Here is a 94,361-nt window from a genome sequence, read left to right on the forward strand (position 1 = left end):
TGGCTCATTACAACAGGCCCTAATCTTTTTCTGGCTTTAGTAATAGCTGCCTTGCAGGGAGTTTTCCAAAATTTACCCGTTTTCAACCAGACTTCATTAAGTCCATCAATCAGATTCTTTAGTACGTCGCGCATTGAGTCTTTTGACCATAAGCTCATTGCTACGATCAAACATACTACCAGTTGTGATGGTAGCGCACGATGCCGTTTTTCTCTTGCTTTTGTTTTCAGGATAGCCGCTTCTATTTCTGTTGATGGAATCGCTATCTCTATTGCTTTGAATATCTCGCTACTTTTGAGCTTGGGAGATTCTAATAATAATTTTTTGTACGGCATTATACTTGATTTATTTTTTTGTACATCATACCTAGTGTACCACTTGTTCGACCTTAAGTAAACCGTATTGGGTCAGGTTCGATAAGCCTGTCAAGAATATTCGGCAAGGTGAATTTGACGCTTCTGACCTGATGAAGCTCTAACTTACTCAACCTTTAAGCAACCCTTGACAGTTGCTTAAAGGTTGCTTAGACTGGTTGCAGAAGCAATTAAGCAACCATTAGGCAACTTATGAAAATTCCATCGGTGATGCAAGGATTGATAGAGACAGAGGACGGCAGAGTATTCGAGCTTGACTCCCCCAAGGGTGCGGCATGGTTGGACACCATCAGCTCTTTCAGGTATGAACCCACAGGAGACGGCAAGCCCTACACAGTCCGCAAAGAAGGTAAAAACGGTGAATACTGGTACGGTTGCAGAAAGATTGCAGGAAAAGTACGTAAAAAATACATAGGTAAAAGCTCAGAAGTCAGCGTGGCTATGCTTGAAGAGATTGCAGAAGCCTTGGAGGTTCCCTCGGAAACACGGGTTAAACAGGTTGCAGAACAGGTTGCAGAAGTCTCACGGGTTGCAGAACGGGTTGCAGAAAGTAGAGTAACAGCGTTAGAGTTGCAGGTAGCGACATTACTAAAAGCCGTTGAAGCGTTACAGGAAGCACTGCCGGGAAAGTCCGAGCCGGGTGATTCTCTAGAGTTGCCCAAAGTACATAACGAAGTTGTAGAACGGTTGCAGAATGAGTTAAGCAACCTAAAGACAGAAAATAAGACACTGAGAAAGCAGCTAGAACAATCGACACTCCAAATACACGGCTACCAAGATGCTGAAATAACCCTCAAAGAAAACTACAAAAGAGCCTTTGAAAAAGCCGATGTATGGAGCGCGCGACTGACTAAGTGTCAAGAATCGCTGGAAAGACAGACAAGGGATGCGGATAAGAGTCGTAGATTCTTTGTTGAGGAGCAGGCAGAGAAGGAAAAAATAAAAGCTGACTATGACGCGCTTCTAAAATCAAGCAGCCATATAAAAACCAAGCTAGAAAGCGAGGTACGGGAACTGCAATCAAAGCTCAAGCGAGAGGAAGTCGATCGGGAGGAAGTTGAAGCGAAACTCGTAGAACGGGAAGTTGAACTCTCCGACCTGAGACAAAAATCCAAAAATGATGCAGCCAGTAAAAATTTTCCCGATTTTCCAGAACCGGCCGACTTACTCAACCAGTTAAAAGCGCAGCGCAAAAAGTCGAGGGCGGACTTGGCTGATATTGAGGTGCTTCTGGGGTTACTTAGTTAGCTGACAGGGTGTTGTGAGGGAACCTTGGCTTACTACTGGAAGCGAGGCATTCTGCGGGGAAGGGCTGACTACGGTTTGACTACGGTCAAAAAAACCGTAGTCAAACCGTAGTCAGTTGATACTCACTTGATACTCAGTTTGGTCATTCCGTAGTCAAATCGTAGTCAATTTCTAGTCACTTGGAACCCTAATCCGGCCGTATTCTAGGCAATAAAAAACCTCAAACCGTTGATTTATCGTTGGTTTGAGGTTCTTATAGGCGCAAGCGGGCAGCGGGAATCGAACCCGCATAGTTAGCTTGGAAGGCTAAAGTTTTACCACTAAACTATGCCCGCACACAGAAACTAAATATACCACAAGTCTCTGGGGATTGCAATAGGCCTGTGCAAAATTTTTGAATACCTCCCCCACACAGGCTGAATCGGGACTTGCGGCCCGATCGCCCCCTCACCCCAAAAATCCCCGTCTCCAATGCTGGGTAAGGCTTTACGGATGGAAATAATCGTAAATTTGAGCAGCCAGACGCGGGCCAATCCCAGAAACTTCTGCCAACTGTTCGGGACTCGCTAAACGGAGATAGTCGATCGACCGAAAATGTGCTAACAATTGTTTTTGTCGGTGGTGTCCCAATCCAGGAATTTCATCAAGGCGCGATCGCTTCATTCTCTCGCTTCTGCGATCCCGGTGAAAACTCACAGCAAACCTGTGCGCCTCATCCCGCACCCGGCGCAATAATTGTACGCCCGGTTGCTCGGAATTAGTTGGCAGTGGCAAACATTCCCCCGGCAAAAATATCTCCTCTCGCTGCTTTGCCAAACTGACAACGCGCAACTCTTCTAGCAAATTCATTTCCCGCAAAACAGCCACAACTGCTGACAGTTGACCTTTGCCGCCATCTATCATAATTAAGTCTGGTTTGTCGGAAATAGTAGGAGAATCTGAGGATAAATTGCTGAGTTCTTTCTGTTCTTCTAAATCGCTAAATCCATCTTCCCTCTTCCCTCTTTCTTCTTCCTTCAACCCTCGGAATCGGCGAGCGATAACTTCTGCTAAACTAGCAAAATCATCAGAATGACCAGATTTAATTTCAGGATTTTTAATTTTGTAATGGCGGTAGTGTTGATTGGCCGGCAAACCGTCAATAAATACGACGCGAGAAGCTACGGCGTCCGAACCTTGAATGTGAGAAATATCGTAACCTTCAATGCGGCGAGGAACTTCGGGCAAATCGAGAATTTCGGCTAAATCTTCCATTGCTTGAGAATTGCGATCGCTCAATCTTTGCATTCTCGCCAATTCATACTCAGCATTGCGTTCCACCATCTCAATCAACTCAGCCTTAGTTTGCCGCTGCGGCGTCAAAATGGTAACTTTTCGCCCCTTACGGTTGCTCAACCAATCTGCTAATATTTCCGCTTCTGGCAATTCGTACTGCACAGAAATTTCGCTGGGAATTTCTACAGATTCGACATTTTGATAGTGTTCTTCCAACACCCGCTGCAAAATTGCTCCGGCCTCTACCCCCCCTTTCCAAGGAGAGGAGGAAAGAGAAAGTTGAGGTAACTCTTGCCCATCTTTTACCAGAGATTGAGATAACTCTTGCCCCCCGTTTGCAAGGGGGGGTTGGGAGGGTATTTCCGCCATAAATCCCAATCTTCCAACCAATTGACCAGCGCGAATTTGGAACAATTGAACGCAAGCGTGCTGGATGTCTGCCGCAAGTGCGATCGCATCTCTGGAAACCGTATCATCGGGCAAAGACACTTTTTGACCAGCACTCAAAGACTGCAAACCCTTAATTTGATCGCGAATGCGCGCGGCAGTTTCAAAGTTTAAATCTTCGGCTGCCTCTTCCATTTGGGGTTCTAAAATATCGAGTAATTCCTGAGTTCTTCCCTGGAAAATCATCGCTACTTTTTGGATGATTTTATGATATTCCTCCGGCGAAGTTAACCCTTGACAAACGCCAACGCAGCGCCCGATGTCGTAGTTCAGACAGGGACGGTCTTTAAATAGCGGTTGAGGGCGTTGCCGCAGCGGGAAAATCCGGTTAATTAAATGCAGCGTACTCCGCAGCGCCCCTGTATCGACGTAGGGGCCATAGTAGCGGTCTTTTGCACTACCTGCGCGGCGTTTGCGGGTGATAAAAATGCGCGGGTATTCCTCGGACCAAGTTATGCACAAATAAGGATATTTTTTATCATCTTTGAGGAGGACATTAAAGTAAGGTTGGTGCTGTTTTACGAGGTTTGCTTCTAATGCTAAAGCTTCCGCTTCTGTGTCGGTGGCGATGAATTCAATTTCGCGCACTTGCTGCACCATCATCGCGATGCGGGGACTGAGATTTTGGCTTTCGCGGAAGTAGGAACGGACGCGGTTTCGGAGTTTTTTTGATTTGCCGATGTAAAGGATGCGATCGCTCTCATCGCGCATTAAATATACACCAGGAACCGCCGGAATTTCTTTGAGGCGACTTTCTAGGCGTTCCGAGTCTTTAACTAACGGCAGAGTTTTTGTGGATGGCATTGCAAGCTATCTCAGCAAAATAGAGACTGATTGTACACTCTTTTATTTTACCTTAATTAGGTAGATTTTGACTGCTGCGACCGTCGCCAAACCCACCGATTAAACTGGAAAATCAGTTACAGTATCTGAGATAAAAACTTGCGGGTGCGTTCTTCCTTCGGGTTCTGAAAAAACTCTTCTGGTTGGGCTTCTTCCACTAAAACACCGCCATCCATCAATACAATGCGATCGGCGACTTCGCGCGCAAACCCGACTTCGTGAGTCACCACTACCATTGTAATTCCTGTTTGAGCCAAATTTCGCATTACATCTAAAACTTCCCGCACCATTTCCGGGTCTAATGCTGATGTCGGTTCATCAAACAGCATAATTTTAGGCTGCATGGCTAGAGAACGTGCAATAGCGACCCGCTGTTGCTGTCCTCCAGACAACTGTCCGGGATATTTTTTTGCTTGTTCCAAAATTCCCACTCTTTCTAACAATTGCATTGCAACTTCTTCGGCTTTTTTCTTGGGCCAGCGGCGCACCCATACTGGCGCTAGCATGACATTTTGCAAAACTGATAAGTGGGGAAACAGGTTGAACTGCTGAAACACCATTCCTACTTCGCGGCGAATTGTCTCGATGTTGCGTAAGTCGTGCGAAAGTTCGATTCCGTCGATCGTAATTTTACCTTGTTGGTATTCTTCTAATGCGTTGAATGTGCGAATAAACGTCGATTTTCCCGAACCAGAAGGCCCCATCACGACAACGACTTCACCTCGGTTTACGGTCATGCTGACACCTCGCAGTACGTGAAATTGTCCGTACCATTTGTGGACGTTTTCTGCTACGATTACTTGTTCTGCGATTGTGGGTTTAGTTTCCATATTTTTTTGTTTTTTAACCGCTGATGAACGCGGATGAACGCAGATTTTTTTATCTTTCGCCTACTCCTAATGTTCGCTCTATTTTGCGGCTGGCTAGGGACATTGAGTAGCAAAATATCCAATAAATGATGCCTACGAATATGTAAACTTCGGCGTACCTGCCAATATAGGATGGATTTGCTAAAACTGCGCGGGATATTCCGATTAATTCTAACATTCCGAATAGAGATAGCAAGGATGTATCCATGAATAATCCGATGAATTGACCGCCGATCGCAGGAATGACGATTCGCAGTGCTTGAGGCAGTACAATGAGAATTGTAAGCAGGGGTGTATTGAGTCCGATCGACCTCGCTGCTTCTATTTGTCCCCTGGGCACGGCCTGCAAGCCACCGCGCACGTTTTCCGCCAAATATGCCGCACTAAATAACGTTAATCCAGCAATGGCTCTAATCACTCTATCCAATTTCGGATATTCGGGTGGCAAAAAGAGTTGCAGCATCACTTGACCTAAAAACAAAATGCCAATTAATGGTAAACCGCGAATAATTTCAATGTATAGTGTTGATAACAGTCGTACAACTGGCAAAGAACTTTGTCTGCCGAGTGCTAGCAATACTCCCAAAGGAAAGGAAAGCACAATACTAATAACTGCTAAAAACAGCGTCAATACTAAACCGCCCCAATCATTTGTTGACACTTCGGTCAAACCCAACCCGCCTTTAATTAGCCACAAAATTATTGGGAAGGAAAGAACCCAAACTGCTGGCATCCAGTCCATGATTTTTGGGTTAATTTGCCTTCCGATGGCATAGCTGGCGGCGGCTGCGATAATAATTCCTAAGAGGTAGAGGCGAGAGGTTAGGTCGATCGGCGAAATGACCGCACCTACAACCGCAGCACCGAGTATAATTAGTAAAGGCGGATTCCAAAGACGTTCTTGCCGCTGAATGTTTCCCCAAGTTAATCCTCCCAACAAGGCAATTATCGCCGTTACTATCCACAGCCGCCAGTAAGAATCGCTGGGAAATCTGCCGGCAAAAAATAGTGGCAAGTTAGCTTCTAACACGCGCCATTGAGCTTTTGTTGTTGCCCAAACGATAATTCCTTTAATAGTTTGGAAGGCGATAATGAGGCAAACTACTGTCAGAATGCTGTTGTACCAGGTACTAAATAAATTTTTGCGCGCCCAATTCCAAGGGGTAGGCGATTCGGTGGCTGGGGGCGGAAGTACAGGTATTGTTTCCATTTTATTTGTTGGTTATTAATTATTAATTATTAATTGCACTGGCTAAAATACCTAAAATTTTCTTAACCTCTGTGAGGTAATACTCGGTCAAATCTATTTCAATTACTTGGTTTTTTAATTTGAGAAATTTCCAGGTAGTGCCGCTAGTGACAGCCCCATAAATCTCAGGGATCTCGTTCCCTTCACGTTCATTAAATATTCTAGCTGCCAACATTTGTGCTACGCACTGTCCCAATTCACTATTGAGATTTTCCGGTTTTGCTTCTACAATTATAATGACTGGTGCAACAACTAACAAAAGTCCTGATGAATTGCCAATCAGAAAATCGCAACTACCGTCTAAGCCTCTTTCGGAGTCAACATTAAAGTCTATACCGGAAAATAAGCTAATTCGATTTTGTAATTGTTCTCTAAGTTCAATTAAAATTGGTGCTGTAATCATTTCAGCGCGAGATTTCTGGGTATTACTTGCCAGACCTAACGGTACACTGCGCTTGAGAGTTTCTGCTAGTAGTTGGCTGCATTCTAAGTTGGGTTCTTTGCCAAACAAATCGGCGACTTCCGAATAGTTTAATTCAAATGTTTGGACTGCGCCCTCTAAACTAAAATCACTGTACGCCATTTTTCTATTTCCTTTGATCGCAGTTGTAAAATTTCCAACATTAACTCTTTACCTTTCCTTGATTTGTACGGTTTTATTGTACCAATTCATGAACAGAGAAACTATCAAACTAATTGTTAGATATGTTACCATGATAATTAACATTGCTTCGATCGCCCTACCGGTCTGATTCAACGTCGGAGAGCCCACCACAAAATAAACGTCGGGATAAGCAACCGCAACCGCTAAACTCGAATTCTTAGCTAAATTCAGATACTGACTGGTTAAAGGCGGCACAATCACCCGCAAAGCTTGCGGCAAAATTACCATCCGCATCATGGTTCCAGACTTCAACCCCAAAGACTTTCCCGCTTCCCACTGGCCTTTCGATACTGACTGAATTCCGGCCCGCACAATTTCTGCAATGTAACTGCCAGTATACAAGCTGAGTCCTGTCACCAAGGCGGCAAATTCAGGAGTTAATTTTAATCCTCCTTCGAGTTGCAATTCTGGTGTCAGGCGGGGGAAATCTAGCCGAAAAGGCAGATTTTTGGTGATAATAAAAGCTAAGATTGCACTCAGCCCGATCGCACCTAGAGCCCAAAACAACTGTCTTCCCGGCTTAGCTTCTTCCAACATCACCCGTGCCCGCCACATCCACAGCCCCGCCGCCGCCAAAACTCCGATAGTTAGCAAAATCACCCAAATCTCAAAACCCGGCAAAGCCACAGGCCAAGGTACAGCAATGCCGCGATTTGTCAAGTAAATCGGCCCCCTCATCTGCTGATTGTCTTCGAGTTTTGGCAGGGAAATGAAAACTGCAAAATACCAGAAAAATAATTGCAGCAATAACGGCGTATTTCGCAAAATTTCTACGTACAAACCAGCCAAATTCCGCAGCAGCCAATTGTCGGAAAGGCGCGAAATCCCTACCGTCAAACCCGCAACAGTTGCGAAAATAATGCCGATACCCATCACCCGCAGCGAGTTGATTAAACCGACAAAATAAGCTTGTCTATAACTGTTGGCGGGACTGTAGGGGATTACACTTTCACCAATGTCAAAAGATGCTTGGGAATTGAGGAAATCAAATCCAAATGCAATTCCCAGTTGCGAGTAATTGGCACTGAGATTGTCCCAGAAAATGGCAATAACAACTATTACTAAAATTAGGGCGATCGCCTGTCCGGCAATTTTCCAGAAGCGATCGTCCCGCAGCAGTTTTGATATATCTTTAAATTTGGGCAATTTCTGCGATTTGCCCGGTTGAGGTTCTGGATTCATAACTGTTTAATGTAGAGCACACTATACCGGGACTTAGGCACTAATACCAAAGAAACCGGGTTTTTAAATCGGTAAAGGGGTAAACGTGTATTTGCGTAAAAAACCCGGTTTCTCAGAAGAAGTTCGTGTAAGTCCTGATGAAATTAGCGGAACGGCGGCGAGTAAAGCAAACCGCCATCTTTCCAGAGTCTGTTTTGACCCCGTTCTAACTTGAGTGTACTTTTGGGGCCGAGGTTGCGATCGTACATTTCTCCGTAATTCCCGACTTTCTTCACAACGCGGACTACGTAGTCGTTCGGGAGTCCGAAACCTTTACCTAAATCTCCTTCTGTTCCTAGCAAACGTTTGACGTTTGGGTCTGTAGTGCTTGCCACAATTTGGTCTACATTTCCTGAATTAATTCCCAAATCTTCAGCTTCAATCGCCGCAAAAACGATCCATCTCACCGCGTCAGCCCATTTAGGATCGCCGCTTTTCACCGCTGGGGCTAAGGGTTCTTTTGACATCACGATCGGCAAAACAACATTATTTTCGGGATTCGGCAGAGTTGTCCGCTTCGAGACTAGCTGCGATCGATCGGCAGTAACACCTTGACAGCGACCTTCTTGATAAGTAGCAAAGGTAGAATTCACATCTTCAAACACGACAGGAGTGTATTTAACTCCTATTTTTCGCATTTGGTCAGACAAATTTTGTTCGGTGCTCGTACCTGTCTGCACGCAGATAGATTTGCCCGCAAAATCTTTTAAACTTTTGATGCCACTATCTTTTTTGACCATGATGCTTTGAGAGTCATAAAAGATCACCGGGGCAAATTCCAGTCCGGTAGTGCTGTCGCGACTCGCGGTGTAGGTGGTATTTCGGCTGAGAATGTCGATTTCTCCGGCCTGCAAAACTGTAAATCTATCTTTGGCGTTGAGTTTTCGGTACTCGACTTTTTCGGGGTCGTCAAATATTGCCGCCGCGACAGCCCTGCACACATCCACATCCAGTCCCGAATATTTGCCCTTTTCGTCTACAAAGCTAAAACCCGGCAGTTCGCCACTGACGCCACAAATCAGTTTGCCGCGACTGACAATTGTATCTATCCGGCTGGAACCTTGTTGCGAGTTGCCGCCTGCAGTAGTTGTTGCTGTTGTTTGTCCGGTTTGTGCCGATCGATCCCTACAAGACGCCAACGGTGTCACAAACAACACACTTGCTAGTAGCAGAAAACCCCATTTACGCATAGATTTTAGTAGAACGCTTTCCTGACAATCCTACCTTGTAGCTGTCGAGAACTGTGGCGATCGGCGATCTACACAGCCTCCGGTTTCAAATTAGCCGTTCTGCCGCCGGTGCTGCACAGCGGCAAGTGCCCCGACTAACCGCCTGTTTTTTTTTGAGCAAGCTGCGAGCCCAGAGTTAGAAACCCGGTTTCTGGCTGGATATCTGGTCGTCAAACCTAAGATTTATCCCTGAAACCCGGTTTCTTTTCTGCTATTTCTGCCCAGCGCGAGCGATCGTCGCCTTTCCCTGGAATATTTATCCGATTTTGATTGAATTGGCTCACATTAGCTCTGGTGCTAGGCGCTGCTCAGCTAAATCGCGGATTAGGCACAGCCGAGACTGGATGTATTCGTCCAATAAATCTGCTTCTTTGCCATTAAGCGCAGAGTTGGTCTTTAACTGTTTCAGCAGCCACTGTACCAGGGTGGCATCGTCTAAATTGACTAACAGAGTAGCTTGGGTGGTCTCAATTAATGACCAGAGTTGGCGTAACATGACTGGAGTCATAAAACCTCGTTGAGCGTAAATACGCACTTAATGGGCGGGGATAGGGAAAAGCAGGTCTTGGTGTCTCAAGCCGATAGACGAAAAGCACCCTCATATCCATCGGCTTAATGATTATTTTATATTTGACCACAATAACTTAAGACAGTAGTGTCACAAGTTACAACACACAAGATGTTATAAGAGTTCCCAATTCCTTCACATTGAGATAAACATCTTGATAAAACATTAAAAATCTTTACACGCGCTCGCTTGCGGGGGCTGCCAAGATCCGTGCGCGATCGGGCCCGATGGCCCGGTTCCAAAGAAAATTGATTGACTACTCAGTAGCCACAAACTTTTGAACCCTCGCCAGAATTATTTCTAATTCAGCGATGATTTTTGTAGCCCCCTCCAAATCATTTGAGTCGGCCAGACTTTGAAGCTGATCTGCCAGATCGGGCATTAACCGCACCGCCGCCGTAGCGCTGACACCTTTAATTTGATGAGCGTGGCGGGCGAGTGTCTCCATATCTCCCGAGGCGATCGCCTCCTTAGCAGCTTCTAAATAACTAGCAGTATCCACCACAAAAGCTTGCAGTATTTCCCGCTCAAACTCTAAATCAGCGCCCGAAATTTCGTGCAAACGTGCCATATCGACTACCGATTCGATATCGGGCTCAGAGTTTGGAAGTTCCTCGCCATTAAACTTGGGAGTTTCAATTTTTAGCTTGGTCGACCAATTTTCTAGTACCGATTTTAACTTTTCGATCGCAATAGGTTTGCTAATATAATCGTCCATGCCCGCCGCCAGACACTTTTCCCGATCGCCCTTCAAAGCATTCGCCGTCATCGCAATCACCACCGTCTTTTGATGTGGCTCCATCTTCCCAGCAGCAGCATCTGCCGCTTCCCGGCGGCGCAATTCCCGCGTTGCTTCGTAACCGTCCAAAACCGGCATCTGACAGTCCATTAACACAATGTCATACTTTTTCAGAGCAACCATAGATAGCGCCTCTGCACCGTTATTGGCGACATCTGCCGCGCATCCCAAAACTCTGAGTTGATTGAGACCAACTTTTTGATTGATTGGAGTATCTTCAACTAACAAAATCTTTAAACTTGCTAACTCCCGGTTGTCAATAGCTGAGGCTCGATTGGGCGTTGAATTTGCCAGAGGCTCATCAATCGGCGTCATTGGGGCGATCGCATTCGCCAAGCAATCAAATAGTCGGTGAGCTTTCACAGGTTTAGTTAAATACCCGCTAAAACCGCTATCTACCAAGCGTTTCGCCTCTGCAAGCTGAGTCAGTGAAGTCAGCACCACCCAATGCGTCTGCTGCATTGCAGGCTCAGAAATCCTCAAGCGTTCGAGACTTCCGGCCACCATTTCCGGCAACTGAATATCAACCAAAACGATATCGTAAGGGGAATTAAGGCTGACAGCTTTGTACAGAGATGCGATCGTCATCCAACCGTTTTCAACCTCCTCAACCTCCATTCCCCACACAACAGCCATTCTCACTAACACTTTTCGCACTGTCGGCTTGTCGCTGGCAATTAACATTTTTCGCCCCGCCAGCACCGTTTCCAAATTCACTTCGCACGCTGCCCCGACAGCAGTTAAATTTTCCTTAACTGTCGGCACAGTAAACCAAAAAGTCGAGCCTTGGCCAGGGGTACTTTCCACACCGATTTGCCCACCCATCAACTCCACCAACTCCTTAGAAATAGCCAGCCCCAAACCTGTGCCACCATATTTTCTTGTCGTAGAGGCATCAACTTGAGTAAAAGATTGAAACAGCTTTTTTTTGTCTTCGGGAGCAATCCCAATACCTGTATCTGTGACTTTAAACAGCAGGAGCATCGACTCATTGTTTTCTATTCTTGACGGTTCGATATTCTCTAAAATTTTCTGATTGTCGCTGGCTGCCAATAACCCAGGATCACTAGCATTAGCCACCTCAATTACCACTTCTCCTGCTTCGGTAAACTTAATAGCATTGTTGATCAAATTAGTGAGTATTTGCCGCAACCGTGCTGCATCACCTTTAATTTGCAGCGGCAACTCGTTGTCAATCAGTGCCACCACTTCTATACCTTTTTCTTGTGCTGGATTTGCCAACAAATCCAGCACTTCATCCAGACAGATACTGAGGTTAAATTCTAGTGTTTCTAAGCGCATTTCTCCTGCTTCCAGTTTGGAGAGATCCAAAATATCATTAATGATGGAGAGTAAATTTTGACCGCTGAGTTTCAGCGTCTGTACAAAGTCAAGCTGTTCTGAAGTAAGATTCGTTTTCAGCAGCAAATCAGTCATCCCCATTACTCCATTCATCGGAGTACGGATTTCGTGACTCATATTTGCTAAAAATAGCGACTTCATTCGAGACGCTTCTAGGGCTGCTTCTCGGGCCTGCTGCGCTTGTTCAAAAAGAGTAGATTGCTGAATGGCGATCGCCAACTGCACGCTCAACCTTCCCAGCAAATCCATCTCAGAATCAGTCCAAACACGCGGAGATCTGCACTGATGGGCAATCAGCAATCCCCACAACCGATTTTGACTCGTTTCCAAACTCCTTCCCGGCGGCTCAATTCGAGTTTCCGGCGAATATTCTGTTGCCAACTCCTGACTTTCATCGCCTATAAAAATTGGTACAACTAAATTAGCCCTTACCTGCAAACTAGCAAGTAAATCTCGGTGTTCATCGCTCAAATTTGCCGTATAAATATCTGCCATTGATTGAATTGTTCCTGCACTGTACAGCCATACATAGCTTTCCCCAAAGGAGGTTCTTTGAACTTTTCTTCCCAGCAGGGGCATCCAATCATCCCCTACTGATTCCACAATAACAACCGCTGTTTCCTCGGAATCAAAATGATAAATTACCGTGCGGTCAGTTGCCAGTAACTGCCGGACTTCTTGTACTGCTGTACTCAGAGTTTGAGTGAGGTTGAGAGACTGCCGGACTCGCTGGGCGATCGCCGAAACCAGCCGTTCTTGTTCTGCTTGTTCCTGCAGCATTCTCTCAGCTTGCTTGCGTTCGGTGACATCGCGAATTACCGCAGCAAAGCACAGCGGTTCGCGGGTTTGAGGGTGCTTGACCAGAAAAGCATTCATCACAACATCAATGCGTCTTCCGCTGTGCAAGTGCTGCATTTGACCTTCTCCTTGCCACTGGCCCTGGTTGCTAATTGTTGGCAAAATCTCTTGACTGAATTTGTGTTTAAAAGTTGGGCCGATATACTCCCATATCTCGGTATTAAGCACTTCCGAAAGATTCTCTACACCCACCATTTTCCGTCCGGCTTCGTTGACAAAGAGCGTTTGGCCTTTTAGAGTAGCCATACCGATAAAATCGCTGCTGTTTTCAATCAGCGACACAAATTTTTGCCGTTCTTCTTCTCCTTTTTTCCGTTCGGTAATGTCGCGCTTGACGCAGACATGACAAATTACATCGTCGGCGTTGTTAATCACAGAGTATGCCGCAACGTCGATCGCCAGCGTTTGACCTTTTTTAGTGCAGTTAGTAATTTCGCCCCGAAAACTTCCTGTTTTCGCTAAACTTTGGGCAATTGCCGAAAAGCGCTCCCCTGCAACCAGCGGCGACGCTTCTGCTTCTAATTCCGCGTCTGTGTATCCTAGAAGCGTTTGGTGAGCGCGATTTTGTTCGAGGAAAAACCCGTCAGCATCGATAATGACGATCGCATCATTGGAGTTTAAAAATATTTCTCGGTAAAGCTTTAGTTTTTCCTCAGCTCGCTTGCGTTCAGTGATGTCTCTTTTGACACTTACGTAACAAACTACATCCCCAGCATCATTGAGAACCGCAAAAGCCGAAACCTCCACCTCAACTGTTCCTTCTTGCACAGCCTTAATACAGGTCATTTCGCCTCGGTAACTCCCTGTTTCTCCCAAGCTTTGCATTACCGAGGCAAATGCCTGTTCTCCCATGTGAGTTGCAGGCGTTTTTCCCCACAATTTTGACGCGCTGTTACCCAGCAAAGCCGTGTGAGCTTGATTTGTTTCTAAGTAATAGCCTTGGGGGTCTAAGATCGCGACCGCATCGTTGGATTTCAAAAAGATTTGTTGATAAAGTTGCAACTTCAGTTCAGCTTGTTTCCGGGCGCTAATATCCGTGAACAAGCCGTAGTAAACTATCTCACCTGATGCTTGAAATTCTGGCTGGGAAGCTCCTTGCACCCATTTAAGTTTTCCCGACGGAGTGACAATTCTTCCTTCCCACCGCCAAGGCTGCAAATTTTCCGCAGAAAGCATCACTGAGTTGAGAAAATCATCTCGATCTTCGGGATGAATCATGTCAACAATTACATTAAAATCCTGCTGAGCAGCCTCTGGTTCTATTTCATACAATTCTCGGCAGCCCGCGCTCACAAACGAGAAAGCCATTGAGCCGTCTGGATGCAACTCAATTTGATATACCGTACCCGGTACGCTAGCAGTAATTTTTTGCAGTTTGGCTTGGCTTTGATTCCTGGCTTCATCTGTGGCCTGCAATTGACCAATCTCCCTAGAAAAACCCAAAACCCCAAATATATTACCCTCTGCATCGCACAGTGGCACTTTTTGCGTGTCAAAGATGTGCTGTTTGCCACCTTCAAAGAGGAGCGCCTGGTAGGGATTGCGAACCCTCTCCCCAGCCAGCACAGCTCGATCTTCCTCGCGGATGCCCCTAATTTGTCCGTTGCGATCGCCAAATACTAATTCGCCTGACAACCCTAATTCAATATCATCTTTGCCGATAATTTCCTCAACATTTTTCCCCAAATATTCAGCAAAACTTTGATTTACAAAAATGTATCTAAAGTTTCTATCTTTCGCAAAAACTCTGTCCGGGGCCTCGTCCATTACAGCCCGCAACAATAGTTCTTGACTTTCCGAATCCAGAGCAAAATTATTTTTTAGTTTATCCTTGACACTGGTCGTTTTAGCTGCTAATATATTTAACTGTTTTGCACAAAATTGAGCGACAGTGTGGAGCAAACAAAGGTGTTCCAAATTAAAAGCAGTAGCCTGCTCTGCACCAATGAAAAATACTCCCAACAATTCTTCACTTTCATCCGGGTTGGCTGGTGCCATTAAGACAGACTGAAACTCAGCAATTGGTGGCGGAGCGATGTTGTGCGCCCAGTCCCGATTGCCGGCGAGCCATTCAGCGCGAGCTGCCTGCAAGCGCCCTTCAATTTCGGCTCTGGCGCTAGCAGTTAAGGGCTGTAAGTGTTGCAGATAGAGTCGATCGTCCGGTAGCGTCAAAATGGCGATCGCCGCGCCAGGAATCAGGCGATCGAGATGTGCCAAACACGCAGACCAAATTTCATCAGCACTGAGAGCGGCTTGAACTTTTGCAGTAAGTTCGTTGAGAACTTGCAGTTCCAAGGTACGCTGGCGGACTGTTGCTTTGAGGCTGGCGGCTAGGATTTGCATAGTGCTCACCACGCTGGTTTGCTTATATTATAATAATTATTGATTTTCAAATTTTTGTAAACAATCATCTTAAAATATATCCGACGAAAAGACAACGGTTTTATATTTAAATTACCTTCACTCGCTAAAAAACCAAGGCGCGATCGGGAGCAAAGAGACACTGCTCAATGCAAGCTCTCGCTCCCGCTGCGACAGACACTTAAGCTCACACCCAAACACAGATGCAAGCTCGGATTTCCGCGATCGAACTCAACAAATTTTAGACCAAAGTTCAAACCCTCAAATTCATGTGTTGAGTCAATCAAAAATCGAAAATCGAAAATCGATGGACGGTGAAACTACCCCATTAAAATCACGTTATCGATTACATGGATGACGCCGTTATCAGCTTCGATATCCGCAGCGACAACTGTAGCATTTTTCACCTCAAAACCGTCAGAACAATCAATTTTAATCGGCGAACCTTCCAAGGAAGTAACAAAACCGAGTTTTGCCAAATCAGCTTTCATAAACTTGCCGGAGACGACGTGAAACATCAAAATCCTAGTCAGTTGGGGAACGTTCTGCACTAGGGTTGTGATAGTTCCCGGCGGCAATTTCGCAAAAGCATCGTCATTGGGTGCAAAGACAGTAAAAGGGCCCGGACTTTTGAGCGCGTCTACTAAATTAGCTACTTGCACGGCTGTTACGAGGGTTTGGAACGAACCCGCACCTACGGCAATATCAACAATATCAGGCATTGTGTTTTACCTCATCTGGGAAAAAACTTCTATTAAGTATCGTAAACTGAGGCGGGCAACAATACCTACTGTCTTTTTTGAAAAATTGGTAATTCTTTTGTAGTGAGGAGTTCAATCCTCAGATTTTTGATGAGGACTTCCGTCCTCACTACAAACCTCATAATATAGGACTTACATATGGGGGCCCAGAAACCGGTTTTTTTACGAAAAGACGCGTTAAAACCCGCAGATTAGGTAAAAAACCTGCGGGTTGAGCGAAGTCGAAACCCTGTTTCGAGGAGTCGGAGTGCCTAAGTCCTGTAATAGTTATTTTACCCGATATAATATTACTAACGCCTTGGCAATTTAACCGCGCGGGGGTTTACATTTGGTACAATACTCTTAGTTTCGTGACGGCGTTCGCCGCTGATAGCAACAGCTTCTGCGGTACTGCTGGCGATTGTGATACCCCCAACCTCTGTTTCTAAATCTGCTACTTCAGCATTTAGGTTTTCTCCCTTGTGAATGCTAAAACTGCCGTACAAAATTGAAATTTCAAAAATGTCTGTAGTAATCACCGCAGGCTTGCGGTGTTCGGACTCGCCCAATGAAATTCCGAAGAATTCAGCTTCCGGTTCGCCAACGGCCTCTTCATCGTGTACAGTCCAACTGATATCGCGACAGTCTTTGAATGCCAGGATATAAGGCAATCTTTCTTCTGGATTGTAGACGCATTCAATTAATACTTCGTTTCCCCATAAAGATACGTTGACTTTTGTGATTAAAGATGTAAAGCCCCCCAATCCAAGCAAGTTATAGTCATCCTTCCAATCACTCATTTAATTTTTCTCCCGTATTGTGAGTACCTGGAATTAAATTACCAAATTCGTCTTTCGTCCGCAATAAATTACCATCTCTATCGAGACGCAAACCTTTGTTGATATTTCTTCCATCAGAGCCATATTTCGGTGCAGGCGTTCTAATCACTTCACCGTTAGGACGGATCATTACTGTTGACTTATCAAAAAATTTATATGCAACATAACCATCTCTAGTAGTTCTGATTTCTGCACCCAATCCGCCCAAAAAGTCATCGACTTCTTGGCGAGTCATCCCGGTTAAGTCTCCAAACTCAGATGCAATTCCATTTCCTCCAACTCCCTGACTCGGCACGCAAGTCTCCTCACCAACCCTTGCATCTTCGAGTTTAGCACAGTTGGAGAATCGGAAAAAGGAAGTTCGGCAACGGATTCGCTTTCTGAGGCTGTAACGGATGTAACGGATGTAACGGATGGAAGGAAGAAGGAAGAAGGAAGAAGGAAGAAGGAAGAAGGAAAAAGGAAGAATCATTCCTCAAACTCGCCATGCCCAATGCTTTTCGGCCCAATTTTCAATTCCCAAAACAAATAGGGGGTGCCTTGCGCCCCCCTACTAATTAACTAAAACTAACTAAAGTAGGAAACAATTATTAGCCGCCGATTTGCACTTTCACCACGCGGTTCTTTTCTGCTTCCGCTTTGGGCAAATTCAGGTGCAAAACTCCATTTTTGTACTCAGCTTGTACGCTGTCATTTTGAATCCGTGCCGGTAGGGGAATCACCCGGCGGAACGAACCGTAGCGGAACTCCGAGCGAGTCATGCCTTTATCTTCACTCTTAGTTTCGTGACGGCGTTCGCCGCTGATAGCAACAGCTTCTGCGGTTACTTGTACGTCAAAATCCTTAGCTTCCATGCCCGGAATTTCTAATTTAAGGTGGATGGCTTCGGGAGTTTCTTCGAGTTCGGCGGGGGGTAGAAAAGCAGAACCGTTAGATCCGCGATCAGTTGCCGGAGTCAAGCTATCAAACAACCGATTCATTTCTCGTTGCAAGGAGTCCATTTCCCGCAAAGGTTCCCAACGAATAAGTGCCATAACTAATACCTCGACTATCTGAAGTTTTTAGGGTTGAGGAACACTTGACTCAACCTGTATTTAATATATTCCAGCTCCAGAAATAGGGGGATTCGGTTTTCCGCAAAAATGCCGATCGCATTACCGAACATTTGCCACCAATAATGTTGAGTGAATCGGTTGGAGAGTTGAGATTTGAGCTTGGCTCCACAGATGAATCTGGAAGTTTGACCAAGAGTCTAAAATTTCAAGTATCCGTTTTTGGGCGAAGTCAGCAGATTTGAGGTTGGAGAGTTGAAATTTGAGATTGACTCCACACCTGACAGGGGAAATTTTAACTTTGGTCTAAAATTTTTTGCTCTCCACCACTCCTGTCTGCTAGCAACTATCCCTTTGTGGGCGAATTCATTGCAGGTGCCGCTATTCGAGCGCATCGGAACCCAACAATTTGAGATTTTAGATTTAATTTAGAATTCCCAACCTAAAATCTCAAATTCCACATATAACGAAACAAAATTAACTCCACCGCGAATGCTGATAAGAAGCATAGGTATCAAACAAAGCACCCACCAAACCAAAAGTTAGACCAATGACGAAAAAGCCCTGGAGGGGACAGCCGCTGCCGAAAGTAGCTAAGAACTGCAAAATCAGGTCTTCTCCAGAACGACCAACTCCTTGGAGAGCAGGCACGAAGCCGATCAGCGAAAAGCTAGTCAATCCCGCACCGATTAACAATACGGGGGCGACAAAGCTCAACAGGCTGGTCAGCAGTACAGAGCGAAGAAAATTGGGAAAAATGCTCATAAGAGTCAGTAAATTCAGCTAAACTGCCGAAAGGTGCAAGCAAACAAAACTTGTCCTTTTCTACGATAGGCAGCGATCGCCCTCAGTGGTCGGTTCTGTCAGAAATCTTAAATGTTATAGAAAAAACTTGTTTAAGATTTGTAGATAGATTTCATTTTTGGCAGTTGTTCTACACTCGAAATCCCCTTGAGTACCACTACATCTTCGAGCCTCAGTTTGTGGAGTCAGCGGTTGCTGGCAGCAGCTTTATTGGGCGGCCAAGTCATGCTGCACTTGCTGAGGGGCAAAATTCACCGCCGCAACACCATCGACCAAATGGCAGCAGTCGGCCCGGAATCTCTGCTGATTGCTTTGCTGACTGCGGGTTTTGTCGGCATGGTATTTACTATTCAGGTAGCGAGGGAATTTATTAACCTCGGTGCCGGCAATGTCGTCGGTGGCGTTTTGGCTTTGTCTTTGACTCGCGAACTCGGCCCCGTCTTAACAGCCGTCATCGTGACGGGACGGGTAGGTTCGGCTTTTGCAGCGGAAATCGGCACGATGCAGGTAACAGAACAGATAGATGCCCTGCTGATGCTCAGAACAGACCCGATCGACTATTTAGTCATTCCCCGCGTCCTTGCTTGCTGCTTGATGCTGCCAATTTTAACCATCATGTGTCTCGTCACCGGCATCGTCGGCGGACTGCTGATTGCTACAACGATGTACGGCATCTCTCAAAGCGTGTTTTTAGAATCAGTCCGCAATTTCCTAAGTCTGTGGGATATTTGCAGCGCGGCAATTAAGGCTTTTGTATTCGGTGGCTTGATTGCTGTAATCGGCACTAGCTGGGGTTTGACCACCACCGGCGGGGCAAAAGGCGTCGGCCAATCGACTACTACGGCGGTGGTGACGGCTTTACTGGCTATTTTTATTGTGAACTTTTTCCTGACTTGGCTGATGTTTCAGGGGACGGGCTCTAGCGTACTCAAAGGCCTGTAAGCTAGGAAACGGATAAAATATGAATAATTGGCAACATTCGTTTACTACCCTTGATTTAAACCCGTGACTACAACTGCCTCTTCGACTGCGCCGACAAATACGATCGAACTCGCTCCGAGTTATGCGATTCCCCTAGTCCTGGTACTGGCGGCCCTACCGCTGCTGTTCGTGCAGAAGTGGGTGAGTTTGCCACTTTCTGTGTTCGGCTTGTTTCTGATGTACCAAGCCGCCACCATCCGGCTACAATTTACCCCAACCGATTTGGACATTTATCGATCGTCCAACTTAATCCGCCGCTTTCCTTACCGAGAATGGCAAAATTGGCGGATATTTTGGCCCGCAGTGCCGATTTTGTTCTATTTCAAAGAAATTAACAGCATTCACTTTCTGCCGGTTCTGTTCGATCGTAAAATGCTACAGACCTGCTTAGAACAGCGCTGTCCCCGTCAAGACTAAAAAAGTTGTTAATTTTTAATTTTTAACTTTTCCGTGCCCACGCCGAACAAAATTTCCCATGAATTCAGACGAATCTCCAACCCAAGAACCGCAACCACAACCAGCCGCGCCCGGTGACGGCGAAGTCGATTTACCCGTGAATGAGACGGAGTACCAAGTTCTATCTCAAACACGAGATTTGTGGATAGACGAAAATGAACTGCCAGCCCAACTCCCGGCAGAAACAGACCCGCCGCTGGACGAGGAAGATGCCGAAATCGCCCAATTCGTGGACGAAGCAGGCGCAATCGCCCAAATTCCGCCCAACACTGACGATGGCGAATCAGAAAGTCCGATCGCTCAAATCGAGCTTCCCACAGACTCCCAGCCAACAGCAACCGCAGAAACGGTAACGCACATCCCAGAAAATGTTACCGAACAGTTGGCAGAGCGAGTCAAAGAATTGCAGCAGCAAGAACAAAATTTGACTGAAAAAATTGCCGCCTTGGAAGCCGAAAAAGCCAATGCTATAGAAGCGTTGGGCTCCGCTCAAGCATCGATCGGGCGTTTGGTACAAGACGGTTTGATCCAACTAGATCAGCGCAAACAAGCGCTACAAATCGAAGTAGAAAAACTCGAACGCCGGCGCGATCGAATTCAAAAGGAAATGCGAACCACTTTTGCCGGCGTTTCCCAAGATTTAGCAATTCGAGTCCAGGGTTTCAAAGACTATTTAGTAGGCAGTTTGCAGGATTTGGCCGCTACCGCCGAACTCTTAGATTTGACACCACCGATGCAAGAGACACCCAAGCAAATTGCTGCTGAGGAGTCTCCATCCTCAGCACCAGTAAATCCCAAATTTGCCGAACAGGGATTTCAAGAACAAGCCAAACAAATTCGCCGCACTCTCGATCAATACCGCACTGTCCCCGACTACTACGGCCCGCCTTGGCAACTCCGCCGCACTTTTGAACCCATCCACGCGGAACGAGTTTCTAACTGGTTTTTCACTCAAGGAGGAAGGGGTGCTTTGCGGACTATGGGTTCGCGCTTGCAAAATATCTTGATTACTTCGACAATTATTTCTGTACTCAGAAGCGTCTACGGCGGACGGGTGCGGACTTTGGTGCTCGCCAACAGTCCCGAACGCTTGGGAGAGTGGCGCCGGGGTTTGCAGGACTGTTTGGGCATTACTCGCAGCGATTTTGGCCCGGAAAGGGGGATTATTATGTTTGAGTCTGCGGAAGCTTTGGCTCAAAAAGCCGATCGACTGGTGAAAGATGGCAAATTGCCACTAATTGTCATTGATGAAACTGAGGATTTAATTAGTTTGTCAATCCTGCAATTTCCGTTATGGCTGGCATTTGCTGCCGATCCGCAAACTTTGACGACTGCTAAGGATTTTTGAGCAAGTCCGGGCGAATATAATTCGCTACTATACAAACTTTCGTCCGCCTGCGGGGACTGAAGAAACTCAGAGGGAAATTGACCGGAATTGGTTGTTCCTTCTTCTTCCTTCTTCCTTCTTCCTTCTGCCTTCTGCCTTCTGCTGTACACGAAATCTCAAATTAAAAAATGGCTAGCTGGATAATTTTAAATGGCGCATTGCTAATAGCAGCTTATCTGCTGGGCTCGATTCCGACTGGGTACGCCTTGGGGAAATGGATGCTAGGAATTGATATTCGAGAGGTTGGTTCGGGTTCGACGGGTGCGACTAACGTACTGAGGACTTTGGGGAAGTGGCCGGGGTTGGGGGTGTTGTTGGTTGATGTGTTGAAGGGGGTAAGTGCGATCGTCCTAATCCGCTACATTTACTCTCTCACTTTTAGCAGCCAGCTAGCAACCGCCGCAGGTTTAGAAAATATTGAAACAGTCATCCCTTGGATGGCAACTTTGGCGGGTTTCTCTGCTGTTTTGGGCCACAGCAAATCAATCTGGCTGGGGTTTACCGGTGGCAAATCTGTGGCTACGAGTTTGGGAGTTTTGCTTGGTTTGTACTGGCCAGTTGGTTTGGGAACTTTCGGAATTTTCGGGATAGTATTTGCGGTATCGCGAATTGTCTCTTTAAGTTCTATTATCGGGGCAATTAGCGTTGCTGGATTGATGTTTGTTTTACATCAGCCGCTGGCTTATGTATTGTTTGGAATTGCGGGCGGTGTGTTTGTAATTGTGCGGCACCGGAGCAATATTCAGCGCCTTTTGAACGGTACTGAACCGAGGATTGGAGAGAAATTGGAAACAGCAAGTAGCGATTGATCTGTAGTATTGTTGTACCGCTGGTTGCAGATTACTATTTCTATGTCCAATCTTCGATTTAAGTTTTTGCTGGAGGCATGGCAGCGTATTATACAGCTCAGAATCCCTGAACAGGGATAATACTCCCTTGAATCTCAGCCACTCTTACATTTGCTACAAACCCTACTATGTCAAATATCGGACGGCAAAAGTGGCAGGTTTAAAGTGCGATTGAACTCGTTTCTGACTGTTTCTGTGCGTTATTCCTGACTTATTTACCTAATTCTTGAGAACGCAAACAAGCTGCTTTCACTGCTTCGATTAGCGCAGAACGAAAGCCGCTACTCTCTAATTTAGCAATTCCCGCAATAGTTGTACCGCCGGGACTCGTAACTTGATCTTTCAATTGTGCCGGGTGCATTCCCGTTTCTTGCATTAGCTTCGCCGTACCGAATACAGTTTGCAAAGCTAATTGAGAGGCGATCGCCCGTGGCAGTCCAGCACAGACTCCGCCATCTGTCAAGGCCTCTATCAAAATTGCTACATAACCAGGCCCGGAACCCGAAAGCCCTGTCACCGCATCCAGCATACTCTCAGGTACTTCTACCACTTCTCCCACGGCCTGAAAGATGCGCTTTACCAATTCTAAATCAGTCGGTTGCACGAGTTTTCCCGGAGCGATCGCGCTCATTCCCGCTCCTACCGTGGCCGGAGTATTCGGCATCACACGCAGCACTCCCCGCCCCGGAAAGGCTGGTTCGAGCTTGCTCAGTGGCACTCCTGCCAAAATCGACACTACCAGCGCTTCTGGCTGGGAATCAGCCGTTTCTCCATTATTTCCCTGTTTGCGATCGGCCGCCACGGCCAACTCCAAAGCTACCGTATCAAACACTTGCGGTTTAATCGCCAAAAACAGCACTTCTGTAGCGGCAGCAACTTCTAGATTGCTGGCTGTTGTTCCAATTCCGTAGGTTTCCGTCAAAAATTGGCGACGTTGAAATTGTGGGTCACTCACCAATATTTCAGAAGGCAAATAAACTTTTTGTGCAATTAAGCGGGATAAGAGAGCTTCTCCCATTACCCCACCGCCGATCGTACCAAATTTTATGTTAGTCATTAGTCAGTTATTAGTTAGTTGTTATTAGTTAGTTAGTTATTATTAGTTATTTGTTATTAGTTATTTTTCAATAGCCAACTGCCAACCGTCAACTGCCAACCGTCAACTGCCAAAAGTCAACAGTCAACAGTCAACAGTCAACAGTCAACAGACTACTGAGCTACTGGAGCTTGTTCTGCCGGCCAGACTGTCGGTGCAGGAGCAGCAGGACGAGGGCGTCCTTGGGCTGGAGGCACTTCGTGAACCACACCAGACTGAGTTCTCACCTGCACGCAGCTAGGCGTAAACAAGAAAATACTTTCGCCAATTCGCTCTTGATGACCGTCAAGGGCATAAGTACCGCCCGCCACAAAGTCCACAGCTCTTTGCGCTTGGTCTGGGTCCATCACCGTCAGGTTCAAAACCACAGACTTGCGTTCCTTAAGGGCTCGAATTGCTGCCGGCATCTCTTCAAAAGTGCGCGGCTCCATTACTACTACTTCCGAAATCCCGTTCATAGCTCCAGGCATTCCAATCACGTTATTCATTACTGACCCTACTCCGCCGGTTGGTGCAACGACATCCATACCTGTCGATCCTACTACTGACCGCTCTCGCATTCTACGATTTTGACGACGTTCTTCTTCGGCTGCTGCGACGGCAGCGGGGTTGGGTTCAGGCGCTGGGTAGAAGTTCTGATAGCGCTCGCCTTCCGTTTCGTCGTAAACGTCATCGTACTCAGGCTCATTGTTGATGCCTACAAAATCTCGCAGTTTAGAAAAAATATTCATGATTTACGCTCCTTCACGACTTTGCTGCCCCGACTATACTCGCGTTGCGCGTTAGTCGCGGGTGGCTGACTATTCTATATTTAACCCAAATTGTCTTTATCAGAAGATTTCAATTATTTATCCCCTCCTAGAGCCAAATAAGGTTTGTCCTAGCCGTACCATAGTAGCACCTGCTTGAATTGCCAAATGATAATCTCCCGACATCCCCATCGAGAGCTGCTGCATTTGAATGCAGGGCAAATTTTGCTGCTGGATTTTCTGTGCAAGTTCGCGGGTGCTGTTAAATAATTCTAGGATTTGCGAGTCATCTAATCCCAGCGGAGGAATTGTCATCAAACCTTGAATTTTGATATGCTGACATTTGTTGAGTTCTGGAAGGTCGGCAAGCAGTTCTGGAACGCTCCAGCCGTATTTGTCCGGGTCTGGCAACATTTTTACTTGCAGGCAGACTTGGGGAGAGCAGGACTGTTCGCCCGCCAAGCGCGAAAGTCGCTGAGCGATTTTTAAATTGTCGAGAGAGTGAATCCACTGGAAATGCTCTAGGGCTTTGGCGGCTTTGTTGGCTTGCAAGTGCCCGATCAAGTGCCAGTTGATATCCGGCAAATCTTGCAGTTGGCTTTGTTTTTCGGCAGCCTCTTGAACCTTACTCTCGCCAAAATCCCGGATACCGGCATCATAAGCTTCGCGGATAGCATCAGTCGGTATCTGTTTGGTAACGGCAATTAACCGCACTGAGTCCGGCAAGTGTTGGCGAATGCTGTTAATTCGAGAGGCTATGGTCATGGGTACTCAACGCTCTTGACGGGAGGGAAGGAAAATTAAGACAGTTACCAATTACAAAATTACTGATTTTCGTTATTGAAATGTGCGCTGGTGAATGGTTTGCAATTGGTCGTACTCGTGATATTGACCGCTGCGACGCAGGGTTCGCAGGCGAATTTCAACCATGAGGCGAGCGTCGGAGCGGCTGATTGGTTCAAATCTCAGCCCGCCAGGGCCGTTTGTCACCAAAAAAAACAGGCGCTGGGCGTATAGGGTGGTAAATAATTCTTGGCTGTCTTCAACCTGGGATACCCTGAAGAGGAGGCCAAAGTTTGGATGATTCAGGTAAGTTTCGGTAGTCATTCACGCTCACAATCGATCAATTTTAGATTAAAGATTTAGATTTTAGATTTTAGTTTCGCTCGATCGCCCGACGGCGTTGTTTGACGGCGGGGTACAAAGGGCGATCGCCGTAGCCGTGCAGTAGTCTCCGTCGTGGCTGAGGCTCAATTGCCACTGGCAATTTCCCCAAACAGAGGCTTGTGCTGCTGCGGTTCCGTGCAGTTGCACATTGGGAGCACCGTTTTCGGAGCGCCGAATTTCCACATCTGCATACCGTATTCCCCGCCATCCCGTGCCTAGAGCTTTGACAACGGCTTCTTTTGCTGCCCAGCGCCCCGCTAGCTGGTTGCAGGAAACTCGATTCATTTTACCTTTAATGCTGCTGTGTTGAGAATTTTGTTGCCCGCAATCCCTTTGTTCGGCGGGCGTGTAAACTTTTTCGAGGAAGCGATCGCCAAACCGGTCTAATGCGGCTTGAATGCGCGGAACATATACGATATCTGTCCCAAGATAGATGTTCAAGGTCTTGGTTCTCTAAATATTTGTCTCCATTACTTTAGCAGTAGTGTGCAACCAATCATTCCTAATGCTTCAATCTAAAATTTATAAGGACTGACTTAGTATTGACGCTTTTGTGGGATATGAGATTCTGCTTTTCAATATCCTCAACTGTCAACTGTCAACTGTCAACTGTCAACTGTCAACTGTCAACTGTCAACTGTCAACTGTCAACTGTCAACTGTCCCAACCCCAAACAAAGCGGGCGCTCCAGAGGACGAGCAAGCATCCGAGGGCGATCCAGTCTCGGATTTTCAATTGCAACTGGTGCCATTCTACACGGTGTCGATCGGGACTGGTGAAGCCGCGAACTTTCATGGCGCTGGCTATTTGTTCAGCTCGCAGGAGCAAGTTTTCTAACAGCCGCTCGGCTATCATCAACCACACTTGAGCTGCGCTGCGAAATCCGAGTTTTTTCCAGTTTATCGCTCGGGTTCTGACCGATCGCACTAAATTTTGTATTTCTTCCAATACTAGGGGAATGAATCGCAAAGATAAAGTTAATGTTAAGGCTATTTCGGTAATAGGCCAGTTCAAGCGGCGCAGAGGCTGCATTAAGTTTTCAATCGCGGCGGTGATTTCTTCGCTGGCTGTGGTGAGAAGGTAGAGGTTGGTGCTGTAAATTACTGTGAAAAATAGGGTGCTGACGTTGATAGCTAAATCTAGGGATTGCCGGGTGATTTTAATCGGGCCTTGTTTGAATACAACGTAACGGTAGTTTGTGGGTTGGGGGAGTTGATTTGGGCTTTGGGCTTTGGGATTGGGGATTGGGGAGTTTGAGCCTAAGTTAAAAGGTTTGTACCAGGGTTTGGGCTCTTGACGGGGTGGAAGGGTTGCGGGCTGTTGGGAAAACGTTAATTCGTCGGCGGGGATGCGGGGCTGGTGCTCTGAGGGGAGTCCGTCGGGGGCGATCGCGCTGAGGCCAAATACTAATAGGCAGAATAGCAGCAGCAGTCCCATTTGCTGTTTCCACACGCGCAAGGGAATTGCGGCTGTTAGTGTCAGTACGATTAACATTGCTACTAGCATCAACCGCCAGATGGGATTGGCGAGTATTGGCGCGATCAAAAATGTCATCAACCAGGCTAGTTTGACGCGGGAGTCTAACCGGTGCAGCCAGGTTACGGGTTGTTCTAGGTAAAGTCCAATAGGGAGCGATCGCAATAAATCCATTTTGTCGCTTTTAGATTTTTAATAATATAAATTTATTGAACCGCGAAGACGCGAAGACGCGAAGGAAGAGAAAGAAGGAAGAGAAAAGAAAGAAACGCAATTTGCTTTGATTATTAAACTGCGTTTTTTCTTTAATCTAAAGTCTAGAATTACTTCACGCGCAGTGCTCTGTTTGTTGTGCTCATTTCGGTGGCACGAACTTTTTTGCCTCTCCAAAGTAGCCGCATTGGTGTACCGGTAAAGCCTAGATGTTTGCGGAATTGGCTTTCCATGTAGCGGCGGTAATTTTCGGTGAAGCGTTTGGGATCGTTGACAAATAGGGCGATTGTCGGTGGCTGCGATCGCACTTGAGTACCGTAATAGATTTTGCCTTGTTTTCCTTGGCGGGTAACTGGGGCTGAGTGCCAGCTTGTGGCTTCTTCTATGACTTCGTTAATGACGGCGGTAGTGACGCGGCGCTTGTGTTCGTCGGAGGCTTTGTCTACTAATTCAATGATTTTTTCAACTCGCTGTCCAGTCATGGCGCTAACAAAAATCATTTCGGCCCAGTCGAGGAAATAAAGTCGGGTTCTTACTTCTCTTTCGTACTCGTAGATGGTGTCGGAGTCTTTTTCTACTGCGTCCCATTTGTTGACGACTATGATGCAGGCGCGACCTTCTTCGCTGATGCGATCGGCTAATTTTTGGTCTTGATCGGTAACGCCGTCAATTGCGTCAATTACTAACAGTATGACGTTGGCGCGGCGGATGGCTTTGAAAGCGCGGTTGATGCCGAAAAATTCTGCGCCGTATTCGACGTTTTTCTTTTTACGAATTCCGGCTGTGTCGATCAGGCGGTAGGTTTTACCGTTGCGTTCTACTAAGGTGTCGATCGCGTCGCGGGTTGTGCCGGAAATCGGGCTGACTATGGCGCGATTTTCTCCGAGAAATGCGTTTAACAAACTCGATTTGCCGACGTTGGGACGACCGATAATTGCTACTTTAATTTCCTCAACTTCTGGTAATACTTCTGTGGGAAGGTAAGTAATTAATTTGTCAAGCAATTCGCCGGTGCCGTTGCCGTGAATGCCGGAAATTGGGTAAGGTTCTCCTAGTCCCAATTGCCAAAAGTCGGCGGCTTGGGTGAGTCCTGTATTTTCCGATTCGCATTTGTTGACGGCGAGAATGACGGGGACTTTTTGCAGTCTCAGCCAAGATGCGATCGCTTCGTCGCCGCCGGTGAGGCCGGTTTGTCCGTCTACTACGAAAATGGCTGCGCTGGCTTCTGCCAGGGCCGCCATTGCTTGTTCGCGAATTAAAGGCAGAAATTCTGTTTCGTCGTCGAATACTAGCCCGCCGGTGTCTACGACTTGATATTCCCGATCGCCCCAGTATGCTGGTCTGTAAGTGCGATCGCGCGTGATTCCTGGTTCGTCGTGGACGATCGCGTCTTGGGTGTTGGCCAAACGGTTGACGATCGTCGATTTGCCTACATTGGGGCGTCCAATAATAGCAACTATAGGTAGAGACATAAAAGTAGCAGCAATGAGGCTGCGCCGTAATTTTGAGGTTGAGCCTTTTATTGTAAGCGAAACTGGCTGAGATTGTATGCGATCGGGCTGCCTCGTGTATTCTACGCCCTCCGGGGCTGTGCGGCCCGCGCCGCGAACTCATGGCGACCTCCGGAAACGAGATAAAGTACGATCGGACTGTTAATTTGGATTACCAGAGCCTGGTAAGGATAAATGCTTGCTGCACATTCTCTAAAAATTGCTAAATGGAACGACTTATTTCTGTATTCGGGTTAGCTGTTTTTGTCGGTTTGTCCTACGCCTTTTCAGTCGATCGGCGCGCTGTCAAGTGGCCGCCCGTACTGTGGGGAATTGCCTTACAGCTAATTTTTGCTATTTTGATTCTCAAAACAGCTCCTGGTTTGGCTGTTTTTAAATTTTTGGGAGATTTGGTGACGCAGTTTCTAAATTTTTCTGATACGGGGGCAAAGTTTATATTTGGAGACAATTTTGCCGAACACTTTATCGCTTTTAAAGTACTACCGACTATCATTTTTTTCTCTTCCTTTATCACCCTACTTTATCACTACGGAATTTTGCAGCGAGTTGTGCAAGCAGTGGCATGGTTGATGATTAAAACCATGAAAACTTCTGGCGCCGAAACCCTTTCTTGTGCGGCGAATATCTTTATCGGGCAAACGGAAGCTCCTTTGTTAATTAAACCTTATTTGGCGGCGATGACGCTCTCGGAACTCCATGCTGTCATGACGGGAGGATTTGCCACAATTGCCGGCGGAGTCATGGCAGCTTATATTTCTTTTGGAGTACCGGCTCAACATCTAATTGCGGCGTCGGTGATGTCTGCACCAGCAGCTTTGGCTATTTCTAAATTGCTGTACCCAGAAACTGAAAAGTCGCTGACTGCTGGGGAGGTGGAGGTGAAGGTGGAACAGGTTTATGCTAATGCGGTGGATGCGGCGGCTTCGGGTGCTAGCGACGGGTTGAAGTTGGCGGCGAATGTGGCCGCTATGCTGATTGCTTTTTTGGGTTTGTTGGCTTTTTTTAATGCGCTTTTGGGGTGGTTTGGAGGGCTAATTAATTTGCCTCAATTGTCGCTAGAATTAATTTTAGCTTATTTGATGGCTCCGGTTGCTTGGCTGATGGGGGTGCCTTGGGCTGATTGTGCAGAGGTGGGGATTGTTTTGGGAAAAAAAACGATTTTGAATGAGTTTGTTGCTTATTTAGATTTGATGGAATTGGTGAAACAACAGGCGATTTCTGAACGATCGCAAATTATCTCTACTTATGCTTTGTGCGGGTTTTCTAACATTGGTTCGATCGGGATTCAGATTGGGGGGATTGGCGCGATGGCTCCTTCGCGGCAAGGCGATTTGGCGAGGTTGGGCGTGAGGGCGATGATTGCTGGCTCTTTGGCTTGTTTTATGACTGCTTGTATCGCGGGGATGCTGATTTGAAAGTTTTGAGTTTTTAGTTAAGCTGTGCGGTGTTTATGGTGCACCTTACATTAACTCCAGTAAATGTTAGTGAACTACCAGACGCTGACCACTTAAGTGGTACAGCGCTGGCTTCCTGATTCAACAGGGATAGCGTCCAACAAAACCGAAGTTTTACCAGATCGACTTACATCCCCTCCACAGGCAGAAGCGCTAGTTCCTAACGCCAAAATCCGCAAGGCTTCATTTCTAATGTTTATCGAGGCGTTTACATCACGGTCATGGTGAGTACCACAACGCTGACAACTCCATGCTCTAACATCAAGAGTGAGATTATCAACTCGATTTAGGCATACATGGCAAGTCTTAGAGCTAGGAAACCATCGATCAATCTCGACATATTGTTTTCCTTCACTCTCCGACTTGTACTTAAGCATCGTGCAGAACATACCCCAGCCAACGTCACTAATGGATTTGGCTAAATTATGGTTCTTTACCATGCCTTTGATATTGAGACTTTCTACTGCAATAACTTGGTTTTCGTTGACTATCTTGCGGGATAGCTTGTGCAGAAAATCTTCGCGGCATCGGGCAATTTTGGAGTGAACTTTTGCCACAGCCTGTCTTGCCTTTTTCCTGTTTTGACTGCCTTTCTTTTTGCGCTCAAGCTTCTGTTGCTTGCGCTTTAAGTTTCTTTGGCGTTTAACAAAATGCTTGGGATTACCGAACTTGGAACCATCACTGGTGATAGCAAAATGGGTTAACCCTACATCAATGCCAATAGCTTTATCTGCTGGGACTAACTCAGGCTGTTCTTTACCATCGTCAATCAAAACAGAAATAAAATGTTTGCCGTCCGGGTTGCGAGACACGGTAACGGTCTTGATGTCGCCCTCAAAATCACGATGTCGCCGACAGAAAACTAAACCAATCTTAGGTAGGTTGATATAGTCACCGTCGAATTTGACGTTTTGAGGATAGCTAATCGACTGTCTGCCATGCTTGGCTTTGAACTTGGGCAGCATCGCCCTCTTGTCAAAGAAGTTTTTGTAGGCAGTAGATAGATTCAATGCGACCACCTGCAAGCATTGAGAATAAGGTTCTTTTAACCATTCGTATTCTTTTTTGAGTGCAGGGAGCAAGCCTTGTATGTATGCCCTAGATAATCCTTTGCCAGTATTCTTGTAAGTTTCTTGACATAGATTCAAAGCATAGTTCCAGAACCATCTCGCACAGCCAAAAGACTTTGCAAGCAAGACATCTTGCTCATCTGTGGGATAAATTCTGTACTTGTATGCTTTATACATTTATCAAGAATGCAGAATACCGATAAAATCATCATAGCGCACAAAAACGATATTGATTCGCTGTCGCTCAATTTATTTTTACCGCGAGTTTTCATCCCGACGCTCACCTTCGGTAGAGCGCGGGACTTCCCATTCGCATTAGTTAAATAAAAGTTAAAAAACCCACAAAATTATTTGATGGGTGGTATTGCTTTGATGATTGCCGAGGCAGGACATGAAATTTTAGCGATCGGCTATTATTGAAAATAAGCAGGAGTTTAGTTTTTGACGAAAGCTTAAAACAGCAGCTTAAAAATGGAAACTAAATTTCCCTCAAAGCTCAACACATTAGGTGGTAATATGGCTGTTCTGCAACTAGAAGACGGTAGAACATATACGGATCTCCGGGCGATCGCCAGTCAACTGGCAGTTTTAAATATTGAGATCGATTTCCTGCCCGCAAACGAAAATCCGGCGTTTCAAGAACTGCTCGTTCAAGACATTCTCAATGTTACAGAAAAACAGCAGATTCTCGCAGCATTTAATAGCGAGTTTGAACAGTTTAAGCGCGTCAGCGGATATAAGTGGTGCGACTTAAAAGTGCTGCATCCAGGTTCGCAGCAGATTTACGCGCTGATGACTCAAAGCGATCGCACTCATACCCACACAGATGCAGAAGTTCTTCACATTTTAGCTGGGGAATGCGTTTTTGGGTTTGTGTATTCTAACGGCTCTCAGGTACAACTAATGCTGCAAGCTGAAGAATACATTAAAGTGCCGGCGAATACCGAACATTGGTTTTATCTCACTCCGTCGCTGTACTTGAAAGCCTTGCAGTATTACACCACTGCTCAAGGCTGGGTTCCTCAGTATACTAACAGGAAACTAAAAATTAAAAATTAAGAGCCAGAAGAAGAGGGGAAATTTGTAGAGGAGGAAGAAGAAGATGAAACAGAATTGGGTGACTTACTATCAAGCGGTGGAAGGTCGCCCGCCGCATGAAACTTTGCTGAAAGCCTTGTCAATTTTTGACACGGAACCGTTGCTCGATCGTCCTCGATTCGCTGTAGATTTAGGCTGTGGCGATGGACGAGATACGGTGGAACTCCTGCGTCGAGGCTGGCGGGTTTTAGCGATTGACAGGGAACAAAATGCCTTCGATCGCCTGCTGGAGCGTCCGATTCAACGCGATCTCCTGCAAACTCAATTGATGCGTTTTGAAACTTTAACTTTGCCTCAATCGATCGATCTAATCAATGCCAGTTTTTGCCTTCCTTTTTGTCAGCCCGCCGATTTCCCCCATCTTTGGGAAACGATTGTGACATCGCTAAATCCAGGAGGATATTTCTGCGGTCAATTGTTTGGCGATCGCGACTCATGGGCTGTTTATCCCGATCGCACTCATCATACTCGCGGACAAATTCAAGTGCTGCTAAAGTCCTTTGAGATTGAGTGGTTTGACGAAGAAGAACATCCTGGAGTAACGGCGCTAGGCGAGGAAAAACACTGGCATATTTTTCACATTGTTGCTCGTAAGAGAGATTAATATATATAGTGCCGACTGCTTAAAGAAGTCGGCACTCTCTTGAAGTCGGAGTTCTGGAAAAGTTGCAGATCGTTTTTACTGAACTTTTCGGAATTTACCGTTAAATTAGCTTCCTAATGGCTAAGGAATGAAAAATAAATAAGGTGACTAATAGAGCAAGAGTTTACCTTGGATCAAGGCTTCTGGGGTTTAATTGTGCAAGTTATTGATTTTTCATTCCTTAGTCTCGAACCTTTCTGATTTTTTAAATGCTTTCTCATTCAGCGGGTCCGGCCATTTCAATTTCTTCGCATCGCTGCAAAAGTGCTTCTATTTCCTGGGCTAAAAAAATTACTTCCGGCCAAGAAGAACCGTTAATTAAATCTTGAGCGTGAGCTAATTTGTTTCTCAATGCTTCTGCTGACTTTAAAAAACGCTCCCCGTAGCGTTTGGATTTGAGCCCCAGCCGATCGACTATTTCTGCCGAAGTCAGGATTAAATCTCGCTTGTCGCAGAATTGCAGGTAATCGATTAAGTCAATTGCTTCATTTCGCGCTCGCCCCAATTCCCAAAGGTGTTTTGCCGCTAAGATGCGATCGCCCTTAAGCAATTTTTGCCAAGAATCTTGGGGAAAGTAGATCCGCACGATCCGCAATAAATTCATTTCCAAAAGCGTCACCAATCCAAACAGCAGCATCCGCACCGGTGCTTTTTGCAAATCGCCGCAGGTAACGATACCGTTGATCCTGTTGCTTTCCAATACAAATAATCTCGGTTTTTCTCGCAGCAGCGGCAGCAATTCCATCAAAGGAGTGGCGGCGGCGATTAATTCCGAGGGGTGAAAAATTTGCTGGTAGTCGTTGCACTTGCCTGTCTTTAAGTGCGATCGTTCTACATAGCCGCAAACCGTGCCCTTTTCTTCTATACCGATCACGTCAAAATCGCGGGCCTCCATCCACGATCGCAATTTGGCTGCATCATCGCAAGCGGGGACTGATTTCAGCGGTTCCGCGAGATATTTAACTGTAATGCTGTCTTTGAATAAATCCCGCAAGTCGGCGGAACTTGATTTTAAATGTTTCATCTCATGTCTGGTAATTTCATGGATCTTTGCGCGACAAGAGGACAATTAATATTGTAACTGCAACTAGAGACGCGGCACTACCGTGGGAGAATCTCAGTTTTGTAAAAAGCGTTTTTTAGGAGTGCGAACGTCCCCCTTGCACTCCTGTAAAATCAAAACTAAGATGCTGCCTTACCCGTTGGTGTCAACTTAACGTTAAACCCTCAGTCTGGCTCTTGTTGAAACCCCTGCCTCAAAGCGAAAGTCATCGCTATGAGGACTAATGAGTTCTTCAGTCCTCTTTGAGAGGACTTTAGCTATGAGACAGGGAATTCATTCCCTGGCGGACTGCCGGCTGAGCGGGAGGACTGGCGGACTAAAAGCTTAAGTTGACACTAATATGCCTTACCGTTTCCCTACAAATTTCATGATATTACTTACTGGCTAACTCCGGGCAATAATGGTTGGCGGCAAGAGTGGTAATAATATCGGCATCCGCAAGAAAACTTTCTTTGAGACTTGGATTTTCGATACTGACAGCTTGCCCGAGCGCTCTTAATTTAACTTCCGGCAGAGAAACTCCAGATTTTGCTTCGGCACACATTCTTTTAGCGGCCGCAATTTTTTGACCAGGCGCCCTTTGGATTGCTTGCAATAAATTGTCCGTTGCTTCGGGAGAGTAGCTTTTTGCTAAGCGTTTGTAGTCTTCGAGAAATTTCCCATCGTTTCCTGTCAGCTTAATGTCGGATTCTTGAGGCAAACACAACTGGTTTAAGTTAATTACTTCTCCCGCTGAATTGACAAGAAAACATCCTTCACGTTCTTGGGCGATCGCGCTTTGGTTGCTGGGGACAAATTGTATAATAACGGCGGACATAACAGCAGTTAAACGCGAGTATTTTAGCATGGTAATTACGTGATATATTTGGAATTTTTAACTGCCGAATGCGGAGCAATGCGGTATTCTTGAGTTAGAGCGTGTCCGGTCAATTAACCGACGAAATACTTGGAAAGGCTAGTTTCACCAACACTATCTAATTTCTACTAACAATCGGCATACATAAACCAGCCCCGACTAAGCGAAAAGAAATCATTGCAGGAAAATCAACTGACATAATATCAGACGAACATTTCGTTGTCTAGAGAAGTTTTCATTAACAGCAAACATCCCCCTTGTGTGAGGGGCGAATGTGTGGAACCGGGAACCGAGCGAATGTAGTCGCCTTGATGGCAAATTTCCCCTTCTACAATTAAGTCTCCTTCTAATACAAGCACTTCCTCCGAGGCAGCGTGTCGGTGCATGGGAAATGTTACTCCAGGTTCTAGGCGCATCAAGCAGGTCATTTCGCGCTTTTTTTTGTCAATGTAAAGCTTGCCGAACGAAACTCCCGGAGCTCCATAAGATTTCCATTTGACATCGTGCGATCGCACTATTAAAGATGGAGTATTGTTCTCTGTTGGGGAAGTAACAATTGGCTTTAAATTGACTGATTCTACCGGGGTTGGCGGCAGTTCTGCTATGCGCTGGAACAGGCGGTTTTTGAGGTCGGGGGCGACGGGCACTGGCGGGGATGTGTAGGCGATCGCGGCAATTGCCGCTTCAAAAGCTGCTAATTCACTTGTAAGTTCTGCGGACTCTTTCAATTTTTCTGCAAATGCGCCGCGTTCTGACTCGTCGAGGGTATCGAGAGCTTGAAGGGCTGCAAGGATTTTATATTCCTCGTCTGGCATCATTTCCATCTGTTTTTCGCCAATAATTGTAATTCCGCCTAAGTTGATTTTAAATTTGAGATTGTCTGCTACCCTCGCACTCAAGATGGATGATTGGAGATGCCACAATTTTAGATTGATGTTAAACAACTTAAATTTTGTTTTTTGACTATCTAAAATTCTTCGCTCAAAGCTTGACGCAATTTGGAAATACCCAACCGAATTCTGGTTTTGATTGTACCTGTCGGGATACCAGTTTTAGCCGCGATCGCCGCGCAAGTCAGCCCTTGGTAGTAGGCGAGTTCGATCGCCTGTTGCTGTTCCCTTGGCAGTTTTTCTAAGGCTGCTTTGACTTGTTCCCTGCGTTCTTTAAACATTGCATCTTCCATCGGTTCTGCAACGCTAGACATGGGTACTTTAGCCTCTTCCAGACAAGCTTCAGCAGCCCGGACTGTTCGCTGCACAGCTCGCAGCCGATCGAGGGAACGACTGCGGGTAAGCATGAACAACCAGGTATCTGCTCGACTGCGAGAAGGATCGTAAGTTGCTGCTTTTTGCCAAATTTGGGAAAAAACATCGAGTACCACTTCTTCAGCTTCTTCTACCGAACCCAGGATTTTGTAAGCGAGAGCGTAGCTTGGGCGACCGTAGCGGTCGTAAAGTTTAGCTAATGCCGTTTGGTCTTTCCGGGCAATCTGCACTAAAAGCAGCGATTCATCGCCTGACTTCTGGCCTGTCATCTCAGTGTACCGAAAATTTTTGTTTTGACTGCACAGATCCAAAATTAAAAATTCGGCGTATATCCCTACAGAACATAATTGTAAGTTTGAAGTTGGGGTACAAACTGGAGTATGCCTTTTTAGGCTAATTTTGTCGTGCTTTGAATTGTAAAAATCCCAAGTCATCTTGAATTTTACCACCTAATTAGTGATTTTTTTGAGACTTAGCAATCCGCTTTATGTAGAACGAAGAAATGCCCGGAGCCTGAACAGTCAATCGATTTTAGATTTTAGATTTTAGATTTTAGATTAAAGAATTGAAGCATTGACCCCACGAATTTATTCGGGGGGCAAGTTTCATCGGATACAGGTTTTTTATTTCTCCACGGATGAATCCGGGCGCTTGTATCCTGGATGCTTTCGGTCAAAACCGCGCCATTCACTCGTTCCCAAGCTTTGTTCGATCGCTCCCAAGAAGAGCCTGGGAACCCCTATAAGCGAGGCTCTGGCTCCACTCGATCGAGGGAAGCCGTGTCTCCAAGCAGGCATTCCCAAGCATAGTGCGGGAACGAGTAAATCCTCAATTACCCACTTTTTTACATAAATTAGTCTGGCAGCACAGATCCAAAATTGCCAAACCTTCGTATACCACCAATAGGAGAAGGCTCAGCAACAGCGCCAAAGCCCGACAGGTTGACAGATTTCAACCTGTTGCTACAAAAGTAAAACCCGCGACTGCGGGGTATTTGCCATTGATTTGTGCAAAAAATTCATTGAAATAAAGGTGCTAACTGTGAAGCTCACAAAAAAAATTCGCCGAACCATACTAGCTATTGAAGTAGCTCTAATTGCTCTATTAACTCCCGGGATAATTGTCGCTTCCGACCACGACGACGGCGAAGTAGATATCAAAGGTCGCGCTGTAAATTTAACTGACCTGTACGTATATCGCGAAAAAGACCAAAACTCCGGTGCTGCGGACGGGGATTTAGTATTCACCATGAATTCAAATCCCAGGTCTGTAGCCCGTTATCAATATTATTTCAGCACTACAGCCCTCTACCAATTTCACATCACCCAGGTAGGTGACGTGAATTCTACACCTACTGGACGTTCGGATATTATCTTGCGGTTTGCCTTCAGTCCGCCTAACAATCAAGGTATGCAAGCGGTAGCTGTAACTGTTGTTCGCGGTGGCTCAGAGACTGTTGCTAAGACTACAGTTAACGGCGGGCTAATTGCTACAACTCCGCTGAATTCTAATGCTGTTTTGAATACAGTACCTGTGGGCGGTTCTAACTTGACTGTATTTGCCGGGTTGCGGGAAGACCCGTTTTTCTTTGATGTGGAACAATTTTTCCGAGTTCGCGCCGCAGCTTTGGGAACAGGGCCGCGCACTGCTTTTAAACAACCGAATCAAGCGATCGACTTTACTAAAGGTTACAACGTCAATACAATTGCCGTGCGGGTTCCAAAAGCGTTTTTGCAAGCAGGAACTGGGGCGAATACTTTTGATGTTTGGTCAACGGTTTCGATCCGGGATGGAGCTGGCGGTTTCAAACAATTCGAGCGTTTGGCGAGACCTGCAATTAATGAGGGTTTGATAGTTTCTCCCGCTTATCTGGAAGCTTTCAATAATATTCCTCCGAGGTTGGATTTGAGCGCTGCTGCTGCTCCGGTGCGCCAGGAAGCTGTTACTACTCTCAATGCTGTGGATCTTTTGGACGGTCGGGATAATGTCGATCCAAATGCGATCGCCGGAGCTTTCTTACCCGATGTCATGCGGATCGATACCACAAAAACCAGCGGCTACGCTAGCGCTACAAATGCTCAAGGAAGCTTGATCGGAGGTCGTATGCTGATGGACGACGTTATTGATATCACTCTGGGAGCTTTGGTAGGTTCTCCGGTTAGCGATAACGTTTCATATAACGGAACTCCAGGAAATCCGGCTCAGGGACACAAACCTTTAGAACCGAATTTTCCTTATTTGGCTTTGCCTAATTAGTCAGTTGACAGTTGACAGTTGACAGTTGACAGTTGATGATAGTCAGCTCTATGAATGTAGGGTGCGTCGCTATGAGATTTTTAATGAAACTTGCAGATTATAGATGGCGACGCACCTTACCACAATAGAAAAGGCTTTTTTTGACCGCAGATGAAGGCGGATTAACGCAGATGAACGCGGATGTATGAAAACTAAAATTAAACAGGAAATAAAATCGGATGTTGGGTCGTGGTGGCTGCTGATAGTAGTTCCTTTAGTTGGGATGGTAGTTGTGAATTTACCTCCTAATTTGCGTTTGATTTCAGATAATTTTTCTAACAAAATCCCCGAAAATCTCGATACTAATTACCGATATCATTTTTCGGAAAGTTTGAGAAATAATCCCAATCAAAAGGAAGCAATTCAGCAAGAGATTGCTTTTTACCAGCAGCGGTTGGCCGTTGATTCCCGCAGCGGTTTGAACCGGGCATCACTGGCGGGATCTTATTTAAAAATGGCTCGGGCTACTGGGGAGGGAGGTTGGTTTTTATTGGCGGAACAGGCGGCTCAAAGGTCGATCGCCGATTTGCCTTTTGACAACCAAGGTGCGCTGTTAGTTTTAGCTCGAATTGCTGAGGCGAGACACGATTTTGCTACTGCTTTGCGCTTTGCTAAACAGGCGGGTTCTGACAATGAAGATGCGATCGCCCTTTCAGTTACATCTCACTTAGCGATGGGTAAAGTGAGCGAGGCAAATGCAGCCGCAGAAGCCTTAGTTAAACGGATTCCTAACTTGGGTTCTCTCACTTTGAGAGCTTTGGTGAGAGAGTCTCAGGGCCGAGACGCTGAGGTTTTGCAGGATTACCGCCAAGCAATGGCGGCGGAGGAACCGGGAGAGGTTGCTGGTTCGGCGCGGGTTCGATCGCTCTTGGGTCGATTTTACGCGCGTCGTGGGCAGTTTGTGCAGGCGAAAGCGCTGTTTTTGGAGGCGCTGCGGTTGGTGCCGCGATACCCGCTGGCGCTGATTTATTTGGCGGATTTGGAGACGCGGCAAGGCAATTATCGGGAGGCGGAAGGCTATTACAGCAAGGTTTCTGCTTATTCTGGCGGGGTTGAGACTGTGTTCGATCGCATTGTCGATCGCGGTATGGCGAGGGTGAAGGATTTGCAGGGAGATGCGATCAAATCCCGGCGACTTCGCGACAAAGCAGAAGCGGGGCTGCGACAGGAACAGGTTTCTGGATCGGGCGGTTTTGGGCACCGCAGGGATTTGGCAAGTTTGCTGCTGGAAAAAGGTCGATCGCAGGATGTCACCGAAGCGCTGGCGTTAATGCAGGAGGAGGTGAAAATTCGGCGGGATGCTGTAACTTTGGATACTTTGGCTTGGGCGCTTTCCGCCGCTGGGGAATGGCAAAAGGCCGATCGAGTGATGGCCGAAATAATACGATCGGGGATTCGGGATGCAGGGATGTTTTACCGGGCTGGTGCGATCGCCCGGACTTTAGGTAAGGATGCTGAATCTCGCGCTTATTTTCAAAAGTCCAAGGAAATTGACCCGAGTTTTGACGATCGATCCCGCCAAGCATTGGGTTTGGGAAGTTATGAATTTTGAGATTAGCTAATAGCAGCCATTCGGCCAAGTTCGCCATTCCGTCAATCCGCCAGGGGTTGAAACCCCTGGCTCAAAGCTTAAGTCCTCTAAAGAGGACTGAAATGCACAATTGTTAAATTTGATTAGCTATTCAGTCGGTTTCAACCGACTTTCGCTATGAGACGGGGATTTCAATCCCCGGCGGGCTTGCGGGTAAGCGCGCCGGAAAAATCACAACAAAAACAAATAATTCATCCGAAAATTACTAACAAAACAGGTATTTATGCAGTACAAACTTAACCGAATATCAAAATCATTCATCCTATTTTTCCTAACACTTTCATTCTTACTAACAACCTCAACCAGACCAGTTTACTCCCACTGGTCAGACTTATCCGTAGCAGAAATAGTAGTCAACGATTTGCAAACCGAAATAACATTAACTTTCCCAACAGGCTTAACAAACTTCGCCGACGACAATCGAGACAGCCAGCTACAACCTGCTGAAGTTCGCAGCCACCAAACACAGCTAGAAAAGTTTTTCAGCCAACAAATCCGCCTCACCAACAGTAGCAACATTCAAGGCTCCGTAGCAGTTAAACCGCTAGAAATAGCAGCTAAAAGCGCCAGTGTTATCCAGCAGCCCAATACCCACAGCACCTTAATTTTAGACTACACCTGGCCCGCACCTTCTCAAGATAAAACCCCCCGTTTACCTGACTCAATTTCCATCTCCAAACCAGAGAAATTGCGTATTAATTACAATCTGTTTTTGCCCGAAGTTCCGACAGCTAGCTGCCAAGCTACGATTGTACAAGCCGCTGCTGTAAAAAGCTTTGTATTTACGCCACAAAACCGGGAGTTTTTGTTAGCAGGAAAGGAATCTATCTGGGATTCAGGTTGGAGTTTGCTGCTCGCAGTAGCGGGAGCATTTGCTTGGGGATGCGTGCACGCGATGTCGCCCGGACACGGAAAAACCATAGTCGGCGCTTATTTAGTTGGTTCGCGGGCTACTCCGGTACACGCTTTATTTCTAGCAGCGACGACTACAATTACTCACACTGCCGGCGTGTTTGCTGTGGGCGGAATTACTTTGTTTGCTTCTAACTTGATTGACCCGGAAAAATTAGATCCTTGGCTGAGTTTAATCTCTGGTTTATTAGTAGCCGTAATCGGGTTTAACTTACTCTTATCAAAAATTAAGACTAGGTTGGTAGTGAGGACTGAAGTTCTCAAAAAAATCAAAATTAAAATTTTTAATAAAAACTGGTTTTTAAGGAGTAAAGTCCTTACTGCGGAATGTGAAGAACCCGTAAATCTTTTGAGTAGGGGAAGTTGGGAGAGAGAATTTAAACCTGTAAAACCAGATATATCTCACCACTACCACCATCACGGAGACGGCCGGATTCATTCGCACTTGCCTCCCGGTGCTGACGGTTCTGCTATTACTTGGAAAAGCTTATTAGCCTTGGGGATTTCCGGCGGTTTGTTGCCTTGTCCTTCCGCTTTGGTGATGCTGTTGAGTGCGTCGGCTTTGGGCAATGTTGGTTTGGGAATGACGTTAGTGGTAGCGTTTAGTTTGGGATTGGCTTTAGTGCTGAGTGCGATCGGATTAATCTTAGTTTATGCCAAACGGAATTTTGATAAACTGCCCAAACAGATAACAGCAGTCAAATTTCTGCCTGCGATTAGCGCTATGTTTGTAATGTTTTTGGGGTTGGGAATTACGGGACAGGCGCTGTTGAAAATATTGGGGGCGAGTCAATGGGTAATTGGCAATGGATAAGCATAAAATTAGGACTCTCCCTCCTAACTACAAACTTACGAATTAGTCGGATTTTAGATACCCGATTTCTTGAAGAAACCGGGTATCTGGGTATTCTGTTTTTTAGCCGTTGCTCACTTATCAGGCCGCACTATTATATTTATTAATAATTTCGGCTAAATCCGGTACTCCCTTTTCCACGTAAGTCTTAGCTGAGGGGCGGAGTTTGGCATAAGCGCCTCTAACAACCGCTCTTGTGCTTTTCTCGGCTTTTTTGTCGCTGATCTGGAGCAATTCGTCTGCTACTTCAGCTTTTCTTTGGGCTAGATATTCGACTGGGTTGCCATTGTTTACTGCTTCAGCCCACATCGGATCGAGTGCGATCGAGATTTCTGGCAGAAGTTGATCGACGACTTGGGCGCAATAGTCAGCCCGTATCCCCTTGACAGTAGAGTAGGCAGCTTTAAGAGCCATACCACCCAATCCCGGCGCTGCTGCAACTTGTTTGTCTATCAGCTTTACACAGTCATCAACAAAACTTTCTCTGTTGTTTTCATTCAATAGAATATCGCTAAGTCCCATTTTCGCTTTCCTTGATTTAATAGTCAATGTGCTTATTAGCTTGGAGAGCCATCAGGGGATTATATATCTATTTTGATCCTTTAGTCAGGATTACACAAGTTTTTTAAGGTTGGAAAGTCTTTACTTGACAAGCTGATGTTGAGATTTGTCTAGTAGTATGTTATAGGAATTAATGTTCAATCTGCTAGTCATTATTGACCTAGGGTTTGTAGTAAGGGCTTTAGTCCTTATTAGGTGAGATTAATGAGGACTAAAGCCCTGACTACAAACTGATGAGTTGTGAACAGCCACATAGAAAAGAGGACAGCTCGAAAAAAACATTAGAAAGGCTCTGCCTAAGTCCGATCGCACTTGCACGTATCTTGCAGGTATCATTACGATTGGACGTTCGGCTTGACGCCTGCAGGTACTGAAACGATGGGAAGTTTCAGGGTTTGAGCCGGACGATCGCTCGATCGCACTACCAAATTTTTCGGTAATTTCGCGGAAGTGCTTAGTCCGGGAAATATGTGAAGGGATAAGGTTAAGCCGGCGGCTAATAATAGTTTTTCCAACATGGCATTGTCTCCCATACCTATGCCCTAGGGCATAATTCCTCTTACACCTACAACATATAAACATCCTCAGTCGCTTGGTGCGATCGCACGGGCATAGTCTAAGTGACATCTATCACCACGGAGAAGGGGGTGATGGGGATAGGGGGTGTGGGCATAGGGGGTAATGGGCATTAGGGATGTGGGGGAGAGTGGGAAATCTTGACTCGCACTTCTGGCGTCAACATCCGTTGAACGTGTTAAATTCCTTACACTGCTTCCTTGCCAAACTTCCCTACAAATCAAGAATTGTCCTAGAGAAAGAAGCCGTTGAGTCTCTCTCAAAGGTAGAATTAGCGCGTAGAAGTTATTTGACACAGCGGAGGTACCGACAATATGCTTGCATACTTTCTGGCGTTAGCGGTCGGTCTAGGCAGCTTCAGTATTTACATGGCGGCCTTCTTTTTTCCAGAAGTACACCGCAAAAGTGATTTTACCTGGAGCGGGGTAGGGCTTTTTTATGCGTTAATTTTATGGGCTTGTGCGGGACGAATTACTGGTGCTCTCCTGCTTGGTCAAATGGCGGGCGTGGCGATGTTGGGCTGGTTTGCCTGGGAAACTCTGACTTTGCGCCGGCAGGTGACGCCGATTGCTGAGCAAACGCCGATTCCTCAGTCGGCGAATTTGGCTGCAGCAGGCGTACCGTTTGCGGGCTTGTTTGCCAAGAAAAAAGAACCCGCAGCAGCAGCGAAAAAACCTAAGTTTGTTCGATCGCCCAAACCGAAAACTGATGTGGTTCCAGCACCCACTCTGGATAAGGGCGAGGTAAAGCTAGAGGAACAGCCGGCGATTACCCCCATAGCTGAAAGTATTGCTGAAAGTGCGATCGCCCCTGACTTGAAAATTCCCGACTCGAAAACACCTGCAATTGCAGAAATACCAGTGTTTTCAGTCGAAACTCCTGCTGCTGAGACTTCACAACCTCCAGCAGAATTAGCCAGCAACTTCACTCCTCTACCTCTACCTCTAGAAATTTCAGAAATAGCCGTTGCACCAAGTGTGGAGCCAGTAGAGGCTCAGCCAGAGCCTCAACAGCAGCCAGAAGTCGATGATTTTGACGAGGAAACAGAATGGAGGACAGCCGTTAAAGAGTCGCAGGCGGCAGCGGCAGCGGCGGCGGCCCCAACGGCGGCCCCAACTCCTCCTACTCCTCCTAAACCAGCTAAAAAAGCCGGCGGTTTCGGTAGTCTGTTTGACAATATCAAAAATAGTCTCGGCGGTATGTTGGGACTCGGTGCGGCTAAAAACAAGTCTGATGCAACTCCCCAGACGCCAAAACCTTCCGTGACTCCAGAATCGATCGCACCTGAATCTCAAATAACGGCAACTCCTGCACCAGGTATCGACCAAATTCTCGAATCCGAATTAGCCCAGGCGGCTGCGGAGGTGGCAGCCGAAACCAGCAACACTGTTGTGGAAACCAGCCTTGGAGTGCCTTTTCCCACCAATGTTGAAGCAATGGCCGCGTTGATGGCCACAGAAACCGCGAGTTCTGACAAAATAGGGGAAACTCCGATCGAAGATCGATCGTCCGCCCAAATCCAGACACCGCTGGCTGCTATTGGTGAACCGGAAGCAGCAGCAGGCGTACCAGAAGCAGCAGCCCCTGCTGTATCTCTGGAAACCCAGACACCGCTGGCTGCAGTTGGTGAACCGGAAGCAGCAGGCGTACCGGAAGCAGAAGCCCCTGCTGTATCTCTGGAAATGACAGTGGTGGAAATGGCAGCGCCTGTAGAGATAGAAGTACCGGGAGAACCTGGGTTGAGCGTGCAGGTGGAAACGGTTTCAGTATCAGTGATCTCGATCGAATCCACAGATAAAACACCATCTTCTGAGGGAGAACAACCGGAATTGATTCGCCCGAATCCCCCCCCTTCCATAGATAAAACACCATCTTCTGAGGGAGAACAACCGGAATTGATTCGCCCGAATCCCCCCCCTTCGGAGCTAGTAGAAGCTGCTCGTGCGGCCGATGAATCCAAGTCTGAGAATGTATCCGGCGAAGATAAGCCGTCATCTTAAGGCAGAAAGCAAAAGGTAGAAACCAGAATTTTTTTTGATTCTGCCTTCTGCCTTCTGCCTTCTTACTTCTTACTTCTTACTTCTTACTTTTTTCTTCTTACTTCTTACTTCTTACTTCTTACTTTTTTCTTCTGCCTTCTGCCCTCTTCCCTTTGCCTTCTGCCCTCTGCCTTCTGCCTTCTGCCTTCTTCCCTCTTCCTTCTTCCGACGGACATCGGACTGACATCCGTTACATCCGTTACATCCGTTACATCCGTTACAGAATCCGTTGCCGAACTTCCCTCTTCCCTCTTCCTTCTCCCTTAATATTATGAAAGCAATTATGGTCGTGGGAACAACATCTCACGCAGGGAAATCATTACTCGTTGCAGCTTTGTGTAGAATCTTTAAGCGGCGAGGCTGGCGGGTAACTCCGTTTAAAGGTCAGAATATGGCACTGAATTCCTATGTCACAGCCGCCGGTGGAGAGATTGGTTACGCTCAAGCAGTGCAAGCTTGGGCTGCGGGCGTCGCACCTTGGGTAGAAATGAATCCGATTTTGCTCAAGCCACAAGGAGACATGACTTCTCAATTGATTGTCAAGGGCCGGGCGATCGCCAATGTGCGAGCATCTCAATATTACGAGCAGTATTTCGATATTGGCTGGCAAGCTATTCGGGAATCTTTAGAATTTCTCAAGCAAGAATTTGACATGATTGTGTGTGAGGGAGCCGGTAGCCCAGCAGAGATTAATCTCAAACACCGCGATTTAACAAATATGCGGGTAGCTAAATATTTAAAGGCTCGGACTTTGCTAGTAGTTGATATCGATCGCGGTGGTGCTTTTGCTCACATTATCGGTACTTTGGAATTGCTCGATCCCGACGAACGAGCTTTAATTAAAGGATTCATTATTAATAAGTTCCGAGGGCAAAAATCGATATTAGATCCGGGCCTGACTTGGCTAGAAGAAAGGACGGGAATCCCGGTAGTTGGGGTGATTCCTTGGATAGACGAAGTGTTTCCCTCAGAAGATTCTCTCGATTTGCTCGATCGGCGTTCTCCTAATTCTCAAACCGACATAAATATTTCGGTCATCCGCCTGCCCCGAATTTCCAATTTTACAGACTTTGACCCCCTGGAGTCGGAAACTACCGTCACAGTCAAATATGTCAGCCCAAAAGACCATTTAGGCCATCCAGACGCCGTGATTTTACCAGGCTCTAAAACTACAATTTCCGATTTACAGGTGCTGCGGCAAACAGGTATGGCAAAAGCTCTTCAAAATTATTTAGTAGCTGGCGGTACAGTCATGGGAGTTTGCGGCGGCTTTCAGATGCTGGGAGAAAGTATCACCGATAAAGAAGGCATTGAGGGAGAAAAGGGAGAATTTCCAGGATTGGGATTACTGCCTTTGAAAACTGCGATGGCACCGAACAAAATTGCGCGCCAACGAATCGTAACATCTAACTATCCTCAACCGGGTTTGCCAGTTTCCGGTTACGAAATTCATCAAGGAAAAACGCAAATCCTAGAGTCAGATTTGACTCAACCGCTATTTGACGATGCTAGTTTAGGCATTGTCAATACTTCTCAATCAATTTGGGGTACATACCTGCACGGCATCTTTGACAACGGAGCTTGGCGGCGAGCTTGGTTAAATCACTTGCGGCAGCAGCGGGGACTCCGCGCATTGCCTACAGGTATTCCTAATTACCGAGAACACCGAGAAACTCTGTTAGACTCTCTAGCAGATACTGTGGAAAAGCATTTAGATATAAAGCATATTTTAGGTTAATTAGTTAACTGTTGACAGTTGACAGTTGACAGTTGACAGTTGACAGTTGACAGTTGACAGTTGACAGTTGTTTGTTATAGTTGAGGTTCAAATTCAATGACAAAAGTTTGTTTTTTACCAGATAATGTGACAGTTGAAGCTGAACCAGGAGAGCTTTTATTAGATGTAGCCAAACGTGCAGGGGTTTCTATTCCTACCGGCTGTCTCATGGGTTCTTGTCACGCTTGCGAAGTAGAAATTGATGGCGGAGATACGATTTGTGCTTGTATTTCCGGCATCCCTTACGGGAAAAAGCAAGTGACAATTAATCTGTATGTTGACCCGAATTGGTAATTTGTTAGTAGTCAGTTGGCAGTTGGCAGTTGGTTGTTGGCATTAGTCATTAGTCATATTATGTCCGGTCGATTACCCCTAATACGGTAGGGGCGGGTTCACGAAAAATATCGGCCAATAATTGACAATCTCAAAAACCCGCCCTTTTAATCGCGGTCACTCGATCGGACATGATATCATTTGTCATTAGTCAACAGTCAACTGACAACTGACAACTGACAACTGACAACTGACTAATTCTTTTGCCATTCTTGCTGTTTCTTGCGAGCAGATTGCAGCCATTTTTGGGATTCGGGATAAACCGTTGTGCCTGGTTTGACGGATTCTAATTGATTGATAATTTCTTGCAAGTGGCCGAGGGCGTAACCGGGATTTTGACGGGGAGAATTTACATTATTTTGCAAGGAAGCAAACAAGCTCTTAGCCTGGTTCAAAGCTTCCACTGACTCTCTCTCTGCTGTCAGTCGAATCTTTGTAGTGCCTAAATTATTTTGATATTCAGCTAGTTTTGTTTGAGCGTCAAGATAGCCCGGATTATCAAATGTAATTTGGCTGAGTCTCTCAATGGCAGCTTGCCACAAATCTGCTATTTTTTGCCAACTTTCTGCTGAATGGGGCGGTTTCTGGGATGCGACGGCGGCAGTTAAGGCAAATTCTTTTGCTGCTTCGATTAAGTTGTCCGCACGCACCGATCCGGTGGCTACACCGCCCATTGCTTTAAAATCTCTCTCTGCAGCTTGGAGTTTCTGCTGAGCCCTTTCTCCCGCGAGGGTGTCGGCGGGAATTTGATTGAGTAGGTCGATCGCACTTTGCCAATTTACCGTCGCTTTTTGTCTATCCGCAGCCGTTTTTGCTTGCTGATACTGCTGTTTCGCCGCGTTGAGAGTTTGTTCGACTTGATTTAACTGAGTAAAAGCATTTTTTTGCTGGAAAATCTGAGCCTCCATCCGCCCGACATTTTTGCGGGCGGCTTGAAATTCATCGACTGTAAACCGCCAACGGCAGCCGAAAAATTTGCAGTAAGTGTGTGGATAGTTGCCGAGGAACCACACCGGCAAGGCGTCGAGGTGTTTTTGAGCCTCTTTTGCTTTAATTTCGCCCAAGTCAAAATCAGCGACAGCCGTGGCTTTATTCACCAGTTGATCGGATTGTTCCACAAGGGCGATCGCCTGCCGGTAATTGTGATCCATACTCCTAAAACTCGGCAGCAATAATATCGGCATTGTTTTCGCCACGGGCAAGCGAATCAGGGGAAAAGGTAGGTTAATCAGCCAAATTATCCCCGCTGCACTTCCCAACAAACTCCCAGCAAAGATGATTTTACTGAACAATCCGGGCGGGCGGTTGGCTTTGACGGCAGCTTTGAGAGCTTGTTCGCTGAAGTTGGGAAATTCGTCTTTGAAGGTATCGCGGATTTCTTCTCTTGAGGCGAAAGTGCCGTTTTGCGATCGTAACTTCTCCAACCGCTTGAGTACCATCCGTCGGTAGACATCACCGCCTAGACTATCAGCCGCCGCGCACTTGTCAACTTCTCCCCGCAAAATTTCAAAAGCTCGATCGGTAAGACGCGCCATAAAACTCACCTATTCCCTTTTAATTATTTTACAGGTTCCCAGTCACAATAATTGTTAAAATATAGCAATCCTTGCATCAGTTGTAAAAATATGTAGGGGTAGTGCTACCCCTACTCCCCGTGCCTACCCCAGCCTGCATCGGGGCAACCACGGGGGGTTTGCCCCTACAATAATTACACAAATGATTTAGAATTGCTATATATAAACTTTATATCAAATAATCCGAATTAAGTTCATGCCGACTGCTTTAATCACCGGTGCTTCTGGCGGAATTGGTGCAGCCTTTGCCGCCGAATTAGCCAAACGCCAGCACAATCTAATCTTGGTAGCTCGTTCCGAAGACAAATTGCAACAGCTAGCTGCTAAACTGCAACAGGAATTCAATATTTTGGTCGAAATTATCGTTCAAGATTTGACCGCACCGGGCGCTGGAACTGCTGTATTTGACGCGGTTGTTAAAAAAGGTTGGACGGTTGATTTGTTGGTGAATAATGCGGGTTTTGGCGATTACGGTGTTTTTGCCGATCGCCCGCTTGCGAAACAACTAACAATGGTGCAACTAAATATTGTAGCATTAGTTGAACTCTCGCACTTATTTTTGCAGGGAATGCGGCAGCGAAAATCAGGAAGTATTATCAATGTTGCCTCCATCGCAGCTTTTCAACCGATGCCGTACTTGTCGATGTATGCAGCGACTAAAGCTTTTGTTTTAAGTTTCAGTGAGGCGCTTTGGGCGGAAAACAAAGATTTAGGAATTGGCGTTTTGTGCCTTTGTCCAGGGCCGACAGAATCGGACTTTTTCGCAGTAGCTGAATTCCCTCAATCAATGGCATCCAGCAGCGGGCAAAAACTCGTTCCCGCAGCGGAAGTAGTGCGAGATGCTTTGAAAGCTTTAGAGAAAAATGAGTCTAATGTTGTCACAGGGGGAATTCCCAATCAAATCATCGCCAATATGCCTCGATTAATGCCGCGAGAACTTTTGGTGAAGTCGGTAGAAAAGGTGTTTCGGGCGAAAGAGGAATAATCGCGATCGTTGACAATATAAATAAACCCGCCCCCACCCAAGGATAAACATTCGATCGCCCCTCATCCAAATTTTACCAAAAGGTCGCACATTCCGGCCACAAAAATCCCCGCTACCAAAATCCCCGACGCTACCCCACAAGTCCGCCGGGGGTTGAAACCCCCGTGTCATAGCGAAAGTCCTCTAAAAGAGGACTGAAAAGCAAATTAAATAAACACTCCAGTATTTGTCACCCTAATAAAGTATTTGTCACCATTATTCAGTCGGTTTCAACCGACTTTAGCTATGAGACAGGGGTTTCAACTGGCGGACTCGCGGACAAACAAACGACCCCCCGCACAAACAAACGACCCCCCGAACAAACAAACAACCCCCCGGACAAACCATCGGACCGACGAATAAAGGATATATCCCCGTGGTGTTGCACATATTGTCGCCCAAATGTGAAAACCCTTACAAAAAACTGGGCCCCAAACAGATGTGTTTAACCAAGAATAAATTAATGGATCGCACAATCCAAAATCCTAAATCGCCATGAGTTCAGAACGCGAACAAGCCTATCTCAAGCTGATAAATCAACTGCTAAATAGTCCCAGCGGCGAAGAAGCAGAGATATTGAAAACTCACCCGGAATTGCTGGATAATGGCTTGGTGGCGGCAATTATACTGAAAGTGAAAGCACACAAATTATTTGAACAAGGCAGTCAGCAGTATAAAATCAGTCAATTTGGAGAAGCTTTGCAGTCTTGGGAACAGGAATTAACTATTAATCGGGAAATCGGAGCTCGCAAGAGAGAAGCTGCTTCCCTTTGCAATTTGGGTTCAGCTTACACATTCCTAGGGCAATATGACAAGGCGATCGAGTTTCTGGAACAGTCTTTAGAGATTTCACGGGAAATCGGAGATCGTCAAGTAGAAGCTGCTTCCCTTTGCAATTTAGGTGGTGTTTATGTATCCCTAGGACAATACGACAGGGCGATCGAATTTTACGAACAGTCTTTAGAGATTTTACGGGAAATAGGCGATCGCGATAAAGAAGCTGCTGCCCTCCATAATTTGGGCTTAGCTTACAATTCCCTAGGGCAATATGACAAGGTGATCGAGCTTCTGGAACAGTCTTTAGAGATTTCACGGGAAATCGGAGATCGCCAAGTAGAAGCAGCTTCCCTTTGCTATTTGGGCTTAGCTTACTATTCTCTAGGGCAATACCACAGGGCGATCGAATTTTACGAACAGTCTTTAGAGATTGAACGGGAAATCGGAAATCGTCAAAGAGAAGCTGCTTTCCTCGATAGTGTGGGGTTAGCTTACTATTCTCTAGGGCAATACCACAGGGCGATCGAATTTTACGAACAGTCTTTAGAGATTGAACGGGAAATAGGCGATCGTCAATTGGAAGCTTTTTCCCTGAACAATGTAGGCTTAGCTTACGAATCTCTAGGGCAATTCCACAAGGCGATCGAGTTTCTCGAACAGTCTTTAAAGATGAAACGGGAAATCGGTGATCGAGATGGAGAAGCTGCTGCCCTTTGCAATTTGGGTACTGTTTACAAATCTCTAGGGCAATACCACAGGGCGATCGAATTTCTCGAACAATCTTTAGGAATTTCACGAGAAATCGGACATCGCCAATGGAAAGCTAATTCCCTCGGCGGTTTGGGCAGTGTTTGCCGATACCTAGGGCAATTCGACAGGGCGATCGAATTTTACCAACAGTGTTTAGAGATTGACGTGGAAATCGGAGATCGAAAAGGAGAAGCTATTTGCCTCGGCAATCTGGGTAATGCTTACTATTGCCTAGGACAATACGACAGGGCTATCGAATTTCTCGAACAGTCTTTAAAGATGAAACGGGAAATCGGCGATCGAGATGGAGAAGCTACTTCCCTTTGCAATTTGGGTGCTGTTTATGTATTCCTAGGAAAATATGACAGGGCGATCGAATTTCATCAACAGTCTTTAGAGATTTCACGGGAAATCGGATCTCGCCAAGTAGAGTCACAATCTCTCACAAATTTGGGAGCTACATTTCTAAAAACTCACCAACTTGCTGAAGCTGAAACAGAACTTCGTGCCTCAGTCAAAATTTCTGAAACTATACGTTATGAATTAGTCAATAATGACCATAAAGCCTCAATTTTTGAAACCCAAGTATCTACATATCACCTACTGCAACAAGTCCTAGTCGCCCAATCTAAATTCGATGAAGCCTTAGAAATATCCGAAATGTCCCGCACCCGCGCCTTCGTCGAGTTATTACAACAAACCTTATTAACAAATGATTTACCAGCGAATGACCAAACAAATAAATTATCAATTCCCAGAATCCAACAAATCGCCCGCGACAGAAACTCCACAATAGTTGAATATTCCATTATCGATTCAGCAGTTTACATCTGGGTAATCCAACCAAACGGCAACATCACCCATCGCGCCGTCACCCTCAAACCCCTCAACCAACTAAACCAAAACCTCAAACAAATCATCCTCCAAGCCCGCCTCTCCATCGGCACCGATGAAACCGACGACCGAGGCAACAAAATTCAGCTAGAATCCCAGTACAAACGAGACGAAACAGGCCGCTTTCCCCTACTGCAACTCCTCCATCAAATCCTGATCGAACCCATCATCGACTTGCTACCCACCGATGCCAATAACCCCATCATCTTCGTCCCCCACTACGACTTATTTTTAGTACCCTTCGCCGCCTTGCAAGATAGCAACAACCGCTACCTAATCGAACATCATACCATCCTCACCAGCCCATCGATCCAAGTATTAGAAATCACCCGCGAACATCAAAACCGAGTCCGAGGATTGAGACAAGCCGCCCTAATTGTCGGCGATCCAACCATCGCCCCAAAATTTAAAGAAAAACCCTACGAACTCGAACAACTGTCCAGGGCAAAAGAAGCCGCCGAAGCCATAGCCGAAATTTTAGGAACCCAAGCAATTAGCGGAGATAATGCCACAAAAGTCGCCATTTTAGATAGGATGCTAAACACGCGCATCGTCCATTTATCCGCCCACGGACTCCTCGACGATTTCCAAGGTTCCGGCATCCCCGGCGCGATTATTTTAGCACCATCGGGAGATGACGACGGCGCAATTCATGCCGTGGATATCCTGCAATTAAAACTCGATTCCGAACTCGTAGTATTGAGCGCGTGCAGCACCGGGCGCGGTAAAATCACCGGAGATGGAGTCATCGGATTGTCGCGCTGCTTCATCCTCGCCGGAGTCCCCAGCATCATCGTTTCCCTGTGGAATATGGGAGTGATTTCAGCCAAATTGCTAATGACTGAATTCTACCAAAATTTAGCACGGGGTGACAATCGAGCAGCGGCCTTGCGGTGTGCTATGCTAACCACAAAAGCTCGATTTCCGAGTCCCGTAGCTTGGGCTGCATTTACCTTAATTGGCGAAAACGAAACTTTACCGCTGTCAACTGAAAAAACAGATTTAAGGAGATTAGTCATGTCACTTCCCGATGATGCGAAACCCGAAGAAATTGTGGCGGCTTTCAGTAAGTTATTGAAAATATCCGAGCCGCAATTTGTCGCAGAATTATCAGCGATTGATGTTGGTTCGACCGATAATGTAAATGTTATCGCTCAAACAATCAAGGATTGGTGCGAAAGCAAGCCTCAAATTGAAGAGAATTTGGAGAATGAGATTTATCAAATGGGTGCGGGTGGCACTCATAGTGATCCACCGGAGGAAATCGTGAGGGAGTTTTGCGAAACGCTGAAGGAAAATAAGATTCGATTGGGTTTGTCTGTGTCATCTGCACCGCCTACACCGCCAACAAATAATCCAGAAACACCTTCCTAGAAGACAAACCCTAAAAATCTTGTGGGGTGGGCATCTTGCCCGCCCCAAATATCTGATAGAAATACTTGAAAACATCTCAAAAACTTGATTATGAGCCCAGAATGGCAAATTAAAAATTCCAGCATTACCCTCTATCCTTTCCACCTGCGGGATGATAGGGACGAAGGCTACGGACAAGTAGCCAGAAATGCTCAATCCTTGTGGGAAAATCTAGCAGATAATGTCGGCAAAGAATTTAAATTCCACAAACTAAAATCCCTCAGAGACCAGCTAATTTGTTACAAAAACGGCCTGTATTATCCCGACGGCGAACGGGAAAATCTGACTAACGAAGAATTGCTAATTTCAGATAGTGGAAAAACTCTGAAGTTTCCGCAAATTATTCAGCCAGATAACCAGAAACTTGATGGTTCTATCTATCCCCTGCGAATTCACGATACTTACACCGCAGACTTGACATTTTACTATCAAGATATCACAATCAAAGTATCAGAATTAACTCGATTAAATCCCCAAGGTTGCTTGTTGCCAAACGCAATTCAACCGTCTCTGGGACAAACCTTATTATTCTACGCCGAACCAGCAGTTTATGATACTTACCGGAAACTAGCTGACGACTCTGTTAAAGCTTTGGTACAAGATAAACAGCCCGCATCAGTAGAGTTTTGCGCCGGAGGAAAGTTATTCGGGAGTCCGATTTTTGAGTATGACAGCCGAGAAGATGATGCGCGTCACCGGTGTCACATTCTAGTATGGTTGCAAGAAAATCCCCGAACTTTGGAATTCGCAACCTCGACTTTCAACTTTTACTTAATAAATCTACTTTGTTCTCGGGCTAAAATCGTATTTGTGTATCACGCAGCTAGGAAAAAGTATCGCAAAGCACAGCAAATAGTCGGCGAGTTAGAAAAGAAGCTTCCCGAATTGGGTGCAATAGAAAGCGAACAAAATCGACAAGTTAAGTTGCAGAAGTTAAAGGAGTTGCTGGCTGAAGTTCGCACTAAAATGTTGGCTTTTGCTCAGCAGATGCGATATTTGCAAGAAGACAGAAATACCATTGATACTAATGCGGAAAATTATAGCAATGCCTTGACAAAAATTACAAGTTTGTGCATCGACGGCGATAATCTTGACTTTTTGCAGAAGTTTCTATATGTGGCTGAGAATAAATATCAGCGGCAAATTGAAATAGATTTAGGCTACCTGATTGCTAGTCAAGATTTGTTCCAGCAGTCGATATCCACTGTGCGGGGGATGGTGGAAATCGAACAGGTGGAATTGGACAGGGAACAGATGGAATTATACAAGCAACAGGAAGACAGGGAGAAAAAACGATCTCGCCAGCTTGAGAATATCATCTTTTTTGTCGGAACTGCGATCGGCGGCGGACAAATCTTTTCCGCCGCCTATCCTCTAATCAAGGATAAGGATACACCGATTCAATGGCAACCCGATTTTTCTCTACCGCTGCATCTCTTTACTGCGACAATTATCTGGAGTCTGCTGTTTGGCTTACTATTTGGCTTGTTAATGCTGGGTATCGCCGTGTGGGTAAGGAAAACTTTTCCCCGATAATTTGGATTTATGACTTACGCATAAAACCAAAGAAACCGGCTTTTTCGGGGTTTTTGGGTGGTATAACTCATATGTTGCAGCATTCTTAAGAACAGGCAAGATGCCTGTTCCACAAAGAGTCAATTTTTTGGGGGGAGTAGGGGTTGGGCATCTTCGCCTCAGCATTCTTAAGAACAGGCAAGATGCCTGTTCCACAAGCCGAAGATGCCGCCCATAAATTACAAATATCGAGTTAACTGGACTCGATAGCGTTCCTTCTTAGTAACAGCAACTTCCCCAATTTCCAATCTTCCCTTGCCCGTAACAGCAATTAAATCTCCCGACTTGACATTATAACTAGCTTGAGTAACGTCTTTCCAGTTAACTCGCACGTCGCCACTATCAATTAAATCGGCCATTTTGCTGCGAGACATTGCGAATCCAGCCGAGGCGACAGCATCCAATCTCATGGATGCTTCAACGGTTGTCATTTCTTTCTTTTTGGGTTCTCTAATTTTGAGTTCGCTCAACTCAATGCGCCGCGTTTGTACAGGAACCGATCGCACTTGCTGCAAACTCATCTCCAAATACTCTACCATCTCCGGCATGACAATGGCTTGAGCGCCGCGTTCTCCCAAAACAATCACATCGCCAGTTTTCTCGCGGACAATTCCCGTACCCAACATCGCGCCCAAAAAGTCGCGGTGAGAAGCTGTATCGAACAAGAAATTGCCAGCTATTTCTACTGCCGCAACGTTAACGCTACCAGAGTCGATCGGGATATCCGATCGCGCGATCGCAATTCTTTGTCTTTCAGCTTGCGGGTAGCCGCCCCAAGCCACTAATTCCACATCTGTTAAGCGCTTAAATACCGTCATAGTGTCCGCCAATTCTGGAGGCGACAGAAAATCAGTCAGAGTAACTTCCCAAGTTTTAATTGCTTGTTCCGCTTGGTCGATCGCCCGCGCCACACAGTCGCGGTTTTCAATGCTTTTTAACAGTTCTTCTCTTGGTAACATCAGTCAATTTTAGATTCTAATTTGAAATTGCCAAAGCTTGCTGTAACTAAAAAGTCTACTTTTTTAACAGTCGCACTAACTTAATTATAGTCTAAAATCATCAAATAACGATTTTATGATTTTAGTTGCTGATAAAGCTGATATGATGAGCACGATTATTGTACCAAATGTATGAAGTCTTCGAGTTAAAGTTTTTGCAGGAGCTCGATCGAGTATGGCAGCAAAATTGTCCACCCAACTACTTATTCTTCTTAACCCGCAAATACAACTCTTCCATCGCCTCAATAAACGAACCATCCTTGTGCCAAAACTGTGGAAAATCTCCCTGTTTCTTCACCACGATCGCACTTACACCACTTGGCGCTGCCACCTCAATCGTCTGCGGTAATCGCTTCGCACCATGCCAAAACTCTTTCAGACTGACCGTTTGCGCCTCACTGGCGATCGCCCGCGTGTAATAGGAATCCACCGCCACAGGGGCCGCTGCATCCGCCGTTAACTCGGCAGAAAGCGCCAAGCCCAAAGGCGTTTTTGCTAATTCGCTGTGCAGCACTTCCTTAGAAAGCCCCCGTAATTCAAACAGTAAAAATGGATCTTTGTCCAATTCTGCCGCCACCAAATAATAAACTCCGGCAATATGTTTGCAGGGATTGCTATAGTCTGGGCAAGAGCAAGTAGTCTTAAAGTCGTCGCGGCTGCTGGGTAAAAGGTGCAATCCGAGGGGTGCAAAAGCATTTTCAATGTTGTCGGGCATTTCGTTGAGTAGCAGGCGGGAAATGAAGCTGGCTTTTGATGCCATTTGGGCGATCGCCACTTTCCACTTTGCCTGACTAATTGGCTCAAACTCAATTTGAGTTGTGTACAGAGGCTCCTTATAAACCCCAAAATAAGGATTAACCGAGCCTCTCACCTGTGCCATCACTAACCCATCATTCATGCCAAAGCTTTTTACCTTGCCGTTCCGTGCATAGGAACGTCCCCGCCCAAGTCGCCCAGAATCTGTAAATCTTTCTAACGCATCGATAAATTTATTGCCCCACCAAGTCCGAGTAAATTGTGACATAAGCTGTTCTGCATTTAAATTATATATTTCGATGACAATCAAAAATCCTCTCCCTCTCTCCCCCTCTCCCCCTCTCCCTCTCTTATGTTGTTTCTCCTAATCTAGAACCGCATTTTTATTGAGCCTAATTAATTTCTTAAATGCCTCATTATCCAACTCAGTCAACCACGACTCATCCGCACCAATAATTGACCCTGCCAATTTCTTTTTGTCCTCAATCATTTGGTCAATCTTTTCTTCCAAAGTGCCAATCGCCACAAACTTATGCACAAACACATTTTTTTGCTGTCCGATCCGAAACGCCCGATCCGTTGCCTGATCTTCCACCGCCGGATTCCACCAGCGATCGAAATGGAACACGTGATTGGCTTTTGTCAGCGTAATTCCCACGCCGCCCGCCTTCAGTGACAGAATAAATACCGAAGGTTCAGACTCTGGATCTTGAAACTCTGAAATCATCCGTTCCCGTTTTTCGCGACTGGTTCCCCCGTGGATGTAGTAAGTGTTGTAATGTAGCGTTTGTTTAATATATTTTTCCAAGGCGCTTCCCAGTTCTGTAAACTGCGTAAATACCAATAAACTTTCGCCTTCTGCTTTGACTTCCTCAATCATCTCGATCAGCCGTTCCAGTTTGTGCGATCGCTCTGGTGTAAACTCACTTTCATCTTGCAAAAACTGGCGCGGATGGTTACAAATTTGCTTCAGCTTCAGCAGTGTCGCCAAAATCATCCCCTTGCGCTTCATCCCTTCCGCCGCGTCAATTTCTTGTTCTACCTCTTTCACAATCGCTTCATAAAGCGAAGCTTGCTCGCGGGTAAGATTGCAGTAGAGTTTTTGCTCAACTTTGTCGGGGAGATCCTGAATAATCGACTTATCGGTTTTCAGGCGCCGGAGAATAAAGGGTTCCACTAATTTTTTGAGCGCTGCCGATTGCGTGCGACTCCCATTTTTTTGAATCGGGATCTCAAACAACTTCCGAAACTGCGCCTCTTTACCCAGATAGCCCGGATTGAGGAAATTAAAAATTGACCATAAATCCAGCAATCGATTTTCCACGGGTGTTCCAGTCAGCGCCAGTCGATGGGTAGCGGGTAACTTTAAAATCGCCTTGGTTTGCGCCGCTTTCGGATTTTTAATATTCTGGGCTTCATCAATTACCACGCGATGCCACGCTACGCTGCTCAACAGCTTCTCATCTTTTCGCACCAAGGTAAAGGAAGTAATCAACATATCGCAATCTTGGACGGCGGCTTTAAATGCTTTGGCATCTTGCAAACGTTGAGGGCCGTGGTGAATCAGCGATCGCAATTCGGGAGCAAACTTTTCCATTTCCTTTTGCCAGTTACCAACTACGGAAGTGGGCGCAATTAGCAGCGTGGGTAGAACCGAAGGTTCGATCGCTTTTTCTGTCTTTTTTTCTGTCTCTTTTATAGTAGATAAAACTTCCCGCTCTTGCAATAATCTAGCAATCACCTGCGCCGATTTACCCAAACCCATATCATCGGCAAGACAGCCATTTAATCCCAAACTTTCCAAATAACTCAACCAAGAAACGCCGCGCTTTTGGTAATCCCGTAACTTGCCCTGAAACTTTGCTGGATTTGCAATTAACTCTAACCGACTCTTATCGTGCAGCTTCTCCAACATATCCGATAAAGTGCGATCGCGCTCAACCTCCAACTGTTCGCTCGCTTCTCCTTCTGCCGTCAACTTCATAAAGTCAATCAGGCTTAAATCGGGGTTTTCTTGGCGATGTTTTTTCCAAAAGTCCAACATCTCCTGCATCTTGTCTTTGTCCAGTTCCATCCATTGTCCTCGGAACTGCACCAGCGGTGTTTTGCTATTTACTAACGCCTGCCATTCTTGTTCGCTAACCCGTTCACCCCCGATCGCCAATTCATATTGATATTCCACCAAGGAATCCGCCGAAAACAATCCTTTGCCCTTGATTGCAGCGCTCTTGCTGCCCTTCCCTTTGACTTGCAGGCGAATCTTCGCCCGTTGTCGTCCCTTCGGCGTCCACCAAGCCGGGACAATCACTTTGTATCCGGCGTCTTCTAATACCCAAGCGGACTCGCTGAGGAAGGTGAAAGCATCATCTAAGCTGAGGGAAATGTTAGCAGGTTGGTCGGTTTCTAACCCTTGCCAAAGTTGGGGATAAATGCGGGCAGCGTAGCCGAGATTTGTCAGTAAATGTTGCTCAAAGTTGTCTCCGAATTGTGTTTGCAACTGTTTTTGTTGAGTCGATCGCGATCGCCAATAATCCTGCAACGGCATCCGCAGAGATGGGTCTTTTTTCGCAGCCACCTGAAACTCTAAAACCCAAGGCTGTTCGGGGTTTTCGGGGGATTGTAGTTGAAAGCAGAGGGAGAATGAGTCAGCAGATTGATTGCGCGTAATGCGATCGCGCCAGGTTTGCCATTGCCGATATTGTTCAAGGCTTACTCGCGCGATTTTTCGTGTTTGGTTGAGGCAGATTTGGATTAAAGAATCTGCAATCTTATTCTCAAACGATGCTGGGATCGGGGTTTGAGTGACCATTTCCGCGATCGCACACTCGGAAAAATGCCGCAGCAACCGTTCGCGATCGTAGAACTTTGGTGTATCTTGTAGCTGGATCTTCCGAAAACCGGACACACAAACTAAAGGCATCCATTCAACATAGCGTTGTAAATCAGTTTCGTACTGTGTTGAAACAATTTCCCATCCCGGATAAATCTCAAAGCTGGGTTCAATTTTGGCAGGTGTTTTTGGAGTTTTTGCAGTTGTTTTGGTTTTTGTCTCGCCCGCTTTTTTACGCCCGCGCGTGGCTTTCTCAGCGGGTTCGGATGTTTCGATGGGTGCGATCGCGATCGGAGCAGTTTCTCGATAGCGCAACGCCGGAATATAATGATCTTTCAGAACAATTTGCTTAAAACTTTGGGTGTAGTGATACCAAAATAGCAAGTCTGAACCAAACTGAACTTCTGCTAAATCGTAGAGGGCAAAAAAATGCAGATCGTTCAATACTTTAGTCAAAGTGTGGGTGGCGATGGACACACAATCAACTTCCCAATACTCCAACTCAAATGTTTCGGGTAACTCTGTCTCTAAATATCGCGCTAGTTCTAAAGAGGGCAACGGCTGGTTATCGGCAGTGGGCAGTAAAAAATACCGAGGGACGATCGCGTATTCTCGCCCCATCGCACTTGTATTGCTGACTGCTGACAGTTGAATCCCGGCTTCTTTCGTTAGAAACTCTCTTAACTGTGCCGTCTCCAATTGTCGGGGATGAACCTTAGCAGGCTGTTTTTTCTTTTGAGTGGTTTCAACCCAAAGACAAAAAGTTCCACCTTGAACAAAACTCTCTTCTGTTTGAGGAATCCAAGTCCCGTGGAGGATTTTCATAGGTTATACCAAATGCAACCTTTGGCAGCCTATCATATCATGAATGAGTGGGAAAAGATAAGACGGCGGTTGAAAGCAGGTTTATACAAACCATGTCTGCTGGATGCCGACTCTAGAGAATAACGTAATTTTACCCCAGTTGTCCTCTTTAACCACCCTCTGCGGGTTTTGACTTGATAGATGCGGTTTCAACCGCCGAGTCTTCTTACAAATTTAGAAAATATCAGTTAAATCCAACACAAAACCGGGTAGTACATCTTCACCGGACAGAGTTGCAGGCGAGTCTAAAATTTCCACATCTGAACCTTGACGGGAGATTTCTACTTTTCTATTTTTGCGCTCGAGCAACCATCCCAACCTCGCTCCATTTTTCACATACACTTTCATTTTAGCCCGCAATTTTTCTAGGGAGTCAGTGGTAGATCGCAATTCCACCACAAAATCGGGACAAATCGGCGCAAATTTCTTTTTTTCTTCAGCAGTTAAAACCTCCCACCTGTCGCGCCGAATCCAAGCAGCATCGGGAGAAATATCTGTACCGTCGGGCAGCTTAAATCCCGTTGAAGAATCAAAAGCAATTCCCAAATGCTTATTTTGACGGCTCCAACCTTCGAGTTGAAAACTTAGATCCGCATTTCGTCTGCCTGTATCGCTACTCGCAGGCGGCATAATAATTAATTCTCCCGTTGCAGTGCGCTCAAGTCTCAAATCCCGGTTGTCTATACACAACTGAAAAAACTGCTCGTCTGTTAATTCGAGCGTTAATTCTAGGGGAGAATCTAGGGGGATAGTTTGTGATTCCATAACGGCCTCCAAATATTACACGAGTAAAATGTCAACAGTTAACCGTCAACAGTCAACTGTTAACAAACAACTGTTAACAAACAAATAACTAAGTCTCTGTATAACCTTGGATATTTTCCGGTTCAAACTGCTGCAAAATCTTCGCAGCTTTCCCAGTCAAATCATCAGTACCCTTAACCGCAATCAAAAATTTACCCGCATTCAAACGGTTGCGGTAGGGCAAAGCATCGCCACTACCAAAAGCCATACCGCCCGCGCCTCCAACAAAAACACTGCCCATCGCAGCGGCGATCGCACCGAGTACACCACCGATCGCGTGATCGCCAATTTCCCCCGCCCAGGCAAAAGTCTTCAACTGAGTAATCAAGCTGAAAGTAACCCCAGCAATAAAGCCAAAGGGAATCAGCCAAATAGCCATGAGTTTAGCTTGTTTCTTCGCTTGCTGGTTCGGGTCGATCAAGCCAAATTCATCAGCAGTTTTGTAGCCGCGGCCCAAAATACTCACTTGCTTCATAGGCAAGCCTTCTTTTTCCAGAGCACAGTAGGCAGCTTCGGCTTGCATTCGATCGGGCAGTACGGCGATAAGATAATTCATTGAGAATAATTCCTGATAGTTAGGCTGAAATAGCCAAAGTCTATTATAGACCGAAAAGACATACTAGCTAAGCACTTGCGGGATTTTCAGACTGTCAGAGAGTCCGATCGCCCGCAAAGCTAAAATATTTCATGCAAAAAACGGCCGACCTTGACCGAATACAGATACAATTCAAACTGCACAAAGGCAAGCTTGAGCTGAGCTGTTAGATACTGCTCTAAGTCATAAGTCTCACTTTGAGCTCGCCAACGCTCGGTCTATTTTTACTATTGCACTCAATTGCTTGCTATGCCTAAAGTTCTAGTATCCGATCCGATCGACCAAGCCGGAATTGACATCCTCTCCCAAGTCGCGCAAGTTGACGTAAACACAGGACTCTCAGCCGAACAACTGGTACAAATTATTCCAGATTACGACGCTTTAATGATCCGTTCGGGCACCCAAGTTACCAAAGAAATCATAGAAGCCGGGAATTCACTCAAAATTATCGGCAGAGCCGGCGTCGGCGTAGATAATGTCGATGTACCCGCCGCTACCCGCAAAGGAATTGTAGTCGTCAATTCCCCTGAAGGCAACACGATCGCCGCCGCCGAACACGCGCTCGCCATGATGCTCTCGATGTCGCGCCACATCCCGGAAGCTAACGAATCCGTCAAAGCGGGTAAATGGGAACGCAACCGCTTTATCGGTGTAGAAGTTTACAAAAAAACCCTCGGCATCGTCGGTTTGGGCAAAATCGGCTCCCACCTCGCCGCCGCAGCCAAAGCAATGGGCATGAAACTGCTGGCCTACGATCCCTTCATTTCGACCGAAAGAGCCGACCAGTTGGGCTGCCGCTTGGTAGAACTCGAACTCCTGATGCGCGAATCCGACTACATCACCCTGCACATCCCCAAAACGCCGGAAACCCTGCACTTAATTAACGCTGAAGTGCTGTCGAAAATGAAGCCGACGGCCCGCATCATAAACTGCGCCAGAGGCGGCATCATCGACGAAGCAGCCCTCGCAGAAGCCATCAAAGAAGGCAAGATCGCCGGCGCAGCTTTGGACGTTTACGAACACGAACCGCTGGAAGCTGATTCCCCGCTGCGGAGTGTCGGCCAGAACATCGTGCTGACACCCCACTTGGGAGCATCCACAGCGGAAGCTCAGGTGAATGTGGCGATCGACGTGGCTGAACAAATTCGCGATGTACTGTTGGGGCTGCCCGCGCGATCGGCTGTCAACATACCGGGAATTTACCCAGACTCGATCGAAAAACTCAAACCCTACCTGCAACTCGCCGAAACCCTCGGCAACCTCGTCAGCCAGCTAGCCGGAGGCCGAGTCGATTACCTCAACGTTCAACTGCAAGGCGAATTGGCCAGCAACCAAAGCCAGCCCGTAGTCGTCGCCGCCCTCAAAGGCCTGCTCTCCCAAGCCCTGCGAGAGCGCGTTAACTACGTCAACGCCAGCATTGAAGCCAAAGAACGCGGAATTCGCGTCGTCGAAACCAGAGACGCCTCAATTCGCGACTACACAGGCTCCCTGCACCTCTCGGCCAAGGGAACTCTCGGCGAACACACAGTCACGGGTGCAGTGCTCGGCGAAAGCGAAATTCGGATTACCAGCGTTGACGATTTCCCAGTCAACGTTTCCCCCACTCACCATATGCTGTTTACCCTGCACCGCGATATGCCGGGGATTATTGGCAAAATTGGTTCCCAATTGGGCAGTTTTAATGTCAATATTGCCAGTATGCAAGTAGGCCGTAAAATCGTGCGAGGCGATGCGGTGATGGTTTTGAGCCTCGATGACCCTCTACCAGAAGGGATACTGGCCGAGATCCTAAAAGTTCCGGGAATTCGGGATGCTTACACGGTAAATCTTTGACGGATTTAGGAGTTTAGATTTTGGATGCCAGGGCTGATAATTGGTAATGGGTAATTGATCATTGGTAATTGGCCTGAAAGCGGGAATTTTTCTATTAGCCAATCCTCCTTCCTCACTCCCCAGTTCCCAGTCTCCAGTTCCCCTGGGCCAATCTAAAATCTAAAATCTAAAATCTAAAATCGTTATGGCACATAGCTGGTGGGAAATTAGAATTCTTTGCGATCCGGCGCTGGAAGATATCATCTTTTGGCGTCTGGAACGATTTAACTGTCGGGGAACTGCTACTGAGATTAAAAGCAATTCCTGCCTGATGTCGGCTTATTTGCCCGAAGAACAGGCAGGATTGCTGGATTTGGCCGCTCTGTCTCTGTGGCTGCGCCAAGATGCTCTGTGTGCAGGTTTGCCCCTACCTGCGATGCAGTGGGATTTGATTGAAGACGAAGACTGGGGCAGCACTTGGAAGGAGCACTGGCAGCCTCAAGAAGTGGGCGATCGCTTTTTAATTAATCCGGCTTGGCTGCCCCCACCAACTGATACCGATCGCGTCATTTTGCGTTTAGATCCTGGTGTGGCCTTCGGTACTGGTGCTCACGCTACTACTCAACTGTGTCTGGAGTCGCTGGAAATGCGTCTCGGTTTTGATGACAAAGAGTGCATCGTTGCTGATATCGGTTGCGGATCGGGTATTTTGTCGATCGGCGCGGTGTTGTTGGGCGCTACAAAAGTTTATGCTTTGGATACTGATCCTTTGGCAGTGCGATCGACCATTAGCAACAGACTACTCAACCGCGTTAATTCTCAGCAGTTAGTTGCAGAGCTCGGAAGTATCGATCGTTTGAAAGAAATGGTAGATGAGCCGATCGACGGTTTGATCTGCAACATTTTAGCAGAAGTAATCATTGATTTAATCCCGCACTTCACTGCAATTAGCAAACCCACTACTTGGGGCGTGCTCAGCGGCATTTTGCTCGAACAAGCTAAGCCAATTGCCGACACTCTCGAACAGCACGGCTGGATTGTCGCTACTCTGTGGAAGCGCCAAGATTGGTGCTGTTTTAACATTCGACGCAGTTAACAATATGGTAATTGCTAATTCCTAATTGCTAATTGGTAATTTTGAGTTCATATTTCATCTTTGGGAAGTGAATTTAAATAAATCTCGCACCTGAAAATAAACCGCGCCAGCCCAGTAAAAACCATTTACCAAAATTAACAACGTTTTTCCAGCATAAGAGTTAACTAAACCAAAAACGCGGTAAGTTGACAGCAGCACTAACAACATTTCAACCACAGAAACAATTGACCCGTAGTGCTTCCTATCCCAATAAGAAAACGGACTGATAAAACGGTAATTGCTGAACGGAAAAAAGTGCCGGTGAGCGTCGTCATTGTGGACAGGCAAATCTCCCAGAGAGTGTAGTATCATGCTGATAAACAGAATTTGCACACTTTGCCAGCCAAAGTAATAAGCAATTAGCAAACCAATAACCGCAAGGGGAATTGAATGAAACAGAGCCACAATATCTTGCACAAAAGGCTCATAATATGCTTCTGACCAAATTGTAGCTTCGGGCAAGCGAGCAATGTATTTCGCCCAAAAGTAAAATAAAAATATCGGAATATCGGGCAAAATTCCGCCGATCGCAATAATGAGATTAGCTTGCGGCAGTTGTGGTTTGCCGAGAATTGCGAGATTGATAATAGCGTGGCTGGGAGTCTTCATAGGTAGGGTGCGTCAACTACGATTATCTTATTCATAATTGATCAGATATTAGACATCTCCCATAATTGTTGTGGAACAGGCATCCTGCCTGTTCTTGAATATCTTTTTGGGAGATGTCTATTAGGTGACGCACCCTACGTGTGAGATAATTGGCTCCGGTTACAAGTAAGGTTGCACTCGATCGATCAACTGCGCCGGTTGCATAACTCCCTCAATGCGATCGACCTCAGCGCCATTTTTGAACAACACCAAAGTCGGCAAAGCATAAATGTGATACTGCGACGCCAACTGTTCGTACTTATCGGTGTCAATTTTGACAACCATCAGCTTGTCTTTCATCTGACCACTCACTTGTTCCAAAATCGGTGCCATCATCTGACAAGGCCCGCACCAAGTAGCGTAAAAATCCACCAACACGGGCAAGTCAGAGCCCGATAGTAACTCCTCAAAACTGCTGAACTGTTTTTGAACTGCCATAAGACAAAATAATTTTTTGGGTTCTGGCTCGATTTTAGTGCAAAATTCTCTGGTAGATTGCGAGGATACAATTATGGAACTATTACCAGAGACTTTTCAGAGATTGCGGGGTCAAGTTGCTGTCGTGACCGGTGCGTCGCGGGGAATCGGCCGCGCCGTTGCTTTAGCCCTAGCGGCAGAAGGCGCTAAAGTCGCCGTTAACTATGCCAGTTCGAGTGCTGCTGCTGATGAGGTGGTAGCAGAAATAGTCGCTGCTGGAGGAGAAGCTGTCGCACTTGCAGCAGATGTCTCGAAAACTGACCAAGTAGATTTACTCACCAGTAATGTCATGGAAAAATGGGGACGAATTGACATTTTGGTGAACAATGCAGGCATTACTCGCGATACTTTGCTGCTGCGGATGAAGTTGGAAGATTGGCAAGCGGTAATTGATTTGAATCTAACAGGCGTGTTTTTGTGTGCGAAAGCTGCCAGTAAAATCATGCTGAAACAGCGAAGCGGCCGAATTATTAATATTGCTTCGGTTGCTGGGCAAATGGGCAATCCGGGACAAGCTAACTACAGTGCGGCGAAAGCTGGGGTAATTGGGTTTACTAAAACTGTGGCGAAAGAGTTGGCCAGTCGCGGGATTACTGTGAATGCGGTTGCGCCTGGTTTTATCACTACAGATATGACTAAGGATGTCAAGTCTGATGAGATTTTGAAGTATATTCCGCTGGGGAGATACGGGGAAGTTGAGGAAGTTGCCGGGATGGTGAAGTTTTTGGCGGCAGATGCGGCGGCGGCTTATATAACGGGGCAGGTTTTTAATGTGGATGGGGGGATGGTAATGGCTTAGGATTTCGGGATTTTTTTAATCGCAGATATCGCCCACGCAAGATGCCTGTGCCACGAGGAAGGCGGATATCTGCGGTTAAATTTATGTCTGTTAGCGTATTGGAACTGAAATTAATTAGTGGGACTTAAACATTTTATAGCCCATTTAGGAACCCAAACCCCCTCGCTGGCAATGGCAAGAGGTCGATGACCTAAAAATGCCTGAAACCCTTGGTATAAGTAGATTCATCCCATTTGAGCTAAAAGTATTTCTAGATCTGGGTGTGAAGCCAAAATGGCTTCAGTTTTGGTCTAAGTCCCGTTAGCAACGCAGTGGCTCCCATTTTTCCGGCCTATATTCATTTATGATGGCTTCGCACAGTTGTGAATAGGGAGGTTGGTTACTAAAGACACTTACAATTCTTTGAGTTACGTAGGCAGTGCGGTAGTGGTGAATGATTACTGAAGCGGTTTGCAACTGAGCAGATTCAGTAATTCCTAGAGGGCGGTTTATTTTGAAAAGCTGCTCACTAGAAACCGATGGATAGATTTGCCCCTCGACTTCTTGCGAATTAAGCCACCAATCATGACCCAGTATCAAATTAGGTTCATCATAACGCGGTGTACCCTCAAGAGCATATCCCCGAGTGACTTCTCCAGTAATCAGATTAATCTGATAAGCTACTGAACCCTGCCGGCGCGGCGGGGTAGCCATTCCTCCATTCCGATCGTAGGGACCATAATAATAAAGTAGAAGCAACCGCAAGGTTTGCTCAGATAAATCACACTGTGAGTAAGTAGCTACTTCATCAGGTTCACCAGGTAGCCACAACTGATTCGATCGCATAAGCACTTGGCCATCTATTGTGGAATATGCGGCGATTGCATCGCTTTGCACCGCCCAAAGGATTTGATCTGTTACTCGTAGGGGAGAGCCAGATTCTTCAGATTGCCACTCAATTGCGCCAGAAACTAACGATCGGCTCACAATTTTTCCCTCAAGCGATCGATAAAACAAGGTGGATTCTAGCGGATCAACTGCAAGCTTACACGGTCGATAGTCACTCAATAATGTTTTAGCAACAGTTTTTCTGGGAGCTGGGTGAAGAAATGTTTTAGGAATTTCAGCAGAAGGCGCGGGTTGCTCCTCCACAGCAGGCTTCAGTATGCTGAGGGCTTGCCGCCAATAGTTCAGCCATTTCAACATCTTATAGACTCCGATCCATTTGGATAAGATAATACCCTATTAAAACCTTAAATTTCCTTTTATGGGGACTTACTATAAAATGTTTAAGCCCCATTCGGCGGAATTGACAACATATTTTCACTTTATTAAAAATAATTATTTTAGGGCGGCACGCAACTGACTGAGGACTTTTTTGTATTTGGCAATGCGTTGAAAATCTGCCTCTGTGGGATTGGCGATGCGACGAAGATCGAGGTTATGAGTAACATCAGCGATTTTGACTCGCAGTGCGATCGGGTTGGCAATCACACGCTCTAAATAAGCTGCATAAGCTTCTCCTTCTATTTTGGTAATCGCCGCGATCGCCGAGACGAGAACTTCAGGAAAACCTTCGCTTCTAAGTTGCTCAAGTGTAAGTTCAGAATCTTCGACCGCATCGTGTAGAACCGCTACGATTTTCTGCTCTAGAGAATTTACATTCTCCATCACAAATAGCGGATGATCGAGATAGGGATTGCCTGCCTTATCAACCTGCCCCTCATGAGATTTGGCGGCGATCGCGATCGCTCGTTGTAGTAATGATTCGTAATCTGAATTCGTATTTGACAACATAGTAAAGAAGTTCTCTATTAAAGTTTCAGCCCCCTCGCGAGGAAAACGTAGTGGGGGAGTTTTTATTTTAAATATTTCTGCAACAATTTCCAAGCCATTTGAGTACCTTCCCCTGCGTTGACTTTTTCAAAATCTACATCTTTTCTCAAAACTACCAAACCCACACCTTCTTTGATTTCAATTTTATCACAATCGCTAACTCTTGCAAAAAAAAGGTGGGGTTTTTGTAATACTTTCCTATCATTTTGAGTCTTGTGGTGAGTAAAAGTTGTGATAAACTCCCTTTTGTAATCATTGGTTGTGAGGCAAGTTTCTTCCTCCACTGCTGTTGACTTTCTCCAATGTCCACGCCACTAGCAAAAGTAGAAAGCATTCCTTGACTGGCAATACCGGGAATATTATCTCGCAGTTGTGCCCCTAAGCTGTTGTGCATTTAAATTGTATATTTCGAGTCCCGATCAAAAATCGTCAAATCCTCTCCCCCTCTCCCCTTCCTGACAGGTGTAGGTTTTTTACAACGAGGAGGAGTTACAAGCATAAAAGGCATCCACAGGAGTTTGAGGGAAGGATATCCAACGCTCAAGATGTATCGTTCGATTGTTGAGTAGATTAGCCATCAGAGTCACAAAGCCGAGAAGAAAACAAGACAAATGACGCTGTTTTTTGAGGCTCCGAGGCTGATTTAAAGCAATATGTCCAGGGGGAAGTTGTTGAAAATTTGAGGCAAGTGATTGGGGAGCATCTCATATTTGCAAAAACACTTCTTTCTTCTTCCTTCTGACTCTTTTCTCCTGGCTCCTGACTCCTGACTCCTAATTCCAATTTCGAGCTTTGCTGCTTTCATTGAGATGCTCCCAGTGATTGATTTTCGTGAGTGCCACCCAGGATCACCATCCACAAAGTGGCAACAGCCAGCACTAACCACATTCGTTCGGCTCGTTGTGGTAAGAGTAAACGGGTATGATGCCATTGCCAGCCATCTGATTTGAGCTCGCGGTAAACACATTCGGTACAAGAACGTAGTCCATACCAAAGAATGTTTGCTTCTTCCGGTTTGAAGTCTGTCAGAATCAACCACGGGTCTTTGTAGTCTAGATCCCAACGAGCCTTGAGTGTACAAGACAGAGGATTAGTTTTAAAACACACGACTTCGGCAGACCACGATTGTCCACCTTGACGAACTAGATGTGCCAGTGGCTGCCATTTCTGTTGAGAGGGCAGGGCGAACGCATCTAAATTTCATGTTAACAGAATGTGGTATATTGGAGAAGAATTATTGAGTAACTACAAAACATTTAATTAGGGTTTACCTGTATGAAACTCACACCTAAAATCACGATTGCCGACCATTTTGCCGACTTATAACATCCCAGAATTGAGCGGACGAAACATCATCAATTAATTGACATTATCAGCCTCTCACTTTGTGCCGTGATTTGCGGTGCTGATACATGGGTGGATATCGAAAGTTACGGGCGCAGCTCAATACGAAGGGTTAAATAAAATTTTAGACGGGCCGAATGGCATACCTTCACCTGACACAATTGCACGAGTATTTTTTCGCCTCAACCCGGAGCAATTTCAGAAATGTTTTTTGAGTTGGATTCAATCTATTAGTTGCTTCAATCCTGGAGAAGTAATCGCAATTGATGGCAGAACTATTCGCCATTCTTACAATCGGGGAGGAGATAAAAAAGCAATTCATATGGTCAGTGCTTGGGCGACGAGTCAAAGATTAGTTTTAGGACAACTTAAGGTTGATAAAAGGTCTAATTAAATCACAGCTATTCCGCCTTTTTTCAAACTATTATAATTAAATGAAAGCATTTTCACCATTGATGCCCTGGGCTGTCAGAGCTCAATTGTGAAGTCAATTATAGAACAATAAGTAGATTGTGTAATCACCTTAAAAAAGAACCAAGCATCCCTGTATGCCAGAGTAGAAGAGTTGTTTAAACAAGCAATTAGAGAAGGATTTTATGGATTTTTACAGAGAGCTTATTCGACAAGTAAAGAGAGGAATCACTGTCGCTCAGAAATTCGCTATTCCTTAATGTTAAGTGACATTCAAGAGCAGATTAGCCTCCAATTAATGGGAGAATATTCATACGATGGGTCTGATAAAATCCGTGAAATGGTGAAAAAAAACACTATTTAAACTCGTTATATATTAGTAGTTTACCAAATAATGCTCAAAAATTTGGTGAATTATTCCGCCGCCATTGGCAAATATAAAATTCTTTACATTGGGTATTAGATGTGAGTTGTTGTGAGGCGACTTGTCGGATTAGAAAAGATAAGGCTCCGAAAAACTTTGCTATAATTAGACACATTTCGCTTAATCTTTTGAATCAACAAAAACCCTCAAAAACCGGAGCAAGAAATAACCGACTTTGAGCCGGGTGGGATGATGAATATTTGACTAAGGTTCTCGCTGTTGCAGTTAACTAAATTCTGAGAAATAACTCCTGACTAACTATTATACAACTTGTAAACAGTGGTTGTAATATTTTTATTTTCTCAAAAATAGCATTAAGTCAGAACCACCATTAATCCGTTCCTATTTTATCTAAAAAGTCATTATAAAGCGTGTCTGTAGCTTCTAAAAATGGTGAATTTATCTCCAAATATACTCACCACAGATGAACAGTGTTCAATAAGATGCGGTCCCCCTGGGGTTGAACTGCTTCTGGGAGATGCCTGCATTTTTTTGGGGGAATTGTGGAAAGGTCGATCGCACTCTTGGAGAAATCTCTTAACAGCGAGAGAAAGCCGCCCAAGCTTGTCGGATATTAATGAAATCAAAGAATTTAGTTACTGCTGGATTGTCGATCGCAGTTGTATTTACTGCGGTAAAATATCTAACATTTTCCCAGCAACAAAACCAAGTCAAGGAATTGCTGCAAACAAAACAGTGTCCAGAATGCAATTTCAGCAATGCCAACTTACAAGGATTAGACTTGCAAGGAGTCAAATTGCAGGGAGCTAACCTAGAAGGTGCTAACTTATCAGGAGCCAAGTTGACCAATGCCAACCTCAAAAATGCCAACTTAAATAGAGCCAACTTGACCGGAGCTGATTTGGGATGTAGCGGCATCACTTTCAACCTTGATGCTAATAGTCAAGGAGCAAATATGGATGTTAATGTCACTGCTGTTCCCGAAAAAAATAACCCAGAAAATGCAGTAGTTGGCTTAAATATGAAAGCAACGGAGCGGGGAGCGACAGTTCGCTTAAATTTGCCGGGATGCGCCGACTTCGAGAATGCTAGCTTGCAAGAAACTAAAATGCCCGATGGCAAAATTCATCCTTAATTGCAGCAAATACAGCAATCTGCTGTGTCATCATTTGTCAACTTCTTTTCATTCTTTCCGCTCTCTCTTTCTCTTTCTCTGTGTCCTCTGTGGCCTCTGTGGTTCATAAAAAAAAACCGTCGCCTGACTGACAGGCGGCGGTTTTTTTAAGCAACTAAAAATCGCCTAAAATTAGTGAGCAGAACCGTTACCATGATACTTGTCAGTATCGTAGAATCCGTTTTTTGTGCCGAAGAACAGACAGCAAACGGTGAAAACTGCTGTCAAGACTGCTAAAACTAACTTAACGTCCATAATTTACCTGCTGTTGTTGAGTGAGTGCAAATACTCAGATTGTAGAATCTTTTTGGCTGGCGCGGCCATCTACCAGCGTAGCGCCAGATTTGCTCGGCTGTACTCTGGTGCGGCAGTTTCCTGACGGCGAGACAATTCGGGGAATGATTGTCGAAACCGAAGCTTACGGCCCGGGAGATCCCGCTTGTCACGCTTACCGAAAGCGCACTTCTCGCAATGAGGTGATGTTCGGGCCTGCGGGTATGAGCTACGTTTACTTAATCTACGGGATGTACCATTGCTTTAATGTCGTGACGGATGCAGAGGGAGTTGCTAGTGCTGTGCTGATTCGAGCTTTGCAGGTAGATGCGGTTCCCCAAGAATTCGCTGCAATTCCTGAGAAGAAGCGATCGCGCCTCGCCGCCGGGCCTGGGAAACTGTGTAAGGTGCTGGAGATCGATCGAACTTTAAGCGGTTTTGCCTTGGGTGCAGGCCAACCGCTGCGTTTGGAACACCGGAGCGAGCAATTTCAGCAAGCTGTGGAGGAGGGTACAATAAATTTTGTGCAAACTACGCGGATCGGGATTTCTCAAGGAATGGATTTGCCTTGGCGCTGGTATGTAGGGAACTGTACGGCTGTGTCACAACTCTTGTAATGTCAAAGGTATCATTGTAAATTTTGTCGCTTATCTTCGTGAAATTATGGCTTACTCTTCTGAAAATCCGATCGTACAACTCAAAAAATGCCTAAGCCTGGTTCAGGATGTTAGCACTCACACCGAAGCCAACCGGGCCTTCGAGCAATTGTGTGGGATTATCGATGCTGAAAACCCAATGGCGGCGCAACTTTTGGAGATGCTTTGGGAAGAAGCAATTATGGCGAGGCGATCGGCTTTATTTTGGCAACAAATGAGCGATGTTGAGAAAGATATGGCTAATAGAATGATGGAAAATATGACGCAAATGCGGCAAAACTATTTGCGGTTAATGCAGGAAATGTAGACAGTAATTGGTAAGTCGGTGTTTGTAGTGAGGGCTTTAGTCCTCTCTTTATCAATGAAGTTTTCTAGATGTAGGGTGCGTTAGCGCCGATATTTGAGGAGGCTCAAACACTTTGTTGGCGGGGCACCCTACAATAAATTCTCCTACTTCATTAAAGCAGCGCCGCGGTTGTAAAGTTCCCGCGCGTAATCAGTCCAAGTTCCCTGTCCCCAATAGCGGAAACAGCTTGTTTGTAGCAACAAGTTGTAAAGCAAAGCTTGCTGGTATTCAAACTGCTTGGTAACTGAAGCATCTTGCTGCACCAGCGGGTCGTATTTTTTGTGAAATGCAGCGCTGAGTAGATTCATCGGTTCCAAGACATTTTCGTAGCCTTTCACCCAACTCAAATCGTTAGTCCAAGAAGCACCATCCATGTGAAAATTATGGTCGGTTTGCTTGAGTTGGGCGATCGCACTTTCGACTTTTTCCGGTGTCGCACTGTCGGGATCGACTAGCTGCCAGATTTTGTGCTGGTTAATCCCCTGACAAATCGGATAATCATCAGGATTGACGCCCGCCGCTTCAATTATCTCCAAATATTCAGTGCCGTTTAAACCAACAACACCGGATTTTCCGCCGCCTTGTTCGCGGTTTTCGTGCCAAGCTTTGACAAAGGCGCTGGGAAATTCATTCATCATCACGCCGCCATTTTCGCCGTCGGCAATTTGAGTAACTAAAGAAGGAACTGTGACATTGCCAATTTGCTGTTTATTGCGTCCTTTAGCTTCGTAATAAGGCTGCATTTGACCGACCAATTTTGTATCCGAACCTTGGGTTTTAATCAAAGCCGTAATGCCGATTGTTTCGCCGTGAGAATTGCGGGCAACCAAACGGTTGGGAATATATTTTTGGTCTTGCGACAATCCCGAACCGTCGGGATTTTCTACAGAATGTTCTTGCACCATCAGCCAGCGATAGCCGCATTCTTTCAAAGCTTTGATGTATTCGTAAAGTGTATCTGGGTGATTGGGAAAGTGCATTTCTGGGGGCGAAAAACCTTTGACGCGCTTGAGGGCATCAATGCCAAAAATGGCAGCAAAATGATGTTGCCATGCTTGAATTTGAAGTTTGATGTCGGGAATGGGAGTTGAGGGAATGACGGCGTGACTCCACATTGTGCCCAGCCATTCTACGTGGGGTTGATATTGAGGATCGCAGGTAATCCGCTTGAGATTATCAAAGATATCGTCGCGTCCCATTTGGCGCAATCCCCACAATAAGTTGCCCGAATAGTCGAGCATAATTCGCGGGTTGCAGCCTTCGGCAATCAGTTGGGGGATAAATTCTCCCATCCGAGAATAGCACCAAGCAAACACTCCGGCGTTGTGGTTGTCTCCTTGGTTGGGATGTTCAAACATATTCTGGAGATTGCTGATCAGTTCGCCGTTTGCACCGGCAGGAATGGTGGGTTGGTGCATATGCAGGGCGCAGGCGAATCCGGCTTGAATATTTTCCAGGCGCAGATTTGTGGTAGGTAGAAAGATTGGTTCGTTGCTATTGGCTGCGGCATTAATTTCTGCTTCGGAGCCGCAAATATTGGGTAATCCTGAGTTGATTTCTTGTAAAATGGGTAAATTGGGAGATTGTGCGATCGCAGGCATAAATTTTTCTCAACAATTGTGGAGGGGCGCTGTCTGCTATTGCTAAGATAGCTAGATACCTTAACAGTAGCAGAGGATGTCTGCCAAAGATAAATTTCACAAGATAAGTCCGGGAGCGCGGCAGCTCCTAATCTTGGGTAAAATGTTTAACACATTTCACGTAAATAGGCGAGGTAAATTATGAAATACGAAATCAAGCTTTTGGAACCGACGGATTTGTGGTACGTTCAAAATAACATCAATAAAGAAACCAACAAGTTTTACCATCCCACTAAAAATATTCCCTTGGTTCAGCAAGCGGAAATTCACTTGAACAATTCGGGAGTGATTATTCAAAAAGGTGCGCTGCATTGGTGTATGGGGAAATTGACTTCCGGTGTTTATAAAACGGATAACCGTTTAAAAGATATGTGGGTATCGTTGACTACGGAAATGGACTACAACGCTCCCGTATATCAAGGAACTGGTACGGTGAAACTGGAACCGAGACAAAAAGGGAATTTCCTGCATTATACGCCGATCGTTCTGTCGGATGGGGAGCAGTGGGAATTTGATGATGGTGTATTTCAGTTTTGTTCGGACAATGTAGTTATCGGTGCTAAAAAACTGAAAGTGCGACAAGTGGCTGCTTCTAATGACGGTAGGTGGAGAATTGCTGTTACAGCTTTGCGCGAGCAAAAAGCTATAGTTGTAGCTGCTACAAATTCACCAGCTAAGGTTGTCGAACTCAGACAAGGTGAATGTTTGATAGCAGATTGCGATTTAGTAAAAGGATTTACCAAGGGGATTGAAGAAGATTATCGAAAATTAGGTCATTTTGGCAAAGGCGGTGGAGAGGGTTATGTTTGGTATTATCAGGGGAAAGGTAAATTATTAGTATGTGAAAATGATGCTATGGGTTTGGGATAAGTTGTTGCATTTTTGTCGAGCGGTATGAGAATTATGAGTGGGATTTATGTAAGATAAGGAGGAAGAAACATCGCACACAAATTTGCAGGCATGAAAGTGTCTGAGATTCTCAAAGGTAAAAAAGGTAGTATAAAACAAGCACAGCTTCCGGCAAATTCGCCAAGTTGGGAAGAATTTAGCGAAATGATATGGGAGCAAATAGAAAGAGGTGCTGAAGAAAATATCCCCGGCTTTAAGATGGTTCGCAAATTGTTGAGCGATGGGAGATTTGATAGATGAAAAATAATGGATTTGACCAAGTAATATTATTTTTGCAAAAATTGCAAAAACAGGCTATCGATTACAGTTTAGCGCATCATCGCGATGAAGCTCTGATGGTAATTGTAGCTGTACCTGGGGAACGGTGGGAAATTGAATTTTTGAGTGATGGTTCGGTGGAGGTAGAGAAGTTTGTCAGTAATGGAGAAATTGTTGGAGAAGAAGCTTTGAGTGAGTTATTCGATCGCTATTCGGAACTAGACGAGACAAATGGCGATTTGACTCAAAAGATTGAGTTGACAAATGCGAGAAGATGAGTTATGTTTTGCGGAATTTGCGATCGAGTTGCAGCAATGCCGAAACGATATCGCCGATCGCAACCGCCGCAAATTCGGCTTCTGGGAGCCCGATCGCCCTGTATTCCCAATGGCCGACTTGCTTATCTGCCTAGAAATCATATACTTTGTCAAGTTAAGAAAATATTTTTTTGATTCATCCAGGAGCGAGAAAAAAAAATGTACATTGTACAAATTGCCTCAGAGTGCGCCCCCGTCATCAAAGCAGGGGGTTTGGGAGACGTAGTTTACGGTTTGAGTCGGGAGTTGCAGAATTCCGGCCACTGCGTCGAGATTATTCTACCCAAGTACGACTGCATGAGGTACGACCACATTTGGGGACTTCACGAGGCCTACCGGGATTTGGCTGTGCCCTGGTACGGCGGCGAAATCCTCTGCGATGTGTTGTGCGGCTGGGTGCACGGGCAGTTGTGTTTTTTCATCGAACCTCGCTCTCAAGATAACTTTTTTAATCGCGGCTGTTATTACGGGTGCAATGACGACAATATGCGGTTTGCATTTTTCAGCAAAGCCGCTTTGGAATTTTTGCTCAGAAGCAACAAACGTCCCGATGTGATTCACTGTCATGATTGGCAAACTGGTTTGGTGCCAGTCTTGCTGTTTGAAATTTACAAATACAATTGGATGGAATATCAGCGAGTCTGCTATACCATTCACAATTTCAAACATCAAGGCATGGGAGGTAGCGATATTTTGCAAGCAACGGGTTTGCACAGACCGGATTATTATTTTGATTACGATCGCCTCCGAGATAACTTTAACCCTTTTGCTATCAACTTTATGAAAGGCGGCATTGTTTACTCGAACTTTGTCACCACGGTTTCGCCGCATCATGCTTGGGAAGCTCACCTCGGCGAGTGTGGCTACGGTTTGGGCCACACTTTGCATTTATATCAAGAGAAGTTTCGCGGGGTGCTCAACGGCATTGATTATGATGTGTGGAATCCCGATGGCGATCGCTATATTCCTCACCACTACAATCAGGAGGATTTGGCAGGAAAAGCCAAAACTAAAAAAGCTTTGCGCGATCGGCTGTTCCTGCGCGATGCTGATAAGCCTATTATTACCTTTATCGGTCGTTTGGACGACCAAAAAGGCGTTCATCTCGTCCACCATGCAATTTATTACTCTCTGAGTAAGGGAGCGCAATTCGTGCTTTTGGGCTCCGCGACAGAAGCGGGAATTAACGCTCATTTCCAGCACGAAAAATACTTTTTAAATGACAATCCCGACTGCCATTTAGAACTAGGTTTTAATGAGGAACTGTCGCACTTAATTTACGCCGGTGGGGATATGATTGTGGTTCCCAGTAATTACGAACCCTGCGGGCTGACTCAGATGATCGGGTTGAGGTACGGTACTGTTCCTGTGGTGCGGGGAGTTGGCGGTTTGGTTAATACTGTGTTCGATCGAGATTACGACACCCGCCACCTGCCGGAAGAACGCAACGGTTACGTATTTTACCAAACCGACTACTACGCTTTAGAGTCGGCGCTCGATCGGGCGATCGGATTGTGGTATGACTATCATGATGAATTTGAAAAACTCATGCTTCAAGGCATGAATTGTGACAATTCGTGGAAATATCCAGCTAAAGACTATGTGGAAATTTACGAGCTAATTCGACACAAATAATCCGTAGGATGCCAGTGTGCAACTTACTAACTGTAGGGTGTGCACTGCTAGCCAGCGTCTTGGTGGCTGTTGAGCCTGGTCGAGAATTCGGGCAGTTGATACATGGCGGTGACGCGAATCGCTTGGGAGATGGCTGTTGCTTTTTTTTTGAGTGCGAGGTGGTTTAAGGAATATTTTTAAATTTACCCTATGGGCTAAATCTAATAAAACCTCTGGAGGTTGTTGTCGCTGGCAATTAGTAAAAGCACTCTCTGCCCTTTGAGGGCAGACAGTCAGAAACCTACGGGGGATTGGGCTGGGGAGTTTTTGGAGATAGCTATTGGAAAGTGTTGTGATACCTAATCAGCAAAAATCTGTGTCATAAATACAGTCCTGGAGGCATCAAGAACTTCATCAGCAAATTTTTGACTGCATAATAGCGGCAGGAGTTTGATTTTTTTTGTGGGATGGGCCCATGAGCCCGAAGGCGTGTATTTTCGGGCCAGGGGGGACACCCTACAATAATCATCCTCAAATTGAGCAACGCCAAATTTTTTACCTAATCTCCGGGCTATAAAAAAGTCTTTTCGTAAAAAAAGTGCCGATTGAGCGAAGTCGAGACCGGATTTCTGACCAGTAGTGCGTCAGCCCTAAAATAGTTACGCTCTCGATCATCAAATAAGAATTACTTGCATTAATATAGTAAAGCAATGACTATAGATGGCTGTAGATACACCATCGTGTCAATTACCAGATGAAAAAATCTATTATTATAGAACAATGAGCATTTCTCGGCGTATTTTTCTTGCCAGCGGTACAGCAATGGCTGTCGTGGCAGTGGGGGAACTCAGCAAAAAAGCCCCAGTCCAAGCCCAGACGGGCACTCTCAACCTTTATTCAGCACGTCACTACGACACTGATAATGAGTTGTACCAAAGCTTCACCAAAAAAACTGGGATTAAGGTTAACCTCGTTGAAGCGGATGCTGACCAACTAATTGAACGGATCAAAAGTGAAGGTGCAAATAGCCCCGCTGATGTTTTCATCACGGTGGATGGTGGGCGTTTGTGGCGGGCAAAACAAGCAGGTATTCTGCAACCTGTTTCTTCAACAGTCCTGACATCGGCAATTCCAGCAAGTTTGCGAGATCCTCAAGGTTTCTGGTTTGGTCTCTCGCGCCGGGCACGGGTGATTGTTTATAACAAAAGCAAGGTGAACCCTACCCAATTGTCAACCTATGAGGCGCTGACAGAACCTCGGTGGAAAGGCAAAGTTTTAGTGCGATCGTCCACTAATATCTATAATCAGTCTCTGGTTGGGGCTATGTTAGCGGTTCATGGAGCTCAAAAAACAGAAGCTTGGGCGCGAGGATTGGTGGCTAATTTTGCGCGTCCTCCAGAGGGAAATGATACGGCGCAAATCAAGGCTGTTGCTGATGGGGTAGGCGATATTGCCATTGTTAATACCTATTATGTAGCTCGCTTAATGAAATCGAAAGATCCAGCAGAAAAAGCGATCGCGGCGAAAGTAGGTGTATTTTTCCCGAACCAGCGCGATCGCGGTACCCACGTCAACATTAGTGGTGGGGGTGTAGTCAAAACCTCCCGTAACAAAGCTGGCGCGACCAAATTCTTGGAACACTTAGCCAGTCCCGAAGCGCAACAAATTTTTGCTAGGAGTAATAACGAATACCCTGTGATTTCAGGTGTGGCGATCGATCCTGTAGTGGCAAGTTTTGGTACATTCAAATCTGACCCTCTCAACCCTGATGTGTATGGGAAAAATAACCCCGAAGCTTTAAAGGTTGCCGATCGGGCAGGATGGAAATAGAGGCTTTTTGAACAAGAAGCTACTCTTTGTGATTCGGCGGTTTCAACCGCCGAATCCCATCAACTTTAATTTTTAATTTTACCATCCGGCATTATAGCGCCTTTCAGGTTTGCCCCTTTCAGGTTAGCCCCAGTCAAATCAGCACTATTTAAGTCAGTTTCACTTAAATCGGCATTACTAAGATTGGCATTATTCAATTTTGCACCTCGCAAAAAAGCCCCCTTGAGATTTGCATTACTCAAATCAGCATTTGTGAGATCGGCAGAAAATAAACCTGCTTTTTCCAGAGAAGCACCTTTTAAATTTGCACCTTTGAGATTGACGCTATCGAGTAAGGCTTCATTAAGTTTGACATTTTCTAGCATAGCACCTTCCAACTTAGCACCATTGAGATTAGCGCTTGTTAAATCAATGTCACTTAACTTGGTATCAGTCAGGTCACATCCTGGACATTGCTTAGTTTTTTGTAATGTTTCGAGGGGGCCAGCCGCCTGTTTTTGACATCCCAAGGTGACAAAAATAGTAAGTAGTAACAAGGAAATTGTGCCAGTAGTGCGGGTAAACATTGCTGAATTTTTATTAATCATCTTGATTTATGAAAGAAAAAGGAAGAGGGAAGAACGGTTGATACATTCTCCTGAAACCCGCCAGGGAATTTATTCCCTGTCTAATAGCTAAAGTCGGTTGAAACCGACTGAAATCCTAGCTGTATAGTCGTCTTCAGACGACTTTCGCTATGAGACAGGGGTTGAAACCCCTGTCGGACTATAGCTTTAAAAGAATCAATCACCTGTGCAAGCAGGGAAGAGATTTGGGGTTATAGTATTGAAGACTTGCGCGATCGCGCAATTTTCCAACTTAATAAAATAACCGGTAACATCCCCACTAAAACAATTGCCAAGGCTGGGCCAGAAGCTTCCGCCAATCGCTCATCTGAGGCAAGTTGATAAGTTCGCACAGCCAAGGTATCAAAGTTAAAAGGTCTAATAATTATAGTAGCAGGTAACTCTTTCATTACATCAACGAATACTAACATCATGGCAGTTAGTAGACCTCCCGTCATCATTGGTGTATGAACTGTAACTAAAGTTTGCATCGGGCTATAACCCAAACTTCTCGCCGCATCATCTAAATTAGGCTTAATTTTGCTCAAACTTGACTCTACCGCATTTAAAGAAACAGCCAGGAACCGAACTATATAGGCAAATACCAAAGCTGCGATCGTACCGCTTAACAACAATCCTGTAGAAATCCCCAAGTTTTCACGCATCCAACTATCAAATAGATTGTCAAATTTTCCAATGGGAACCATAATCCCCACTGCAATCACAGAACCAGGTACAGCATAGCCCATTGCCGCAACTCTAGTTCCTAACTGCACTCCTAAATTAGGATATAACCGTAAGCCATAAGCCATAATCAAGGCAATAACTACGGCTAAAATTGCTGTCAGTGTTGCCAAAATTAAACTATGACGGGCAAATATCCAAAAGCGTTCATCTAAGGTTAGTTGCCAATTCGCTAAGGTCAACTTGACTAAAAGACCTGCTGGCAATAAACAACCAAAAAATAGCGGCAGGAAACAAGCAATTACCGCTAAAATCTCCCTAATTCCTTTAAGTTGATAAGTTGGTAGTTGGCGATAGCGACTGCTAGCTTGATAATATTTAGTCCGACTTCGCGACCAGCGTTCTAGTAAAATTAAACCCAGAACAAATAATAATAGCAGGGCAGCTAATTGATTGGCAGCAATTCGTTCTCCCATGCCAAACCAAGTCCGATAAATACCTGTGGTGAATGTATCAACTCCAAAATACTGAACAGTACCATAATCGTTGAGAGTTTCCATCAAAGCCAGTGCTAAACCTGCTACAATTGCGGGTCTTGCCATTGGTAAGGCAACTGTAATAAAACTCCGCCAAGGGCTACAGCCCAGTATTCTACTAGCTTCTAGGGTACAAGTGGATTGCTCCAAAAAGGCAACTCTTGTTAATAGGTAGACGTAGGGATATAAAACTAAGATTAGCATTAAGATTGCTCCAGGGAGCGATCGCACGTTAGGAAACCAATAGTCTCCATAACTCCAGCCAAAAATATAACGCAAAGCACTTTGAACTGGGCCGGAAAATTCTAAAAAGTCTGTATAAGTATAAGCTAGCACATAAGCTGGGGCCGCTAAGGGTAACAGTAATGCCCATTCAAATACGCGACTGGCCCGAAAGCGACACATTGTTACTAGCCACGCACATCCTACGCCAATCACGACAACACCAAAGCCTACACCGATCATTAACCAAAAAGAGTTGATGATATAACGAGTTAAAACTGTATCGGTTAGATGTTGCCATGTATCTTTAGCTTCCACAAAGATACTGGATAAGACACTGAAAACTGGTATGGCGATCGGCAATGCTAAAGCGATAACAGCAAGTGTCCACCCACTAGCCGATAGACCGCGTAAGGTCGATCGCCATTGAATTGTGCTGATTGCTGTTTGTTGTAGTGATTTTTGGGAATTTTTCATCGCTAGTAAATTGTCTAGCTTGCTAGTTTATCAGTATGTGTAAACATTTGTCAAGTCTTTCTGACAATTTATATCACTAAACTGGTTTATTGTAGAATAGTAAGTTGTTGATTATTTATAGCAATAATGGCTCGACCTATAATTCTGCATTTGGATGGTGTAACAAAACAGTATTCCCAAGCAGCATCACCTGCGGTGGCATCTGTCACCCTGACATTACATCAAGGAGATATACTGGGGTTGTTGGGGCCATCCGGTTGTGGGAAAACAACGTTGCTGCGGTTAATTGCGGGTTTTGAACAGCTACAAGCAGGGACGATCGCTCTAGCAGGAAAAACTGTAGCCAGTGTTAATATGTCAGTCCCGCCGGAACAGCGAGACATTGGTATGGTGTTTCAAGACTATGCACTTTTCCCGCATTTGACTGTCGCGAAAAATGTAGCTTTTGGCTTAACGCATCAAGGAAAAGAGTCAAAGCATAATATTCAGAAAGGTGTCACAGAAGCATTAGCATTGGTGGGATTAGAAGGATTAGAAAACCGTTATCCCCATGAATTATCGGGGGGTCAGCAACAGCGAGTGGCCCTGGCCCGTGCTTTAGCCCCTAGACCTGCGATTATTTTACTAGATGAACCATTGAGTAATTTAGATGTACAAGTACGGTTAAGATTGCGTCAGGAAGTCCGCGAGATTCTCAAAGCAACGGGAACCTCTGGTGTATTTGTCACCCACGATCGCGAAGAAGCACTTTCGATTTCAGATTGGGTAGCGGTGATGCGTCTAGGCCAATTAGAACAGTTTGGCACTCCAGAGGAAGTTTATCAAGAACCAGCATCTAGATTTGTGGCTGAGTTTGTGACGCAAGCTAATTTTGTGTCTGCATCGCTGAAGCAGGATTTTTGGGAAACAGAAGTAGGTTGTTTTGCTGTTAAACGAGATTCATCTTCACAAGTTCCCTGTGATGTTTCTACTGAAGGAGAATTGATGATCCGGCAGGAAGACTTGAGTTTATACTTAGATGAAGATTCGCCTGTTGTGGTTTGCGATCGCCAATTCTTAGGCAGAGAAAATCGTTATTGTTTAAAAACGCCTTCTGGCGAAAAGTTATATGCACTCACAACCACAGGGAATGTTTTTCCCATTGGTTCTAAAGTTCGGTTATCTTGTGGTGAGAATTCTCCCTTAGCTTTCTTTGTCGGTAAGCCTAGGCCATAGTTAATGGCTAATTGGGAGAAAATCCTCCCCCTCTTCCCATCTCCCAGTCTCCCCCTCTTCCTTCTTCCTTCTTCCTTCTTCCTTCTTCCTTCTTCCTTATACTGTCTGATAGGTTTTCTGTCTCTCGCTGTTGTCACGGAAGGGGCTAGTCACGATATCCTCTGCTTTTATACCCGCTGCAATCAGCGCTTGGCTTAGACCTTCCTCGAAGTTATCTTCTTCAATTACAACTTGATTATCGACTAAACGAGCATGAAACAGAATCGTGTCAATCCAGCGCTGTTTATCCCAGCCTGTAGCGAGAATCAGAAAGTGACCCGAATCGACATCACAGACGGGGTAAAGCTGGATCGCCTGTAAACGCGGTTGGGCGCGAGTTGCTTCTTGCAGGGTTTTTTTGAGGATGTCTGCATAGCTTAGTGAGTTATCCATTATATGTTATAATGCTTAGTTATTCATTATGTTTAGTTGGTAGCCAGCTTTATGAAAAAAATATTTATTGATGCAAACATATACTTGAATTTTTTTGATAGCAACAAGCCGGAGTTAAAAAAATTACTGGATTCCCTTTTGGAGATTAAAGATAGCATATTTATAGGTTCACAAATTGTTAAGGAAGTTAACAGGAATAAACTTGATGTCGCTCAGAGAAGCTTGAGCAATCATTTTAATAACCTATCAAATATTAAACCAATCAATTTACCAGAACATCTAGAAATGGAAAGCACAAACCTACAAAAATGGAATAGTCAGAGCAAGGAGATATACCAAAAAAACCAAAAGCTCTCCAAAGAACTTGAAGATATCATACACAAAACGCTTGAAGAAATAATGTGTTCCAGTGATAAGGTTTCACACACTTTTCGCCTTCTTTTTGAAGGTGCTCTCGAAGCATCTGAACATGAAATTCAAGCAGGAAGGTATAGAAGAGAGGTAGGTAATCCACCAGGTAAACCAAATGATCCTTTAGGCGATCAAGTATCTTGGGAGCAATTCAAAAATTGCTCAAGTGATTCAGAAAATATCTGGATTATCACCAAGGATACAGACTACTATACAGCCTTTAAGAAGAAAAGCTATCTAAATTCATTTTTATATGATGAATTAGTTAAAGCTAACACTAACATTGCTACTCGTTCAATTTTTTGTTTTGAAACCTTGGCAGAAGGGTTGAAACATTTCAATGAAAATAGTTTAGAAAAGATTGATAAACTGCCTACGGAAGAGGAGCTTAAGATCATTACTGAAGAGGAACTTTCTGATTCGGCAGCTCAAACAGAAGCCCCAAATCTTTTCTCTATTGTTCCACAAGGGAAGCTTACATCTATGTATTTGCCATCTGGATTCCACTCACCTGGTCATTATATTCAGTACCTTAGAGCATATGATTCAGAAGAATTATAACAATGACAACTCTTTGTTCCCAACCTGATTAGGATTTTGTTTAGTAGAAATGACCATACAGTATAACAATCCTGTTGGAGCGGACTATCAAGGCATCGATGGTATTGAAAAGGTTACTGGCAGCCGCTCAACCGGAAGGTTACATTTTTTACCGACAGGTGAAACCCGATCGCCTGCAACTCCTTCTCATCGCTCGCGCTCTTTCCCTCTCCTCAAAAAATACAGCCACCACCAAGGCTCAAATCAGATCCGGATCGATCGCCTGCAATCGCCAATATGCCGCCAATCGCTCTTTCTGTTGCTGTTGTCGATCGGCTACTGGGCCCTGGGCTTGTACCCGTTGGCCTTCCTGTTAGGCTTGTTCCTCCCCGTCAGCCACAAATTCCCCTCGCTATCCCACCAGCGCAACCATTGCTGAGTCTGATTTTGATAACTGCCTTCCCATAGGCCCAATTTTACTTCCATAAGTTCGATCGGCTACTGAAGGGAACAATATTAAAAAATAAAAGCCTTTCATCCCCAGACTAAAGTCACCGAGATGAAAGGCTTTTGCACGTTTTGACCAGCCTTCAATCTTGTTGGTTTGACAGATTTAAGCTAATTTTATTCAAATGAAAGTATGTTAATTTTCGGACTTCTGTCCTTGCGATTCCGGCAGTGCAACTTCTGAATCCGGCTGATTCAGAGCCATTTCTAAAGATTTTGCAATCTCGACTGACTCAGGAGTACGCTTAGAAAATCCCCAGACAAACATCAAGACGATACTGGAAACTAGCAGCCATTGCGGAGGAACTAAATCGGGATTAATTACTTTCACCAACAATCGCATTCCCACGAACCCAACTGTGATGTAACCAGCACTTTCTAGGTGAACGAACTCATCCAGCCAGCGGATGAACAATCCGGCCATGAATCGCAGGGCAATAATTCCAATAGTAGCGCCTGTTACGACGATAAAAGTGTTGTCAGACACAGCGATCGCAGTAGTAACGCTATCCAAAGAAAACGCTAAATCCGTAAAAGCAATCATGGGAATTGCTTGCCACACAGACGCAAATCTGGGCCCGTGATGTTCTCCTTCGGAGTCTGTCTCTGAAGTAAAATGTTGGAAAACAAGCCACAGCAGGTAGAGAGCACCAAGCAGTTCAAACTGCCAGAACTTGATCACCCAAGTAGCCGTTAAAATTAGGGCGATCCGCAGTACAAAAGCAATTATCAAACCCAAGTTGAGAGCATTTTGCTGTTGCTTGGCATCTTCTAAACCTTTAGAAATAGACGCCAGGGCGATCGCGTTGTCAGCCGAAAGTACAGCCTCCAAAGCCACCAAAACCAACAATAATAAAAAGCCGTCAACTCCAAAATTGGGTGAAGCGTCGAGAAATTGATCTATCATTAACTATTTTGTGCACCTAAGATTGGCAAGGGTCGAGCGCAGCGCAAATTACCCGCTCTGTCTAACGTTAGTGTCACCTTCACTTAAATCTTAACCTAACGCGGTAATTCTGTGGGAGGCGATCGTCCCAACAACGTCCGAAGGAAGCAGTCCCAGGAAACAAGGAAAAATTCTGGCGTTGCACAACTTGAGGAGGCTTCTTGTGGGTTAGGCGTCCCGCCTGCTGCGAAAATACACGCCTTCGGGCTCATGGGCCCATCCCACAAAACAATCAAAATCATCCCGCAATTATCCAACACCAAAATTCTCCCCCTCCGACACTCAAAAACTGCGCCACTGCGCCACTGCGCCACTGCCCCACTCCTCCCCGGAGGCAGCATTTGTGTTGCAAGTTGTAACAAATGATTCCCAAAAGCGCCAATTTGTCTCAAATTGGTGAAAGCTCGTCCCCGCGAAAAGGAGTTTTGCGAATATGTCTTTAACAGATACCCAAGTCTACGTAGCGCTCGTAATTGCTTTGATTCCCGGAATCTTGGCTTTCCGGTTGTCAACTGAACTGTACAAATAGTTTCCAGACACCAGTTGCGAACCGCAAAACGCCTGCCTGACCAGTTAAATCTCTCGCATTACAGATACAGACAATTGCTGCCCCAGTGCAGTAGATTGTTTGTGTTCCGCAAGACGAGACTGCAAGGGCAGGCATTTTTATGGGAAAATTCCGTCTTAAGGCGTCACCTTTGTCTCAACAATTTGGGGTGTCAGCACCCTGACAAACAGCGGCGAGTGTGCGTTAAGCTCAGAATTTGCTCTTGTGAACTCTAAAACGTCAGTCTCAGGTATTTGAAAAAAAATTATGCAAGCGATTCAACCCACCGTTACCCCACTGCGTCCTGTAAAAAACTCCCCTCGGGTTACTCCTCGTCGCAGCAGCCGCCGCCAGCGTTCCTACCCTCACCAAACCCTCGCGGCCGAAACAGGAGTCAAATTCGCAGTCAACATTGTACTTTCAGTCTGTGCCACTTCTGCTTTGGTTCAGCTTTGGCCTCACTACCGGGCGGTGCAAGAAAAATTGCACGAAATCCAAGCTGAAGTCAATCTTACCCAAGGGCGAGTAAATCAGTCGCGATCGGACTTTAACCGCTACTTTGACCCTAGTCTTGCTAAAACTGTGATGCAAGAGCAAAGCAACCAAGCTGACCCGCAGCAGCGTCCGGTGATTTTGCAAGAAGCCGAGGTGCCCGACGCCGAGGAATCAACCCCCCAACCTTAAGGGAACGGCTGTTTTGGCTTTTGATATCACGTCCGATGTGCATCATTCTTGTATGTCATTGGTTCGCACAACGAACAATGACAGATGAATCTGTCGGGCGTGATATCACTTTTGAATAAAAGAGCAAAACTTAAGTGCCAAATACTTTGCTAAACTTATTCACAGTTAATCACCGAGAGGAAGTTTCATGTTTGCTGTCAAGCGGGCGCTAAAATTAAATAACAAGGAAGCGACGTTGATGGCAAAACACGCAGGATTCCGGCGCGTAGTTTTCAATTTTGGGTGGAGCCTGCGAACTCAAATGTACAGTGAGGGGAAATTTACCGACTCGAAGGTACTCAACGAAGTCAAGAAGGTTCTCACCAATCACGTCAAGAAAACGTCTGAATTTGCTTGGATGAACCAGTTGTCTAGCCGAGTTTATCAAAACGCTTTGATTGACTTAAAAGATGCTTTTAGTCGATATCGTTCGGGGAAAGCAGGTCATCCGAAGTTCGCCAGCCGCCGAGACGGTCAATCTTTTACGGTTGATTCATCTAACGGTAAAGTTTTGTTAGTCGCTGGTAGCACTATCAAGATTCCTACGTTGGGAACTTTTCGACTTTTTGAGCCGTTAGAATGTGGTTTTATTTCTCAAACTTTTACGGTTTCAAAAGAAGGGAATCGCTGGGAAAGTTTCCTTTTGTGTTGATGCAGAGCGCCTGCCCGGTGGGCAGTCTGAAGGTTCTGTGGGAATTGATGTCGGCATCAAGTATGCGGCCACGCTATCAACCCAACAGAGTTTTGATGCACCAAAGCCGCTAAAGCAAGCGAAAACCAAGCTTGCTACTTTACAGCGCCAAGCATCTAAACAGGTAAAAGGCTCTCGAAATCAGCGCAAAACCTACAACAAAATTAGTCAGCTCCATGCACGAGTCGCTCGTATTCGCTTAGACTTCCTTCACAAGTTAACAACTTACCTAGCTAAAACTTTCAAGCTAATTAAGATTGAGAACTTGAATGTTCAAGGAATGATGGCGAATCATAAGTTAGCTGGAGCAATATCTGACCTGGGATTTTACGAATTAAAACGTCAGCTCGACTACAAATGCCAAATGTATGGAGCTAGTTTAGTGCTAGTAGACCAGTGGTTCCCTAGTACGAAAACATGCTCAAATTGTGGCACAAAAAAAGATATGCCACTAAGCGTTCGGACTTTTGACTGTCCTACTTGTGGCAGATCTTTGGATCGGGATTTTAACGCAAGTTTGAATATTTTAAATTGGGAACCCTCGGCTTGAGGGGAATAGCCTACTTATCTTGGGATTAGCCGTCTACCCAACAGCGTAGGAAGTGAACTCGAATTGTGTCTAAAAATGAGTTTAGACAAGTTTAGATAAGTTTCACGAAGCAGTTTTTAGGATGATTCTTGTCTGTCGTGGCGAAGCAAACGCAGAGACAGACAGACCTGCGTATTGTCACCTATTGCAATCTCAAAACTTCAAACTCAGGCTTATACTGACTTGGCCAGCACGGTTTTTTCTTTCAGTAGTTGCAGTGCAGCTTGATATTGCAAGTCTGCTGCGGTGCCGATTTGATCGCGCGCGATGGGTTCCAAAGGCACTACGCGATCGGGCGAAATCCCCAGCTTGTTAATATCTTTGTGGTTCGGTGTCTCGTACTTAGCAACAGTCACGGCTAACCCGGAACCGTCAGACAAATCAAACAGCGACTGAATCAGCCCTTTGCCAAAAGTCTTTTCTCCTACCAGTTGAGCTCTGCCGTTATCTTGCAGCGCACCCGCCAAAATTTCGCTAGCACTGGCAGTTCCCTTGTTCACCAAAACAATCAGCGGATCGTTAGTTAGGGCTTGTCCAGAGGCTTCAAAACTGCCGAGAATGCCTTGTCTGTTCACCGTGTAGACGATCGTCCCGGAATCGAGCCACAAGCGGGCAATTTCAATCCCTGCTTGCAACAGTCCGCCCGGGTTGTTCCGCAGGTCGAGAATGTAGGCGGCGGCTCCTTGTTTTTCCAAGCGGTCGATCGCGTGAGCGACTTCCTCAGTGGCGTTAGCGCTGAATTGACTCAAGCGAATGTAGCCCACCGGTAAATTTTCCGAGGCCGACTGCAATTCGGCGTAAACCGGATTCAGAGCAATGCGATCGCGCACTAGCTTAATTTCCTCAGCAGCGTCCCTTCCCTCGCGCCCCAAGGTCAAGGTAACGGGAGTGCCGATGCGGCCGCGCATTCGAGTTGCTGCTTCGTCTAGGGTCAATTCTGAGGTAGGAGTGCCGTCTATTTTCAGAATGCGATCGAGGGGTTGGATGCCAGCTTTATCTGCCGGTGAGCCGGCCAAAGGAGCCACCACTGTCAGAGTATTTGTCTGGGGGTCGATCGCAATTTGCAGCCCCACTCCCGTCAATTCTCCCGAAGTGTTGACCTGCAAACTGCGGTACTGTTCGGGTTTCAGTAGTCGAGTGAACGGGTCGTCGAGTTTCGCCAGCATCCCCTGAATAGCCGTGTAAGTCTGCTGTCTGTCGTTAAGTGGTTCCTTGACAGCTTTTTGGCGAATCGACCACCAGTTTTGAGAGTTGAAGCTGTCGTCCACATAAGAGCGATTGACAATTCGCCAAGCTTCGCTCAATAGCTGCTGTTCAGGAGTCAGCGCCGCCGCAGGCTGCGCCCACCCACCTAGAACCAGGACGACTTGGAGGAAAAGTAAAATCGCAATCTGGAAAACTCGTCTGTGCATGATTGTTCCGTAAAATACCAGTAAGTATTACATTTTATGTATTTTACGTTTGTACGTTGGGAACGCTGTTGCAGATTTAACTCGCCTTGTGAACGATCGCGAGCCTCCCGCTGCCACTTGTAAATAAATATAAGCGATCGGTCGTCGATGATATTACGCGATCGTCTCAGGAATAGGGCGCGATTCGCTTGCGCCCTGGGCTGGCGCGACCCGCGAGGGATTGCTTGTAAACCTTGTTCCACTCTCCGCAGCTATACTCAAGCACCACCTGAGTATCTCGATTAGGACTTAGCCATCGGAGTCGAGAAACCGGGTTTGATGTACGAAAAGATACGTTCTCGCCCTCAGACTCTGTAAAAAACTTGGTTTCTGAGTCTCGCAGTGCGTCCAGGACTATCTGTCTGGATGCAACAAGATTGAGTGGCATCCGTACATCATCGATACGTTAAAAATTAATGATTATATAGTTGGTTAAGTTATCAAAACTTATATGAATTTTTGATAACGCAAGTGGGAAAAACAAAGATTTTTTGGATAGCTGCTAAACAAAAACATCAGTCATAGGATATCCTAATATCCTATTTTAATTTTAGCAGGTGTGTCATGTTAAACTTAATGACTCCATTTTCCACAAAAGCGATCGCATTTATCGATGCTGCCGTCCCCGACCCTCAAATCTTAATCGACGGCGTTATCCCTGAAACCGAGGTAATTCAATTAGAGTCGAACCGCAACGGTCTGGAACAAATTGCCGAAGCTTTGCAGGGAGAGCAATTTTCAATAATTCACATTATTGCCCACGGGCACCCAGGCTGCGTGCAACTGGGGAACGTTGAATTGAGTTGGGAAAATTTGAGAGATCGCGCGGGTAATTGCGTAGCAGCAGTCCAAGCATGGGCGCGATCGCTGACACCAAATGCCGAAATTATCCTCTACGGCTGTAATGTTGGCCAAGGAAATATAGGCAAAGCATTTGTACAGCGTTTGAGTCAACTAACAGGGGCAAGTGTTGCTGCTTCTGAGAATCTGACAGGTTGTGCAGAAGGCGGCGGCGACTGGGAATTGGCAGTGACAGCGGGGACAATTAAAGCTGGCATTGCATTTGGGCCAGAAGCGATCGCAGCTTACGGCCACGTCCTCAATACGTTTAGTTCTCCTAATAATTTTAATGCGGGAACCAGTCCATCCTTTGTTGCGACTGGCGATTTCAATACCGATGGCATCTTAGATTTAGCTGTTGCTAACCCCACCTCGAATAGGGTTTCTATTTTACTGGGCAACGGTCAAGGAGGATTTAACTCTGGAACTGATTTGACTCCGGTATTGGGTCCTACCGCGATCGCAGTTGGCAATTTTAACGGCGATAACTTTTCTGACTTAGCTATAACTTCCGCGCAAGGTGTCGAATTTAGCAGCATTTATATCTTTTTAGGATCGGGGAATGGCAACTTTAACACTCCGGGATTTTTGACTGCCCTCGAAAATCCTAGCGCGATCGCTGTCGGCAATTTTAATGCTGATGATTTACTCGACATTGCCGTTACTCAATCCAGTGGCAATGGTTTTGTACCTGAAGGCAATGTTGGCATTTATTTAGGAACGGGACAAGGCGATTTTTCCACTCCTGTTACTGTGAATGTTGGGCAAAGTCCCAGCGCGATCGCTGCGGGAGATTTTAACGGCGACAATCTACTCGATCTCGCCGTCGCCAACCAAAATTCAAATAATATTACCATATTATCGGGAATTGGTCAAGGTAGTTTTGGCAATCCGACTAATATTAATGTCGGTCAAAGTCCGAGTGCGATCGCAGTTCGAGATTTTAACGCTGACGGTAGATCCGATCTGGCTGTAGCCAATGCCGGCAGTCAGAACGTATCAATTTTATCAGGGACAGGTCAAGGCACTTTTAGCAATCCTGCTAACTTTAATGTTGGGTTAAGTCCAGAGGATATTGCCGTTAGTGATTTCAACGCTGACGGTCAACCCGATTTAGCTGTAGCGAACGCCAGTTCTAATAATGTTTCAATTTTAACTGGAACCGGTCAAGGAACCTTTAACGGGCCGTTTAATTATAATAGTGGGGGAACCACTCCTAGGGCGATCGCGGTTGGAGATTTCAACTCTGATAGCAGACAAGATATTGCTGTCGCAAATACCAACAGTAACAGAGTTTCAATTCTGTTGAATGTGCTATTGAAAGCAAGTTTTGGTAATTCTGCGTACAGCAGTCTTGAAGGAGACGCAGATGCGACTGTTAATATTCCTGTGACAGTCGAAGACGGTTTACGCTTTACAGACTTGATTGTACCGATCGCAACTGTCTTGCCCGTTCCTGCTGGAACCTCACGAGCTACTCAAGGTGCCGATTATACTCTTTCTACTAATACTCTCACTTTTCCCGCAGGTAGCGGCAGTTCGACTCAAAATATAGCTGTAACTATCAAACCAGACAACCTTGCAGAAATGGATGAAGCAGTTGTCTTGAGTTTTGGTACGAGTGCGGGAGGGTTTGCAGGTACAATCCCTCAAACTACCCTAACAATTCCTGCTAACGATCCGATTATTTACACAGTTGGTGCTAGTGCTGGTACTGTTCCTGAAGGCAACTCCGGCACAAATCCGCTGATATTTACTGTTAGTCGCAGTGGCGGGACAGATTCAGCAGGCACTGTCAATTATGCAATTGGCGGAACTGCCACCAACGGCAGCGATTACAACAATATCGGCGGCACTTCTGGCGCAACAAGTACGACTGGTCTGATTAATTTTGCCTCTGGCGAAACATCGAAAACTGTCACCCTCGATGTGTTGGGTGATGGTAGCGTTGAACCAGACGAAACTATTACCGTCACTCTATCAAATCCCGTCACATTGCCTGATGGCGGTCTTCCCGGCGGCAGTTCGACAATTGGTACTGCTACTGCTACAACTACGATTATTAATGACGACACTGCTGGAATTGCCGTCAATCCCGATAGCGGATTAAGTACAACAGAAGCAGGAGGAACAGCAACATTTACTGTCCAACTAAACTCTCAACCAACTGCTAATGTGACTGTTGGCTTAAGCAGTTCCAATGTTGCCGAGGGAACAGTTTCTACACCATCGCTGACATTCACTCCCGCCAATTGGAGTGCGCCGCAAACTGTAACGGTAACAGGCGTTGATGACAATATTGCCGACGGCAATCAAACTTATACTATTTTCACTGCGGCTGCTGTTAGTACAGACAGCAATTACAGCAATTTCAGTGCTGCCGATGTCACCGTTACGAATAGCGACGACGAAACTCCCGGCATTACCGTTAATCCCACAGCAGGATTAACGACAACAGAAGCGGGAGGTACGGCTAATTTCAGTGTTGTCCTCAACACTCAACCTACGGCACCTGTTACGGTAGCTTTAAGCAGTTCCAATCCGGCAGAAGGAACAGTTTCTACTAATAGCTTAAGTTTCACTCCTGATAACTGGAATCAGGCGCAGACGGTAACGGTGACAGGTGTTGGCGACAATATCGCTGACGGCGATATTCCTTACACTATTGTCACTGAGGCTGCTGTTAGTACAGACAGCAATTACAACAATTTCAATCCCTCGGATGTCAGCGTTACTAACAGCGACAGCGATACAGTCGGCGTTACCGTTAATCCCACCAGTACAACAGCAGCAGAAGGCGGTGCAACGGGAAGTTATACACTTCAGCTAGATTCGCAGCCAACAGCGCAGGTAACAGTCAGCTTTGACGGGGGAAATCAAATAAGTGCGATCGCCCCCATCACCTTCGACAACACTAATTGGAATATTGCCCAAACTGTAACTTTGACTGCGACTGATGACACTGTTGTAGAAGGTACTCACACAGGCACAATCAATCACGCCGTAACAAGTACCGACGTTAAATATAGCGGAATTGCGATCGGGCGTGTCACTGTCGCCATTACTGATAACGAAACTACGCCAACACCAACACCGCCAACACCAACACCGCCAACACCAACACCGCCAACACCACCGACACCAACTCCGCCAACACCAACTCCAACACCAACACC

At 45.8% G+C, this 94,361-nt stretch carries 87 protein-coding genes, 1 tRNA gene and 2 pseudogenes; 38 read left to right on the forward strand and 52 right to left on the reverse strand.

What is annotated here, in order from left to right; all coding sequences use genetic code 11:
* Positions 1-335, reverse strand: a 335-nt coding sequence (locus QUB06_RS10435; protein WP_333435227.1) for a transposase domain-containing protein, incomplete at its 3' end; no start/stop codon positions are given.
* A gap of 231 nt (positions 336-566) precedes the next feature.
* On the opposite strand from QUB06_RS10435, the gene QUB06_RS10440 reads away from it, so the two are divergent.
* Positions 567-1,622, forward strand: coding sequence for a hypothetical protein (locus QUB06_RS10440; RefSeq protein ID WP_333435228.1), 1,056 nt, complete (start codon positions 567-569; stop codon positions 1,620-1,622).
* Between the two features lie 264 nt (positions 1,623-1,886).
* Here the strand turns inward: QUB06_RS10440 and QUB06_RS10445 are convergent.
* From QUB06_RS10445 to QUB06_RS10510, 14 genes are all read right to left on the reverse strand, one after another.
* Positions 1,887-1,957, reverse strand: a tRNA-Gly gene (locus QUB06_RS10445).
* 151 nt (positions 1,958-2,108) lie between these two features.
* Entirely contained in the window at positions 2,109-4,148 is a 2,040-nt protein-coding gene (uvrC, locus tag QUB06_RS10450; RefSeq protein WP_333435229.1) for an excinuclease ABC subunit UvrC, read from the reverse strand.
* A 116-nt stretch (positions 4,149-4,264) separates the two neighbouring features.
* Positions 4,265-5,017 carry an amino acid ABC transporter ATP-binding protein gene (locus QUB06_RS10455; RefSeq protein WP_333435230.1) on the reverse strand — a complete coding sequence of 251 codons (753 nt, stop codon included), beginning with the start codon at positions 5,015-5,017 and terminating at the stop codon, positions 4,265-4,267.
* A 49-nt stretch (positions 5,018-5,066) separates the two neighbouring features.
* Positions 5,067-6,266 carry an amino acid ABC transporter permease gene (locus QUB06_RS10460; protein ID WP_333435231.1) on the reverse strand — a complete coding sequence of 400 codons (1,200 nt, stop codon included), beginning with the start codon at positions 6,264-6,266 and terminating at the stop codon, positions 5,067-5,069.
* Between the two features lie 22 nt (positions 6,267-6,288).
* The gene (locus QUB06_RS10465; RefSeq protein ID WP_333435232.1) at positions 6,289-6,888 is read right to left on the reverse strand and encodes a hypothetical protein; all 600 of its coding nucleotides are present in this window, start codon (positions 6,886-6,888) and stop codon (positions 6,289-6,291) included.
* Positions 6,889-6,936: 48 nt separating this feature from the next.
* Positions 6,937-8,151 (reverse strand): ABC transporter permease subunit, encoded by a 1,215-nt coding sequence (locus QUB06_RS10470; RefSeq protein ID WP_333435233.1) that lies wholly within the window; start codon positions 8,149-8,151, stop codon positions 6,937-6,939.
* 143 nt (positions 8,152-8,294) lie between these two features.
* Positions 8,295-9,380 (reverse strand): amino acid ABC transporter substrate-binding protein, encoded by a 1,086-nt coding sequence (locus QUB06_RS10475; protein WP_333435234.1) that lies wholly within the window; start codon positions 9,378-9,380, stop codon positions 8,295-8,297.
* A gap of 319 nt (positions 9,381-9,699) precedes the next feature.
* Positions 9,700-9,927 carry a hypothetical protein gene (locus QUB06_RS10480; RefSeq protein WP_333103901.1) on the reverse strand — a complete coding sequence of 76 codons (228 nt, stop codon included), beginning with the start codon at positions 9,925-9,927 and terminating at the stop codon, positions 9,700-9,702.
* Between the two features lie 316 nt (positions 9,928-10,243).
* The gene (locus QUB06_RS10485) at positions 10,244-15,349 is read right to left on the reverse strand and encodes a PAS domain S-box protein (RefSeq protein WP_333435235.1); all 5,106 of its coding nucleotides are present in this window, start codon (positions 15,347-15,349) and stop codon (positions 10,244-10,246) included.
* A gap of 338 nt (positions 15,350-15,687) precedes the next feature.
* On the reverse strand, positions 15,688-16,089 hold the full coding sequence (locus QUB06_RS10490) for a fasciclin domain-containing protein (protein ID WP_015178455.1): 402 nt from the start codon (positions 16,087-16,089) through the stop codon (positions 15,688-15,690).
* A gap of 329 nt (positions 16,090-16,418) precedes the next feature.
* Positions 16,419-16,907, reverse strand: a complete 489-nt coding sequence (locus QUB06_RS10495; RefSeq protein WP_333435236.1) for a hypothetical protein — start codon at positions 16,905-16,907, stop codon at positions 16,419-16,421.
* Complete coding sequence (locus tag QUB06_RS10500; protein ID WP_333435237.1) at positions 16,900-17,418, reverse strand: hypothetical protein; 519 nt, start codon at positions 17,416-17,418, stop codon at positions 16,900-16,902. Before QUB06_RS10500 ends, QUB06_RS10495 begins: the two co-directional genes overlap by 8 nt.
* 118 nt (positions 17,419-17,536) lie before the next feature.
* On the reverse strand, positions 17,537-17,980 hold the full coding sequence (locus QUB06_RS10505; protein ID WP_333435238.1) for an Hsp20/alpha crystallin family protein: 444 nt from the start codon (positions 17,978-17,980) through the stop codon (positions 17,537-17,539).
* 495 nt (positions 17,981-18,475) lie between these two features.
* The gene (locus tag QUB06_RS10510; RefSeq protein WP_333403435.1) at positions 18,476-18,763 is read right to left on the reverse strand and encodes a hypothetical protein; all 288 of its coding nucleotides are present in this window, start codon (positions 18,761-18,763) and stop codon (positions 18,476-18,478) included.
* Positions 18,764-18,949: 186 nt separating this feature from the next.
* Between QUB06_RS10510 and QUB06_RS10515 the strand changes: the two genes are divergently transcribed.
* From QUB06_RS10515 to plsY, 4 genes are all read left to right on the forward strand, one after another.
* Positions 18,950-19,744, forward strand: coding sequence for an MlaE family lipid ABC transporter permease subunit (locus QUB06_RS10515; protein ID WP_333435239.1), 795 nt, complete (start codon positions 18,950-18,952; stop codon positions 19,742-19,744).
* A gap of 63 nt (positions 19,745-19,807) precedes the next feature.
* On the forward strand, positions 19,808-20,200 hold the full coding sequence (locus QUB06_RS10520) for a DUF3119 family protein (protein ID WP_333435240.1): 393 nt from the start codon (positions 19,808-19,810) through the stop codon (positions 20,198-20,200).
* Positions 20,201-20,258: 58 nt separating this feature from the next.
* Positions 20,259-21,587: a DUF3086 domain-containing protein gene (locus QUB06_RS10525; RefSeq protein ID WP_333435241.1), complete on the forward strand. Its 1,329-nt coding sequence runs from the start codon at positions 20,259-20,261 to the stop codon at positions 21,585-21,587.
* A gap of 167 nt (positions 21,588-21,754) precedes the next feature.
* Entirely contained in the window at positions 21,755-22,435 is a 681-nt protein-coding gene (gene plsY, locus QUB06_RS10530; protein WP_333435242.1) for a glycerol-3-phosphate 1-O-acyltransferase PlsY, read from the forward strand.
* 250 nt (positions 22,436-22,685) lie between these two features.
* Here the strand turns inward: plsY and proC are convergent, their stop codons facing one another.
* From proC to der, 7 genes are all read right to left on the reverse strand, one after another.
* Positions 22,686-23,531, reverse strand: coding sequence for a pyrroline-5-carboxylate reductase (gene proC / locus QUB06_RS10535; RefSeq protein ID WP_333435243.1), 846 nt, complete (start codon positions 23,529-23,531; stop codon positions 22,686-22,688).
* 152 nt (positions 23,532-23,683) lie between these two features.
* Complete coding sequence (locus QUB06_RS10540; RefSeq protein WP_242723113.1) at positions 23,684-24,301, reverse strand: cell division protein SepF; 618 nt, start codon at positions 24,299-24,301, stop codon at positions 23,684-23,686.
* Between the two features lie 117 nt (positions 24,302-24,418).
* On the reverse strand, positions 24,419-25,084 hold the full coding sequence (locus QUB06_RS10545; RefSeq protein WP_333435244.1) for a YggS family pyridoxal phosphate-dependent enzyme: 666 nt from the start codon (positions 25,082-25,084) through the stop codon (positions 24,419-24,421).
* A gap of 72 nt (positions 25,085-25,156) precedes the next feature.
* A complete protein-coding gene (gene pipX / locus QUB06_RS10550) occupies positions 25,157-25,426 on the reverse strand; it encodes a transcriptional coactivator PipX (protein WP_333058020.1) in 270 nt (89 codons plus the stop codon).
* A gap of 42 nt (positions 25,427-25,468) precedes the next feature.
* Positions 25,469-25,927 (reverse strand): holo-ACP synthase, encoded by a 459-nt coding sequence (acpS, locus tag QUB06_RS10555; protein WP_333155124.1) that lies wholly within the window; start codon positions 25,925-25,927, stop codon positions 25,469-25,471.
* A gap of 213 nt (positions 25,928-26,140) precedes the next feature.
* Positions 26,141-27,136: an energy-coupling factor transporter transmembrane protein EcfT gene (locus QUB06_RS10560; RefSeq protein WP_333435245.1), complete on the reverse strand. Its 996-nt coding sequence runs from the start codon at positions 27,134-27,136 to the stop codon at positions 26,141-26,143.
* Between the two features lie 149 nt (positions 27,137-27,285).
* Positions 27,286-28,647: a ribosome biogenesis GTPase Der gene (gene der, locus QUB06_RS10565; protein ID WP_333435246.1), complete on the reverse strand. Its 1,362-nt coding sequence runs from the start codon at positions 28,645-28,647 to the stop codon at positions 27,286-27,288.
* 245 nt (positions 28,648-28,892) lie between these two features.
* Here der and QUB06_RS10570 point away from each other — a divergent pair, with 245 nt between their 5' ends.
* Positions 28,893-30,101, forward strand: a complete 1,209-nt coding sequence (locus QUB06_RS10570) for a NupC/NupG family nucleoside CNT transporter (RefSeq protein WP_333435247.1) — start codon at positions 28,893-28,895, stop codon at positions 30,099-30,101.
* A gap of 92 nt (positions 30,102-30,193) precedes the next feature.
* Here QUB06_RS10570 and QUB06_RS10575 read toward each other — a convergent pair whose 3' ends face one another.
* A complete protein-coding gene (locus tag QUB06_RS10575; RefSeq protein WP_333435248.1) occupies positions 30,194-31,387 on the reverse strand; it encodes an RNA-guided endonuclease TnpB family protein in 1,194 nt (397 codons plus the stop codon).
* 294 nt (positions 31,388-31,681) lie between these two features.
* Between QUB06_RS10575 and QUB06_RS10580 the strand changes: the two genes are divergently transcribed.
* The gene (locus QUB06_RS10580; protein WP_333435249.1) at positions 31,682-32,269 is read left to right on the forward strand and encodes an acireductone dioxygenase; all 588 of its coding nucleotides are present in this window, start codon (positions 31,682-31,684) and stop codon (positions 32,267-32,269) included.
* A 43-nt stretch (positions 32,270-32,312) separates the two neighbouring features.
* Positions 32,313-32,912: a class I SAM-dependent methyltransferase gene (locus QUB06_RS10585; protein WP_333435250.1), complete on the forward strand. Its 600-nt coding sequence runs from the start codon at positions 32,313-32,315 to the stop codon at positions 32,910-32,912.
* Between the two features lie 256 nt (positions 32,913-33,168).
* On the opposite strand, the gene QUB06_RS10590 is transcribed toward QUB06_RS10585, so the two are convergent.
* From QUB06_RS10590 to QUB06_RS10610, 5 genes are all read right to left on the reverse strand, one after another.
* The gene (locus QUB06_RS10590) at positions 33,169-33,975 is read right to left on the reverse strand and encodes a hypothetical protein (RefSeq protein WP_333435251.1); all 807 of its coding nucleotides are present in this window, start codon (positions 33,973-33,975) and stop codon (positions 33,169-33,171) included.
* Between the two features lie 412 nt (positions 33,976-34,387).
* Positions 34,388-34,861: a DUF732 domain-containing protein gene (locus tag QUB06_RS10595; RefSeq protein ID WP_333435252.1), complete on the reverse strand. Its 474-nt coding sequence runs from the start codon at positions 34,859-34,861 to the stop codon at positions 34,388-34,390.
* A 212-nt stretch (positions 34,862-35,073) separates the two neighbouring features.
* A complete protein-coding gene (locus tag QUB06_RS10600) occupies positions 35,074-35,814 on the reverse strand; it encodes a cupin domain-containing protein (RefSeq protein ID WP_333435253.1) in 741 nt (246 codons plus the stop codon).
* Between the two features lie 23 nt (positions 35,815-35,837).
* Positions 35,838-36,404, reverse strand: a complete 567-nt coding sequence (locus QUB06_RS10605; RefSeq protein ID WP_333435254.1) for a sigma-70 family RNA polymerase sigma factor — start codon at positions 36,402-36,404, stop codon at positions 35,838-35,840.
* 354 nt (positions 36,405-36,758) lie between these two features.
* Positions 36,759-36,932 carry a hypothetical protein gene (locus QUB06_RS10610; RefSeq protein ID WP_333435255.1) on the reverse strand — a complete coding sequence of 58 codons (174 nt, stop codon included), beginning with the start codon at positions 36,930-36,932 and terminating at the stop codon, positions 36,759-36,761.
* A 244-nt stretch (positions 36,933-37,176) separates the two neighbouring features.
* On the opposite strand from QUB06_RS10610, the gene QUB06_RS10615 reads away from it, so the two are divergent.
* From QUB06_RS10615 to QUB06_RS10625, 3 genes are all read left to right on the forward strand, one after another.
* Positions 37,177-38,391 (forward strand): DUF4331 domain-containing protein, encoded by a 1,215-nt coding sequence (locus QUB06_RS10615; RefSeq protein ID WP_333435256.1) that lies wholly within the window; start codon positions 37,177-37,179, stop codon positions 38,389-38,391.
* A gap of 184 nt (positions 38,392-38,575) precedes the next feature.
* Positions 38,576-39,982, forward strand: coding sequence for a tetratricopeptide repeat protein (locus QUB06_RS10620; protein WP_333435257.1), 1,407 nt, complete (start codon positions 38,576-38,578; stop codon positions 39,980-39,982).
* Between the two features lie 262 nt (positions 39,983-40,244).
* Positions 40,245-41,747, forward strand: a complete 1,503-nt coding sequence (locus tag QUB06_RS10625; protein WP_333435258.1) for a HoxN/HupN/NixA family nickel/cobalt transporter — start codon at positions 40,245-40,247, stop codon at positions 41,745-41,747.
* A gap of 120 nt (positions 41,748-41,867) precedes the next feature.
* Here QUB06_RS10625 and QUB06_RS10630 read toward each other — a convergent pair whose 3' ends face one another.
* Together QUB06_RS10630 and QUB06_RS10635 are read right to left on the reverse strand one after the other, a co-directional pair.
* Positions 41,868-42,308, reverse strand: a complete 441-nt coding sequence (locus QUB06_RS10630) for a DUF6918 family protein (RefSeq protein ID WP_333103868.1) — start codon at positions 42,306-42,308, stop codon at positions 41,868-41,870.
* A gap of 374 nt (positions 42,309-42,682) precedes the next feature.
* Positions 42,683-42,865: a hypothetical protein gene (locus tag QUB06_RS10635; RefSeq protein WP_333435259.1), complete on the reverse strand. Its 183-nt coding sequence runs from the start codon at positions 42,863-42,865 to the stop codon at positions 42,683-42,685.
* A 372-nt stretch (positions 42,866-43,237) separates the two neighbouring features.
* Between QUB06_RS10635 and QUB06_RS10640 the strand changes: the two genes are divergently transcribed.
* The 3 genes from QUB06_RS10640 (at position 43,238) to QUB06_RS10650 (ending at position 47,033) form a co-directional block, all read left to right on the forward strand.
* Complete coding sequence (locus QUB06_RS10640; protein ID WP_333435260.1) at positions 43,238-44,923, forward strand: Ycf66 family protein; 1,686 nt, start codon at positions 43,238-43,240, stop codon at positions 44,921-44,923.
* A 310-nt stretch (positions 44,924-45,233) separates the two neighbouring features.
* On the forward strand, positions 45,234-46,700 hold the full coding sequence (gene cobQ / locus QUB06_RS10645; RefSeq protein ID WP_333141065.1) for a cobyric acid synthase CobQ: 1,467 nt from the start codon (positions 45,234-45,236) through the stop codon (positions 46,698-46,700).
* Positions 46,701-46,796: 96 nt separating this feature from the next.
* On the forward strand, positions 46,797-47,033 hold the full coding sequence (locus QUB06_RS10650) for a 2Fe-2S iron-sulfur cluster binding domain-containing protein (RefSeq protein WP_333435261.1): 237 nt from the start codon (positions 46,797-46,799) through the stop codon (positions 47,031-47,033).
* Between the two features lie 233 nt (positions 47,034-47,266).
* On the opposite strand, the gene QUB06_RS10655 is transcribed toward QUB06_RS10650, so the two are convergent.
* A complete protein-coding gene (locus QUB06_RS10655; RefSeq protein ID WP_333435262.1) occupies positions 47,267-48,607 on the reverse strand; it encodes a hypothetical protein in 1,341 nt (446 codons plus the stop codon).
* Positions 48,608-48,842: 235 nt separating this feature from the next.
* On the opposite strand from QUB06_RS10655, the gene QUB06_RS10660 reads away from it, so the two are divergent.
* The 3 genes from QUB06_RS10660 to QUB06_RS10670 all read left to right on the forward strand — a co-directional run bounded on the left by QUB06_RS10660 (position 48,843) and on the right by QUB06_RS10670 (position 55,040).
* Complete coding sequence (locus QUB06_RS10660; RefSeq protein WP_333435263.1) at positions 48,843-49,631, forward strand: SDR family oxidoreductase; 789 nt, start codon at positions 48,843-48,845, stop codon at positions 49,629-49,631.
* Positions 49,632-50,165: 534 nt separating this feature from the next.
* Entirely contained in the window at positions 50,166-53,465 is a 3,300-nt protein-coding gene (locus QUB06_RS10665) for a CHAT domain-containing tetratricopeptide repeat protein (protein ID WP_333435264.1), read from the forward strand.
* Between the two features lie 90 nt (positions 53,466-53,555).
* Entirely contained in the window at positions 53,556-55,040 is a 1,485-nt protein-coding gene (locus QUB06_RS10670) for a hypothetical protein (protein WP_333435265.1), read from the forward strand.
* A gap of 218 nt (positions 55,041-55,258) precedes the next feature.
* On the opposite strand, the gene QUB06_RS10675 is transcribed toward QUB06_RS10670, so the two are convergent.
* The 5 genes from QUB06_RS10675 to QUB06_RS10695 form a co-directional block, all read right to left on the reverse strand.
* On the reverse strand, positions 55,259-56,038 hold the full coding sequence (locus tag QUB06_RS10675) for a photosystem II S4 domain protein (protein WP_333435266.1): 780 nt from the start codon (positions 56,036-56,038) through the stop codon (positions 55,259-55,261).
* A gap of 238 nt (positions 56,039-56,276) precedes the next feature.
* Complete coding sequence (locus tag QUB06_RS10680; protein WP_333435267.1) at positions 56,277-57,101, reverse strand: SWIM zinc finger family protein; 825 nt, start codon at positions 57,099-57,101, stop codon at positions 56,277-56,279.
* A gap of 96 nt (positions 57,102-57,197) precedes the next feature.
* Complete coding sequence (locus QUB06_RS10685; RefSeq protein WP_333435268.1) at positions 57,198-60,488, reverse strand: DEAD/DEAH box helicase; 3,291 nt, start codon at positions 60,486-60,488, stop codon at positions 57,198-57,200.
* A 213-nt stretch (positions 60,489-60,701) separates the two neighbouring features.
* A complete protein-coding gene (locus tag QUB06_RS10690; protein ID WP_333435269.1) occupies positions 60,702-61,292 on the reverse strand; it encodes a Uma2 family endonuclease in 591 nt (196 codons plus the stop codon).
* Between the two features lie 88 nt (positions 61,293-61,380).
* A complete protein-coding gene (locus tag QUB06_RS10695; RefSeq protein WP_333243511.1) occupies positions 61,381-61,887 on the reverse strand; it encodes a hypothetical protein in 507 nt (168 codons plus the stop codon).
* A 288-nt stretch (positions 61,888-62,175) separates the two neighbouring features.
* On the opposite strand from QUB06_RS10695, the gene serA reads away from it, so the two are divergent.
* Both serA and prmA read left to right on the forward strand, forming a co-directional pair.
* Complete coding sequence (serA, locus tag QUB06_RS10700; RefSeq protein WP_333435270.1) at positions 62,176-63,759, forward strand: phosphoglycerate dehydrogenase; 1,584 nt, start codon at positions 62,176-62,178, stop codon at positions 63,757-63,759.
* A 184-nt stretch (positions 63,760-63,943) separates the two neighbouring features.
* Positions 63,944-64,834, forward strand: coding sequence for a 50S ribosomal protein L11 methyltransferase (prmA, locus tag QUB06_RS10705; protein ID WP_333435271.1), 891 nt, complete (start codon positions 63,944-63,946; stop codon positions 64,832-64,834).
* A gap of 54 nt (positions 64,835-64,888) precedes the next feature.
* On the opposite strand, the gene QUB06_RS10710 is transcribed toward prmA, so the two are convergent.
* Both QUB06_RS10710 and trxA read right to left on the reverse strand, forming a co-directional pair.
* The gene (locus QUB06_RS10710; protein WP_333435272.1) at positions 64,889-65,482 is read right to left on the reverse strand and encodes a hypothetical protein; all 594 of its coding nucleotides are present in this window, start codon (positions 65,480-65,482) and stop codon (positions 64,889-64,891) included.
* Between the two features lie 159 nt (positions 65,483-65,641).
* The gene (gene trxA / locus QUB06_RS10715) at positions 65,642-65,959 is read right to left on the reverse strand and encodes a thioredoxin (protein WP_333141095.1); all 318 of its coding nucleotides are present in this window, start codon (positions 65,957-65,959) and stop codon (positions 65,642-65,644) included.
* Positions 65,960-66,032: 73 nt separating this feature from the next.
* Between trxA and fabG the strand changes: the two genes are divergently transcribed.
* Positions 66,033-66,797 carry a 3-oxoacyl-[acyl-carrier-protein] reductase gene (gene fabG / locus QUB06_RS10720; protein ID WP_190742617.1) on the forward strand — a complete coding sequence of 255 codons (765 nt, stop codon included), beginning with the start codon at positions 66,033-66,035 and terminating at the stop codon, positions 66,795-66,797.
* 300 nt (positions 66,798-67,097) lie between these two features.
* On the opposite strand, the gene QUB06_RS10725 is transcribed toward fabG, so the two are convergent.
* The 5 genes from QUB06_RS10725 to QUB06_RS10745 form a co-directional block, all read right to left on the reverse strand.
* A complete protein-coding gene (locus QUB06_RS10725; RefSeq protein WP_333435273.1) occupies positions 67,098-67,982 on the reverse strand; it encodes a hypothetical protein in 885 nt (294 codons plus the stop codon).
* Positions 67,983-68,117: 135 nt separating this feature from the next.
* Positions 68,118-68,573, reverse strand: a complete 456-nt coding sequence (locus QUB06_RS10730; RefSeq protein ID WP_333435274.1) for an HD domain-containing protein — start codon at positions 68,571-68,573, stop codon at positions 68,118-68,120.
* A gap of 62 nt (positions 68,574-68,635) precedes the next feature.
* Positions 68,636-68,896, reverse strand: coding sequence for a hypothetical protein (locus tag QUB06_RS10735; RefSeq protein WP_333435275.1), 261 nt, complete (start codon positions 68,894-68,896; stop codon positions 68,636-68,638).
* A gap of 359 nt (positions 68,897-69,255) precedes the next feature.
* The gene (locus tag QUB06_RS10740; protein WP_333280213.1) at positions 69,256-69,417 is read right to left on the reverse strand and encodes a hypothetical protein; all 162 of its coding nucleotides are present in this window, start codon (positions 69,415-69,417) and stop codon (positions 69,256-69,258) included.
* The gene (locus QUB06_RS10745) at positions 69,414-69,719 is read right to left on the reverse strand and encodes a hypothetical protein (RefSeq protein WP_333435276.1); all 306 of its coding nucleotides are present in this window, start codon (positions 69,717-69,719) and stop codon (positions 69,414-69,416) included. The genes QUB06_RS10740 and QUB06_RS10745 overlap by 4 nt, the downstream gene beginning before the upstream one ends.
* A 228-nt stretch (positions 69,720-69,947) precedes the next feature.
* Between QUB06_RS10745 and QUB06_RS10750 the strand changes: the two are divergent.
* Both QUB06_RS10750 and QUB06_RS10755 read left to right on the forward strand, forming a co-directional pair.
* A pseudogene (locus QUB06_RS10750) lies at positions 69,948-70,970 on the forward strand (ISAs1 family transposase).
* 398 nt (positions 70,971-71,368) lie between these two features.
* Complete coding sequence (locus QUB06_RS10755) at positions 71,369-71,887, forward strand: pentapeptide repeat-containing protein (RefSeq protein ID WP_333435277.1); 519 nt, start codon at positions 71,369-71,371, stop codon at positions 71,885-71,887.
* A 171-nt stretch (positions 71,888-72,058) separates the two neighbouring features.
* Here QUB06_RS10755 and QUB06_RS10760 read toward each other — a convergent pair whose 3' ends face one another.
* A complete protein-coding gene (locus QUB06_RS10760; RefSeq protein WP_006633228.1) occupies positions 72,059-72,181 on the reverse strand; it encodes a hypothetical protein in 123 nt (40 codons plus the stop codon).
* Between the two features lie 20 nt (positions 72,182-72,201).
* Here QUB06_RS10760 and QUB06_RS10765 point away from each other — a divergent pair, with 20 nt between their 5' ends.
* Together QUB06_RS10765 and QUB06_RS10770 are read left to right on the forward strand one after the other, a co-directional pair.
* Entirely contained in the window at positions 72,202-72,816 is a 615-nt protein-coding gene (locus QUB06_RS10765) for a DNA-3-methyladenine glycosylase (RefSeq protein ID WP_333435278.1), read from the forward strand.
* 46 nt (positions 72,817-72,862) lie between these two features.
* Positions 72,863-73,162: a hypothetical protein gene (locus QUB06_RS10770; protein ID WP_006633230.1), complete on the forward strand. Its 300-nt coding sequence runs from the start codon at positions 72,863-72,865 to the stop codon at positions 73,160-73,162.
* Between the two features lie 143 nt (positions 73,163-73,305).
* On the opposite strand, the gene QUB06_RS10775 is transcribed toward QUB06_RS10770, so the two are convergent.
* Entirely contained in the window at positions 73,306-74,802 is a 1,497-nt protein-coding gene (locus tag QUB06_RS10775) for a glycosyl hydrolase family 57 (protein WP_333435279.1), read from the reverse strand.
* A gap of 180 nt (positions 74,803-74,982) precedes the next feature.
* Here QUB06_RS10775 and QUB06_RS10780 point away from each other — a divergent pair, with 180 nt between their 5' ends.
* The 6 genes from QUB06_RS10780 (at position 74,983) to QUB06_RS10805 (ending at position 79,769) form a co-directional block, all read left to right on the forward strand.
* Entirely contained in the window at positions 74,983-75,711 is a 729-nt protein-coding gene (locus tag QUB06_RS10780; RefSeq protein WP_333435280.1) for an AIM24 family protein, read from the forward strand.
* Positions 75,712-75,801: 90 nt separating this feature from the next.
* A complete protein-coding gene (locus QUB06_RS10785) occupies positions 75,802-75,990 on the forward strand; it encodes a hypothetical protein (protein ID WP_333316394.1) in 189 nt (62 codons plus the stop codon).
* Entirely contained in the window at positions 75,987-76,286 is a 300-nt protein-coding gene (locus QUB06_RS10790; protein ID WP_333051746.1) for a hypothetical protein, read from the forward strand. The genes QUB06_RS10785 and QUB06_RS10790 overlap by 4 nt, the downstream gene beginning before the upstream one ends.
* Positions 76,283-76,420, forward strand: a complete 138-nt coding sequence (locus tag QUB06_RS10795) for a hypothetical protein (protein WP_333435281.1) — start codon at positions 76,283-76,285, stop codon at positions 76,418-76,420. The genes QUB06_RS10790 and QUB06_RS10795 overlap by 4 nt, the downstream gene beginning before the upstream one ends.
* A gap of 64 nt (positions 76,421-76,484) precedes the next feature.
* Entirely contained in the window at positions 76,485-77,960 is a 1,476-nt protein-coding gene (glgA, locus tag QUB06_RS10800; RefSeq protein ID WP_333435282.1) for a glycogen synthase GlgA, read from the forward strand.
* A 759-nt stretch (positions 77,961-78,719) separates the two neighbouring features.
* Positions 78,720-79,769 carry a Fe(3+) ABC transporter substrate-binding protein gene (locus QUB06_RS10805; RefSeq protein WP_333435283.1) on the forward strand — a complete coding sequence of 350 codons (1,050 nt, stop codon included), beginning with the start codon at positions 78,720-78,722 and terminating at the stop codon, positions 79,767-79,769.
* Positions 79,770-79,834: 65 nt separating this feature from the next.
* Here the strand turns inward: QUB06_RS10805 and QUB06_RS10810 are convergent, their stop codons facing one another.
* Both QUB06_RS10810 and QUB06_RS10815 read right to left on the reverse strand, forming a co-directional pair.
* Positions 79,835-80,356, reverse strand: a complete 522-nt coding sequence (locus QUB06_RS10810; protein WP_333435284.1) for a pentapeptide repeat-containing protein — start codon at positions 80,354-80,356, stop codon at positions 79,835-79,837.
* Positions 80,357-80,586: 230 nt separating this feature from the next.
* A complete protein-coding gene (locus QUB06_RS10815) occupies positions 80,587-82,293 on the reverse strand; it encodes an iron ABC transporter permease (RefSeq protein WP_333435285.1) in 1,707 nt (568 codons plus the stop codon).
* Between the two features lie 126 nt (positions 82,294-82,419).
* Here QUB06_RS10815 and QUB06_RS10820 point away from each other — a divergent pair, with 126 nt between their 5' ends.
* Complete coding sequence (locus QUB06_RS10820; protein WP_333435286.1) at positions 82,420-83,508, forward strand: ABC transporter ATP-binding protein; 1,089 nt, start codon at positions 82,420-82,422, stop codon at positions 83,506-83,508.
* A 96-nt stretch (positions 83,509-83,604) separates the two neighbouring features.
* On the opposite strand, the gene QUB06_RS10825 is transcribed toward QUB06_RS10820, so the two are convergent.
* The gene (locus QUB06_RS10825; RefSeq protein WP_333435287.1) at positions 83,605-83,940 is read right to left on the reverse strand and encodes an element excision factor XisI family protein; all 336 of its coding nucleotides are present in this window, start codon (positions 83,938-83,940) and stop codon (positions 83,605-83,607) included.
* Between the two features lie 51 nt (positions 83,941-83,991).
* On the opposite strand from QUB06_RS10825, the gene QUB06_RS10830 reads away from it, so the two are divergent.
* Together QUB06_RS10830 and QUB06_RS34680 are read left to right on the forward strand one after the other, a co-directional pair.
* The gene (locus QUB06_RS10830) at positions 83,992-84,912 is read left to right on the forward strand and encodes a PIN domain-containing protein (protein WP_333435288.1); all 921 of its coding nucleotides are present in this window, start codon (positions 83,992-83,994) and stop codon (positions 84,910-84,912) included.
* A 49-nt stretch (positions 84,913-84,961) separates the two neighbouring features.
* Positions 84,962-85,330, forward strand: coding sequence for a hypothetical protein (locus QUB06_RS34680; protein WP_445251374.1), 369 nt, complete (start codon positions 84,962-84,964; stop codon positions 85,328-85,330).
* Here QUB06_RS34680 and QUB06_RS10835 read toward each other — a convergent pair.
* The 3 genes and pseudogenes from QUB06_RS10835 to QUB06_RS10845 all read right to left on the reverse strand — a co-directional run.
* Positions 85,279-85,389, reverse strand: a pseudogene (locus tag QUB06_RS10835) (Uma2 family endonuclease); the annotation flags it as partial. The gene QUB06_RS34680 and the pseudogene QUB06_RS10835 sit on opposite strands and share 52 nt — an antisense overlap.
* Before the next feature lie 145 nt (positions 85,390-85,534).
* Positions 85,535-86,305, reverse strand: coding sequence for a TerC family protein (locus tag QUB06_RS10840; RefSeq protein ID WP_333435289.1), 771 nt, complete (start codon positions 86,303-86,305; stop codon positions 85,535-85,537).
* Between the two features lie 95 nt (positions 86,306-86,400).
* A complete protein-coding gene (locus tag QUB06_RS10845; protein WP_333435290.1) occupies positions 86,401-86,658 on the reverse strand; it encodes a hypothetical protein in 258 nt (85 codons plus the stop codon).
* A gap of 119 nt (positions 86,659-86,777) precedes the next feature.
* Between QUB06_RS10845 and psaM the strand changes: the two genes are divergently transcribed.
* The 4 genes from psaM to QUB06_RS10865 all read left to right on the forward strand — a co-directional run bounded on the left by psaM (position 86,778) and on the right by QUB06_RS10865 (position 88,855).
* Entirely contained in the window at positions 86,778-86,873 is a 96-nt protein-coding gene (gene psaM / locus QUB06_RS10850; protein ID WP_015174804.1) for a photosystem I reaction center subunit XII, read from the forward strand.
* 285 nt (positions 86,874-87,158) lie between these two features.
* On the forward strand, positions 87,159-87,575 hold the full coding sequence (locus tag QUB06_RS10855; protein ID WP_333435291.1) for a slr1601 family putative cell division protein: 417 nt from the start codon (positions 87,159-87,161) through the stop codon (positions 87,573-87,575).
* 187 nt (positions 87,576-87,762) lie between these two features.
* Positions 87,763-88,266 (forward strand): helix-turn-helix domain-containing protein, encoded by a 504-nt coding sequence (locus QUB06_RS10860; protein WP_333435292.1) that lies wholly within the window; start codon positions 87,763-87,765, stop codon positions 88,264-88,266.
* Between the two features lie 37 nt (positions 88,267-88,303).
* A complete protein-coding gene (locus QUB06_RS10865; RefSeq protein ID WP_333435293.1) occupies positions 88,304-88,855 on the forward strand; it encodes an RNA-guided endonuclease TnpB family protein in 552 nt (183 codons plus the stop codon).
* Between the two features lie 212 nt (positions 88,856-89,067).
* On the opposite strand, the gene ctpA is transcribed toward QUB06_RS10865, so the two are convergent.
* A complete protein-coding gene (ctpA, locus tag QUB06_RS10870; RefSeq protein WP_333435294.1) occupies positions 89,068-90,306 on the reverse strand; it encodes a carboxyl-terminal processing protease CtpA in 1,239 nt (412 codons plus the stop codon).
* Between the two features lie 603 nt (positions 90,307-90,909).
* Between ctpA and QUB06_RS10875 the strand changes: the two genes are divergently transcribed.
* The coding region (locus tag QUB06_RS10875) for a DUF4347 domain-containing protein (protein WP_333435295.1) at positions 90,910-94,361 on the forward strand (3,452 nt) is incomplete at its 3' end.

Source organism: Microcoleus sp. D2_18a_D3, from assembly GCF_036702455.1.
In the GTDB taxonomy this organism is placed as follows: domain Bacteria; phylum Cyanobacteriota; class Cyanobacteriia; order Cyanobacteriales; family Microcoleaceae; genus Microcoleus.

Excerpts from the sequence above, each read along its gene's own strand:
- QUB06_RS10640 (WP_333435260.1), top strand. The coding sequence starts at position 43,238 with ATGCTTGCATACTTTCTGGCGTTAGCGGTCGGTCTAGGCAGCTTCAGT.
- QUB06_RS10840 (WP_333435289.1), bottom strand. The coding sequence starts at position 86,305 with ATGATAGATCAATTTCTCGACGCTTCACCCAATTTTGGAGTTGACGGC.
- QUB06_RS10805 (WP_333435283.1), top strand. The coding sequence starts at position 78,720 with ATGAGCATTTCTCGGCGTATTTTTCTTGCCAGCGGTACAGCAATGGCT.
- QUB06_RS10665 (WP_333435264.1), top strand. The coding sequence starts at position 50,166 with ATGAGTTCAGAACGCGAACAAGCCTATCTCAAGCTGATAAATCAACTG.
- prmA (WP_333435271.1), top strand. The coding sequence starts at position 63,944 with ATGGCACATAGCTGGTGGGAAATTAGAATTCTTTGCGATCCGGCGCTG.
- serA (WP_333435270.1), top strand. The coding sequence starts at position 62,176 with ATGCCTAAAGTTCTAGTATCCGATCCGATCGACCAAGCCGGAATTGAC.
- QUB06_RS10770 (WP_006633230.1), top strand. The coding sequence starts at position 72,863 with ATGGCTTACTCTTCTGAAAATCCGATCGTACAACTCAAAAAATGCCTA.
- QUB06_RS10680 (WP_333435267.1), bottom strand. The coding sequence starts at position 57,101 with ATGTCACAATTTACTCGGACTTGGTGGGGCAATAAATTTATCGATGCG.
- pipX (WP_333058020.1), bottom strand. The coding sequence starts at position 25,426 with ATGACTACCGAAACTTACCTGAATCATCCAAACTTTGGCCTCCTCTTC.
- QUB06_RS10825 (WP_333435287.1), bottom strand. The coding sequence starts at position 83,940 with ATGGATAACTCACTAAGCTATGCAGACATCCTCAAAAAAACCCTGCAA.
- QUB06_RS10755 (WP_333435277.1), top strand. The coding sequence starts at position 71,369 with ATGAAATCAAAGAATTTAGTTACTGCTGGATTGTCGATCGCAGTTGTA.
- QUB06_RS10725 (WP_333435273.1), bottom strand. The coding sequence starts at position 67,982 with ATGTTGAAATGGCTGAACTATTGGCGGCAAGCCCTCAGCATACTGAAG.
- QUB06_RS10670 (WP_333435265.1), top strand. The coding sequence starts at position 53,556 with ATGAGCCCAGAATGGCAAATTAAAAATTCCAGCATTACCCTCTATCCT.
- QUB06_RS10625 (WP_333435258.1), top strand. The coding sequence starts at position 40,245 with ATGCAGTACAAACTTAACCGAATATCAAAATCATTCATCCTATTTTTC.
- QUB06_RS10620 (WP_333435257.1), top strand. The coding sequence starts at position 38,576 with ATGAAAACTAAAATTAAACAGGAAATAAAATCGGATGTTGGGTCGTGG.
- trxA (WP_333141095.1), bottom strand. The coding sequence starts at position 65,959 with ATGGCAGTTCAAAAACAGTTCAGCAGTTTTGAGGAGTTACTATCGGGC.
- QUB06_RS10830 (WP_333435288.1), top strand. The coding sequence starts at position 83,992 with ATGAAAAAAATATTTATTGATGCAAACATATACTTGAATTTTTTTGAT.
- QUB06_RS10815 (WP_333435285.1), bottom strand. The coding sequence starts at position 82,293 with ATGAAAAATTCCCAAAAATCACTACAACAAACAGCAATCAGCACAATT.
- QUB06_RS10525 (WP_333435241.1), top strand. The coding sequence starts at position 20,259 with ATGAATTCAGACGAATCTCCAACCCAAGAACCGCAACCACAACCAGCC.
- QUB06_RS10675 (WP_333435266.1), bottom strand. The coding sequence starts at position 56,038 with ATGTTACCAAGAGAAGAACTGTTAAAAAGCATTGAAAACCGCGACTGT.
- QUB06_RS10610 (WP_333435255.1), bottom strand. The coding sequence starts at position 36,932 with ATGCCTGCTTGGAGACACGGCTTCCCTCGATCGAGTGGAGCCAGAGCC.
- QUB06_RS10500 (WP_333435237.1), bottom strand. The coding sequence starts at position 17,418 with ATGATTCTTCCTTTTTCCTTCTTCCTTCTTCCTTCTTCCTTCTTCCTT.
- QUB06_RS10580 (WP_333435249.1), top strand. The coding sequence starts at position 31,682 with ATGGAAACTAAATTTCCCTCAAAGCTCAACACATTAGGTGGTAATATG.
- QUB06_RS10560 (WP_333435245.1), bottom strand. The coding sequence starts at position 27,136 with ATGGATTTATTGCGATCGCTCCCTATTGGACTTTACCTAGAACAACCC.
- QUB06_RS10440 (WP_333435228.1), top strand. The coding sequence starts at position 567 with ATGAAAATTCCATCGGTGATGCAAGGATTGATAGAGACAGAGGACGGC.
- QUB06_RS10455 (WP_333435230.1), bottom strand. The coding sequence starts at position 5,017 with ATGGAAACTAAACCCACAATCGCAGAACAAGTAATCGTAGCAGAAAAC.
- QUB06_RS10575 (WP_333435248.1), bottom strand. The coding sequence starts at position 31,387 with ATGTATAAAGCATACAAGTACAGAATTTATCCCACAGATGAGCAAGAT.
- plsY (WP_333435242.1), top strand. The coding sequence starts at position 21,755 with ATGGCTAGCTGGATAATTTTAAATGGCGCATTGCTAATAGCAGCTTAT.
- QUB06_RS10490 (WP_015178455.1), bottom strand. The coding sequence starts at position 16,089 with ATGCCTGATATTGTTGATATTGCCGTAGGTGCGGGTTCGTTCCAAACC.
- QUB06_RS10630 (WP_333103868.1), bottom strand. The coding sequence starts at position 42,308 with ATGGGACTTAGCGATATTCTATTGAATGAAAACAACAGAGAAAGTTTT.
- QUB06_RS10505 (WP_333435238.1), bottom strand. The coding sequence starts at position 17,980 with ATGGCACTTATTCGTTGGGAACCTTTGCGGGAAATGGACTCCTTGCAA.
- QUB06_RS10605 (WP_333435254.1), bottom strand. The coding sequence starts at position 36,404 with ATGACAGGCCAGAAGTCAGGCGATGAATCGCTGCTTTTAGTGCAGATT.
- QUB06_RS10590 (WP_333435251.1), bottom strand. The coding sequence starts at position 33,975 with ATGAAACATTTAAAATCAAGTTCCGCCGACTTGCGGGATTTATTCAAA.
- QUB06_RS10785 (WP_333316394.1), top strand. The coding sequence starts at position 75,802 with ATGAAAGTGTCTGAGATTCTCAAAGGTAAAAAAGGTAGTATAAAACAA.
- QUB06_RS10660 (WP_333435263.1), top strand. The coding sequence starts at position 48,843 with ATGCCGACTGCTTTAATCACCGGTGCTTCTGGCGGAATTGGTGCAGCC.
- cobQ (WP_333141065.1), top strand. The coding sequence starts at position 45,234 with ATGAAAGCAATTATGGTCGTGGGAACAACATCTCACGCAGGGAAATCA.
- QUB06_RS10475 (WP_333435234.1), bottom strand. The coding sequence starts at position 9,380 with ATGCGTAAATGGGGTTTTCTGCTACTAGCAAGTGTGTTGTTTGTGACA.
- QUB06_RS10540 (WP_242723113.1), bottom strand. The coding sequence starts at position 24,301 with ATGAATATTTTTTCTAAACTGCGAGATTTTGTAGGCATCAACAATGAG.
- QUB06_RS10650 (WP_333435261.1), top strand. The coding sequence starts at position 46,797 with ATGACAAAAGTTTGTTTTTTACCAGATAATGTGACAGTTGAAGCTGAA.
- QUB06_RS10820 (WP_333435286.1), top strand. The coding sequence starts at position 82,420 with ATGGCTCGACCTATAATTCTGCATTTGGATGGTGTAACAAAACAGTAT.
- QUB06_RS10685 (WP_333435268.1), bottom strand. The coding sequence starts at position 60,488 with ATGAAAATCCTCCACGGGACTTGGATTCCTCAAACAGAAGAGAGTTTT.
- proC (WP_333435243.1), bottom strand. The coding sequence starts at position 23,531 with ATGACTAACATAAAATTTGGTACGATCGGCGGTGGGGTAATGGGAGAA.
- psaM (WP_015174804.1), top strand. The coding sequence starts at position 86,778 with ATGTCTTTAACAGATACCCAAGTCTACGTAGCGCTCGTAATTGCTTTG.
- QUB06_RS10860 (WP_333435292.1), top strand. The coding sequence starts at position 87,763 with ATGTTTGCTGTCAAGCGGGCGCTAAAATTAAATAACAAGGAAGCGACG.
- QUB06_RS10760 (WP_006633228.1), bottom strand. The coding sequence starts at position 72,181 with ATGGACGTTAAGTTAGTTTTAGCAGTCTTGACAGCAGTTTTCACCGTT.
- QUB06_RS10710 (WP_333435272.1), bottom strand. The coding sequence starts at position 65,482 with ATGAAGACTCCCAGCCACGCTATTATCAATCTCGCAATTCTCGGCAAA.
- QUB06_RS10460 (WP_333435231.1), bottom strand. The coding sequence starts at position 6,266 with ATGGAAACAATACCTGTACTTCCGCCCCCAGCCACCGAATCGCCTACC.
- QUB06_RS10585 (WP_333435250.1), top strand. The coding sequence starts at position 32,313 with ATGAAACAGAATTGGGTGACTTACTATCAAGCGGTGGAAGGTCGCCCG.
- uvrC (WP_333435229.1), bottom strand. The coding sequence starts at position 4,148 with ATGCCATCCACAAAAACTCTGCCGTTAGTTAAAGACTCGGAACGCCTA.
- QUB06_RS10855 (WP_333435291.1), top strand. The coding sequence starts at position 87,159 with ATGCAAGCGATTCAACCCACCGTTACCCCACTGCGTCCTGTAAAAAAC.
- QUB06_RS10730 (WP_333435274.1), bottom strand. The coding sequence starts at position 68,573 with ATGTTGTCAAATACGAATTCAGATTACGAATCATTACTACAACGAGCG.
- QUB06_RS10740 (WP_333280213.1), bottom strand. The coding sequence starts at position 69,417 with ATGAAAGCAGCAAAGCTCGAAATTGGAATTAGGAGTCAGGAGTCAGGA.
- QUB06_RS34680 (WP_445251374.1), top strand. The coding sequence starts at position 84,962 with ATGACCATACAGTATAACAATCCTGTTGGAGCGGACTATCAAGGCATC.
- QUB06_RS10480 (WP_333103901.1), bottom strand. The coding sequence starts at position 9,927 with ATGACTCCAGTCATGTTACGCCAACTCTGGTCATTAATTGAGACCACC.
- QUB06_RS10510 (WP_333403435.1), bottom strand. The coding sequence starts at position 18,763 with ATGAGCATTTTTCCCAATTTTCTTCGCTCTGTACTGCTGACCAGCCTG.
- QUB06_RS10655 (WP_333435262.1), bottom strand. The coding sequence starts at position 48,607 with ATGGCGCGTCTTACCGATCGAGCTTTTGAAATTTTGCGGGGAGAAGTT.
- QUB06_RS10570 (WP_333435247.1), top strand. The coding sequence starts at position 28,893 with ATGGAACGACTTATTTCTGTATTCGGGTTAGCTGTTTTTGTCGGTTTG.
- QUB06_RS10465 (WP_333435232.1), bottom strand. The coding sequence starts at position 6,888 with ATGGCGTACAGTGATTTTAGTTTAGAGGGCGCAGTCCAAACATTTGAA.
- QUB06_RS10595 (WP_333435252.1), bottom strand. The coding sequence starts at position 34,861 with ATGCTAAAATACTCGCGTTTAACTGCTGTTATGTCCGCCGTTATTATA.
- QUB06_RS10485 (WP_333435235.1), bottom strand. The coding sequence starts at position 15,349 with ATGCAAATCCTAGCCGCCAGCCTCAAAGCAACAGTCCGCCAGCGTACC.
- QUB06_RS10795 (WP_333435281.1), top strand. The coding sequence starts at position 76,283 with ATGAGTTATGTTTTGCGGAATTTGCGATCGAGTTGCAGCAATGCCGAA.
- QUB06_RS10780 (WP_333435280.1), top strand. The coding sequence starts at position 74,983 with ATGAAATACGAAATCAAGCTTTTGGAACCGACGGATTTGTGGTACGTT.
- QUB06_RS10470 (WP_333435233.1), bottom strand. The coding sequence starts at position 8,151 with ATGAATCCAGAACCTCAACCGGGCAAATCGCAGAAATTGCCCAAATTT.
- QUB06_RS10790 (WP_333051746.1), top strand. The coding sequence starts at position 75,987 with ATGAAAAATAATGGATTTGACCAAGTAATATTATTTTTGCAAAAATTG.
- ctpA (WP_333435294.1), bottom strand. The coding sequence starts at position 90,306 with ATGCACAGACGAGTTTTCCAGATTGCGATTTTACTTTTCCTCCAAGTC.
- der (WP_333435246.1), bottom strand. The coding sequence starts at position 28,647 with ATGTCTCTACCTATAGTTGCTATTATTGGACGCCCCAATGTAGGCAAA.
- QUB06_RS10775 (WP_333435279.1), bottom strand. The coding sequence starts at position 74,802 with ATGCCTGCGATCGCACAATCTCCCAATTTACCCATTTTACAAGAAATC.
- QUB06_RS10545 (WP_333435244.1), bottom strand. The coding sequence starts at position 25,084 with ATGACCATAGCCTCTCGAATTAACAGCATTCGCCAACACTTGCCGGAC.
- fabG (WP_190742617.1), top strand. The coding sequence starts at position 66,033 with ATGGAACTATTACCAGAGACTTTTCAGAGATTGCGGGGTCAAGTTGCT.
- glgA (WP_333435282.1), top strand. The coding sequence starts at position 76,485 with ATGTACATTGTACAAATTGCCTCAGAGTGCGCCCCCGTCATCAAAGCA.
- QUB06_RS10810 (WP_333435284.1), bottom strand. The coding sequence starts at position 80,356 with ATGATTAATAAAAATTCAGCAATGTTTACCCGCACTACTGGCACAATT.
- QUB06_RS10690 (WP_333435269.1), bottom strand. The coding sequence starts at position 61,292 with ATGGAATCACAAACTATCCCCCTAGATTCTCCCCTAGAATTAACGCTC.
- QUB06_RS10635 (WP_333435259.1), bottom strand. The coding sequence starts at position 42,865 with ATGTTGGAAAAACTATTATTAGCCGCCGGCTTAACCTTATCCCTTCAC.
- QUB06_RS10495 (WP_333435236.1), bottom strand. The coding sequence starts at position 16,907 with ATGAGTGATTGGAAGGATGACTATAACTTGCTTGGATTGGGGGGCTTT.
- QUB06_RS10695 (WP_333243511.1), bottom strand. The coding sequence starts at position 61,887 with ATGAATTATCTTATCGCCGTACTGCCCGATCGAATGCAAGCCGAAGCT.